Annotated in this window: 76 protein-coding genes, 3 pseudogenes and 1 riboswitch (2 of these 80 running past the window's edge); of the genes and pseudogenes, 44 read left to right on the plus strand and 35 right to left on the minus strand. The window is 43.5% G+C overall.

Annotation, left to right across the window (positions count from 1 at the left end; genetic code table 11):
- Nucleotides 1–326 carry the 3' portion of a hypothetical protein gene (locus OCV36_RS19455; RefSeq protein ID WP_135456835.1) on the plus strand. The gene continues 130 nt to the left of window position 1, outside the view, so 326 of the gene's 456 nt are visible here — the last part of the coding sequence; the start codon falls outside the window, past its left edge; its stop codon occupies nt 324–326.
- Nucleotides 327–336: 10 nt separating this feature from the next.
- The gene (locus OCV36_RS19460; protein WP_135456837.1) at nt 337–1,362 is read left to right on the plus strand and encodes a diguanylate cyclase domain-containing protein; all 1,026 of its coding nucleotides are present in this window, start codon (nt 337–339) and stop codon (nt 1,360–1,362) included.
- Nucleotides 1,363–1,781: 419 nt separating this feature from the next.
- Here the strand turns inward: OCV36_RS19460 and OCV36_RS19465 are convergent, their stop codons facing one another.
- Together OCV36_RS19465 and OCV36_RS19470 are read right to left on the minus strand one after the other, a co-directional pair.
- Nucleotides 1,782–4,214 (minus strand): putative bifunctional diguanylate cyclase/phosphodiesterase, encoded by a 2,433-nt coding sequence (locus OCV36_RS19465; RefSeq protein ID WP_135456839.1) that lies wholly within the window; start codon nt 4,212–4,214, stop codon nt 1,782–1,784.
- Between the two features lie 3 nt (nt 4,215–4,217).
- Nucleotides 4,218–5,249 carry an ABC transporter substrate-binding protein gene (locus OCV36_RS19470; RefSeq protein ID WP_135456841.1) on the minus strand — a complete coding sequence of 344 codons (1,032 nt, stop codon included), beginning with the start codon at nt 5,247–5,249 and terminating at the stop codon, nt 4,218–4,220.
- Nucleotides 5,250–5,609: 360 nt separating this feature from the next.
- On the opposite strand from OCV36_RS19470, the gene OCV36_RS19475 reads away from it, so the two are divergent.
- From OCV36_RS19475 to OCV36_RS19505, 7 genes are all read left to right on the plus strand, one after another.
- Nucleotides 5,610–6,260 carry a LysE family translocator gene (locus tag OCV36_RS19475; protein WP_135456843.1) on the plus strand — a complete coding sequence of 217 codons (651 nt, stop codon included), beginning with the start codon at nt 5,610–5,612 and terminating at the stop codon, nt 6,258–6,260.
- A 278-nt stretch (nt 6,261–6,538) separates the two neighbouring features.
- Nucleotides 6,539–7,339 carry a PhzF family phenazine biosynthesis protein gene (locus OCV36_RS19480; RefSeq protein WP_102551774.1) on the plus strand — a complete coding sequence of 267 codons (801 nt, stop codon included), beginning with the start codon at nt 6,539–6,541 and terminating at the stop codon, nt 7,337–7,339.
- A 120-nt stretch (nt 7,340–7,459) separates the two neighbouring features.
- Nucleotides 7,460–7,963, plus strand: coding sequence for a YgjV family protein (locus OCV36_RS19485; protein ID WP_017073988.1), 504 nt, complete (start codon nt 7,460–7,462; stop codon nt 7,961–7,963).
- A gap of 90 nt (nt 7,964–8,053) precedes the next feature.
- Complete coding sequence (locus tag OCV36_RS19490) at nt 8,054–8,368, plus strand: cupin domain-containing protein (RefSeq protein WP_054546977.1); 315 nt, start codon at nt 8,054–8,056, stop codon at nt 8,366–8,368.
- Nucleotides 8,369–8,468: 100 nt separating this feature from the next.
- The gene (locus OCV36_RS19495; RefSeq protein ID WP_135456845.1) at nt 8,469–8,936 is read left to right on the plus strand and encodes a GNAT family N-acetyltransferase; all 468 of its coding nucleotides are present in this window, start codon (nt 8,469–8,471) and stop codon (nt 8,934–8,936) included.
- 161 nt (nt 8,937–9,097) lie between these two features.
- Nucleotides 9,098–9,355: a hypothetical protein gene (locus OCV36_RS19500; protein ID WP_135456847.1), complete on the plus strand. Its 258-nt coding sequence runs from the start codon at nt 9,098–9,100 to the stop codon at nt 9,353–9,355.
- A gap of 130 nt (nt 9,356–9,485) precedes the next feature.
- Complete coding sequence (locus tag OCV36_RS19505) at nt 9,486–9,785, plus strand: hypothetical protein (RefSeq protein ID WP_017073984.1); 300 nt, start codon at nt 9,486–9,488, stop codon at nt 9,783–9,785.
- Between the two features lie 129 nt (nt 9,786–9,914).
- Here OCV36_RS19505 and OCV36_RS19510 read toward each other — a convergent pair whose 3' ends face one another.
- Nucleotides 9,915–10,412, minus strand: coding sequence for a fasciclin domain-containing protein (locus OCV36_RS19510; RefSeq protein ID WP_135456849.1), 498 nt, complete (start codon nt 10,410–10,412; stop codon nt 9,915–9,917).
- 202 nt (nt 10,413–10,614) lie between these two features.
- On the opposite strand from OCV36_RS19510, the gene OCV36_RS19515 reads away from it, so the two are divergent.
- The 5 genes from OCV36_RS19515 (at nt 10,615) to OCV36_RS19535 (ending at nt 14,933) form a co-directional block, all read left to right on the plus strand.
- Nucleotides 10,615–11,598 (plus strand): DUF2860 family protein, encoded by a 984-nt coding sequence (locus tag OCV36_RS19515; RefSeq protein WP_135456851.1) that lies wholly within the window; start codon nt 10,615–10,617, stop codon nt 11,596–11,598.
- Nucleotides 11,599–11,750: 152 nt separating this feature from the next.
- Nucleotides 11,751–12,245, plus strand: a complete 495-nt coding sequence (locus tag OCV36_RS19520) for a GNAT family N-acetyltransferase (RefSeq protein ID WP_135456853.1) — start codon at nt 11,751–11,753, stop codon at nt 12,243–12,245.
- Nucleotides 12,246–12,328: 83 nt separating this feature from the next.
- Nucleotides 12,329–12,428: riboswitch (purine riboswitch) on the plus strand.
- A gap of 89 nt (nt 12,429–12,517) precedes the next feature.
- Nucleotides 12,518–13,531, plus strand: a complete 1,014-nt coding sequence (locus OCV36_RS19525) for an adenosine deaminase (protein ID WP_135456855.1) — start codon at nt 12,518–12,520, stop codon at nt 13,529–13,531.
- A gap of 385 nt (nt 13,532–13,916) precedes the next feature.
- Nucleotides 13,917–14,636 carry a Crp/Fnr family transcriptional regulator gene (locus OCV36_RS19530; RefSeq protein WP_135456857.1) on the plus strand — a complete coding sequence of 240 codons (720 nt, stop codon included), beginning with the start codon at nt 13,917–13,919 and terminating at the stop codon, nt 14,634–14,636.
- Nucleotides 14,637–14,774: 138 nt separating this feature from the next.
- Nucleotides 14,775–14,933: a hypothetical protein gene (locus tag OCV36_RS19535; RefSeq protein WP_167853035.1), complete on the plus strand. Its 159-nt coding sequence runs from the start codon at nt 14,775–14,777 to the stop codon at nt 14,931–14,933.
- Between the two features lie 113 nt (nt 14,934–15,046).
- On the opposite strand, the gene OCV36_RS19540 is transcribed toward OCV36_RS19535, so the two are convergent.
- The 5 genes from OCV36_RS19540 to OCV36_RS19560 form a co-directional block, all read right to left on the minus strand.
- The gene (locus tag OCV36_RS19540) at nt 15,047–15,712 is read right to left on the minus strand and encodes a DUF2057 family protein (RefSeq protein ID WP_135456859.1); all 666 of its coding nucleotides are present in this window, start codon (nt 15,710–15,712) and stop codon (nt 15,047–15,049) included.
- Between the two features lie 107 nt (nt 15,713–15,819).
- A complete protein-coding gene (locus OCV36_RS19545) occupies nt 15,820–16,248 on the minus strand; it encodes a hypothetical protein (protein ID WP_135456861.1) in 429 nt (142 codons plus the stop codon).
- Between the two features lie 22 nt (nt 16,249–16,270).
- Nucleotides 16,271–18,733, minus strand: a complete 2,463-nt coding sequence (locus OCV36_RS19550; RefSeq protein ID WP_135456863.1) for a hybrid sensor histidine kinase/response regulator — start codon at nt 18,731–18,733, stop codon at nt 16,271–16,273.
- On the minus strand, nt 18,726–19,820 hold the full coding sequence (locus tag OCV36_RS19555) for a cytochrome-c peroxidase (protein ID WP_135456866.1): 1,095 nt from the start codon (nt 19,818–19,820) through the stop codon (nt 18,726–18,728). The genes OCV36_RS19550 and OCV36_RS19555 overlap by 8 nt, the downstream gene beginning before the upstream one ends.
- A 406-nt stretch (nt 19,821–20,226) precedes the next feature.
- Nucleotides 20,227–21,789: an arylsulfatase gene (locus tag OCV36_RS19560; RefSeq protein ID WP_017073972.1), complete on the minus strand. Its 1,563-nt coding sequence runs from the start codon at nt 21,787–21,789 to the stop codon at nt 20,227–20,229.
- Between the two features lie 347 nt (nt 21,790–22,136).
- Here OCV36_RS19560 and OCV36_RS19565 point away from each other — a divergent pair, with 347 nt between their 5' ends.
- From OCV36_RS19565 to yegS, 10 genes are all read left to right on the plus strand, one after another.
- Entirely contained in the window at nt 22,137–23,684 is a 1,548-nt protein-coding gene (locus OCV36_RS19565) for an arylsulfatase (RefSeq protein WP_029224912.1), read from the plus strand.
- Nucleotides 23,685–23,877: 193 nt separating this feature from the next.
- The gene (locus OCV36_RS19570) at nt 23,878–26,316 is read left to right on the plus strand and encodes a tetratricopeptide repeat protein (RefSeq protein WP_135456868.1); all 2,439 of its coding nucleotides are present in this window, start codon (nt 23,878–23,880) and stop codon (nt 26,314–26,316) included.
- A 128-nt stretch (nt 26,317–26,444) separates the two neighbouring features.
- Nucleotides 26,445–27,428, plus strand: coding sequence for an AAA family ATPase (locus tag OCV36_RS19575; RefSeq protein ID WP_065100989.1), 984 nt, complete (start codon nt 26,445–26,447; stop codon nt 27,426–27,428).
- Nucleotides 27,429–27,440: 12 nt separating this feature from the next.
- On the plus strand, nt 27,441–28,403 hold the full coding sequence (locus OCV36_RS19580; protein WP_017073968.1) for a DUF58 domain-containing protein: 963 nt from the start codon (nt 27,441–27,443) through the stop codon (nt 28,401–28,403).
- Entirely contained in the window at nt 28,404–28,943 is a 540-nt protein-coding gene (locus OCV36_RS19585) for a DUF4381 domain-containing protein (RefSeq protein ID WP_135456870.1), read from the plus strand.
- The gene (locus OCV36_RS19590; RefSeq protein WP_135456872.1) at nt 28,936–30,015 is read left to right on the plus strand and encodes a vWA domain-containing protein; all 1,080 of its coding nucleotides are present in this window, start codon (nt 28,936–28,938) and stop codon (nt 30,013–30,015) included. Before OCV36_RS19585 ends, OCV36_RS19590 begins: the two co-directional genes overlap by 8 nt.
- Nucleotides 30,008–31,732 carry a VWA domain-containing protein gene (locus tag OCV36_RS19595; protein ID WP_135456874.1) on the plus strand — a complete coding sequence of 575 codons (1,725 nt, stop codon included), beginning with the start codon at nt 30,008–30,010 and terminating at the stop codon, nt 31,730–31,732. Before OCV36_RS19590 ends, OCV36_RS19595 begins: the two co-directional genes overlap by 8 nt.
- Complete coding sequence (locus OCV36_RS19600) at nt 31,729–33,096, plus strand: BatD family protein (protein ID WP_135456876.1); 1,368 nt, start codon at nt 31,729–31,731, stop codon at nt 33,094–33,096. The genes OCV36_RS19595 and OCV36_RS19600 overlap by 4 nt, the downstream gene beginning before the upstream one ends.
- A gap of 164 nt (nt 33,097–33,260) precedes the next feature.
- On the plus strand, nt 33,261–34,166 hold the full coding sequence (locus tag OCV36_RS19605) for a LysR family transcriptional regulator (RefSeq protein ID WP_017073963.1): 906 nt from the start codon (nt 33,261–33,263) through the stop codon (nt 34,164–34,166).
- Nucleotides 34,167–34,185: 19 nt separating this feature from the next.
- Nucleotides 34,186–35,091, plus strand: a complete 906-nt coding sequence (yegS, locus tag OCV36_RS19610) for a lipid kinase YegS (RefSeq protein WP_135456878.1) — start codon at nt 34,186–34,188, stop codon at nt 35,089–35,091.
- Nucleotides 35,092–35,248: 157 nt separating this feature from the next.
- Here the strand turns inward: yegS and OCV36_RS19615 are convergent, their stop codons facing one another.
- Together OCV36_RS19615 and OCV36_RS19620 are read right to left on the minus strand one after the other, a co-directional pair.
- Nucleotides 35,249–37,741 carry an EAL domain-containing protein gene (locus tag OCV36_RS19615; RefSeq protein ID WP_135456880.1) on the minus strand — a complete coding sequence of 831 codons (2,493 nt, stop codon included), beginning with the start codon at nt 37,739–37,741 and terminating at the stop codon, nt 35,249–35,251.
- Complete coding sequence (locus OCV36_RS19620) at nt 37,738–38,856, minus strand: substrate-binding domain-containing protein (RefSeq protein ID WP_135456882.1); 1,119 nt, start codon at nt 38,854–38,856, stop codon at nt 37,738–37,740. Before OCV36_RS19620 ends, OCV36_RS19615 begins: the two co-directional genes overlap by 4 nt.
- A gap of 81 nt (nt 38,857–38,937) precedes the next feature.
- On the opposite strand from OCV36_RS19620, the gene OCV36_RS19625 reads away from it, so the two are divergent.
- The gene (locus OCV36_RS19625) at nt 38,938–40,032 is read left to right on the plus strand and encodes a substrate-binding domain-containing protein (RefSeq protein ID WP_135456883.1); all 1,095 of its coding nucleotides are present in this window, start codon (nt 38,938–38,940) and stop codon (nt 40,030–40,032) included.
- Between the two features lie 129 nt (nt 40,033–40,161).
- On the opposite strand, the gene OCV36_RS19630 is transcribed toward OCV36_RS19625, so the two are convergent.
- Nucleotides 40,162–41,844, minus strand: coding sequence for an alkaline phosphatase family protein (locus OCV36_RS19630; RefSeq protein ID WP_135456886.1), 1,683 nt, complete (start codon nt 41,842–41,844; stop codon nt 40,162–40,164).
- A 204-nt stretch (nt 41,845–42,048) separates the two neighbouring features.
- On the minus strand, nt 42,049–42,837 hold the full coding sequence (locus OCV36_RS19635; RefSeq protein WP_135456888.1) for a formylglycine-generating enzyme family protein: 789 nt from the start codon (nt 42,835–42,837) through the stop codon (nt 42,049–42,051).
- 137 nt (nt 42,838–42,974) lie between these two features.
- On the opposite strand from OCV36_RS19635, the gene OCV36_RS19640 reads away from it, so the two are divergent.
- Together OCV36_RS19640 and OCV36_RS19645 are read left to right on the plus strand one after the other, a co-directional pair.
- Nucleotides 42,975–44,306 carry an anaerobic sulfatase maturase gene (locus OCV36_RS19640; protein WP_135456890.1) on the plus strand — a complete coding sequence of 444 codons (1,332 nt, stop codon included), beginning with the start codon at nt 42,975–42,977 and terminating at the stop codon, nt 44,304–44,306.
- Nucleotides 44,307–44,393: 87 nt separating this feature from the next.
- A complete protein-coding gene (locus OCV36_RS19645) occupies nt 44,394–45,452 on the plus strand; it encodes a tetratricopeptide repeat protein (RefSeq protein ID WP_135456891.1) in 1,059 nt (352 codons plus the stop codon).
- A 228-nt stretch (nt 45,453–45,680) separates the two neighbouring features.
- Here OCV36_RS19645 and ggt read toward each other — a convergent pair whose 3' ends face one another.
- From ggt to OCV36_RS19700, 11 genes and pseudogenes are all read right to left on the minus strand, one after another.
- Nucleotides 45,681–47,411, minus strand: coding sequence for a gamma-glutamyltransferase (gene ggt / locus OCV36_RS19650; protein WP_135456893.1), 1,731 nt, complete (start codon nt 47,409–47,411; stop codon nt 45,681–45,683).
- Nucleotides 47,412–47,669: 258 nt separating this feature from the next.
- Entirely contained in the window at nt 47,670–48,737 is a 1,068-nt protein-coding gene (locus tag OCV36_RS19655; RefSeq protein ID WP_135456895.1) for a sulfate ABC transporter permease, read from the minus strand.
- Nucleotide 48,738: 1 nt separating this feature from the next.
- Nucleotides 48,739–49,215: a hypothetical protein gene (locus OCV36_RS19660; protein ID WP_017073952.1), complete on the minus strand. Its 477-nt coding sequence runs from the start codon at nt 49,213–49,215 to the stop codon at nt 48,739–48,741.
- 9 nt (nt 49,216–49,224) lie between these two features.
- Nucleotides 49,225–52,407 (minus strand): response regulator, encoded by a 3,183-nt coding sequence (locus tag OCV36_RS19665; RefSeq protein ID WP_135456897.1) that lies wholly within the window; start codon nt 52,405–52,407, stop codon nt 49,225–49,227.
- A gap of 215 nt (nt 52,408–52,622) precedes the next feature.
- A pseudogene (locus OCV36_RS19670) lies at nt 52,623–52,997 on the minus strand (hypothetical protein).
- Nucleotides 52,998–53,105: 108 nt separating this feature from the next.
- Nucleotides 53,106–55,256, minus strand: coding sequence for an ATP-binding cassette domain-containing protein (locus tag OCV36_RS19675; RefSeq protein ID WP_135456899.1), 2,151 nt, complete (start codon nt 55,254–55,256; stop codon nt 53,106–53,108).
- Nucleotides 55,256–56,839: an ABC transporter transmembrane domain-containing protein gene (locus OCV36_RS19680; protein ID WP_135456901.1), complete on the minus strand. Its 1,584-nt coding sequence runs from the start codon at nt 56,837–56,839 to the stop codon at nt 55,256–55,258. The genes OCV36_RS19675 and OCV36_RS19680 overlap by 1 nt, the downstream gene beginning before the upstream one ends.
- A complete protein-coding gene (locus OCV36_RS19685) occupies nt 56,829–58,253 on the minus strand; it encodes a TolC family protein (RefSeq protein ID WP_135456904.1) in 1,425 nt (474 codons plus the stop codon). The genes OCV36_RS19680 and OCV36_RS19685 overlap by 11 nt, the downstream gene beginning before the upstream one ends.
- Nucleotides 58,228–60,459: an ATP-binding response regulator gene (locus tag OCV36_RS19690; protein ID WP_135456906.1), complete on the minus strand. Its 2,232-nt coding sequence runs from the start codon at nt 60,457–60,459 to the stop codon at nt 58,228–58,230. The genes OCV36_RS19685 and OCV36_RS19690 overlap by 26 nt, the downstream gene beginning before the upstream one ends.
- A 3-nt stretch (nt 60,460–60,462) precedes the next feature.
- Entirely contained in the window at nt 60,463–61,812 is a 1,350-nt protein-coding gene (locus OCV36_RS19695; RefSeq protein ID WP_135456908.1) for an HlyD family type I secretion periplasmic adaptor subunit, read from the minus strand.
- Between the two features lie 3 nt (nt 61,813–61,815).
- Nucleotides 61,816–62,178 (minus strand): hypothetical protein, encoded by a 363-nt coding sequence (locus OCV36_RS19700; protein ID WP_017073944.1) that lies wholly within the window; start codon nt 62,176–62,178, stop codon nt 61,816–61,818.
- A 186-nt stretch (nt 62,179–62,364) separates the two neighbouring features.
- Between OCV36_RS19700 and OCV36_RS19705 the strand changes: the two genes are divergently transcribed.
- Together OCV36_RS19705 and OCV36_RS19710 are read left to right on the plus strand one after the other, a co-directional pair.
- A complete protein-coding gene (locus OCV36_RS19705; protein ID WP_261887543.1) occupies nt 62,365–83,874 on the plus strand; it encodes a tandem-95 repeat protein in 21,510 nt (7,169 codons plus the stop codon).
- Between the two features lie 224 nt (nt 83,875–84,098).
- Nucleotides 84,099–84,452 carry a hypothetical protein gene (locus OCV36_RS19710; RefSeq protein WP_017074406.1) on the plus strand — a complete coding sequence of 118 codons (354 nt, stop codon included), beginning with the start codon at nt 84,099–84,101 and terminating at the stop codon, nt 84,450–84,452.
- A 167-nt stretch (nt 84,453–84,619) separates the two neighbouring features.
- Here OCV36_RS19710 and OCV36_RS19715 read toward each other — a convergent pair whose 3' ends face one another.
- From OCV36_RS19715 to OCV36_RS19735, 5 genes and pseudogenes are all read right to left on the minus strand, one after another.
- A complete protein-coding gene (locus tag OCV36_RS19715) occupies nt 84,620–85,516 on the minus strand; it encodes a sigma-70 family RNA polymerase sigma factor (RefSeq protein WP_017074405.1) in 897 nt (298 codons plus the stop codon).
- 457 nt (nt 85,517–85,973) lie between these two features.
- Nucleotides 85,974–86,306, minus strand: coding sequence for an Hpt domain-containing protein (locus OCV36_RS19720; RefSeq protein ID WP_135457761.1), 333 nt, complete (start codon nt 86,304–86,306; stop codon nt 85,974–85,976).
- Entirely contained in the window at nt 86,300–87,883 is a 1,584-nt protein-coding gene (locus OCV36_RS19725) for a response regulator (RefSeq protein WP_017074403.1), read from the minus strand. Before OCV36_RS19725 ends, OCV36_RS19720 begins: the two co-directional genes overlap by 7 nt.
- Before the next feature lie 330 nt (nt 87,884–88,213).
- Nucleotides 88,214–89,751 (minus strand): annotated as a pseudogene (locus OCV36_RS19730) (DHA2 family efflux MFS transporter permease subunit).
- Nucleotides 89,748–90,812, minus strand: coding sequence for an HlyD family secretion protein (locus tag OCV36_RS19735; protein WP_135457763.1), 1,065 nt, complete (start codon nt 90,810–90,812; stop codon nt 89,748–89,750). The pseudogene OCV36_RS19730 and the gene OCV36_RS19735 overlap by 4 nt, the downstream one beginning before the upstream one ends.
- A gap of 127 nt (nt 90,813–90,939) precedes the next feature.
- Between OCV36_RS19735 and OCV36_RS19740 the strand changes: the two genes are divergently transcribed.
- On the plus strand, nt 90,940–91,842 hold the full coding sequence (locus tag OCV36_RS19740; RefSeq protein ID WP_135457764.1) for a LysR family transcriptional regulator: 903 nt from the start codon (nt 90,940–90,942) through the stop codon (nt 91,840–91,842).
- A gap of 87 nt (nt 91,843–91,929) precedes the next feature.
- Here the strand turns inward: OCV36_RS19740 and OCV36_RS19745 are convergent, their stop codons facing one another.
- The 4 genes from OCV36_RS19745 to OCV36_RS19760 form a co-directional block, all read right to left on the minus strand.
- On the minus strand, nt 91,930–94,329 hold the full coding sequence (locus tag OCV36_RS19745) for a glycoside hydrolase (RefSeq protein ID WP_135457766.1): 2,400 nt from the start codon (nt 94,327–94,329) through the stop codon (nt 91,930–91,932).
- 122 nt (nt 94,330–94,451) lie between these two features.
- Nucleotides 94,452–95,270, minus strand: a complete 819-nt coding sequence (locus OCV36_RS19750; protein WP_135457768.1) for a DUF2861 family protein — start codon at nt 95,268–95,270, stop codon at nt 94,452–94,454.
- Nucleotides 95,267–95,917 carry a response regulator transcription factor gene (locus OCV36_RS19755; RefSeq protein ID WP_135457770.1) on the minus strand — a complete coding sequence of 217 codons (651 nt, stop codon included), beginning with the start codon at nt 95,915–95,917 and terminating at the stop codon, nt 95,267–95,269. The genes OCV36_RS19750 and OCV36_RS19755 overlap by 4 nt, the downstream gene beginning before the upstream one ends.
- Nucleotides 95,895–97,328 (minus strand): ATP-binding protein, encoded by a 1,434-nt coding sequence (locus OCV36_RS19760; protein ID WP_135457771.1) that lies wholly within the window; start codon nt 97,326–97,328, stop codon nt 95,895–95,897. Before OCV36_RS19760 ends, OCV36_RS19755 begins: the two co-directional genes overlap by 23 nt.
- Before the next feature lie 243 nt (nt 97,329–97,571).
- Here OCV36_RS19760 and OCV36_RS19765 point away from each other — a divergent pair, with 243 nt between their 5' ends.
- Both OCV36_RS19765 and OCV36_RS19770 read left to right on the plus strand, forming a co-directional pair.
- Nucleotides 97,572–98,105, plus strand: coding sequence for a YbhB/YbcL family Raf kinase inhibitor-like protein (locus OCV36_RS19765; protein ID WP_135457773.1), 534 nt, complete (start codon nt 97,572–97,574; stop codon nt 98,103–98,105).
- Nucleotides 98,106–98,184: 79 nt separating this feature from the next.
- Complete coding sequence (locus tag OCV36_RS19770; RefSeq protein WP_135457775.1) at nt 98,185–98,967, plus strand: helix-turn-helix transcriptional regulator; 783 nt, start codon at nt 98,185–98,187, stop codon at nt 98,965–98,967.
- Nucleotides 98,968–99,006: 39 nt separating this feature from the next.
- Here the strand turns inward: OCV36_RS19770 and OCV36_RS19775 are convergent, their stop codons facing one another.
- The gene (locus OCV36_RS19775; RefSeq protein WP_135457777.1) at nt 99,007–100,200 is read right to left on the minus strand and encodes an MFS transporter; all 1,194 of its coding nucleotides are present in this window, start codon (nt 100,198–100,200) and stop codon (nt 99,007–99,009) included.
- A gap of 136 nt (nt 100,201–100,336) precedes the next feature.
- On the opposite strand from OCV36_RS19775, the gene OCV36_RS19780 reads away from it, so the two are divergent.
- The 9 genes and pseudogenes from OCV36_RS19780 (at nt 100,337) to OCV36_RS19820 (ending at nt 110,587) form a co-directional block, all read left to right on the plus strand.
- Nucleotides 100,337–101,722 carry a D-serine ammonia-lyase gene (locus tag OCV36_RS19780; protein WP_135457779.1) on the plus strand — a complete coding sequence of 462 codons (1,386 nt, stop codon included), beginning with the start codon at nt 100,337–100,339 and terminating at the stop codon, nt 101,720–101,722.
- Nucleotides 101,723–101,974: 252 nt separating this feature from the next.
- Nucleotides 101,975–102,775, plus strand: a complete 801-nt coding sequence (locus OCV36_RS19785) for a hypothetical protein (protein WP_135457781.1) — start codon at nt 101,975–101,977, stop codon at nt 102,773–102,775.
- A gap of 251 nt (nt 102,776–103,026) precedes the next feature.
- A complete protein-coding gene (gene trpS, locus OCV36_RS19790) occupies nt 103,027–104,109 on the plus strand; it encodes a tryptophan--tRNA ligase (protein ID WP_135457782.1) in 1,083 nt (360 codons plus the stop codon).
- Nucleotides 104,110–104,327: 218 nt separating this feature from the next.
- Nucleotides 104,328–104,696, plus strand: coding sequence for a hypothetical protein (locus OCV36_RS19795; RefSeq protein WP_135457784.1), 369 nt, complete (start codon nt 104,328–104,330; stop codon nt 104,694–104,696).
- A 461-nt stretch (nt 104,697–105,157) separates the two neighbouring features.
- The gene (locus tag OCV36_RS19800; RefSeq protein WP_135457785.1) at nt 105,158–107,182 is read left to right on the plus strand and encodes a M4 family metallopeptidase; all 2,025 of its coding nucleotides are present in this window, start codon (nt 105,158–105,160) and stop codon (nt 107,180–107,182) included.
- A gap of 200 nt (nt 107,183–107,382) precedes the next feature.
- Nucleotides 107,383–107,760 (plus strand): VOC family protein, encoded by a 378-nt coding sequence (locus OCV36_RS19805; RefSeq protein WP_135457787.1) that lies wholly within the window; start codon nt 107,383–107,385, stop codon nt 107,758–107,760.
- A 142-nt stretch (nt 107,761–107,902) separates the two neighbouring features.
- Nucleotides 107,903–108,427: a hypothetical protein gene (locus OCV36_RS19810; protein ID WP_135457789.1), complete on the plus strand. Its 525-nt coding sequence runs from the start codon at nt 107,903–107,905 to the stop codon at nt 108,425–108,427.
- A gap of 382 nt (nt 108,428–108,809) precedes the next feature.
- A pseudogene (locus OCV36_RS19815) lies at nt 108,810–109,670 on the plus strand (delta-class carbonic anhydrase).
- 290 nt (nt 109,671–109,960) lie between these two features.
- Entirely contained in the window at nt 109,961–110,587 is a 627-nt protein-coding gene (locus OCV36_RS19820; protein WP_135457791.1) for a LysE family translocator, read from the plus strand.
- A 143-nt stretch (nt 110,588–110,730) separates the two neighbouring features.
- On the opposite strand, the gene OCV36_RS19825 is transcribed toward OCV36_RS19820, so the two are convergent.
- The gene (locus OCV36_RS19825; protein ID WP_135457793.1) at nt 110,731–111,336 is read right to left on the minus strand and encodes a short chain dehydrogenase; all 606 of its coding nucleotides are present in this window, start codon (nt 111,334–111,336) and stop codon (nt 110,731–110,733) included.
- Between the two features lie 153 nt (nt 111,337–111,489).
- Between OCV36_RS19825 and OCV36_RS19830 the strand changes: the two genes are divergently transcribed.
- The 3 genes from OCV36_RS19830 to OCV36_RS19840 all read left to right on the plus strand — a co-directional run bounded on the left by OCV36_RS19830 (nt 111,490) and on the right by OCV36_RS19840 (nt 115,242).
- Nucleotides 111,490–112,374 carry a LysR family transcriptional regulator gene (locus OCV36_RS19830; RefSeq protein WP_135457795.1) on the plus strand — a complete coding sequence of 295 codons (885 nt, stop codon included), beginning with the start codon at nt 111,490–111,492 and terminating at the stop codon, nt 112,372–112,374.
- 412 nt (nt 112,375–112,786) lie between these two features.
- Complete coding sequence (locus OCV36_RS19835; protein ID WP_210114728.1) at nt 112,787–114,313, plus strand: methyl-accepting chemotaxis protein; 1,527 nt, start codon at nt 112,787–112,789, stop codon at nt 114,311–114,313.
- 386 nt (nt 114,314–114,699) lie between these two features.
- Nucleotides 114,700–115,242 (plus strand): type II secretion system protein, encoded by a 543-nt coding sequence (locus OCV36_RS19840; protein WP_210114729.1) that lies wholly within the window; start codon nt 114,700–114,702, stop codon nt 115,240–115,242.
- 97 nt (nt 115,243–115,339) lie between these two features.
- On the opposite strand, the gene OCV36_RS19845 is transcribed toward OCV36_RS19840, so the two are convergent.
- Nucleotides 115,340–115,343, minus strand: the 3' portion of a protein-coding gene (locus OCV36_RS19845) for an MATE family efflux transporter (protein WP_135457801.1). The gene runs 1,379 nt beyond the window's last position; only the last 4 of its 1,383 coding nucleotides appear in the window; its start codon lies off the right edge, out of view; the stop codon is at nt 115,340–115,342.

Genomic DNA, 115,343 nt, shown 5'->3' on the forward strand with positions numbered 1-115,343 from the left:
AAAAAGAAATCACCACTTCGTTACCTTGGGTTGATGGTAAGTCGGTTTACAGTGGTGTGACGTTACAAACGATTCTTGAAACCATTGATTTACCAATATCGTCGCAAGTGACGTTTGTGGCATTGAACGATTATAAAATTGCCGTACCTAAAGAAGACTTTGATGATTATCATCCGATTATCGCTATCAAACAAAATGGTGAGTTTATGTCAGTAAGAGATAAAGGTCCTTATTGGTTGATCTATCCACTTTCTTCAAATCCAAGCATCAACAATACGGATTTCCACGCCAAGATGATTTGGCAGATAAGAGATATTCATCTGTAGAGGTTCGACTATGAAAAAGCTGTTGTCTTTGGCGGCCATTAAAGTCGTTATTTTGTTTTTATCGGTGGCCGCTCTTACTATTAATATTTACAGTGTTACTCGGATAAATGATATCAATAAAAGCTTCTCCAATAGGCAGAACGAAGCAACATGGTTTGTTTTTCAATTGGTTAAAGAATACGCTAACTTCTTGATGGTCAGCCAATCTAACAAGATAGATTACGATGAATTGTGGCTAGCTTACGACATCACTTGGAGTCGTTTTGATATTTTAATAAACAGCACTGAATCGTCTAACTTCATTAAGTCAGCCAACTTTAGACCTTACTTTACAACAGAGTTTGAAAAGTTTAAGGCGTTAGAGTCTTCAATTAAGCTAGTCAACGAAGGCGTCCTTCCTAAAGAGTCGTTACAGAAAAAAATCGATATTTGTTATCACACGTTGGTGGGCTTTATTAATGAAAAATTTCGTCTACAAAGCCCAGTGATAGAGGAAAACACCTCCATGGTCGACAAATTGGTCATGGTTCATCAAATCAGTAGTGCGTTTCTTGTTTTAATATTGATGATGACGGGAGCCATTTTTTATATCGATTTTTCCGCTAAACGAAAACTCCGTTCGACCGATTGCATTACAGGCTTTCATAATAGAGTCTCGCTAATGAAATTTGTAAAAAATAATTACTCGAGAGACAACAACTTCGATCTGTACTTCGTGCGAATCAGAAATCTTAGCGAGATTAATCAAAAGTATGGGCTCGAATATGGCGACTTAGTCGTGAGTTCAGCCGCTAAGTCTCTTACGGCAAAGATCCCTGAAAGTGCTATTTCGTTTCGTAGTAGTGGTAGTCAGTTTTTGTTCTTTATCCCTGATCACTTACATGCGAGTGGTGAAATACAGGAGAAATTTAACGAGGTGCTCAGTGATTATATTTCGGCAGGTAATCTAGAATTGATGATTGACGCTGTAGTAAGACATAAGAAAAATATAAGTTCTAAAGACATGATGGAGTTGGTTACCACCATGCAAGGTTAATGCTCTTTCATATGAGAGCATTATTGAGTTTACCTGAGCTGTTTAGTTCATTATCCCCATTCAGCTCCATTCATTAATCGCTTTGCTCGGTTCCTCTTCGTTAAGTCGCGTTTAGGTTGAGCAATGTATCGCTCGTGTCCAATCTTTTATTTAGTCGCTTAACGTTTTTATCGACTACTTGATATCGCTTCAATTAGATTATTCGTTCGTTAGATTATTCATTCGTCTAATTTTGACCATAAGAGCCACGTCAGATTTGATTTGTTCACTTCAGACCTTATCTTGGATGAGATGGATGAGATGGATGAGATGGATGAGATGGATGAGATGGATGAGATGGATGAGATGGCGAACTCTCTGCGCTGCGTATAATAGTGTCAACCAATACGAGTTCGAAAATATGAAGCGATGTATTGAGGTTATTTTTTCTGAGTTAGAGAAACAATTCTTTCGTCAGGACTAGAATCTACAGTGGATTGAGGGTCTAAGATTTCCTGAGGATTATGGTCTCGAACAAACTCGATAAATTGAAGGTATGTTAATGGTTGGCTGAATAAGTAACCTTGTATCAAATCGCAGTTCGCCTCTTTGAGATGTCGGTATTGCTCTATTGATTCCACACCTTCACCGACAACTAAAGTGTCACAAGAATGGCCTAAGTTAATCATTGATTCGACCATCTTGCGGCCGGCTTTGTCGTTTACGATATTATCGATAAAACTCTTATCCACCTTTAACTCATCCACAGGGTAGTGGAGAAGTTGATTAAATGCGGTGTAACCAGTACCAAAATCGTCGAGGGACACTTTTAGTCCTAAGCTTCTGAGGCTTTCAATAGTTTGAACCGTAAGTTTCGTACTTTTGACATAGCTGGTCTCGGTGATTTCGATAATAATCTTGGCCGGAGGCACTTGATATCGTTCAAGAACTTTACGAATGTTATCTGCAAAATTGCGGTTATATAACTCCATTGCTGAAATGTTGATGGATAAGGTACCTTCGTACTTGTGAACCTCTGACAGCTCTTTATAGCTCTTGATTGCGGTACTAATCACCCACATGTCGAGTTTTGAAATTAGATTACTTTTTTCAGCGACAGGAATGAATTCATCGGGTCCGGCATTAATATTAAACAAAGCAGGGCAACGGATAAGGCACTCTGCGCCATCGATGTGAAGTGTTTGGGCATTGAGAATAGGCATGAAACGGAGTTCAAAATTGTCACTTTCACAACATTCCAAAAGCCTTTTCTCGATGACATCATGTCGCTCTAATGTGTGCAATAACTCTTCGCCGTAAATAACGCGACTTTCGCCATCACTGTGAGACTTAGCATTGATCAACATCTCATCAATACATCGATGCCAAATCTCTTCAAATTTTGGTGTGTCGACAGGCAATACGCCTGTTGCGACCGAGAGCCTAAATCCATAGTAATCAAGGAAAGTGGTTCCGGTCAGTGTGTTGTTGATGTTCTCAATTTCTTCGCTTATCGATTGATGTTCATCGATTTCCAATATGGCAATAAACTGGTTTCCCCCGAGCCTTGCAAGAGAATAATCACTACAACTAAAGCCCAAAGACGATTGTTGGTTCTGTAGCGTTTCTCTCAATGCTTTAGCTAGGCTAATTAGCACATTATCACCTACTTTTGCGCCGTATAAGTCATTGATCTTTCTGAAATCGATGATATCCCAACAAACCAGGTAACAACGTGAGTTCATTGAACTTTTTAAACGCACATCAAGGTGACGTATGAACGAACGTCGGTTGGCTAACTTAGTGAGTTGATCAAACTCAGCTTCGAATTTTAATTCCGTCAACGAGTCAATGTACGCGTTCTTTAAGCCATCAATTTCACTTTGCCCAGACGACCGCTTGAAATAACGAAGCTTTAACCCACCGATAGATATCTCGTGCAATAAGCCTTTGAGGGGCCGTACAAGTTGGTATCGCACAACCAGGTGGACAATTAACATGATTATAAAGAGAGTAACTAAGCAGCCAAGTAGGGTCTGTTTGGCGATGATGGCTTTCTCATGATTAAACTTTTTCTCGCGAATGTTAACTTGAGCAATGAGATGACGGCTTGTCATCTGTACATTGATGCTTTCGTTAGTTTGTTCAATGGACTTGATGACGAACTGAGTATTTTCGATGTTGGCAACGTCTGATGAAGGTTCAATCAATAGCTGCATATTGTCATCATCGTTGTATTTGATTAACAAGCTAGAGAGTTGCTTTAAGGGCCCGTCGGCAATCAATATGTACCGGTTTAAACTGTTATTTGCACGTTTATCCTGAGGGAGTAAATAAGGATCAATTGCAGCAACATAAGCGTACCTAAGCTCACCACTGACTGAGATATAAGAAAAACCTTCGTTTGATAGTTCGTTCTTATTTATCAATGAAGTATATATGTCGAAGATTTTTTCATAAATATTATCGGGAATTTTTAACCCTTCGAAAGGGTCGGCTCTTAATGTAGACAGTGTTAATTTAAACTTGGGATCTATGATGTAGATATTACGTTGTCCAAATTGGCTAACGTGGTTCTGGTTTATTACGCGCAGTACTCGTTTTTCAAGGAGAGACAGGGTGGTGTAATCACCAGGGTTTTGAATGTAGCGAAGAAACTGTAACGACGACCCGATATCTTTAACTAACAAAGACAAACCGAGTTGTTCATACTCAGCAGCAACTAACGCAGTGTTAACGTCAGATTGTACTTTGTCGAGGTACATGTGTTTCGCATGGTTTGATGCGAAATTATAGGTGACCATTCCCGCTATCGTAAAGACAAATAGCAGTGTTGGTATGAGTACGAAATACAGCTTGTTCAATACTGGCATCAATTATCTCAGGCTGTCGACAATACGGTTACGAATTTGAATGCTATTAGGTTCTAATTGTTTATAGAGGTAGCTGCGATCTAATATCTCTTTACTAGGAAAAAGTTCAGGGTCATTTTGATACTCTTGAGAGGTCAGCTCTTTTGCTTTTGTACTAGGGGTTGCAAACCATGAATCCATCGCGTTTTGAGCGGCGATATTGGGTTGAGATAAGAATGTCATTATTGTGGTGGCTTGTGAAGATAAGGCTCCGTTGTTAATTGCTGCGATACACTCTAGCCACAAAGTTGTTCCTTCTTGAGGCACGACATATGCCCAAGATGAACCAGGATCGGCATCATTGAGTGCATAGCTATCGCCTGAATAACCGTAGGCGAGGTCAATGTTTAAGAGGCGTTCAGGCTGGTGTATGTAGTCGATAACGTATTCGTTGCTTTCAAGATGCGGCTTTTGTGTTTGTAGGGTTTTATACGCAACGCGCAGTTCTTGTTCGTTGTTCGTGAATGGATCAAATTGATGTGCCAACAGTGCAGTACTTACTAAATCTGTTGGTTCGTAATACATACTTATTTTGCCACTGGCTTTTGTGTCGGGATCAAGAATGGCATTCCAAGATTCGGGAGTAGCAACTTTATCGCTTCGATACAAGATACCTGATGTCCCCCAAGCATAAGGGATACCGTAATCTCCACATCCATCAACCCATCTAGAATCAAAGTTTCCTGCAATGGATTGTTGCAAGTCTTGGAGGTTGTGGAATAGATTTTGTTCGGCTAACGCTTTAAGTTTTACACTTTCTACAATAACTAGTTCAAAAGCGCCTCGACGTTCGCTCAACAAAACTTCATCTCTTATTGACTCATCAGAGAAGTACTGTTGTTTCAGCGAAATATCGTAAGTATCGCGTAACTGAGTAATAACACGATCAGATAAAAACTCATCCCAATTGTAGAGATAAATTTCATGGGTTTGGCTAAGTGCAGAGCCAGTTAAAAAGGATGATGACGCAACAATTGAAACATAGAATGTTTTCACTGACGGATTCCTTTCGTACTGTGATTAATTAAATCGTAGCCCAATTCTTGAGACATAGTTCAAATTTAGGCCTCTTATTTTAGTACAACCTAATGCATTGCACGTGAACAACAATTTTCTGACTCCAAATAAGCGAGTTATTGAGCCTTGGTCAAAAGCTCACTAAGCTAAATCGTGGTTTGATAATCTAAATATTGAAAAGCTTATTATTAGGAAGTCTCGCACCTAACAAGACTGATGAAAACGTGTTGTCTGTCTGATTCTCTTCGTATCTAAACATTAACACTTAACCAATAAAACCCAGCCTCTAATAATTATGCAATAATAATGCATTAATTTTTACAATAAGGATATTGATTTATGGATGCAGGTTTAGTCGGAATTTTTGTTACCGTGGCGATTGCTCACTTTCTAGCGCTGTTGAGTCCCGGGCCTGACTTTGTGATAGTGGTGAAGAGTGCCGTTCGAAATAAGGGAACAAAAGCATTAGGTGTTGCATTCGGTATTGCCAGTGCGAATGCGGTTTATATTGCTTTGTGCTTTGTTGGAGTAGGGTCGATTCTAGCGGCATCCGTTTCCGTTATGATTGCTCTGAAAATTGTTGGTGGATTGTTTCTTGTCTATCTTGCTGTTCAAGCAATAAGAGCGAAGAAATGTAATTACAACAATATAGATGTGGTACCAGAAAATGCATCGAGCCAAACGACTTTCCTAAAGGAGTTCATCACTGGTTTCTTATCAGGAGCCCTCAACCCCAAAAATCTCTTGTTCTATTTAAGCTTATTCACAGTGGTATTGAATAATGATGTAAGCTTTATGTTCAAGCTCGGACTGGGAGTTTGGATGACGGTGGTTGTATTTGTCTGGGATGCAGCAATCATATTCCTTTTATCGGCACCTAAAGTTCGTCGAGAGTTTACGCGTGTTGCTTACTATATTGATAAAGTGACAGGAGTAATGTTGGGACTGCTTGGCTTGACCATTGTGAAATCTGCTCTGGTACGTCAGTAGAGTCATCATTACTGAGTAACCTACGTTTGTGGCACGATACAATGCCTATGTGCTGCGAACGTGTGCTTGTTTCCTACAAGGCTGATAAGTTTTATCTTTTGTCTGCCCTATATTCAACCTTCTATTTAATCCACCAATTCTTTTCATAACTCTTTGTTTATCATTCCTTACTTCTTAAATAAGGTATTAATGAAGTTGTTGTTAAATACTTGTAGCACAGGGTGTTTGTGCTTATTGTAGGCAACAATAGTTATCCAATATTAGAGTTAGGAACCATTGTGGATTTAGATATATATCAAGTAGATTCGTTCACAACCCAAGCCTTTAAAGGAAATCCTGCTGGGGTTTGTATTTCTCAAGAGCCTTTGAATGAAGCATTAATGTTTTCAATAGCGGAAGAGATGGCGGTATCAGAAACGGCTTTTCTTGTGCTTAACACTATGACGCTTAAATGGTTCACGCCAGAAGTAGAAGTGAAACTATGTGGACATGGTACTTTGGCAACCGTCCACGTATTGAAAGAGCAAGGGTTAGTGAAAACGGGTGATAAGGTAGTATTTGATACTTTGTCTGGTGAATTATCTGCCACGGTTCGTGAATCGTCTATCGAGCTGGATTTTCCTAGCACTCATTTATCGCCGAGTCTGGAACCCGATCAAGAATTGCTCGAACACCTTGGCTTGGAGTTCAACCAAGTTGTTTCATTTAGAGAGTTTGATTCAAAGCAGTTAATCGAAGTCGTTGATGAGCGCGTTCTATTGGATTTGTCGCCAAACTTTGACTCCTTGAAACGCATGGATGGTAGAGGTGTTGTGGTAACGGCAGTTCCATCAAATCCTGAACTTGATTTTGTTTCTCGCTACTTTGCGCCATGGGTGGGTGTTAATGAAGACCCTGTCACTGGTTCGGCACATTGTGCATTGACGCAGCACTGGGCAGAAAAGCTAAACAAAAGTAGTTTCAATGCTTATCAGGCGTCTCGTCGTGGTGGCTATATGTCGACAGAGTTATTAGCTAACGGGCGAATAAAGTTAATCGGTTCTGCTATCACTGTGATTAGTGGTGTGTTGAAACTTTAGATCCCTGTTGAAGCTTTGAATCACTGTTACCGTATTTTTGAATTAACCAAGAGAGTTTCTTAGGCTATTCATGGTTGAACAAAACGGCTCGGGCGTAATGTTATTATTGAAGGAATCACCGTGTCAGCCTTTTATCTTTCTCAAGTATTAGTCGCGATTGCGATCTGTTTCGATCTTTTGTCATTTCAGTTTAAGGAAAGGAAGAAAATCGTTACCTGTCTGTTCTTTGCTGGTGTGCTTATTTCGAGTCACTTTATTCTTCTCGAACAATGGACAGCGGCGAGCTTAATGACGATTGCCACTGTTCGCTATTTAACGAGCGTGTTTTCTACATCGTCTAAGTTTAAATATTTGTTCTGTTCCATGTCGGTGGTCGCAACGGCCGTGACTTACTCGGGGCTGACAAGCATATTGAGTTGCTTTGCTTCCGTATTTCAAACCTTTGCAGCCTTCAATAAAGATGACCGTCGATTAAGAGAGTTGATGATCATCGGAACCAGTTTTTGGTTGGTTCACAACTACTTAGTTGGCTCTCCAACAGCCGTACTGATGGAAGCGCTGTTTATATGCAGTAACTTAGTGGGCTATTACCGTTTTTACTTCAAAAAGAGTGTTGCTGCCTAGGTTTCGGCTTTCTACGGTTTATTAAGTTAAAGAACCACAAGCTTCAAAGCGCAGCACCAGATTACAGTTAACAAGGATTAGGATAGTTCGATGTCTAATATTTACGCTGATGTTCCTTCGTCGATGCCCAATGAAATATTCAATGACCTGCTTGCGAACGACAGTGTTCGAATCGAAAGAATATTGTCTCATGGTCACAGTTCCCCAGAAGAGGGTTGGTATGACCAAGATGAGAATGAGTGGGTAATGGTGATAGAAGGTCAAGGTATCATCGAGTTTGAAGATGGACGTGTTGTTACCTTGTCTAAAGGGGATTACATCAACATTGCTGCAAGAGAAAAGCACAAGGTTATTGGTACGGACAAAGACATGGTGACGATTTGGTTGGCTGTGTTTTATCGTTGAAACTCTTTGTTCTAGAGTCGACTCATTTAGAGAGCACATAGGGACAATACGTTACCTGTCCAATACCCTAAATACCCTAAATACACGAAAGGACTATGTCGTGGTTAGAATCCGAAATTACCAAACCAGTGATGCTAAGGCGTTGTGGGAGATTTACTTTCATACCGTTCGTAACATTAATGTTCGAGATTATTCTCAGCAGCAAGTAGAGGCTTGGGCTCCAAACGGTTTTGACTCTGAGCTTTGGCAAAAGCGCATGAATGAGTTACTACTTTTTGTGGCTGAGCTAGATGGTTGCGTTGTTGGTTATACTGACCTGCAACCCAATGGCTTGATTGATCATTTCTTCTGTCATCATGAATGCCAGGGTAAAGGCGTTGGAAGAGCGCTAATGGAACATATTCTTGCTGTTGGTCGTGTTCGTGGTGTATCGCGGTATTTCTCTGAAGTAAGTATTACCGCAAGGCCTTTCTATGAACACCTTGGTTTTAAAGTCGTTAATGAGCAGGAAGTTGAAATGCGTGGCGTAAAACTCACCAATTACGTGATGGAGAAGATAGTCGAATAAGTGGGCTATCGTTCTTTAGAGTATAGAGACCTACTTTGAAATATTAATGAACCTTTTTAAGGATAACTTTTTCTGATCTATTGATATTGTCGATGAGTTCAAATTGTGTGCAAGGTAATTTGTCTAATCTAAACATTGAGTGAATACAAGGAGTGTTGTTCATGAGTCATGTGAGTAGATCTAAACTATATACATTAGTGTCGATGTTGTCCTTCGCTGTTGGCGTTCTAGCCTTAGATGCTGGGGTGTCGGGGCTGTTTCCTCTCTTTGTCGTCGTCATCTCATTCTTTTCATTCGTCATCAATTCTTTTCTTTGTTTGTTTGGAGTTAAACACGAAGATGGTTTTGATGCCTATCAAAAAGCAAATCAGCCTCGGTCAAGTGCGTTGGTGAAAGGCTTAGAAGACTCGAACAAATAAACGGTGCATTCAGCCGAATGGTAATCTCATTTTTGTTACAGTTTTCACCTGCTTTTTGTTCTCTTCTTAAAGAAAAATCATCACTTTAGCGATAATATTCACTACAACTAATTTGAGTGAAGGAAGTAACGTGGGAATCGAAGCTTTAGCGTTTGTGATGGACGCATTAATAACCGCATGCTGTATGTATATCGCCTCCAAAATGTCTTTCGTGGTCGCAGACTTTAAATCCCTTCTTACTATTGCTGTAATCGTTGCTTTGGTGTCATTGATTCCGACCGTTGGTTGGGTTCTAGGATTGATCCTGTTTGTCTTTCTACTTGGGAAGGCGACCCATTCGAGTATTGGTGACTGCATTTGGGTTGTAGTATTTACTAAGGTTGTGTCGATGGCGGCATTTCTAATATTTGGGCGTTTGTTTATCCAATAACAACTACTGTTAACAGACATTGTTGCTTTGATGTCGACATTGACTTGTTATAGATAAATTAAAAGGGTGTGAACTTGTCACACCCTTAACGAATTTCGATTTTTACTTGATAGATTATTCTCGACTGCTCTATTTAGGTAGCAATACAGTATCTATCACGTGGATTACACCATTGCTAGCCTCTACGTCCGCTGATATTACCTTTGCGTTGTTAATCATCACGGCACCATTATCTATGCTAACCATTACCGCTTGCCCTTGCACTGTATCAGCGCTGTCTATTTTCATCACATCTGCGGCCATTACTTTGCCTGCTACTACGTGGTAAGTCAGCACTGCAACCAACTTGTCTTTGTTCTCTGGTTTCAAAAGCATCTCAATGGTACCGTCCGGTAATTTAGCAAATGCTTCATCTGTTGGGGCAAATACAGTAAATGGTCCTTCGCCTTTTAATGTTTCTACAAGGCCACCTGCTTTAACTGCGGCGACTAGCGTGTTGAACGAACCGTTTTCTGCAGCCACATCTACGATGTCTTTCTTCATTTCGTGATGGTTAGCGTGAGCAAATGTAGTGAAAAGAAGTGTTGCTACTAGTACTGACAGAGTCTTGCTTAATTTATTAAACATATTGTAGTCCTTGAGTTTGTTTGTTATTTCCGAGATGTATTACGAAAGCTTAAAAGCGATAGATCAACTTATTGACGTCTCAAGCCGTTTACTTCGACAGTCAAAGTCACCGGGGGAATAAATTTTCACAGTTAATTACTTGTTATAATTCTATTTTTATACTTATAGTTAACGTGAAATTATTCAAATAGTGGATGTGAATATGAGGTTTGTTTTACCGGTTGTATTTTCGGCATTTGCTTCAATGCCTGCTTATAGTGGCCTTGCCCCTAATGAAGGTTTCAGCGGTAACTTTAGTGTTTTGGCAGGTTTCTACTCGGATAGTAGTAATTTGAGTACCGAACAAAATTCGAACCAAACAAGTAATGTCATGGAAGGTGATAGCGAAAACCAAGGGTTACTCGGTTTTCTTGGAACCGTTCAATACACCTTTGGTGAATCTCTGACTCACCAAGTTTATGCAGGTACAACGCGAGAGGATATTGCAACAGGTACCATTGCGTTTGAGATTGGTTATCGACACCAATTCTCAGGTGGCACCATTTTAGACTTCTCTGTGCTACCAACGCTCATTTCTGGTAAGGCTTGGTCAGACCCTTATGCGGTCGGCGTTAATCGCAGCGAAACGGATGTAAAAGGTAATGTTGGGCGATTGCAACTTACTAACATTGGTGGGACGGGTTTTCGAACGGATTTCGCGATTGGTGAATCTGATGTTGATGATGAATTATCAGGAACTCAAAGCTTATCTGCAGAAGACGTTGCGCTCTTGGATAGGGAGAGAAGTTATGTGTACGTCAAAGTAGGGTACCCCTTCATCTTACCTAACCAAGCTGGTGTGTTCGTTCCATCTATGGTGTATTTCAATTCAGACGCAGAAGGTGGAGCTCTCAGCTTTGATAGTTACGGACTAGAATTAAACTACGCCAAGAGAATTGGTCGTCATGGCTTCGTTGTCACGCTAGATGCCAATGATCGTCAGTACGATGAAGCGAATCCGATTTACGGAAAAGCTCGTGAAGAGAATGAGTACGGTGCATTTTTAGCATACGAGTTTGGTAGTTTGATGGGCTATGAAGATTGGTCGTTTATTACATTACTAGGCTTAAGAACTATTGATTCTAATATCGATTTCTATAATTCCGAACAAGTGTTGGCGAGCGTGGGTGTCGACTATAAATTCTAACGATTACATATAGCCGAAGCACTAGCTAAACCTAAAACTCGGTTTGAGTTTCATTATTTCGAGCACTTATAACCTTTAAGGTTGTAGGTGCTCGTTGCTATCCGTAATATGAAAAGTAGTTTACATATAGGATTAGATAGTAAGGAAGCGCTTTGGAAATACAAATCAGACATCTTGAACCCACTGACAACCAAGATATTTTTGATATTTATCGACACTCATCAGTACTAGAGAATACCTCACAAAAGCCTTTCCTTAGTTCTGATCAAGTGGAGCGATTGTTTGGTCATTCAGACCATTTCACTTTGGTTGCTGAATTGTCCGGAAAAGTCGTGGGCCACATTACTTTATTCATGACCACCAAGGTGAGAGACAGACATTGTGCTGGCCTTGCGATAGCGATCAATCCGGATATGCAAGGCAAAGGGGTCGGTAAGGTCTTAATGCAAGAAACGATCAATCAGGCCGATAACTGGCTTAACCTCGTTCGACTTGAATTAGAAGTTCATGCTGATAATCACGGTGCGATTGCTTTATATGAAGGCGTCGGTTTTCAGTTAGAAGGCACCAAAAGACTTAGTACATTCAAAGGTGGGAAATATATTGATATGCTTTTGATGTCGAGGATTAGACCTGAGTACCTTTGATAATGAACTGTCTATTGCTTCTGTTCATCGCTATTTAATTCTGTTCGTCACGCTTTAAACCTGTTCATCGTTGCTTAATTCGGTATAGTAGCAACCGTTTGCTTCGTATAACCCCAATGATATGGTTTGGGGGTCTCTACCAGTGCCCGAAAAGTGCTGATTACGAAGGGTTTAGATCACAATTGTGTTCTTACTCTTTGTAATGGCGTTCGAAAAACATCCTGTCTATTATTCCGAGTAAGTGCACACCTAAAATCCATTGTAGGTGAAATATGAACGCATTTATCCAAGGGCTTCCAAAAGTAGAGCTGCATTTACACATTGAAGGTTCACTCGAACCTGAGTTACTTTTTAAACTCGCTCAACGTAATGGTATCGATCTGCCTTATTTATCTCCAGAGCAGTTAAGACTTGCATACGAATTTGATGATCTCCAGTCGTTTCTCGATATTTACTATCAAGGTGCTGATGCATTACGCACAGAACAAGATTTCTACGATTTAACATGGGCTTATCTAGAACGCTGTAAAGCTGACAATGTTATTCATACTGAAATTTTCTTTGATCCTCAAACGCATACCGACCGTAGGATTGCATTTGATACTGTGATTAACGGCATTTATCGCGCACTCGAGTGTGGTCAAAAAGAGTTAGGGATCACTTCTCAAATCATCGCTTGCTTCTTACGTCATTTATCTGAAGAGAGCGCTATTCAAACGTTCGCCGATATTCTCAAGCACCAAAGCAAAATTATTGGGGTTGGATTAGACTCCTCAGAACTCGGGCATCCGCCAGAGAAGTTCAAACGCGTATTCCAACAAGCCAAACAAGCGGGTTTTCTAACAGTGGCTCATGCTGGTGAAGAAGGGCCTGCACAGAACATTGTCGATGCCATTGAAATGCTCAGTGTTAGCCGAGTAGACCATGGCGTGCAATGCATGACCGACGAAGCGTTGATATCGGAATTGATTGAGACCAAAATGCCGCTGACCGTGTGTCCACTATCTAACATTAAACTGCGAGTGTTTGATGTAATGGAAGACCACAATATTGTCGAGCTACTAAGGAAGGGCGTTGCCGTAACGATCAACTCTGACGATCCTGCGTATTTCGGTGGTTATATGTCGGATAACTTTAATGCTGTTAGCAATGCTCATCAGCTTACGCGTCAAGAGCTAGCACAGTTCAGCTTAAACGCGATCGACGCGAGCTTTATCGAAGAATCGTTGAAACAACAATATCGTGATGTTGTGTTCGCGTATATCGCCGAGGTTGGTGCTATCTAGTATTTAAAGTTCTACTATTGGATATACTTAAACGACTGGCAATTGCTGGTCGTTTTTTTGTTTACGTTCAGTAAACAGGGGGGACAACCGATTGAGTCTTCAATAAATTTAATGTCAATAATCTGAATGCCCCAAAACGAGTCCCCAAAAACGAGAGTGCAACAAGCGAATTATTACGGCTATATAGGTCAATAGTTAGTCACTTCTGAACACTATAAAGTGGTTTGTCCATGATTTTAAGTTGCGTTAAGGCCTTAAGATACTAAGGTGTATGGTTTTTTTGATAAATAATCTCTGGGTATTAGCTGTAATGGACTACATTTAGGAAAGGTGCGGTGAGATAGCGTTGTACTCACGTAGATATATCTAAACGAGGAGTTAATCGTTGTTAGACCCCCAAATAGGTGAACAGATACAATGGCCTTGTGATTTACCACAAGACTTTATAGACAGCCTGCTCGAAATTGCTGTTTTAAAGACGGGCATACATAGCCTAGAAATTACGAAAAAATTTCAAAACCTACCGGGCGTTTTTTATATTCTTAAGGGCTCAGCAGGTATCTGCTTTTCAACTGAAAACATGAAAAGCTTGTCGGGCGGTGTGATCGGTAAGGGTGATTGGGTAGGCGCTTTAACCATTCACGCTAATTACAATTTATTTGCAGTCGCAGAAGAAGTTGAGCCGATTACAATGGCATTTTTCCCCGCAGATAAGGTGTTAGAGTTGGCTGAGAAAAAGTGCATGGTATTTAAATGGTTACTCCACTGCGGGGTCAAATCGCAATCTATCTGGATGCAGGCTTTTTTGGCTTCCATCCATGAAAAAGAGCAAAAAACAATTTATGTACTTCTAGAACTTGCTGCTCGTCAGACAAATATTACTGGGGCGACGGTCAGTATCAATATTTCACAAACCCAACTGAGTACCATCACCGGTATATCGAGACCGAGGTTAAATGAAGTTTTAAAAGGTATCGAACAACAAGGTTTAGTGACGATACAAAGAGGTAAGGTGTTTATCTCAGATTTTGAAGGTTTGTACGAGCGTATCTCACCGATGAATTTAATGATACGAGACCCTGTAATTGCGATGAAGCCGTTATAGCTTGAATACCTTTTTCTCGATAAAAAGGCCTAAACAGGTAGCTATTTGTAGGTAACTACCACCTTTTGTTCTTTTCGGAACATACACAAATCACTGATAGCGATAACTTTAGCTCAATATTTATAAATTTAAATTTGAGTGAGTAGTACTGTTATGAAGATGGCCGTGTTGGAATATAAAGTGTGTGGAATTGGTGACTGGATTAAAACGACGATTTCGAGTCGTTGTGCTTACCTACTGGCTGCTGAGTATAAAGGGTTGGGTTGGCCTGCTAAGGTGAATGGAGAGTCGCAATAGACGCGGCTTAACCCATTAAGACGGGATGAGTTTTCCGTTCACACGAAGTAAATCTTTAGATAAAAAGAAGCTGATTAAATGTCAGCTTCTTTTTTTTAATGAGCCAAATAAATTTACTTGTTCACGTAGTCTTTGAATTTCTGCTTGGTTTCAGTGTCAGCTTTTTCGTACCAGAAATAAAGCATCTCTTCAGCGGTGTTTCCTGCGGTAGAATCAATCTTTGCGGGTAAAGTAACAGGTTGCACAATCGCTGTTGTTGCAACTGCTGCTGTCCCCATCGTCAATGCAGCAATACCACCTTTCTGGTTGTATTCTTTCGCTTCTTGAGGGTATTTACGACCAATCTGCATACCATCTTTGACTAGCTTATCTTGTTTAACACTGATTACATTTTGGTTCTCATCAATCAGTTTCCAATCAAGGTTATTAAAGCCTTTTTTCGCTTCCGATACATTACGGAATTTAGGCATTTCAAACGTCAATGTAGTGTCTGCTGCATCAAAAGTTGCAATTATTGCGTCGCTATCGATAAACTCACGGTCGTTACCTTGACTAAAAGCAAGTTGATATTTGAATACGATTTGGTTCACACCGTCAGGAACGGTTATCGTTTTACTTGAAGAGAAAAAACCACCGTCAAGATCAGGTTTAGCCTCATTAACCGCTACGACGTCAATTAAGGCATCTGCGCTAGAAGGGACTTTAATGGTTACATCAGCTAATACTGTTGGTGCAGCAACGATAGCTGAAAGTAGGGCAACACTTCGGATTGTCTTCATAATCATACAGTTATTTTAATGAGATATTTTTACAATCTCATGCAGAACGAAGTATTTCAAGTCGTCTTGTCTCGATTTGGTAAAATTCACCGAAACTTAACCTAAGCCTAATTTTTGAACGTATTAATCGTGTTTTTTTCGTTCGCGCGATGGTGCGGTCTTAACGTTTCCTCTACTGGATTTTCTAAATTGCTCTCAGGGGAGTTTCGAGGCGGCTGAAGAGTGACGTACATAGGAACAATAGCAGCAACCCAAATGGCATAAATAGTAATCACTCGGTTGAAAGCGACAAACCATGTCTCGCTACCCGATTGAGACAAGTAGTAACCGAAGAGGGTGAGTAAAGTGCAGATGATTGCCCACATGATTGTGGAAAATGGGTCTCTTGTTGTCGATGCGAGTATCACAATCGTAATGTAAGGGACTGCCATAGCAACGCCCAAAGGAACATGGTAATCGACGGCGAAAATAATGGTCGCACCAAGGGCTAAGAGCACGTTTGATCGCGTATTGGGTAAATTGAAGTTCCATGTCATGTGATATCTCACTTAGCCCGTTTTACGTTGTTGATTGAGCCTGTTTTACGTTGTTGATTGAGCCTGTTTTACGTTGTTGATTGAGTTTGTTTATTAGGCGTGTTGCTTGGTGGCTGTTGACCATTAAACGGTTGATCAGTTGTTGGATTAATTCGGCTTCTGGCATGATTTGACGCTCTGCTATCTGTTCAGCGAAAGTGGCAAGTTCCAGTACTTCCGTCATTTCAAACTTTGACGCAATGCTTATTACTGCGTTTAAAGTTTTATTTAAGTCATCGGGTCTGGCGCTCGAGAACAGCTCTATCAATTCATCAATTTCGTTTTCTAGGTCATCAACGAGAGACGTTAAGCATTTGAGTTTTTCATCTAATTTAAGCTTACCTGTGGCTAATAAATGGCTTCGAGAAAGCTCTTCTTCCGTCAGTGGAAGTTTGTTCTTGGGTGGGCGCGTTAATATAGTGATGTTGCTTTCATCTTTGTCTGGAAAGTTATGTACGTTAACCAAGTTATGTCGGTTGCTCTCAAACTGGTGATGAAACTCATTGATGGCGTTTTGTAAGCTGTTTTTCTGTAATGGTTTGGTGAGCACGAAATCAGCCCCGGACATGATAAATTCGTCATGCGCTTCTTTAAACACATCGGCTGTACACGCGAAAACTACGGTAGTCAGCTTAAGTTCCTTGCGGATTTTTTGAATCGCTTCAACACCGCTCATGTTCGGCATGTGGTTGTCCATTATGATTAGGTCATATTGGTTTGAAGCCAATTTATCTAAGGCTTGCAAACCGTCGTAGGCGTTCTCGACGGTTAAGTTTATAGATTCACAAAACTTCCTAATCACCATTGCGTTGATCTTATTGTCTTCTACTAACAATACCGAGAAGTTGTCGAGTGCCTGATTGGTTTTTGTTGGTGTTTTAACGACGACTTTTTCTTCGAGTTCGTGCATTTCAAGCGGAAGCGAAATGGTAAATCGAGTGCCTAGATTAAGTTCACTGGTAACCGTAATTGTACCACCCATCAGTTCGACTAACTGCTTAACAATAGAGAGTCCTAATCCTGTGCCACCAAACTTACGGGTCGTGGAAAGCTCGGCTTGTTCAAAGGCTGTGAATATATGGTCTATCTTGTCTGCTGCAATGCCAATACCAGTATCAGTCACCAAAATATTAACGCTTGGCGGGATTGTCTGTGCAATCAAAAATTCAACTTCGACTTTACCTGATTCGGTAAATTTAACTGCATTGCCTGCTAAATTAAACAAGATCTGACGCGTACGTGCGGAGTCTCCCACCAACTGAATATTGGTCGGTATGTTGTCCTTGATGGCAAAAGTGAGCCCTTTGTCCTCTGCAAGAGGCGTCAAGGTTTTATCAAGATGTGTAACCACGTCTGTGACTGAGAATGGGCTGTATTCAAGTTCCATTTTTCCTTGTTCAACCTTAGAGAAGTCAAGAATGTCATTCAATATGGTGACGAGGTGCTGACCTGAGTCGATGATGATCTGTGCTTGCTTACGAGTGTCTGTGTTTTGCGATTCCTCTTTGATAATTTGAGCAATACCTAGTACGCCATTCATCGGTGTTCTTAATTCGTGACTCATGGTGGCAAGGAATAATGACTTCGCTTCGTTGGCTTTTTCTGCTTTGTCTGCGGCTTCTTGATAGGCAATGTTGTTTCGTTTTAATTCAAAGACCCGGAAGATAAATATGGCGAACGAGAACACGAAGATAAGTAGTGCTAGTGTGATGGTGAGTTTAACCATGACGCCTTCTAATTGGTCTTGAAGGTCGGTGAATTGATGTTCAATTTGCTCAAGGTACTCCATGTTATGCACCGAAAGAACTTGAGATAACAGTACCTTTTGTTGCTGATTGAGTTCAGCGAACGTTTTAGACAGGTCCGCCAACTCTGAGCTAATCTCTTGATGTTGAATTTGGCTTCCTGAAAATAACACGCTAGCGAGCAGCTCACTTTGAATATTGATATCCGGTGTAGAGAGAGCATTTAACTCTTCTGAATTAAGCTCGCTTGCTGCTTCACGATGGTTTGCTGAATGACTATCAATGAGTTGTAGCGTTAGGGATTGCAGTATGAACTGACGAGCGACACTCAACCCTACGAGCTTGTCGAGCGTATCGACATTGGATATCGAGGCTTTGTGGAAACGTTCAAGTAATTGAGTGGTTTGTAAGTCTTGAAAGAACGTTGAGTGGATGCTTTCACCCTGATAGCTACCCTTTAACTCTTGCAGTTCTATTTCTAGTCTGACTAACTCAGCCGAAATTTGGTAAGGGTTCGAAATATCAGCGAGAGCAGCGTTGGTTATCTGATCACGCATTTCTAAAACTTCATGCCCCAGCTCTCGAACAGATTCTCCATATTCCGATACTTTCTCGTGCTCAGAGTAGGTCAGTATGATTAAGCTAACCAGCCCCACAAATAGCGAAATAAAGAATAAAAATATGAGTCTTATCTTATTCATTTTCAAACTCCACTAACATTTTAGGACGGTTACCTGTTAGGGTTTCGAGGAACACTTTAATCTCGTTAATGGTTTGTTTTTCAAATGTCTTGCCGAGTTGGCTTTCACCCATGATTTTGATGGCTTCCTCTAACGTTTCAGTTTGACCATCATGAAAATAGGGTGCAGTGATCGCCACGTTTCTTAAACTGGCGACACGGAAGAGGTGCTTGTCTTGTGGTTGTCCTGTAAACATAAATCGACCTTGGTCTTCACTTCGTTCTGAACCCGTTTTTGATAACCCAAAATAACCAAATCGCATGACCATTCCTCCGCCAATATTGGTACCTTGGTGGCAACGAATACAACCTTCCTTCTGAAAGGTTTCCCAGCCTCGCTTGGCCTTATCGGACAGCGCTGAATGATCGCCTCGCAAGTACTGGTCGAAAGGAGAATCAGGTGTGGTTAGCCCTTGCATAAACTCAATAAGTGCAGCCTTAATCGAAGTTTCGTTGATGGCCGTCGATTGTTCTTTGAATAGGCTGATGTAAGTATCCGATTGAGATACATAGTCCGTAATGTGTTTCCAGTTTGAATCCATTTCGTCAACGTTGTGTACTGGGCCATCAATTTGATCACCAAGGTTGTTCACCCGGCCATCCCAAAAAAATCGGTAGTTAAAGGCAGCGTTAAAAACGGTGAGTGAATTTCGCATTCCCGCTCCATTTACGCCAATGGAAACAGGAATCACTTCAGCGCCATTGGTTTGTAGGCTATGACAACTTTCACAGCTGACACTTCGATTCGACGATAAGTTAGGGTCTTTGAATAGCGCCCAGCCTATCTTGGCAAGATCACCGTCTATCTCAGTCGAATCTGGAATTGGGAAGATTTGTTGCTCTGAAAGTCCCGTCTGTTGAGCATCTTGTGCGTTTGTATTTGAATCGCGTGCTGACGAGTGCGAATCTTCATGGTTGCTTTCATCAGAGTGATTTTCTTGGTGTTCAAAAGAGGCGTGCATCTTTAAAGAAGCGGCGTCATAAACCAGTAGGCCTATTGAAACGCAAATGACAGTTATGCTCATTACTGCTAAATATGGCGTTTTCATAGTATTAGTTCCATCTCGTTTAGATCATTTTGGCAAGTCAGAATCCTTCTGATTTACACCTTATTCACCCTGTGGATGAAAGGTATATACTTATAAACTTAGTTTCATATTTGTGATGTTGCAAGAAGATGGTGTAACAAGAGGAGAGGAGCAAGATGAAGCCATTGAATTGGTTAAATGACAAGGAGCAGGTATCGTTAGAAACAACGCGTTACGTAGGGCGGGTTAGTGACTTAACGGTGAATTCGAAAAGACCTTGTTGTATAAAATTCGGATGTTTAAGATCTAGATGCAGAAAAATAAGTGCCAGACGTAGAAAAGCCGTGGTAACTGCAGAGAGTGACCACGGCTTTGGCATTACATCATGTACTTTCTAAACTGCTTGAATTACATGATCTAGAGGGGCTTATTTAGCTTGCGCTGCTGCCGCTTCTAGTTGCTTAAGTTTACCTTGAAGCATGTAAGCATTCTGGTTGAAGTTACCAGGGTTCAACACTTGGCTTTGCTGCATTGGGTAATCAGGCAGCGTGTTCATGAACTCTTGTACTTTGCCGCCTACTGGCACGAATAGCCACATGTTGTCTGCCATCCAGCGTAGGTACATACCAGATTCGTGTGGTGCTTTTTCGAATGGGTCAGCACGTAGGTGAACAACCTGGGGCCAGTTCGGTTGGAAACGAACAGCATCAACAATGTTACCTTCCATTACAGCGAATGAAATCTTGAAGTCATTCCAACGTACTGCGTTCAGCTCAGCATTCGCAGAGAAGTAAAGCATGCTGTCACGTGGGCCTTTCTCTTCTTTACCTTGGAAGTAAGGTAGGAAGTTGTAACCATCTAGGTGAACACGCCAGTTTTTACCGTTGTAAGTTGCGCCTTTTTCAGAAGCCAGTTTATCAACCACTTTATCATCACCAGCAGCAGCTAGTAGTGTAGGGATCCAATCTTGGTGACCCATGATATCGTTGATCTTAGTTCCCGGTTTGATAGTACCAGGCCAGCGAACTAGCTGAGGAACACGCATACCACCTTCGTAAGTTGTACCTTTCTCACCGTGGAAGTAAGTTGCACCGCCATCAGGCCAAGATACTGTCTCTGCACCATTATCGGTCGAGTAGATTACGATTGTGTTGTCTGCGATTTTAAGCTCATCAAGCTTGTCTAGAAGAATACCTACTTGGTCATCGTGCTCTAACATGCCATCGGCGTAGATGCTGATACCAGACTTACCTTGGTATTTTTCTTGTAGACGAGTCCACACGTGCATACGTGTTGTGTTGTGCCAGATGAAGAATGGTTTGTCAGCTTTCACTGCTTTTTCCATGAATGCTAGAGATTCTTCTAGGAACTCTTCATCCGCGTGCTCCATACGCTTACGCGTCATCGGGCCTGTATCTTCAATCTTGCCGTCTGAGGTCGACTTAATTACACCTCGAGGGCCAAAGTTCTTACGGAACTCAGGGTCTTTAGGGTAGTAGTATGTCTCAGGTTCTTCTTCTGCATTCAGGTGGTATAGGTTACCGAAGAACTGGTCAAAACCGTGGTTCGTTGGAAGGTGTTTGTCTTGGTCACCCATGTGGTTCTTACCGAACTGAGCAGTCATGTAACCCTGTTCTTTAAGAAGGTCTGCGATAGTTGGAGCCCAATCTGGGATACCGTGGTCTGAACCAGGCATACCGATAGTCAGTAGACCTGTACGGAAAGGTTCTTGACCTGTTAAGAATGCAGCACGGCCAGCAGTACACGATTGTTGACCGTAGTGGTCAGTAAATAGTGCGCCTTCGTTAGCAATACGGTCGATGTTAGGTGTTTCGTACCCCATCATACCGTTGTTGTATGCACTGATGTTAAATACACCAATGTCATCACCCCAGATAGCAAGAATGTTTGGTTTTTCTGCTGCTGTTGCCGCTGAAGAAGCTGCTAATAAGCCAACACCTAATGCCAGTTTATTAATTTTAGTACCCATAAGGACTCCGGTTTACTTTTAAGATTAATGCGTTAGAACAACACATCGATGAACAAATGTTATTCTCAAAATTCCGTTACGTCCTTTTATAGTGCTTATAACCAATTGTTATATTGTTTGGTTAACTTATTGATTAAATTGGATTTGGTTTGTTGGCTAGAAGAAATCATTAGAGAGCATGTGTGATCCTTATCATGTTTATTGTCATAAACCTTATCGATGATCTGTGCATTTGTATTTGAATGAAAAATGACAAAAATATTAATAGTTTAGCTAATGTCGCGAGAGTTAAAAAAATGAACTATATGTTGTAGGGCAGGATGCAAATAACTAATGAAGAGGTTTCTATGACAGCGAAATATGGCGTCAAACGTCGATTAGCGATTTTGGGTACAGCGATGATGGCGGCTTCCACCACCACATTCGCGGCAGAAAAACCGAATATTCTCGTAATTTGGGGTGATGATATTGGGCAATCTAATGTCAGTGCATATACCTTTGGCTTAATGGGTTACCAAACCCCGAACATCGATAGTATCGCCAAAGAAGGCATGATGTTTACAGATTACTACGCAGAGCAATCTTGTACTGCAGGTCGCTCTACGTTCATTACCGGTCAAAGTGTGTTACGAACGGGTTTGAGTAAAGTAGGTTTACCAGGCGCAGACATTGGCTTACAGGCAGAAGACGCCACAATTGCCGAGATGTTAAAACCGATGGGCTACATGACTGGTCAATTTGGTAAAAACCACCTTGGCGATAAAGATGAATTCCTTCCAACAGCACATGGGTTTGACGAATTTTTTGGCAACCTTTACCACCTAAATGCTGAAGAAGAACCCGAAAATGAAGATTACCCAACCGATCCAGAGTTTCGTAAGAAGTTCGGTCCGCGTGGTGTTATTAAGTCATTCGCTGATGGCAAGATTGAAGATACGGGTCCACTAACGCGTAAGCGTATGGAAACTGTCGATGAAGAAACACTTGATGCGGCGCTTGATTTCATGGACCGTGCAGTGAAAGCGGACAAGCCATTCTTCGTTTGGTGGAACGCAACACGTATGCACTTTAGAACGCACGTGAAAGCCGATAGTAAAGGTGTGACCGGTGTCGGTAACTACGCTGACGGTATGGTTGAACACGACAGACACGTTGGGCAACTATTAAAACAAGTTGATGAGTTAGGTATCAAAGATAACACCATTGTTTTCTACTCAACGGACAATGGCCCACACATGAACTCTTGGCCTGATGCGGGTACAACCCCGTTCCGTGGTGAGAAAAACACCAACTGGGAAGGCGCATACCGTGTTCCAGCAATGGTTCGTTGGCCAGGTAAGATTGAACCGGGCAGTGTGTCTAACGAAATCATGCACCACATGGACTGGATGCCAACGTTTGTTGCTGCCGCCGGCGATGATCAGATCAAAGAGAAATTGCTGAAAGGTCATACTGCGGGTGATAAAACATTTAAGGTTCACTTAGATGGTTACAACTTCCTTCCTTACCTAACAGGTGAAGAAGAAAAAGGTCGCCGTTCTGAAATCTTCTACTTTACCGATGATGGTGATTTAGCCGCGCTTCGTTACAACCAATGGAAAGCGGTGTTCATGGAGCAACGCGCAACGGGTACCATGCAAATTTGGTCAGAACCGTTCGTGACGTTACGTCTTCCTAAGCTGTTTAACCTCCGTATGGACCCATATGAAAACGCAGATATTACGTCGAATACCTATTATGACTGGTTGTTAGACCACGCTTATATGTTCGTTCCTGCGCAAGCGTATGTAGGCGAGTTCTTAGAAACGTTTGCCGAATACCCACCACGCCAAAAAGCGGCAAGCTTTAGCTTGGATCAGGTTATGGAGAAACTTCAAGAGAACCATAATAAGTAAACTATTGCCCTAGCTAAACTGATAACACGAAAGAGCTCCTAGGAGCTCTTTTTTTTATGCGCATATCGATGAGTAAACCCCGGTCGTGAATATGAATCACAACTATCGTGCTTATTGCCACTAAATAATTGTATTTTGGTCTTTTTTACGTCTACCTTAGTAAGCATAAGGATGTATAAAAACAAGGAATGTTATGTCTGCATGGTTGTGCTCGCTAGTGAACGGATTGAAACACCAGAGAGTCGCAGTATTATCCGTAATCTTATCTCCACTTATGTTGTCGCTGTTCAGTTTGAGCACCTATGCCAACGAGCAAGCTCCTAATAGCAACACTGAGACTTCAAAGCTCAGTTCTGTAGTTTCACACGTTAGCTCTGATGTTTTACCTATCGGCTCCAAAGCCACGTATGTCGGATCGGAAGCTTGTATTGATTGTCATAGTGAAGAAGTCGAAGCGTGGCAGGGCTCTCATCATGACATGGCGATGAAACACGCTACAGATGAATCTGTATTAGGCGATTTCAACGATCAAACGGTCACTCATGACGGTAAACCCAACCGATTTTTTCGCAAGGGTGAAGAGTTCTGGGTCAATATCGAAGGGCCAGACGGGCAATTCAAAGATTATAAAATTAGCTATACCTTTGCTTTTGAGCCTCTACAACAGTACATGGTTGAGTTTGGAGACGGACGCGTACAGTTGATTCCTTTCGCTTGGGATTCTCGCATTGAGGACGAAGGCGGCCAACGCTGGTTTCATCTCTATCCTGATACCACCAACACTGATGAATTCTACTGGACCAACAGTGGCCAGAACTGGAACTTCATGTGTGCCGATTGCCATTCAACGAACCTAGAAAAGAACTACGACAGCGCAAGCAATACCTACAACACTACTTGGTCTGAAATTAATGTTGGCTGCGAGGCATGTCATGGTCCTGCGAGTGAGCACGTTGAGCAGGCCCAGTTAGCCAAAGATCAGTTAACCAGAAACAAGCTAGCCAAAGCCAACGGCGGCAAGGACGTTCAAATTTCGGCGCATTATGGTTTCGATCGTGATCTGTCTAAGTCAGTGAAAGAGTGGATCTACCAAGAGGGGAACTCAACCCTTCAACCGAAAGACATCATCCATACCAATCAAGTTCAAACTTGTGCTCAATGCCATAGCCGACGAACTCAATTGAACGAAAGCGGCGATCACGTAAATGGTTCGTTCTTCGATAAATATCGCCTTAGCTTGATTACCCCTGAGCTCTACCACAACGATGGTCAAATCTACGATGAAGATTATGTTTACGGATCCTTCTTACAATCGGTGATGGCAGAGAAAGGCGTCACTTGTACAAATTGCCACGATCCCCATACTGCAGAACTGAAAATTGCAGAAGAAGCGGTGTGTAGCCAATGTCACATTGCCTCTGAATACACGCCTGAAAAGCACACATTCCATGAAGCGAATACCGAGGCTTCACAATGTACTACTTGCCATATGCCTGAAACGACGTATATGGAAGTTGACCCAAGGCGTGACCACAGTTGGCACATCCCGCGTCCTGATGTTAGCCAACATATAAAAACACCGAACGTGTGTACCAGTTGTCATGAAGATCAAACCGACCAGTGGGCCGATAAGCAGATTAGCGAATGGTTCCCGGATTCTAAGTATCGTAATCAACAGCATTTTGCCGTCGCCTTTTATGCCGATTCAATAGGGCACAGAGGGGCCGAAGATGCATTGGCTTATTCTGCTCAGGATTCGAGTCTGAGCAATATTATTCGTGCATCGAGCTTAGAACGCTTGGGTGGTAACACAGGCAAGAACACACTTATCTCACTTGCCAGAGCAGTTAAACACGATAATGAGATGATTCGTTTAGGGGCCGTGGCAGGTTCATCTGGATTCTCATTTAGCGACCGCTGGCAGATTCTCGAACCACTATTAACTGACCCTGTATTATCGATTCGTTCAGAAACCGCAGGTGCATTAGTGCGTTATTGGGGGGAAATGAATCCTCTACAGAAAGATCAAATCAAGCCAACATTAGAAGAGTACATCGAGATACAACGCTTCAATGCTGACAGAGGGTTTGGTCGTACTAATTTAGGTAACGTTTATCGAGATTTAGGGCAGCATCAAAAAGCGATAGAGTTCTATCAAGGCGCTATCAAAATTGAACCTTACTTCGAAAACAGCTACGCCAACTTGGCCGACTTGTATCGTGCACTTGGTGACGAACCAAAGGCATTTTCGACATTGAAACAAGGTATTCAAGCGCAACCAAAATCGAGTGTGTTGCCATACAGCGCAGGCTTATCTTTGCTTCGTGTCAAAGATTACGACCAAGCAACCGACTACCTAAAACAAGCGGCTGAAACAGCGCAAACCGACCCACAATATTGGTATGTGTACGGCTTGGCTTTAGAGAAGTCTGATGTACTTGCTGCGAGTAAGTCATTGAATAAGGCTTACCAGTTTAGCCGTAACCCACAACACTTGTATGCACAGTGTGAGATTTTGGCTCGAAATTACCAGAAACCGGGTGTACCAAAAGCATTTGAGCAATGTATTTCATCATTGAGTAAGGTGGCACCACCGGAAGCTATTAACCAATTGAAAGCAATTAGTCAGTAGAAAGCTGAGCTGAAATAAAGCGCCAACATTGACGTGGCTATGCGCTTATAATTTATGGTGTATATAACTAATAGTTATAGAGCTTATGAGTAGGATGTTCACAGCCAGATTGAATTAAGGGAAGACCTATGAACCATGCGCAACAAGCAATAAACCAACTGATTGAACAGACAGAGAAAAGTGTTATCGGTCAGAGCCACGTCGTTCGGGCTCTGGTGATAGGGTTATTGACCAATGGCCATGTGCTTCTAGAAGGGCTCCCTGGTACTGCGAAAACGCGCTCGGTGAAGTCGTTGGCGAATTTACTGAATACAAGCTTTGGCCGTATTCAGTTTACGCCCGATCTCTTGCCATCAGATGTTACGGGTACTGAAGTGTATCAAGAGCTGGATGGTAAGCCTCAACTGCATTTCCAACCGGGGCCTATTTTCAATAGCATTGTTCTGGCCGATGAAGTGAACCGTGCCCCTGCGAAGGTGCAAGCGGCTCTGCTTGAAGCGATGGCGGAAGGCACGATAACCGTAGGTGGTCAAACTCATATCCTTCCAGACTTGTTCATGGTGCTAGCGACTCAAAACCCTGTTGAACAAGAAGGCACGTATCCACTGCCTGAGGCGCAAATGGACCGTTTCATTATGAAAGTGACGGTCGACTACCCAGAAGACGAAGCGGAGCGTGACATTATTCGACTGGTGCGCAGCGAAGAGTTGGGCAGCGAGACCAGTTCAGAATTAGTCACCCCACAGCATATTGAACCTGAATTGGTACTTGAAGCTCGTCGCCAACTTCCTGATATTGCGGTTTCTGATTTAGTCGAAAACTACATTGTGGCCTTGGTGATGGCGACTCGTAAGCCAGAGCGTTACCCAGAATCAAACTTGTCTAAATGGATTGAGATAGGTTCAAGCCCACGAGCGTCAATCTCCTTGGATAAATGTGCACGCGCTTATGCGTGGCTACAAGGGCGTGACCACGTCACGTTAGACGATGTGCGAGCAATGTTACCGACCGTATTAGGCCATCGATTTTCGCTATCTTATGACGCATTGGCTGATGGTGTGAACCATCAACGAGTAGTTGAAGAGCTGCTTGATAATGTTGAGATCGGATAACTAGGGGGCGTTATGGCGAAGCCAACACAAGCTCCTGAATCGCAAGGCCTTGATCCTCGACTGTATTGTGACTATTCAAGGCTAGTGCGAATACAGGCTCAAGCTGAGTCGTTTTCTCTGTTACCTCATTTAAAGGCAGGCAGCGTACTGTCAGGCCGACATAATTCTTTGTTTCGCGGTCGAGGTTTGAATTTTGAGGAACTGCGTCATTATCAATTGGGTGATGATATCCGCAACCTTGATTGGAAAGTGACAATGCGAACAGGCAAGCCGCATGTTCGTAGTTACACCGAAGAGAAAGACCGAAATGTGATGATCTGTGTTGATCAGCGCAGTTCGATGTTTTTCGCTTCTCAAAATACCATGAAATCTGTTGTGGCTGCCGAAGTGGCGGCATTGTGTGGATGGCGAGTACTTAAAGACGGCGACCGTGTCGGCTTTGTTTTAGCTTCACACCAAAAGCTATTTCACAGCAAAGCACAGCGTTCTCAGTCTGATTTACTAGCGCAGCTCAAGCACCTAGCAAAAGCCAATCAAAGCTTAGGGGTGAGTGTCAGTGACAATGATGGTGTTGGGTTTAGTCAATGGATTGAACTGATCAAGAGAATGAGGCTAAAGCAGTCGACTCTAATATTTATTAGTGACTGGCGAGACTGCCAAGAACAGCACCTTGATCGGCTGAAACAACTTCAGCAACACAACGACATCTTAGCCATTATGGTGACCGATCCATTAGAACAATCACTGCCTCAAGACCTTGCTAGCGCAAATTGGGTGGTGGGTGATGGTCATTTTCAACTCAACCTAGATAGCCAATCTAAGGTTAATCTAGCGAGTGAAAGCCTATCCCAAAAAGCAGCACTCCAAAAACAATCACTGGCCAAATTAATGGCGATGAAAAGTCTCCCTTATATCGAACTAGATACATCTGGCGCTCACATATCGCAGCTTCAAAAGCTGGTGGGAGGACGCTAAATGGCTGTTGAACATACTGCTCCTAGTACTTATATTCTTCGTGAATTACATGATGTAACTATTCCTGAAAGCGTGAGTTGGGTTCCTCAAACCATCGGTTGGAAGATCCTTGGTGTGGCCTTATTATTGGTCGCTTTTTATCTGGCTTATCGCATAGCGTTAAAGTGGTGGAATAACCGTTATCGAAAAGAAGCACTCAATGAACTGATTTTATTGGACGCGAGAGACAAAAATTCTACCGAGCGAACATTTAAAGTGCTCAAAGTGGTACTTCGCTACCTAGACAGCAGCAATGCAAAATTGTTCGGTCAAGCCTATGTGAATCGATTGAATGCTTATCTGCCAGTTGGCGCTAACACCAATACAAGCAGTGCATTTTTTGCTGATGAAGTTTCGGGATTATGGATGCAAAGCCTGATAGACCCAAACGTGCGTTTAACCTTTGAGCAGCGTTTAGAGGTAATTCAAACCGCAATGACATGGTTAAAACTTCATAAGCCGGAGATACAAATGACGACTGGAGGACAAGATCATGTTTGATACTTTATCCGCCAGTTTTGAATTCGTGCATCCATTGTGGTTTATCGCACTACCTTTACCTTTGTTGGTCTACTTTGCCGTGCCAGCTTATCGCACCAAGCAAATGGCTATTAAAGTGCCATTCTTCCGAGAGTTGGTTGAGGCGATTGGTGAAGCGCCTTCTGAAGGGGCAAGTCAGTTATCCCCTAGTTGGTGGCAACGAACAACACTCATTATTACTTGGGTATTGGTGGTCTGTGCGTTAGCTAAACCAACCATTCTCGGGGAGCCACAAGTTCGTGAACAATTGGGCCGCGACGTGATGGTAGTTGTCGATTTATCGGGTTCAATGGCAGAAGAAGATTTCACTTCTAAACAAGGGGATAAGATCTCTCGCTTAGATGCGACCAAAGAAGTGCTGGCTGATTTTGCGACAACCAGAAAAGGCGACAGACTCGGTTTGATTCTGTTTGGTGATGCAGCGTTTGTACAAACCCCATTTACGGCTGACCAAGAGGTATGGCTTGAGCTACTCAACCAAACCGATGTTGCGATGGCGGGTCAAAGTACTCATTTAGGTGATGCAATTGGTTTGGCAATTAAGGTGTTTGAACAAAGCGAGAAGCAGAATGCTGCGGTTCAAGACTCAAGCGTCGATACCAACGTGAAAGAGAAGGTCGTGATTGTGCTAACCGATGGCAATGATACGGGAAGTTTTGTAGAGCCGATTGATGCTGCCAAAGTTGCTAAAGCTAAAGGTGTTCGTATACACGTTATCGCCATGGGTGATCCGCAAACGGTCGGTGAAGTGGCTCTGGATATGGAAACGATTAAGCGCGTGGCTCAAGAGTCCGGTGGTGAGGCTTTTGAAGCACTTAACCGTGATGAACTGACCAAAGCTTACGCTCAGATTGGTGAGCTAGAGCCTCAGCTATATGAAAGTACCACTTATCGTCCTAAGCAAGGTCTACATCATTATTTGATGGCGATGGTTGTTGTGATGTATTTGACCGCGTTCAGCTTGGCGACGGTACGTCGAAGATCGCTTTTGGCTTCTTCAACTAGAACTTTGAAAGGAGAGGACGATGCCTGATTCTCTCATGCTACATCAGTTCCTTACCCAATTTCATTTTATTCGGCCATTGTGGTTATTGGCCTTTATACCGATGTTCTTCCTACTATGGATTCGTTGGAGAGAAGAAACTAAGCCAACGTGGAAAGACATTCTTCCTGATCACTTACGTGATGCGTTGACCATTGGTGAAACCGGTTGGCGTAAGCAATTACCATTGAAGTTATTGATGGTCATTGTGACGGTCGCCATCATTATTTGTTCTGGGCCAACATGGCAACGTGAAGCTTCGCCTTTCGGTGAAGACAAAGCTTCAATGTTAGTGGTGCTTGATAACAGTGAATCCATGCTTGCCAAAGATTTACCTCCGAGTCGCTTGGAGCGATCTAAGCAGAAAATTAGAGACTTACTCGCAGCTCGCAAAGGTGGTAACACAGGTTTGGTTGTTTATGCAGGCAGTGCGCACGTCGCGATGCCCGTAACTCAAGATAGCAAGGTGTTTGAACCGTTTCTTGCGGCAATAACGCCTGATATCATGCCTATTTCTGGTAAATCAGCAGAGGAAGCGCTGCCACTTATTAATCAGCAATTGTCTGGTGAGTTAGGCTCGTCAGTGTTGTTGGTATCAGATGGTGTTAACCCTAGTACTATTAAAGCTTTCGAAACCTTCTTTAACGACAACCCGTATCAGTTGCTCATCCTAGCTGCAGGAAACAGTAATGTGGTGAGCGATAACCCAGTCGACCTAGATTCATTGCGTAATTTGGCGAGCAAGACGGGTGGTCGAGTGATTGAGGTAACCGTTGATGACACCGATATCCAACAACTAAACCGGGCTGTTGAGAGAAACATGCAACTTAATGGTGAATCTTCGATGCCTTGGAAAGATATGGGTTATGGTCTGCTCATTCCAATGGCGATCATCATGTTGTTGTGGTTCAGAAAAGGGTGGCTGGTGCAGTGGTGTGTCGTTGGTTTGATGATCACAAGCAGCATGTATTCACTAGACACTTTGGCGAAAACGGTCAGTTTAACGGCTGACAAGCCGGTAGTTGAAGAGTCCGTGACTGCTTGGGACAAAACGGCTCAATGGTGGTGGGATTTATGGCTCACTCCAGACCAACAGGGGCAGCGTTTGTTGAACCAACAAGAATACCTTGAAGCTGCCAAGCACTTTAAAGAGCCAATGAGAAAAGGTGTTGCCTATTATTATGCTCGTGATTTTAAACTAGCTCATAGTGCGTTCTTACAAACGAAAACCGATTTTGGTTTGTATAACGCTGCGAGTGCTTTAGCTCGTCAACGTGAATACCTTGCCGCACGAGATTTGTTGAAAGCATTGAGTGAAAAACCAGACCTTTCACCAGAACTAAGGCCTGACGTTGAGCATAACTTAGCGGTAATAGGCGGTATTGTCGAAGAGGTCAATCGCACCAGCGAAAGCCAATCAGGCACTACAGATGGCCCAGAGGAGTCGTTAGAGTTAGATGACGACCAGCCGCGCACTGGCGATGGTGCGGAAGAAGAAACGGTCGCAGAACTAATGCTTAAGGAAACACTTAACGCTAACGAAATTTTGGGTAGTCAAGAACTGGCAGACAAGTGGTTAAAACGAGTAGAAGCCGACCCTAAGTTTTTCTTAAAATCTAAATTCCAAATTCAACTACGAGAACCTGCGCCTTCGATCGAACAGAAGCCGAAACAGGAACAGGCGTTAAAACAGGAGCAAACACAATGAGTCGATATGATTTAGCTCTTGAAGCCATTCAATCAAAGAGCGTGCGATTCAGAGCCCGTACGTGGTTACTGTCGATTACTCTTGTGTTGAGTTGTGTTTTACCTAGTCTTGCTTCTGCAACCGATATCTATGATCTACAAAAGAGTGGTGATGTTGAATTGATCGCTTGGGTTGGAGAGAAACCTAAATCGGGCGACAAGATAACGCCAGCTAAAGTGAGCGTTAATGAGCAAGTGATTTTGAACATTGAGGTGGCGACCCCTCGCTGGCTAACAGGTGGTACGCGAATTGGCAGTATCGAAATTTCTAATGTGATTGCTAAACAACGTAACCAACTCGCGACTAACTATACTGAAAGAGTAGGGGGGACTACATGGTCGCGTCAACGTTGGGAAGTGACGCTCTATCCGATGACATCGGGTAAATTTGTGATTCCGAGGTTACCTGTTCGTGTTCAAGTTTCCGCTCCTGATGGATCAAACGTTGGTGGCACGCTGTACACGCAGCCAATTAAGTTTGAAGCATCATTACCTTCTGGCTTATTGAACGATGAATCGCCTTGGTTTTCAGCGACAAATGTGGATGTTGATCAGCGATGGCAGCGCTCGAACGAAGAGTTGAAAGTGGGTGATGCCATTACTCATACCGTGACAATAAAGGCGAAAGACAGCCTATCTGTGTTGTTACCAAATGTACTGACTAATGAAGCCACTCAGCAATATCAAGCGTATCCGCAACCTAACCGTTTAGATGATACACAAGAGCGAGGTGATTACCGTTCAAGTCGTATTGAAGAAACGGTTTATGTGATTCAACAAGGTGGTGAGTTTACCTTGCCTGAATTCTCATTCCAGTGGTGGGACAGTAAGAATCAGCGCCTTGAAAGTGTTATTATTGAAGGTCAGGCTTTCAAAGCGCGACACACGCTTAAATCTTTCTTCAAGGCCTACATGCATGTCATTGTTTTTTCCGTTATTGGCTTGGTAGCACTTATTTGTTTAATCTTCGCGATTAAGCGTTATTACCGAAACCACCCAACGCCAGATTGGCTGGTATTGCGTCGTTTACTTAAGCAAAGAAATTGGCCTGCATTAAGAACCTTTGTCTATCGTCAACTACGCAGTGAAACCGCCCAACTCGAGCTGAGTAAAGCGCAACTTGGTAAATTGAATGGACAAAAACGATGGGTGGAAGATAGCGAAGTGCTCCAGCAAGGGTGTAAAGATCAAGCCGTCTTTACGCGTTTATGGCGAGGGTTACGAAACCTATCATCTGGAAAATCAAAATCAGGCGCTTCTCGTACGATTATTAGCCGCTTGAAAATTCCTAAAGCATTGCCAGACTTAAAAGATAGAACTGAGTAGCTTTGCGATGAGAAGTGCATGTATGCGATGAAATCCGTCAAATTGAAATATCTATAAAAATTGTGGGCTAATCGCGGCATTACGCACAACTTTTAGCAATTCGCATCGAACATAATCGGCAGGTTCTCTAATATGGGGAACCTGCTTCTTTACTATGGAACTGTATGAAAAGTACTGAACTAAATTTAATTCCTATTTTTGTCGCTATTTATGAAGAGCAGAACTTGTCTAGGGCTGCGAATCGTATGGACATCAGCCAGCCAGCGGTAAGCAAAGCGCTCGCTAGGCTGCGTGATATTTATGATGAGCCACTGTTTCACCGAACGACTTCAGGTGTTGAACCGACGACATTTGCTATTGATATTTATCCAGCAATGGCTGCAGCGTTAAAAAATTTCACTTCTACTCTGTCGGCTTCGAGAGACTTTGACCCTAAAACATCAAATCGTATTTTTTCTGTTGCCTGCGTTTCTGCGGCAAGCTACGAAATGATGCCAAGAGTTATGCAGTTAATTAGCCAGGTTGCGCCTGGTATAGCGTTAGAAATTCATCCATTGTTTACCGAAGACTACGAGTCCGATTTAAGGCTACAAAGACACGATGTGATTGTCGATATGACGCCAAAAGGAAGAACTATGCTGAAGCATGAGGTGATTTCGACAGAAGAGCTCGTTGTCGTGTGCCGTGCTGATCACCCAACAATAGGTGATACGATCGATATGGAACAATTCTTATCTTTGGATCATGTGGTTGTATCTCGTTGGCACGCTCGTAAAAGCCTTTTAAGCTCAGAGCATTTTAGTGACCTAGAGAAGCGAAGAGTGGTTTACCGTGCTGCGGGTGTAGTTGAAATGCTTCCTGTCATAGAGAGCTCAGATTACATCGGTATGCTGCCTATGTCGTCAGTTCGTTGTTTTGCTGATAAATACAAGGTAAAAACATTACCTTTGCCGTTCCATATCGATGATCTGGATATGTGTATGATCTGGCATCCAAGTAGAACCAATGAGCCTAACCATAAATGGTTAAGAGGTAAGATCAAAGCGGCTGCGAAAGAGATATCAAGCTAGCACAATAGGGAATATAGACATGGAAAGCGTTCGTGCGATTTTAAATGGAAAGAAAGCCAATATTCCTGAGCTAAGACAAGCGGTCTTTGCTGCTAGAGAGCAAGATATCGACTTGCAAGTTAGAGTTACTTGGGAGTCTTCGGATATGTTTCGCCTTGTAAGTGAAGCGATATGCGATGGTGTAAAACGACTGATTATTGCTGGTGGTGATGGGACGGTTAATGAAGCGGTTAACGCGCTCAACCAATTTCGCGCGAGCGAAAGGCCGCAACTTGCCATTATCCCAATGGGTACAGCAAACGACTTTGCGACCGCTATAGGGATTCCTAATGATATAGCATCGGCCTTCAAATTAGCTTTAAAAGGCTCGGCCTATGCTGTTGATAGTGTTAAAGCAAACGATCGTTACTTTATGAATGTGGCGGCGGCCGGTTTTGGCGCAGAGGTGACAGCAGAAACACCTGTTGAATTGAAAGACTTTCTCGGTGGTGGGGCATACACACTAACAGGTGTAGTGAAAGCGCTTGGTTTTAAGCCTTACAGCGGCACTTTGACCATAGATAAAGGCACATTTACCGGTGAAATTCTGGTTGGCGCTTTTTGCAATGGACGCTTAGCGGGTGGTGGACAATTGCTTGCGCCCGAAGCTCTGATTGACGATGGCTTGATGGATTTAACGTTAGTTAAATCGTTTGTCGCGTCAGAATTACCGCAAGTGATTGAAGAGCTAAAGCGCCCTGCTGAAAATGGTAAATATGTCGTGCATACTCAAGCTCGCTGGCTCGATATCGATTTCCCTCAAACTTTACCCGTTAACTTAGACGGAGAACCTTATCGTTCAAATCAGATTCGATTTGAAGTTGTCCCTGCCAGTATCAGTTTGGTGTTGCCAAGCAATTGTCCATGTTTGACTGTGAACGCGTAGCATATTGGCTGGTGACGCATTACATTGCCTGACTGCTGACGCGTAATATCGTTTAACTGTTCATGCATAATATGGCTTGCACGTTAAGGTGAATCACATGTTATAACTGCGGTGAGATCCGTTTTATTGTTTTTTAAGCCACAGTCGATAATTTCATTTAAAGTAACTCTCTGGCGTGCAACTTGTTTTCGTTTTGCTTTGAGTTAATTAAGAAATAGGAGAGCCAGGCATCAACAGGAAGAGGTTTGGCGAAGAAGTAACCTTGTGCATATTTGCAGCCTATATTCCGTAAAGTTTCAACGTGACTTTGTGTTTCAAGGCCCTCAGCGATGACTGAAAAATCGAGTATTTGTGCGAGTTTCAATACTGCGCACGTTATTTCGTAATCCACCTTTGAAGAGTTGATGTCTTCAATGAAGCTGCGGTCCAATTTGACGCAATCAGCAGAAAGGTTTTTCAAAACCGACAAAGAGGAATAGCCGGTACCAAAATCATCGATCGCTATTTTATAACCCTTTGAATGTAAAACTTCTATTGTTCTCGAGCATGTTTCAAAGTCTCTCATCATGTCTCTCTTTGTAATCTCCAGTAAAAGCTGATGAGGCTTACAATCTGTTTCATCGAGAATCACTTGTAGTTGTTGAGCAAGGTCTGTCATGTAGAACATTCGAGCGGAAAAATTGACTGAAAAGATGACGCCTTGTAAGTCTATCCCTGCGTGTTGCCACTCTGTGATGAGGTTTGCTACCTCCTTGAACACCCATTTATCAATGTCGATAATAAGGTCACTTTTCTCCGCAACTTCAAGGAAATCAATGGGAGGAAGTAATCCTAACTTTGGGTGTCGCCATCTGACGAGAGCTTCTGCTCCGATTATCTCTTGCGAGTTCAAATCAACTTTTGGTTGGAAGAAAACTTCAAGCTCATCATTATTGATGGCTTGACGCAATCCTATATTAGTTTCGATGAGATCGTTGACTTCATGCGTCATCTTGTCCGCATAAATTCGGTATTGGTCTCTGCCATTTCGTTTGGCGTGGTACATGGCTGTGTCAGCATTTCGGATCAAGGTTTCGCCATCTAAGCCATGGGTAGGGTATTCACAAACACCAATACTCGCTGAAACGAATATAGAGCTATTTCCGATGTAATAGGGCTTTCTAAGTGCTTGGTTCAAGCGTTCGGCGAGAGCTTCGCCTTCTTTCAAGCCAACATTTGAGAAAATTATCATGAACTCATCACCCCCCATCCGAGCGACGAAACCAGTCTCTCCAATCAGGTTTCTCAAAATATCGGATACGTTGACTAGCAGGTTATCGCCTGGTGCGTGACCTAATGAATCGTTAATGGTCTTAAACTCATCAATATCGAGATACAGTAATAAAAACGGTGTGTTGGTGTTAGTGGACAGTTTAATTTCTTTGTCTAATTTTTTTGTCGCCAAAAGACGGTTCGCCAAACCTGTCAGTGGATCGTGGTGAGCTAAGAAGTCGAAGTTTTTCTTCTCTTCTGTGAGTTCAAGGTAAGCTTCAGATAGCCTCGATGCCATGTCATTGTATGCTTTCTCTAAGTGAGACCATTCATCAGCCCTGCCTAAAGCTATTGGGTTCTTTAGGCTACCTGACTCTAGACGGTCAAAGCCATGTCTAAGGGCATTAAGAGGCTTTCTGATATGGTGTCTAACGACGTGGTTAACTAGCAATATCGATAAAACAAACGCAAAGAAACTCATGACAATGGCGTTGAGTCTTGATTTTCCGATCTCTTTCTCTAGTTGATCGGTGAGTTCCAATGCTTGTTTTTGAACTCGTGACTCTGTGTTCTCTACCATTTCCAATAAGTCACTTTGTGCTGCTAACAGGGACGCCATGACTAGCCACCGTTGCTCTAAATTAGCTCGAATTCGTTTTAAAGCCGCGTAGTACTGCCTAACTGTACGGCTGATCTTTTTCTTCTCGGCAATGACAGCAGCGGTTTCGATATCTACATTTTCTAAGTGAAGTAAGAATATATCGAGTTCTTTTTCTACTTCGATAAGCAGCACTTTTTCGGTTTCTGGGGTAATACGGCTATGAATGTCGCCAACCATTTTTCCAGAAGTAAGAAAAGATTCTCGTAACATATTTATCAGATCTAACTCGTTGTTATAAAGAATAAAATCAGGTTTATCTAAATGTTTAAGTTTACTATCGGCGATAGCAAATTCGAGCTGATCAAGTTGGTCTGCTAGCGTTACATCAATTTTGTTGGTCTGTTTTAGAATTCGATTTAATGCGAGTGAGCTACCCAAAAATCGATGAAAATTATTAATGAATGCATCAATTCTCTGCGAAAAGCCTTCGTTCGTTGATAAGCCCCTTAACCTCTGTAGTTGAAAATCAACATTAAATGCTTCTTCAGATAAAGTGGTTTCACTGAACAAAAAGGTTTGTTCAAGTAGTTTTACTCTCGACGTTAAGGTAAAAACTCGGCGGCTGATTTCAGAGTTAACAATTAACTCTGATACATGCGTTGAGGTTTCGGTTTTCAGTGTCGACTCTACGTAATATAGGGAGCGAATCACCGTTATAACGGCAAGGCTTACAATCAATAACGACAAAAGGTTGGAGATAATGAGTCTTTGGGTGATGTTTATCTGGTTCAATTTCATTTTGGCTTCCAAATTCTCAAATATGCTTCACGGTAGCCATTTTTAGGGTCATAAATTCCGGTGTCTTCTTGGTTGATAAGCTCTTCGACGTTGTCTGGGGTAACCAAATGAACAGGGGCTGAATAACCGCTCGGTGGCATTTGATTAAATGCTCGGTTGAGTTCGTCGACTATCTGCCACCCTTGTAGGTATAGGGGTTCGGGGACGGTTGCGAGTTGAAATTGACCGCTATTAATCCTTTTATACGCCGCTTTACTTCCGTCTCCAGCCGAAATGTTTTGTGGAATAAGTTTGTACTCTTCTAGATTCGATTCTAAAGATGGGATTGCGTAATCAATATATAGGTCGTTGATCGCCAGCATGTGTGTGATCTTTTCGTCATACTTTTGTTCGAGCACTTTTAAGGTTGCAGGCATTTGTTCGGCAATTTGATCCAACGGTAAGTAGTTCAGTTCAAGAACCTCACAAGTGCCACATCGCTTGATGGTATTAACCATAGCATTTGCTTTGATCATGGCGATTTCATAGTTGGGGTCAGTGAAAACGACCGTTTTCGTTCGACCATTTGAATTGACTATAGCAAGCAGGGCGGCAACTTCTGCCACATCAAGCGGGTCAGTGGTTATGTTGGTGTATAAACCAATTTCTGGATTTCCTCCAACGAGTTCTGTTGCGTGCCAACCAATAACCACGATCCCAAGATCTTCAGCTTGCTTCAATATGGTCTTGTGGCGGACAGCATCAATTCCACCTAAGACAATCGCATCGGGCTCGAATCCAATGGCTTTTCTGATAGCGGCACCCTGTCTAACTTCGGAACCTAAACCATCGATAAACCGCAGGTGCCAACTAATTTTAGAAATGGCTTCAGATATGCCTTTTCCCACACCGTAAACGCCGCCATTGCGTAAGTCTGACGCGACAAAAATAATACTTTTTTCGTGGAGGACGGCTGGTCCTTGAGTTGGACCTCCCCAAGTTAGCTGACTTGACACCGCACGCATCACTTTTTCTTCAGCGTATTTGAAGAATTCATCTTCTTGATTGCCTGCAAAACTCGAGGAGGAGCAGGTGGTAGCGAGCAATAAACCCGCAAAACTTAATATCTTATTCATAGGCTCTATAAAAGGCTTTAATTCATTATTATTCTATATTTATAATAATGTTAATAAACATTCAAACATTTGGTAACAGTTATGTTGCATCGAATTTGTAAAAACGTCTTGCCAGCCCTGATTACAGCTTGTTTTTCTTTCCCTTTGCATGTGAATGCAAGTGGCTTAAACACAGCCTCAGACGTAAAAAAACTGGATAAATTTCAAGAGACTGTCAGTGGAGACCCGATATCTATGGCCCCGATGACAGTTGAGAAACCAGTTAAGATTGCATTAATTTACCCAAGTGCAGATATTTCTGACTTTTGGATACGAAATTACACCGCATTGAAAGAGCGCCTCATTGATCTAGAGCTGCCGTTTGAAATAGAGGAGTTCACTTCAAGACAGATCGAACACTCGTTACAGACACAACATACAGAGCATGTTCTGAACTCTGAGGCGCCTTATGATTTCGTCATTTTTGGACCGTCTGAATTGGATATTCAAGCAGGTAATATTCAGAAGTTGTCTGCGTCTAAAGACTTCAAAACTTTTATCTGGGCGTTTCACACGCCAAACGAACAATGGGTACATCAACCAGACAGTTGGTTCGATTTTTCCAGTTCGATGGGCGCGGATGTTTTGTGTGAACACGTACTTCAAGAATTGGGGAGTGAAGTTGAGTTTTCTGCCAATCGAGGGATTCCTGGAATAACAGACACCCAACGCTCGCAAGGTTTTATAGATTGTGTTGAAGAGAGAGGTGACTGGTTAACGGTATATGAGCACTTCGGTCAATATCAAAAAATTGGTGGTGCCGATGGGATTCGTTTGGTCTTAGGTAATTTCCCTGAAGTGACAATGGTACACAATGCAAATACGGCGATGACAATGGGCGCTGTTGATGCGTTGGGCAAAGCTGATCGGTTGTCTGAAATCTATGTCACAGGTTGGGGAGGAACGGCAAAGGAAATTGAGAAAATTCGCTCCGATGAGTTAGACGCTACTCCAATGCGAATGAGTGATGACCTTGGCGTTGCGACCGCAGAAGCTATTAAGTTCCACCTAGAAGAAAGACAAGAAGAAGTGCCGTTGATCTACTTGGGGCGTATTACGGTTGTACATAACAAAATGAATGACGATGAGTTGAATCAGTTGACGCGAGAAGCATTTCGTTACTCTGGTAAAAATTAGGTTTGAACGGAAAAACCTAAAAGAGTCGTTTATCTGTTTCGACTGAGTCAGTCTGAATATGATAAACGACTCTTTTATTGAGTGGATTCTGGATTCGAAATCTAGATGACGAAACCTTAGAGATTTAGTCTATTCAGTGATCTCTTGTAACACCTCTCCAATTGAACCACTTGGCTGGGTGATCCCCAGCTTATTCGAAAGTGTTGGTGCTATATCGTATGGCGTAACTGCACGAGAGATCTTTTGAGCTTCAACATCATAACCTGCGAAAATTACCGGTACATGAGTGTCATATTTCCATGGAGAGCCATGCGTAGAGGCAATTTGAAGGCCTTCCATGTCGTTAATGTAGCTACGTGGAGCAAAAACTACATACACATCACCAGAGCGAGCAGGGTGGTAGTTATTCTTGATTAGCTGCATCACATGAGTATCAGGTACTCGGTTAGCCGCAATATCACTGCTTGATACTGCAAATGCAACACCTTTCACTTTCGCAATTTCATCAGCGATGGCATTTTGCACTTTCGCTAGATTGACCTTTTTCTTGGCAATCACGTCGTGGTTCAGATAGATGTAAGGTTGTGCATACAATCGAATGGCGTCTTTACCTAAACCAAACTCACTCTTCAAGCGTTGTTCTACACCTTGCGATAAAAGGGTATCTTTATTGAAGTATTGTGCTTGTCGGAAGCCGAGAGCGTTTGCCGCAGGTGATGATTCAGGAACACCATGGTCGGCAGACAAGACAATTAAGGTATTTTCCAAACCGACTTGGTTATCGACAGTTTTTAAAAGCTTCGCAATTGTTTTGTCTAAACGAATCAAGTTGTCTTCCGTTTCTAAGCTCTCCGGACCATAAAGGTGGACCACATAGTCATTCGATGAAAAGCTCACGGAGAGATAATCAGTCACATCACCTTGGCCTAACTTCTCTTGCATCAACAACGTACTAGCAAAGTTTTCAGTGATTTCATCTCCAGCAGGGCTTACGGTCAATGTTGTACTGTAATACTTGTAACTAGCAGGGCCGTAAGGGTGTGGGAACGTGCGTTCGAAACTGCCTAGTTTAACCTTGTGGTCCATGTTGTGTTCTTGCAGGGTGTATTTCTCACGAGGTAAGGACAGTTCCCACTTTTGCTTGGAATATTGACTCGCAATAGCTTTTTCATTCCAACGTGATACCCAATCTGGATATTCATCGTAGTAATAGTTACTGGTTACAAACTCAGATTGTGCTTTTGAGAACCAAAAAGCTTTACCGCTATGTCCGGCGAGAGATATTGCGCCGCGATCTTTTACCGATACGCCAAATACTTTAGATTTACCGCTGTTTGAAATAGTCAGCTCGTCACCAAAAGTGGTCGAGAGAATTGGTGCTGGGGAGCGGCCATCACCTTGTGCTGTCTTCTGCGTTGGGTCGATCTCGGTGGCCTTATCAACTCCCGCTCCTGAAGTTAACATCTTGTAGTTGCCATCTTCTACGTTATAAACCAAACGTTCTTCACTGCGGTCATACCAAACATTACCTACCATGCCGTGTACGCTCGGCGGAGCACCGGTTGCAAGCGATACATGACCCACAATGGTCTCTGTGTTGCCGTGTTGGTAGTTTGCATTGGTGTAGTAAGTACCGTCGTCCATTAGATATCGAAATCCACCTTCACCGAAGTTGTGCTTATACCGCTCTATAAGGTCTGCACGTAGGCCATCTACCGTGATTTGTAGGACTAGGTCTGGCTTATCGGCTGCCGACGCTGGAAATGCACAAAGCACGGCAAGTGTTAAGCCAGAAATTTTGGTGTATTGCATAGAGTGTCCTTCTTCGATGTGATTTCGTTACTTCAAATGACCTGGATTGGACACTGAACAGAGGCAGACCTCTGTTCAGTGACCATAGGGTTTTTCGTTAGCTTGTATCTTTTACTTGTCGAATTTTTTACTCGTTTCAGCCTTAATTCGTTCGCGGTTTTCATCAGTAACTAGTTATGATCTGTAACGAGCTTGCGCTGGTAACTAGTCGGTATCTTTCACTAGGCGCAGGCCCATGTCCGACATAGTGATCGATTGGCTTGCGAAGTCACGACGGTAACTTTCAGATTCATTTTTGTCATACGCAAAGCTGCCACCGCGAACTGATTTATGTGATAAACCAACGTCGCTGTGTTTTGCGTTGTTAGGATTGTCTGTTGGACCGAATCGATAGAAGGTGTCATCGAAGGCATCAATCACAAACTCTCCAACATTTCCGCTCATGTCATATAAGCCTAGTTCATTTGGCTTCTTTAGCCCGACAGGATGTGCGCTATTTTTAGAATTTGCTGAGTACCACGCAACATCATCTAAGTTGTTGGAACCACTGTAAGTAAAGCCTTTACTTTTGTTACCACCTTTCGCTGCAAATTCCCATTCGGCTTCAGTTGGAAGGCGGTATTCCTCGCCCGTTAATTCGTTCAGTTGCTCAACGAAATAGTTAGCTTGTTGCCAGCTGAGGTTATTGACTGGAACCTGAGGGTTTTGGAAGTAACTGAGAGATGAACCCATAACAGATTCGAACAATTCTTGAGTTACCTCAAACTTTGCAATGTAGAAACTATTTACAGTTATATTACGCGCGGGTCGCTCGGCTTTGGTTGCGTCAGAGTTGTTTGAACCCATGGTGAATGTACCACCTTCAACCAGCACCATATCTTGGTCAATTTTTTGGGCGATGGGGTGTGTAGGCACGCTTACACAGCCACTCAGAAAAATTGTCATGGTAACGCTGCTAATCGCTGCTAAATATTTGTAATTGAAAAATTTCATCACGTGCCTCAAATGTTCGAAATAGGCTGTGATTCTAACGTTTAAGGTCATTCCTATTGGTTATAAAGGGTATAACATGCCACTGACTTTATTAGGAATTATGATGGGAACAAGACATTAAGATAGGTAGGTAAATCATGCACATTACTCAAGGTCCACAATATAACGGTAAAGCGTCTAAGCGCTTACATGTTATGGCTAAACCGATTGGCGCAGCGTGCAACATTGACTGTAAATATTGTTATTACCTAAGTAAGCAAGATTTGTTGGAGTACAAGAAAGGCAGTTCTCCAAGAATGGATGATGAGACGTTGGAGACTTACATCCGACAATACATCGAAGGACAAAATACCCCTGAAATTATTTTCTCATGGCAGGGCGGTGAACCGACCATGCTGGGTTTAGCGTATTTTGAAAAAGTGGTTGAGCTACAAAAGAAGTATCAACCTCAAGGTGTGTTGATTTCAAATGACCTACAAACCAATGGCACACTTTTAAATGACGATTGGGGGCAATTCTTAGCGAAGAACAACTTCCTGATCGGTTTAAGTATTGATGGCCCAGAAATGCTCCATAACGCCTATCGTACCAACAGAGCAGGGCGTGGCACATTCAAGCAAGTAATGGCGGCAGTCGAACTGCTGCACAAATATCAAGTGAAGTTCGCCACGCTTACCTGTGTGAATAATTTAACCAGCCAAAATGCATTAGAGGTGTATCGCTTTTTACGCGATGAAGTTAAATCACCGCAAATGCAGTTCATTCCTATCGTAGAGCAAAAAACCTTTAGAACGGTTGCGCCTCAAACATCTCAAGTGAGCGAACAATTAAAACAAGGCGACAAGCGTCTGATCCCTGGTCATAAAGATTCCATCATGGAATCGTGGTGTGTGTCAGACTTGGCGTGGGGTAATTTCCTTATTTCTGTGTTTGATGAGTGGTCGAAGAACGACATCGGTAAAGTGTTTGTTCAGTATTTTGAAGCCAGTCTAGAAACATGGATTGGCCGTCCAAATCCTCTTTGTACTTTGAATGAAATATGCGGAAAAGGGTTGGCGATGGAGCCGAACGGCGACGTATTTTCATGTGACCACTATGTATACCCTGAATACAAGATAGGTAACATTCATCATGAGAAGCTTGAGGATCTCGCTTACAGCGCGCCCCAACAGAAATTTGGCTTTGCGAAATCACGCACACTGACTAGCCAATGTCAGCAATGTGACTATAAGTTTGCCTGCCATGGAGAGTGTCCTAAAAATCGCTTTATTAAAACTCGTGCAGGTGAACCGGGCTTGAACTATTTATGTGCCGGTTGGCACAAGTTCTTTGCTCATGTTGATCAGTCGATGGCGTACATCGCTCGAGCGATGGGACATCCCGTTGCTCATGGAAAATTCAGTGACTCAATAGTGATGGCGCGTCGAGCACAACAGGTGCAACAAGCGACGTTTGAGACAAAGTTTTAACGGATTTTTTAGGTCAGCAGACCTTAATTAAATTTAATAAGAAACGAGTCTAAGGACAGGCTAAGTTCCCCAGTTTAAGGTAATACTATGATGAAGAAGAGTTTAGCGACGGCTGTTGCTTTATTGGTTTCAACGTCCGCATTGATATCAACGTCTGCGATGGCAGCGAATAGCGTTCAAGAAACCGTTGATGCACCTGTTCAAAATATCAATCAAGTGCTCGAAATGACGGACACTCAAACGCGTATTCAACAGCTGTCTTACATGGCTCAAGATCAGAATCAGTCCATTGAAAACCGCACTGGCGCGCTGCAGGAGCTAGCATCATACCCAAGCCAGAATGCGCTGGTGGCAGTTGCGCGAGGCTTAAAGGATCAAAACCCTGAAGTTCGTGAAGCGTCGGTTATCGGTTCTGCACCATATCAATTGGAGCACCGTTGGGCGTTGGTTTCTCCTTTGCTACAAGACAGTGATTCAATGGTGCGTCACACAGCGACATCCAATTTAGTTCGTGATTACAATTCGTTAGATGACGAGCAGAAAGCTCAAATAGAACAGCCTGTTGCTGAGCTAATCACATTTTTGGAAACACAAGAATCTGAAAAGTTTCAATTGTTGTTTGCTGATGTTTTACGTTGGCATAACGAATGGGAAAAAGCGGAAACTATTTATGTTGAGCTAGTGCAGTCCCATGGCAACAACGCCCAAGTTTGGTTGAGCTATGCAGATAACTTTAGAGCGCAAACTAAAGATCAAGAAGCAGTTGCGGTGTTAGATCGTGGTATTGAGCAAGTGCCAAACAACGCGGCACTGCATTACTCTAAATCACTGACTTTAGTTCGCTTAGAAGAAAAGAAACAAGCCGCTCAAGAGATCGAGGTCGCCGCTAACCTTGCAAAAGACAACAGCTACTATTGGTATCTCAATGGGGTATTACAAGAAGAGTTGGATATCGATAAATCGACTAAATCGTTCGAGAAAGCGTATTTGATTTCTGGTTCTCCAGAACAACTGTACGCGGTTTGTGATATTTACGTACGTTACGGTAATGAAAAAACTGATGATTGCCTGACAGAGCTAGGTAAAGTCGCACCAGACTATGTTATTGAGCAATTAAAAGAAAAACGAGTGAGCTCAAGCACGTAAGTTTAGATTAACCGCGTACATAAACTTAGATTATCTGAGCGCATAAACTTAAAAGCCAGTCGATATATTCGACTGGCTTTTTTGTATTCACCTAATGCTTAGACAAAACAAAGGTTGGAAAAGAAAAAGTGGGCAAGTTCATTACTTACCCATTTCTATTGCTGTCCACTTATATTGTTAGTCACCTATATCGTTAGTCACCTATATTACTTTGTTCATTTCGCCTAATTATTCACCCATAGAGCTAGATGCACGACGTCTGTCTGTTGCTCCATGAATTTTGCCATCTTTGATTTCAATGGCGTTCAAGCCGCTGACCACAGGAATAACATGTACTGGATAACCGAGCTGAATAAACTCTGGCACCAACATTTCAGCGTAAGTTTTCTTCTCGACCAATAAACCTGTTGGGTCATAAGGTTTGGTGCGGTCGATCTTGGTGCCGTATTGGATGTTTGGAAGATCAATCGCCTCCTGAGCGGATAAGTCCCAATCCAGAACGCCAACGACGGTTTTTAACACATACCCCGGAATTTGCGAGCTTCCAGGTGAACCAACCACTAACCGCAGGTTGTCATTTTTATCCATCACCATTAATGGCGTTATCGCTGAGCGAGGACGCTTACCTGCTTCGATGGCATTTTGAGTGGGTTTACCGTTTATTGTGGGCTTGGTGGAGAAGTTCGCCATTTGTGCATTGAGAATCACGCCATCGACCATTACTCCGGATCCCATTCCCGTGCCGACTGTGCTGGTCATTGCAATGGCATTACCATCTTTGTCGATAATGGAAATATGCCCAGTGTCTTGGCTCTCAAACCCTTGATACTGAGCGTATTCAGTATTGGATAACTTGCCTGCTTTCGGTTTGGTTTTAGCTATGCCCTTTTCAGGGATGAGTTTACGTCGCTCGTCGATGTAGGCTTTGTTTAGTAGGGCAGTAACGGGTGCCTCAACGAAGTCCGGGTCACCTGCATAAGCGATTCGGTCGGCTTTGGCGATTCTCATTGCTTCTGTCATTAGTCGCCATGGTTCAACATCCGTTGTCGACATACTTGCCAAGTCGTAGGCTTCTAACATTTCAAGGCTTTGAGCAACCATCACGCCTCCAGAGGCAGGATAGCCAAATGACACAATCTTATTGCCACGATAGTCACTTTCAATAACATCACGTTGCTTCATTTTGTATTGCTCGAAGTCTTTAATAGAAAGCTTGGCGTGGTCTGAGTCGATTCGGCTGTTAACCGTCTCAACGATTCGTTTACCAAACTCACCACCATAGAGATACTGATCACCCCGCTGAGCTATGTTCGCGAGCGTATCGGCAAGTTTTGGGTTTTTCATTAAAGTGCCTGTTGGCTTAATCTCGTCGCTATTCCAATAGAGTGCTTTGATTTCTGGATCTTCAATCAACCGTTCTTGCTCACGAACTACGATGTCGTAGGTGTAGCTGTTCATCGCATAGCCTTTGCTTGCGAGATCTATGGCGGGTTGAACTAGTTCAGACCAAGGCATTTTTCCGTATTGTTGATGAGCGCTATAGAGCAAGCGGAGTGTTCCAGGGATAGCAACAGAACGAGGGCCTAAAATCTTGTTGCGACTGAGCGCTTCACCATCTTCGATGAACATATCGGGTGTGGCGCTTGAAGGGGCTTCATCACGCCCATCGAGTGCGAGAAATTGGTCTTTGTCTTGTTGATAAAACAGCGCAAAAGTACCACCACCAATCCCTGTCATATCCGGTTCTACGACCGACATGGTCATCTGCATCGCAACCATTGCATCAATGGCATTACCACCTTTTTTGAGTATCGAATACCCAGTACTACTCACGTATGGGTTAGTTGCACTTACCATAAACTCTTCGCCACTTTCATCTGGCGTAATTGGAAAAGGATTTGGCTCGGCCGCGAAACCGACCGCTGAAACCAAACTTAAAGATAAAGTCGCTATTCGCATGCGTTCTCCGTTTAAGGTGTCTGTTTATTCGCTCTTAGGTTGACTGAATAAAGGCGGTGAAGTTCGTGAGTTTGCAGCCTTTTGACACAATGTTGACGGCTCTGACATTGGAATAAAACCATCTCAATATTCACCATTGAAACGATAGTTATGGTTTATGTTTCGATAGGTTGGACTGAAAAATTACAGCGATAAAAAAGCCCAAGGTAGAGTGGTTATCTTGGGCTTTGATTTGAATGACGATTGTTTAATTCTAGGTTAGAAAACGAAACTTAGCATGATGGTGTAAAGGACGGCATCTTTATCCTCAAAGGCACTCCGTGGATAGAAATCTTCTACAAAGGCACCGTTTGTTTTACGAGCTTCAAAATATTGTACTTCACCATTGATAGAGACGTTTGGTAACACATCGTAATCCACACCAATTAGGTAGCTGTTTCCTGTTAGGTGTTCGTGTGAATCAAACTCTGCTCCGTAAACTACATAGGGAGTGAATGAACTTAATCTATAGCCCAAACTTGCATACATCGATGATGAGAAGTCGCTAATTTGCCCCTCACTTGAAAGCACAGCTTGACCAAATTCATATTCTGCACCCAAAGACCAAAGTTGGATATGCTGATTGTCATCTGTTGGAAGAGAGCCAATGTTTTTGATTTTAACCGTTTGATCAAAATTTGAATCTAGGAAAGATAAGTTCCAACGGTAATCTTCACCACTAAGCTGTAGGTTCGCTCCGAACATTCGATTGGTTTCAAACTCAAGCTCGGTTGTCGAATTGAAATCAACTTCATTATTGTCTTTTATACCGAAGAATGGGGAGAGTAATAGGGTCGCTTCATCGCTTACATCATGAGTCCAGCTCACTTTGATACCATTGAAAGCCGTGATGCCAAGCACGCTGTTATAGACCTCTGTAGGCGGTCTAGCTGTCATGTAGGCTTGACCCACATAGTAATACTCAGATGCAAGGAAGAGTGGAAGTCTTAATCGCCCTACACTGACATCGAAGTCATTAAACTCATAGCCGACGTAAGCCCATTCTAACTGTGGGTCACTCCATTCAAACTGTGGTGGTTTTACAACTTGTACTGAGGCTCTGAACGAGTTGTAGTAGTAATCTAACTGAACGCCAAACGTGGTATCACAGTCATAACAGTTTTCATCAGTAAAACCGCGGTTAATGATTAAAGGGTTGTCGTTATCTGATTTTGCCCAAGACGTAGAGCCAAATCCGCTTAATGACAAATTATCGGTAAGTTCAATAATGGCAAAGGCCGGAGAGGCAATTGAAGCACATAGCACTGACGTGATTATTTTTTTCATGTTATTTCTCCGAACTTATAACGTATAGAACGTTGGCATTTTGAGGAACCGAAGAGAGCGGTGAGTAGCCAATACGATTTGGTTTGTCGTCCAGCCAATTAACTAAGCTGTCAGCTGAAGCCTGTTTGATCTCTCTTGGATAACGCGCTTTCCCTGAGAAAGATAAGCCAGCCCAGTGCGCGTTCATTTGAGCTGCATTTTTCCCAAGTAACAGCTGATAAAAATCTTCTCTTTCGGTACTGTTTTCAGGCCAATCTGATAGTTCTACACGCTTGCCGTTCAGGCGTTTGGTTTTTCCTCGATACAGCTTTCTGGCTTTGTTTATTGATATCTCTTCAAAACCAGAATCTAAAGAAAAAATGGCGTAATCTTCCGCTGCATGCGCTGGGGTGAAAAGGAGTAAGCTCCCTAACAGCCCAATTGCGGTTGGTAGCACAACTCTGCGAGAGAGTGCGTTAATCGTTCTGATCCAATCCATTGGTTTCTCCTAACAAGTCGCACTTTCTATTTGGTGGAATAGCTTTTCTTTTCGCACTGGCTTCGCTACGTATCCATCCATACCCGAATCAAAGCATTTTTGGATATCATCATCGATAACACTGGCTGTTAACGCGATAATAGGCGTCTTTCTTAAACCTAGATTTTTCTCGAGCTCTCTTATCTCTTTTGTCGCTGTGAAACCGTCCATAACTGGCATCATGCAATCCATGAGAATAATGTCGAAGCTACTGTCGTTTTGATACATATCAACGGCGATTTGCCCGTTCTCAGCAATTTCAAATGCATATCCCGCTTTAGTTAATATTACAGATGCCACTTTTTGATTAACCCGGTTATCTTCGACTAACAATATTCTTTCGGATTTCGTTGGCACTGTTTGTTGATCGACTTCTTCCGGTAACGTTGGTTTAGCTGAATTAGCATTGTGAATCGGGGTTACGGTTGAAGCTTTTGATGTAGCTGGAGGGATATGCCCGCTAGGAAGCGGCATTGCTTCTACTGCGGTGAGTATTTTCTCTTTTAACATTTCGAACTTGAAAGGTTTTGGTACGTAGTCGTCCATACCTACGTCGAAACATTTCTGAATATCGTCATCAATAACACTGGCGGTTAAGGCAATGATCGGAATACGGCGTGTAGCCTGAGTTTCTTGTTCAATTCGTCGAATATTACTCGTTGCTTCAAAACCATCCATAACGGGCATCATGCAGTCCATCAGGATCGCAGCGTAATGAGGGTTTGCTGTGAACTTGTCTATGGCTTCTTGGCCGTTGTTAGCAAACTCAAATTCGAAACCACTTTTTCCAACATGAAGACCAGCGATCTTCTGGTTAATTTTATTGTCTTCGACGATAAGAATTTTATGCTGTATCTCTAAAGGTGCTTGGCTAGCCTCTGATAATTCAGCTAGACCTTGTGTATCACAAAGTTCAACCGCTTTAATTAACCGCAAGCCGAGTAGGGGCTGCGATACTTGTGCTGTAACACAGTCTCCGATATCGGCTGGTTCGCTAAGAAATGAACGAATTAGACAAATAGTGATTCCATTCTGATGCAGCTTGTCCAAGTCATTCGAGTAGTCACTGGCTTGGAACGCATCGTCTTCAGCGAAAACAACAGTGATTGGTTTATTGTGCTTTTGTGCAGCGAGTTGTTCTGTTATTGCAGCCGTATCACTTGTTTGCTGAGTAACTTTTAGACCATAAAGATTGAGGTCGCATTCTATGCGTCTAGATAGCTCGTTCTCGTTACCAAGTACGTAAATATCGGCAGTTGCAATGCTTGGCTTCGGTAGCATTAAGTCAACGGGTAACTCTAAATCGAAGTAGAAACAACTGCCTTCACCTTTAACGGAATCGAGTTGAATCTGACCACCCATCAGTTCAACTAATTGCGTACTAATCGCCAGGCCAAGCCCCGTGCCACCAAACTGACGTGTAGTTGAATCATCTTCTTGAGCAAAGGGTTCGAATATCTGTTTCTGCTGCTGTTTATCGATACCAATACCGGTATCCCTAACTGCGAATCTAATGGTTACGTTGTTTTCAGTATTGCTGAGAGTCTGGATGGATAATGTCACCCCACCTTCGGCAGTAAATTTCACCGCATTAGACATAAAGTTCATTAAGATCTGTCTTAATCGATGATCGTCTATCATCACTCGAGCGGGGGTGTCTGGACTGATATCGACGTTAACCAAAACTTTCTGCTCTTTTGCTTTTGGTGCAACGATAGAAGCGATGTCATATATCGACTCTCTAATGGATGCTGAATGTGGGCTGATAAGCAGCATGCCGGATTCGATCTTAGAAAAGTCTAAGATGTCGTTGATTAAGCTGAGTAATAGTTGAGATGAGGTTTCAATGGTATCAACGTAATCTCGTTGTGTTGGTGTCAGTGGTGTATCAGCCAGTATTTCTGAAATACCAATGACGCCATTGAGAGGGGTTCGAATTTCATGAGACATGTTGGCCAAGAAACTACTTTTAGCTTTGCTCGCTTGTATGGCGTGGTCTTTCGCTTTTTCTGCGTCTTCTTTTGCTAGGGTTAGTTTTTCTTTGGCGTGTTCTCTTTCGATGGTTAGTCGTTCTACCTGTTGAGCAAAAAGACTGAGTTCATCCTTACCTTGAATCAGTTTTTCCAGAGAGGGGCGGGTTTCATCGTTTTCGCTTTTTAAAAAATTAAGGACGAGTCCAAGATTATTCGTCACTTGTCTTGCCAGACTCAAGGTTAAGCCCATAACAATGGTGGCGAGTAAGGCGACGATGGAGATAAACAGTGTTCGTTCCATTTGGGCATCTGAAATCGCTTGAGCAACTTCTGTTTGGAATTCTTGTTTAATTACCCCTCCAAGGCTTTGCAACAAGTTAAGTCGAGCACTCATCGCTTCTAGGCCAACAGATATTTCTTGTGGTGTAAGTTGGTTGATTGCGTTGAGGTCTAGCAGAGCGCTTCTGATTTCTTGACTCTGAGCGAAAACATCATTTCTAAATACTTCGACCATTAAAGATACTTGATGTTCGTTTGCATTCAACGAAACAAAGCGTTCTAAAAACAGTTGTTGTCTTTCGCTCAATGTTTCGATTTGCTCTGCAAGTTCAGGATCGTACTCTTGGCTGTTTTGGAATATCTCAATCAATGAGGTACCGAGTTTGAATTCCTCGTTCGACCAAAACATCAACCATTCAAGTTGTTGCAAGGCCGTGAGGTGTTGTTGAATTTCCCGCTTGGTGTTTTCAAATGGGACTTTTTCAACCTCTAGCAGTAATTGTTTGTACAAATCGCTCTGCCATTCAAGTGCGTCCAATTTATCGTAACTGTCGGTAGCTTGCATCGTAGAAAGTGTCGCTTCGCTAAAGTCAGCAACAAGTTGATTCATCTCATCAGAAGCATCTAAAAAAATGATTGGGGATAGGTTTTTTAATTCTGCCTTTACTTGGCTGCTTTGCATCGCGAACTCTTCAGGGCTAGAAGCTGATGTACTTCGATACAGGACCGAAATATCTTGAAGATAGGCTGATAACTGATTCGTTCGCTCAAAGTCGGTTAACTGAGTCGTCAAGATAAAAGCTTGTCTGCCAGCAAGAAAGAGCAGTAGTGAAATGGGAAGTAAAACTAAGCCAAAGAGTTTATGTTTGACTGAAAGGTTATTCCAGACCGTAATTGCCATATAAGGATCCATCCAACTGTTTTTATATCAAAACAGTAGAATAAAAATGATGATATGGAAACTTTGAAACTGTAAATTTAGTGGAAGTGTGGGAGGGGTATAAGTTCTTGTGATTCCAGAGCTTATTTTGAAATGGATTCTGTTTTTAGTGGTTTATAGCGATTGGCAGTCGGTTTATTTTTTTATGCTTATTGATGAGTAACCTAAAAGACGCGCTAATGAGCACGATTTTTGTCTTGAGTTACTTCAAATAGAAGCTGTTCTAACACCGTTTTTGCTGAAGGCTCTAATGTCCAAATTCCTAGCATTCGCTTTAGCGCGGCACGATATGCTCTGTTTTTTAATAAAAAAGCGAGCGTATTTGTATCGTTATTCAAAGCATGTGTTTGTATGACGGACAGCTCGGCTTTGTTTGCGATGTCAATTTTCTTAAGATTGAAAGCGGGTAGGAATGCACACACGTATCAAACTTCAACGATCTCTCTGAGTTCGATTTCTTCTTCGGGTACGTCACAGTCCTGAAGTTGATGACCTTCAGGAATCGCGGATAAGTACGCTACATCAAGCTTGTCTGCAACGAAAGTGTACATTTGCTTCCTTGTTACCAATGTTTTGAGACTGAATCATCCCTCTCACTTATGAATTTGTCAATTACATCCATTTATCTAAAGAGTGAATTGTGAATAAGCGTTGAAGTTTTAACTCAAACTGTTTAAGTATTTGTCTGTTAAGCCAAAATATTTCAAATTCCCGTCTGATTCTAAGACTAAACTCATGTTTGATGTGGCGATCAAACCAGGATCATTGGTGGAAAAAATCACCGTTTTATTCAGAAGTTTATCGGTGAACAAACGATTAAAATACTGTGCATTTTCATTTTCATTTTCATTTTCAGAGCCGTTGAAGGGTTCATCAATGATGATCAGAGATTGCTCACAGTTACCTAGGCCAAGCGCTAAGCGCAGTTTTTGCTGAATTCCGTTGGGAAGACTTTTACATTTATCCACGCTTAATTGTGTTGCTAAGCCTTCTGGTAGCCATTCATCTAACTCGAAGAAGCTCACCATCTCTTGCATCTTATCTGTTGGAATGAGCCCATTGTGTAGAATGAAGTTGGTTTCTAAAGAGCCCTCAAAAATGTGTAGATTAAAAGGGATGTAGTTAATCGATGTACGATATCGATAACTGTTAAATTGCTTAATGTTGTAACCATCGACGGACACTGCGCCTTGATAGCGATCTTCCAACCCTGCAATGATAGAAATTAGCGTTGTTTTTCCGCAACCTGTCGGGCCACAGATGACCACTTTTGCACTGGGTGGGATTTTGAAACCAAGGTTGGTTAAGCCTGTTGCGGCCCCGGTGTAACGGTGGCTTACACCACTGCCCACAATACTGCCTTGGAACAGGCGAATAGGCGGACTTTTCTCTAGCGTTAGCTTATCGTCATTCATCGACATCAAATTGTTTATTTGTGCGGATGAAGCCTTGATGGACTGAAATTTAGAAATTGAGTTATAGATGCCCATGATTGGTCCTAATGCTTTCCAAACCAGAATAACAGTCGCGAGCATGGCACCAGCATCTGAAGTGCCTTCCATTACTCCAATCACTGCAGTCACGATACTGGCAGTACCAATCACTTGAATCAAACTACCACCCGCAGCCTGAATTTTACTGTTTGTCACAGCTACGTTCTCGGCATCACTGGTACTTTGCATATGCGAAGCGCTAAAGCGAGATTGAACCACACGTAGTAGAGGCAAGCCTTGAATGGTCTTGATGCCACGAAGAATTTCATTCCACTGGTAAGACACCATCGCGTTAGCTCGAGAGCTTTTAGATGTGGCTTGTGAGTAGATATAGCGTGAGTAAACACAAAACACCAACATCAAGATTAAGCCGCCCATCACCACAAGGGCTGCTGTGCCAGACATCAGAGCAATCGCAATGATGAATACAATCACAAATGGCATATCAAAATAGCTTAGGGTGGATTCTGCAGTCACTAATCGACGGAAGGTGTCGATATCTTTCAAGCGAGCTAACTGGGATGAAACCCCAGCGGTTGATGTCATCGCGTAGGGCAGCCAAAGAAGCTTCGATATTACGGCTTGGGATATGTGTACCGCGAGATCTTTACCGGAGGTCGCAATGATGTTGACCCGCATCTTTTTAAAGAAGTATTCCGAGAAACCAACAATGACGGCAAACAAGGTCAACCAATAGAGCGTTGCTTGAGAACTCGAGGTGAGTGCAAAGTTATACACGCTCATAATGAAGAAAGGCTGCAACGCTCCTAAGATACTGATCACAAAGCTCAGGATGATTAGGCTTTTGAGTTCATTGTTGTAGCGGTAAAAAGCGTATTTTATCCAATTACTTCTATCTTGGGATTCGGGTGGGGGTTCGCGAAACAGACGAGAATATTCACTAATTGCAATCAGTAAGCAGGGCTTCTTACACATTGGATATTCAATGGTGTTGTTGTTCGTGTAATCGAACAAAAGCAACTTGCCATCTTTGGTCCCCAAAAAGATGGCATTAAGGTTTTCTATCTCAATAAAGCATGGGTGAGGGTGCTTATCGATATTCTCGAGTGTTTTAAGCTTAGTGACATCACAACGATACCCTAGGCGTTCTATGGTTGCGGTAAAACTATCGCTGTCTTTCGGTTTTGGAATAAAGGCGTCACTGAGGATAGAAGGAGTCCCTTCCCATTCAAGAGCTATTAAGGTGTAGGCCAACCCTCGAATCAGAGGTGATTGGTTGTAGCGTTCGTCATACCCGCTTGATTCAAAATCTGCTACGCGCTGTGGAACATTGTTGAAGTCTACTAGGATACTCATTATTCACCTCCCGTAAGTTTGACACGTTTGAGGCGATGGTTAAGTTTGTCCATTTTATTGCTGGCGATAATCAGGATTTTGTCATTGGCACGATAAGCGGTACTGGTTAACACCACGCGCGCAAATTCATCATCAAAGACACAATCGATGTCGTCGAATATTAAGACGCGTTTACTGGCGAGCAGAGCGCGGACTAACAACAAAGCGTAACCGACTTGGCGCGAGAATGGATTGCGCATATGGCCTTTGATTTCAGTGTAAAAGCCGGCCGGAAGTGCATCTATTTGTGCTTTGATGTTCATGGTTTCACATAACGCAAACGCAGTGTTATTCAAACTCGGTCGAAAGCAGGTCAGATTATCAATAATGGATCCTTCTACGAACGAACTGGTTTTATCTACCATTAGCACGCTGTTACGCCACACGTTGTAGTTAACATCATCTAGACGCGTGTCGTTAATCATTATTTCTAGTTTGCTATCATTGTTTTGTCGCGTAATACAGTTGGCTAAGTGTGTCTTGCCTGCACCACTCTTACCTGTGAGCAGGTAGGCTTGTCCCAGTTCAAACTCGATACGTTGTTTGTCAGAGTACTTGATTGAAATACGTTCAACTTCTGTTGTCTCATGTTGATGCTCAACAGAGGCTGCCAGTTCAAGTAGTTCCGCGATACGTTGTATATGGAGCTTATTTAATTCCCAGCGGCTCGCAGTACGCATTACTTGTTGGTAAGGCGCGAAGTAACGGTTGGTCAGCATAATGATAGCTGCCATGATGCCTTGGCTTGATTCCATGTTGATAACCGCGGTTGCTAAAACCACAACCACACAAGCAATCGAGAGTTGTTGTATCAGCGCCAAGATCAAACCAAAATTCGATTCAATTTGTTCATATTTGATGTTCTCAACTTCACGCTCTTCGACCATTTGTGTCATCAAACTTTCAACTCGGTATTCCATGTTTCGCGCTTTAATATCAAGTGGGCTAGAGATGATTTCAATGATTTTAGAGGTAGTTAAACCTTCAATATCAGACTTGTTTTGTAGGCTATCAATCTTTTGTTTAGATAGGCTCCAAGCGAAAATAGCTAAGATAGCCGAGGCAATCAAAAGCGTAACGCCAGCCCATATGTTGATCAGACCGATGATGAGGATGGTTATTATGCTGACGGCAAGGTTGATTAAGGCTCGAACCGATTCTCCACCAAAAAAGGTTTTAAGTTCGGGAATGGTTGAGATTCGTTCTAGGTATTCACCTGGTTCTAAGCGGCGAAATTTAGAAATTTCAGCCAAACAAATGGATTGGAAGACCTTGTTGGTTAAGTTAGTCTCAAACTGTCTCATGATTACGGAAGAAATCTTCTCTTCCTGACTTTTCAGATGGTAGTCGAGGAAGATGGAAATCAAGATAATCGCGAACAACAAGAACAACGTGTCTTGTGCTTGGTTGGGCAAGACTCGGTCGAAAATGATCAGAATCGAGAAGGGCAGCACCAAACCAAATAGTGTTGAAATGATTGTCGAGAAAGTCAGATAGCATTTATCTGCCATGTTGATTTTTTGAGAAAATTGCTCAGTTTGCATTGCTAACTCCTTTTCTCAAAGACGACGTTGAGAGCAGGTGTTTAGGCACTAATTCTTGATTGTTTCGACCTTCGATGTCACACATTAGCTGCATAACACTCTCTATAGACTGCACGGAAAGCACGCCTTTAACCTGCTCAAGCTTGATGGTTTCGATGATGTAGTCGTAACGTGCGCTTTCATAGTCTCTTAACGCGCTGAACAATTTACTTTCTGCGGCAAGCAAATCGGTGATAGTACGCGTGCCTAACTGGTACGCCCTTTGGATACCTTTGTAAGAGGCATAGTTAGCGCGAATGATGTTTTCGTAACTGCTTATAGACTGTGAGAAATCGTTAATGTTGAGAACTGATGTGTTAACGCTGTTGCGTGTGGTGTATAGCGAGTCTTGGTAAAGCAATTCAGTTCTTTCAATGGCAGTTGAAGATTTTTGATATCCATAATAGTCAGAACCACCTGACAAGATAGGTACAGCGAGATTCAGCCCTACGCTTGTTGAGTTGCTTTCGCCGGTCGCTGTTATGTCGGTTTTGTCGTAGTTATTGGCATCATCGTGACGATAGCTGGCTGAAAGCGAAACGGTAGGTAAGAAGTTCGAACCGCTTTCTTTTAAGCTTCTTCGGCTTCTTTCGACGTTTTTCTTTGCTACTAACAAGTCGTTATTGAGCTTTAAGGCTTGATCCATGATCGTGCGCTGTTCGGTTTCATTTATTTCCTTTAACGGGACACTTTCATATATATCTTGTGATGGCGTAATAGGGTACTGAATTTGAATAGACAGCCCGTTAAGAATGACACGACGATCTTTCTGCAAGGTTCTTAATCGATTCGACACACCTTCTTTTTGAGCAATAACTTCGTACAGTTCACTGGCCGCTGTATTTCCTAGCTCTACGTTACGTCGCATCTGATGTTCACGAGTCTCAGACGATTTAAGCTCAACCTTAGTCGCTTTGATTTGAGCGTTGTTTTTCAGGTATTCAAAATACTGTGAACCGATTTCCGAAATAGTGCTTTGAATTTTGTTCTCATGTTTAATCTCTTCAATATTGAAGTCGAGCTTTGCTGTTCCGTATTTGAAAATATCGCCAAGGTTGAATACTGATTGGGAAAGGGAAAGACTGTAGCTGTTTGAGTTATAGCTTGAGGTCTCATCAGGCACACTTGATAACAAGGTTTCATTTTCGTTCCAGGTGGTATCGGCTGCACCATTAAGCGAAGGGAGAAACTTAGATCGGCTGACGCCAATGTTGTACTCGTTTTCTTCAACCCCCTTGTTGCTCGCACGAAGAGAAAGACTGTTTTGTAGGCCAAGCTCTACCGCCTCAAGCAGGGTCGTCGCCGATGCTGAAAGTGTTGTGCTGAGTGCAAGCGCAGCCATAATGCTGCTAGTTAAGTTTCTGTACCGCCACATACTTGTTGATCACCTTGATGATTTGGTCGCTCTTGTAAGGTTTGCTGATCACGTAATCCATTCCGGCTTCAATACAAGCCTGGTGTTCGTTACTGCTGGTCAATGCGGTTGCACCTATGATGGTACAAGGGTTTTTCTCGTTCTCTTGTTCAAACTGTCGAATCCGCTTTGTCGCTTCAATACCGCCCATGCCTGGCATGATGCAATCCATGAAAATGATGTCAGATCGTTGATTCATGAAGTGTTTCACAGCGTCGGCACCATCACCCACAGTGTCTGGTTCATACTCTTGTTTGGTCAGGATTCGTTTAAGTAAGATCTGCTGAACTCGGTCGTCCTCTACGATAAGGAATGAGCTGTTCTCCATTTGTTCTTCTGATGCTTCCGCTTCCATAATGGTCAACAAGTTAGGGATGAACTCATAAGGAATCGCAGGGGAGTTGATGATTTTATCGACGAAGCTGTGACACTCTTGAGCGTGTTGGGTGCTGGTTACTGATAGCAATAGCTTGGTATGTGGGTGATTTTTAAGTTGGGATTTCACCGTTTTACAAAGCGATGGCAACTTGTTTGCCTCAAACGTATCAGTCAGCATAATCGCATCGTATTCACCGAAGGTTTTCGCTGCTGAAAATAGCTCATTTGCGGTACGAACCTCGGTGATATCAAGCCCTAAGTTCGAAAGCATTTTCTTCATCACATCAATGCGAACTTGAGTGTTGGCGCAGAGTAATAAACGCTTGCCGTCGAAGCGAGTTTTCTCTGTGTGGAAATTCTTAGCTTTTAGATCAAGCTCGATCTGGAAACGTTCCTGAGTGCCCGATTGGAACCAATGGCTTTCGTAATACCCGTAATCTTTCAATACGCTTTTCGCCAAGTCATCTGTATTGGCGGTATGGTCTTTGTGTGCACTCCAATGCAGCTTGTTCAATTTGGCAACCGAGACATCAAGTGTTGATAGGAAGTTGAGATTAATGGTGACACGCGTATTTTCCATATCAGAAGCGGCGCCGGACTCTATCGTCACAAATAACTTCTTATTCGACTTGAGTTGAATGGCATTGGAAAGTTGTAAGAACAGTATCCAGAACAAGCTGGTGGATTGGCCTTCAACACGATTGGGTAAATTGTCAGAAATAAAGCAGTCGAGCTGACCTTCATTACGTTGCACTTTTGCGCTGATATGAATCATCAACTCAGACAACACGCTCAGAAGCGAAAACTCTTTCGATTTACTTTCTGTCCCTTGTGAAATCAATCGGTTATAGTTTTCAGCGAGCTCAGATAAGGTGTTACACGCAGAGGTAATATCTTTCGCCATCAATACACCATTTTCATCGGTTTCTTGAACGAGATATTGCACACCACCATTAATGGTGTTGGTGATTCCACGAATCTCATAGCCGATTAGCGCATACAGCTGTTTATAGAGGTCGTTGTTGCGCTTCTGGTCTTCTAATTTACTGAAGATCAATTTGAGGTGAGAGTAAATCTGGCGTTGTTTAGGATTGATGCTTACTTCGTTAAGAAGTTCTTCTAGTCTTTGTAAATCTAAGTGTTTGAGCTCTTGGTACAGAGCATCGAATTCATAGTCGATTTCTCGTTCATTCGAACTGGATTTCTTCAGTTTCAACATCGCGACTGAGTTAGATAAAACCGTAATCACAGTTAATATCAGAACCACCATAAACAACCAGATAAAGAACTCGTTTTTCTCAGACATCAAGTCGCTCGCATGGTTGTTAAACATGGTGCGATAGTTATCATCCATTTGTAGGTAGTTGTTAGTCAGTGATAAATACAAGTCCAAAACATCGTTACGGGCTTTCACGCTGTCAGAAAATCGGTTAATCGCCAATTCAAGTTGCGTATATTCGGTCGCACCAACCAAACTGAATTCGGTTTTGTTCAATGAAGCCAAAGACCGAAATTCATCAATTTCACCTTTCAAAATAGAAAGGTTCAATTCACGGGTACTGCAGTTATTAGCTTTTAGGCATTGCTGTAAGGTTTGAATATCGAGCTCTATGGTTTGATTTAACTGTTGGGCTTGTATCAGCAGCGGGGCGTTTTGCACTTGCGCGACGGAATCTACTTTTGACCAAGAAAAGTACAAATAGAAAGCGAGCGCCGCCAGTACGACGCTAAACCCTATGCTAAGACGTAGCGCTGGAACTGAAATGTTGTATGAAGGTTTTCCGCTCATTGACTACCTCTCATCGAATGCATCTTCAATGGCAGACATCACAGGTTTCGCTGCGTATTCGATTACGCGACGCGAGCCTGTTTTTACATCGGCGGTAAATTCCATGTAAGGCGATAGTTTGTATTGTGTGCCTCCTCGCTCAAGAAAGTTTCGGTCAATTTCGATCTCTGCTAAATAGAATTCGGCATCTTCCTCTTCATATGATGAACGGCTGATTGAGGCGATCGTTCCCTCAACAAATCCGTATTTTGCAAAGTTATAAGTGTCCATTTTTACTTTCACAGCCTGACCAATTTCAACAAACCCCATGTCTTTACGAGGGATCTTTGCTTCTCCGTGTAGGGAGTTATTAATCGGTGCAATGTCAGCGATACTCTCACCTGGTGGAATTACTGCCGAGCGGAAGTTGAAGTGCAATTTATCGACCACACCATCAACCGGAGAGTAGACGACTAATCGATCAACCTTGTCGGAATGTTGTGGTTGTAAGATTCGTTTAAGCTTGAGGTCTTTATTCGCCTGAATGATTTGTGCTTGGTACTCTGAGTTTCGATTCTCAACCAAGTCTCGGTGCTGCTTTTCAAGTTTGTCGAGCTGAAAACGTTCATTCATGACCGACTCATCGAGGTTTTCAATCTCACGTACCATATTGGATTCTTGTACTTTCATGTTCAGAACGTCGACATACGAAGCCATCTCTTCTTTATAAAGCGTGTTTTTGATGTTGAGTTGTTTGCGAATGAGCGATAGTTGGTTCTCTGAACTTTTACGACGCTTAAGCATCGATTTAATCAGAGAACTCTTGTGTTTGATATCGTGTGTAATGAGCTCTTCGTTAGAGCGGTTTTTAGAGAACTCTTGCTGCCACGTATTCATGTTTACCTGAACTTGTTCCGGAAACCTTTCGATGTAAGAAGCAAAGTTTGGTTCGATCATGTCACGCAGGCTTTCATAACGAATTTTGTCTAGCTCTAGCTGAGTAATTTCGGTATTCACGGTATCGAGTTGTGTGTTGCGGTCTAATGAGCGTATTCGTGCGATTGGTTGTCCTTCATAAACAACTTCTCCTTTTCGGACTAACATCTCTTCCAATATGCCGCCTTCTAAGTGTTGAACTTTCTCGACGTCGGATTCCAGTAGCAATTCACCGCGCACAGAAACGACAATGTCGATACGTGCTTGTGACGCTACAGCGATAGCGACCAAAGCGAGCAGAAAGATGATGAGCAACGTTTTGTGAACGCTGGTCATGGCACTGGCGAGCACGATGGTGTCATCCGCTGTTACCTTAGACGCTTCGTTATTAGAAACGAGCGCTTTTCTAAGGTGATGCTCTATTTGGTTATTGCTCATGACCTACCTCGATGACTTGTCATCTATTACTTCCTTAATATCCAACAAGTGATTGATCTGTCGATTGACATTTTGTAGCTCAGTTTTTACATCCTCTAAAAGCGCTTCAGGCGCAGGGAAGTGGTGTTTACTCAAATGTTCCAATTTGGCCATCTTGGGTGGTAGGTCTTGGTCGCAGAGCAAAGTTAAGATGCTTTTCAGTTTTTTTGAGTAACTGCTGAGCTCATCAAAACGCTGCTTGTCATGGAGAGTATCTATGTTCATATCTGCGTCTGAAAAATCTTGATAAAAGTCGCCTAACAACAATTGCAGCCCTTTGTGGTTGTTGCCGATTGAACGCAACAAATTCGTCATGTCTATCATCATTCCACTGCCTTAATTGCTTTAATCACAATAACTAAGGATCTTTAAAGACAGTTTTCAAATTTTTTTTCATTCTTTATGTATAAAAAGAAAAATATGAAAAAAGTTGTATAAAAACTTGGTTTTTCAAAATGGTGTCCTTTAATGCCTCTAAATACGATCAGTTAGCTAGTAGCAACGGAGGCTGTAATGGCAGGCGAAAATAACCAAAACAACCAAAACGAAGATCTAAATGACGCGGTAGAACAAACGGACACGAACGACGCGGGTACGCCCTCCCAACAGCAAAATCAACAGAATACGATTGCGTCGACAATCGCGACGGGTGCTGAAAACACGGATGCGGCAGACGAAATCAACCAAGCGCTAGAAGACAATCCAAGTGGCGCAGGTAATGCAGAAGATGCGTCTGCTTCTGGTGGGGCTGTTCAAGAAGAGACGCCAGAAAGCGATGGAGACTCAGATGCAGCTCAATCCAATGTAGTCGGTGGTGCGGCTTCTGAAGCTGGCTCAGAGAATGCTGCCGGTAGTGGGGGCGGAGCGGGTGCTGGCGCGCAAGCTGTCGGTGGTGAAAATACCGCAGGTTCTGGAGGTGCTTCGAGCGCTGAAGGTAATGAAGAACAAGGCCAAGCAGTAACAACGTCAGCTGCGCCTAGTGCTGATTCTTCTACCTCTGGTGAGCAACAAGTCGGTGATGATCTCGATTCACAAACGGTAGAAGAGACATTCGCCGTTGATGTTCAAGCTTCTGACGAAGAGACTATCAGTGAAGTAGAAGATGACTTTGATTCTGAGACGGTAAGCGAAACGTTTAAAATCAAAGTGGAAAGTGAAAATGATGCACCAGAAGCTCAACAAGACCTGGCTTACATCATCGATGAAGATGGATCCATAACATTCACTCAAGAACAATTACTCGAATACGCAAGTGATGTAGATGGCGATGAGCTGGTTGCTTCAAACGTTCAAGTCGGCGCAGATGCAACGGTTCAAGACAATGGTGACGGTACATTCACAGTTGTACCTTCCGCTGACTTTAATGGTGAGCTTGACCTTACTTTTGATATTAGTGACGGTCAAGAAACCGTAAGCAGCGCAATTGATTTAACGGTTCGTCCTATTAATGACGCACCTGTACCAGAAGATAAAACCTTTGAAATAGAAGAAGACGGCACGCTTGTTTTCACTGATGCAGACCTACTAACCGGTGCAACGGACATTGAAGGCGACAACCTAACGGTTGAAGGTGTGACTTACGATGGCGGCGACGGTATTTTTACCGACAACGGTAATGGTACTTACACCTTTGCTCCGAATGAAAACTTCAACGGTGACGTAAACTTCGGTTTTGATGTCTCTGATGGTACCGATACGGTGTCCGCAAACGTCGATGTGAGTGTAACGGCGGTTGATGATGCGCCAGTTTCTGGTGATTTAGCTTACTCAGTAGATGAAGACGGTTCGATTCGTTTAAGCCAAGAGCAGCTTTTATCGCAAGCATCAGATGTTGAAGGTGATGACCTAACGGCTAGCAGCCTAACAGTTGATGGCGATGCAACAGTCGTTGCTAACGACGATGGCAGCTTTACCATTACGCCAGATGAGAACTTCAATGGTGACATTGATATCAGCTTCGATATCTCAGATGGCACCAACACAGTTCAAGCCTCTGCAGACCTAACGGTTAACCCCGTTAATGATTTACCAGTCCCTCAAGATCAACAATTCAGCGTTGAAGAAGATGGCACACTCATCTTCACCGATGCCGACCTATTAGCAGGCGCAACGGACATTGAAGGCGACAACCTTACGGTTGAAGGTGTGACCTACGACGGTGGTGACCGTATCCTTACTGATAACGGTAATGGTACTTACACATTCGCTCCGAATGAAAACTTCAATGGAGACGTAAACTTCGGCTTCGATGTGTCTGACGGGACTGATACGGTGTCCGCAAATATTGATGTGAGTGTAACGGCGGTTGATGATGCGCCAGTATCGGGTGACCTTGCTTACTCAGTGGACGAAGACGGTTCTATCCGTTTGAGCCAAGAACAGCTTTTATCGCAAGCATCAGATGTTGAAGGTGATGACCTGACAGCCAGCAGCCTAACGGTTGATGGCGATGCAACAGTCGTTGCTAACGATGACGGCAGTTTCACCATCACGCCAGATGAAAACTTCAATGGCGACATCGATATCAGCTTCGATATCTCCGATGGTACCAACACAGTTCAAGCTTCTGCAGACCTGACGGTTAACCCAGTTAATGATTTGCCCGTTCCTCAAGATCAACAATTTAGCGTTGAAGAAGATGGCACACTCATCTTCACCGATGCCGACCTATTAACAGGCGCAACGGACATTGAAGGCGACAACCTTACTGTTGAAGGTGTGACCTACGACGGTGGTGACGGTATCCTTACTGATAACGGTAATGGTACTTACACATTCGCTCCGAATGAAAACTTCAATGGAGACGTAAACTTCGGCTTCGATGTGTCTGACGGTACCGATACGGTGTCTGCGAACATCGATGTGAGTGTAACGGCGGTTGATGATGCGCCAGTATCGGGTGACCTTGCTTACTCAGTGGACGAAGACGGTTCTATCCGTTTGAGCCAAGAACAGCTTTTATCGCAAGCATCAGATGTTGAAGGTGATGACCTGACAGCCAGCAGCCTAACGGTTGATGGCGATGCAACAGTAGTTGCTAACGATGACGGCAGTTTCACCATCACGCCAGATGAAAACTTCAATGGCGACATCGATATCAGCTTCGATATCTCAGATGGTACCAATACGGTTCAAGCATCAGCAGATTTAACAGTTAACCCAGTTAACGACCTACCAGTCCCTCAAGATCAACAGTTCAGTATTGCAGAAGACGGTACTCTTCAGTTCACTGACGCGGATCTGCTTACAGGCGCGACAGACGTTGAAGGTGATAACCTAACTGTTGAAGGTATCACTTATGAAGGTACTGATGGCGTATTAACAGACCTGGGTGAGGGCTCATATAGCTTTGCTCCAAATGAAAACTTCAACGGCGACGTAAACTTTAATTTTGTTGTTTCTGACGGTACCGATACGGTGTCTGCAAACATTGATGTTAGCGTGACTCCTGAGAACGATCCGCCAGTTGCAGGTTCAACGTCTTACACGGTGAATGAAGATAATTCGATTACCATTTCTGATGCCCAACTATTGGCAACATCTTCAGATATTGAAGGTGATGTATCCATAGACAGCGTGACTTACTCTGGTAGTGACGGTGTCCTTGAAATCAACGGTAACGGTACTTACACCTTCTCACCAAACGAGAACTTCAATGGTGAAATCGCTCTAGATGTAGTGGTTGCCGATGAAGAAGGTGCAACCGATGCCACAACCGCTGGAATTACCGTTCTTGAAGTGAACGATCCGCCAGTTGCAGGCCCAACGTCTTACACCATTGATGAAGACTCAGTACTGAAATTCAATGAGTCGCAAGTGCTACTTAATGCTTCTGATGTTGAAGGGGACGTTGAGCTTGTTGGTATTAGCTACGATGGCCCAGATGGTATCTTCTCGGTTAATGGCGATGGTACTTGTAGCTTCGCTCCGAATGAGAACTTTAATGGCCAAGTTCAGCTTGATGTGACCATTCGTGATGAAGACGGTGCAGAAGTTGATACTGTCATCAATGTTGATGTTCTGCCAATTAATGATGCGCCAGTATCGGGTGACTTGGCGTACAACGTTAACGAAGATGGTTCAATCACATTGAGCCAAGAGCAGTTGTTGTCTCAGGCGTCTGATGTTGAAGGCCAAGACCTAACTGCGAGCGACCTAACGGTTGATGGTAACGCGACAGTAACCGCTAATGATGATGGTAGTTTTACCATTACGCCAGATGCGAACTTCAATGGTGACATTGATATTCAATTTAACCTCACTGATGGTACTGACACGGTTCAAGCAACTGCAGATCTTACTGTTAATCCAGTTAACGATTTACCCGCTCCTCAAGACCAACAATTCAGTATTGAAGAAGACGGCACGCTGCAATTTACAGATGCCGATCTACTTACCGGTGCCACCGATATTGATGGTGATGACCTAACCGTAGAAGGTATTAGCTATACAGGCGGCGATGGCGTACTGACCGATCACGGTGATGGTACTTATACCTTTGCGCCAAATGAAAACTTCAATGGTGATGTGAACTTCAGTTTCGATGTGTCTGATGGTACAGAAACAGTCAGCGCCAACATTGACGTTAGCGTGACGCCTGAGAACGATCCGCCAGTTGCGGGTTCTACCTCATATATGGTGAACGAAGACAATGCCATTACTATTTCTGATGAGCAATTGTTAGTAAATTCATCTGACGTTGAAGGCGCGGTATCGATTGATAGCGTGACCTACAGCGGCACAGATGGCGTGTTCCAAGACAACGGTGACGGCAGTTATACCTTCCTTCCTAATGAAAACTTCAGTGGTGATATCAGCCTTGACGTGATTGTTGCTGATGAAGATGGTTCGATTGATGAAACCACCGCGGGCATTGCTGTTCTAGAAGTAAATGACCCACCGGTTGCAGGTCCAACGTCTTACACCATTGACGAAGATTCTGTTCTTACATTCAGCGAATCTCAGATTTTAGTGAATGCCTTTGACGTTGAGGGCGATGTAGAGCTAGTCGGCATCAATTACGACGGCTCGGACGGAATCTTTATCGTAAATGGTGATGGTACATGTAGCTTTGCACCCAATGAAAACTTTAATGGTCAAGTTCAACTGGGTGTGACCATTAAAGATGAAGACGGCGCAACGGTTGATACTCATATTAATGTTGATGTACTACCTATCAACGATCCACCGACTTCTGGTGAATTGGCTTATACCATTAATGAAGATAGCTCGATCACTCTGAGCCAGGATCAATTGCTAGCTCGAGCGGGTGATATTGATAGCGAAAACCTAGAAGCTATTAACCTGTCGACCGATGAAAACGCGACCATCCAACAAAACGACGATGGTAGCTATACGATTACACCAGACGCTGATTACAACGGCGACTTAGACTTAAGCTTCGATATCATCGATAACGACGGTGGTTCAGTTCAAGTTGGCCTAGACATTACCGTGAATCCGCTGAATGACTTGCCACAAGCGCAAGATCAACAGTTCTCAATTGAAGAAGACGGCACACTACTCTTCACCGATGCTGACCTGCTTGCTGGCGCGTCGGATATTGACGGTGATGAACTGTCGATTGAAAACGTGCTCTACACAGGTGCAGATGGTGTTCTTAGCGATAATGGCGACGGCACATATAGCTTTGCACCAAACGAGAACTTCAATGGCGATGTTCAATTCTCATTTGATGTTTCTGATGGTACGGGCTCAACGGCTGCTGTCATCGATGTCAGCGTGACGCCAGAGAACGATCCTCCAGTCGCAGGTTCAACGTCTTACACAGTTCAAGAAGACGGCCAAATCACCATCAGTGATGAGCAGTTATTAGCAAATTCTTCCGATGTTGAAGGTGATGTTGCTCTATCAAGTGTTAGTTACGCTGGTGATGACGGCTCATTCGTTGATAACGGTAATGGCACATACACCTTCACACCAAATGAAAACTTCGACGGTGATATCTCACTTGATGTTGTTGTGGTTGACGAAGATGGTGCAACGGCGACAACCACAGCTGGCATTGATGTTATTGCCGTGAATGACGGTCCTGAAACGTCTGGCATTCAGGCTGAGGTAGACGAAGATAATTCAATTACCATTACTCAAGAGCAGTTACTTGCGAATGCAACTGACGTTGAAGGTGATGAGTTAACGGCATCTAACTTACAAACCAACGATCCAGACGCAACAATTGTTACTAATGACGATGGTTCATTCACCATCACGCACACAGAGAACTTCAATGGCGAGTTGGACTTCACATACAGCATCAGTGATGGTGACAATGAAGTTCTAACCACACTCGACTTAACGGTTAACCCAGTTAATGATGCGCCAGAAGCGGACGAAGAAATCTTCATTCAAGCACAAGAAGACCAAACGGTTGGTGTGACGCTTCGTGAAGAGCCGGCACTGCGCCTAGATCAAGCACCAGAAAACGGCATCATCGAAGCAAATCTTGACAATGAGTGGGTAGTACTGGAAGTCGGACAAGAAGTACCTGCTGATACAGAAGTACGCTTTGTTCCAAGTGAGGATGCTCTGGCTGAAGGAACACATACCACGCAAATTGGTACCTTTGACGATAATGCGAGCGTAGACGATTGGGGCACAGAAGTAGACCCATACACGCGTGAGTTCTCGGATGGCGACTTAACGGTAACGGTTCAAAGTAACGATGATCCACTTGGCGCTTGGAATGGTAACACACACATTGGTCACGGCCTTGGTGATACCGATCGCCAAGGGCTGAGTGGTGATGAAAAACTGACTGTTTCAGTTGAAGGCCAAGACATCAACGAAATTAGTTTCCACCTAGATGGTTTAGGTGGTTGGTTCATGGAAGATTCACGTCACTTTACAGAAGTAGAAATTAAAGCATTCAATGAGGATGGCGACCTAATTGACTCGATGACTTACCACAAAGAAGATCGTGGTGGTTACGAGACTGATTACACGCTTACCGTCTCTGAACCTGTGTCGTACTTTGAACTCGGCACGGTACAAGGAAATGGTACTTACGTCGTTCAAAACATGACAGTGTCACAAACCTGTCATGATGAAGCCGTGTTTACTTCGATTGGTGTAGACGGTTCTGAAATCACTGAAACGGTTGAGTTGAACATCCATGCGGGTGACAACGAAATCGAGCTAACGGCTGATCTTCCAAATATCACTATCGATACGGAAGGTTCTGCTCAGTTTGCTTCTGTTGTGATTACAGAAGAACAGCTACTGGCACAAGCCTCTGATATTGATGGCGACGACCTTGATATTCAAAATCTAGAGCTGGTGGGTGAAAACTCAGAGCATGCAACACTGACTGATAATGGTGATGGTACTTGGACGGTAACACCGGATGAAAACTTCCATGGTGAAATCGAACTGGGTTATCAAGTTACCGATGGTGAATTGACCGACGACAACATCATTAACATTAACTTCGAGTCGGTGAATGATGCGCCAATCGTTTCTGGTCCAATGGTGCTATCGACAGACGAAGACCAAGGTATTACTTTCAGTGCTGATGATTTATTGGCGAACACTACAGATGTGGAAGGCGATACGCTGTCTATTTCTGACATCACTTACGGTGGTGATCACGGTGACTTGGTCGACAACGGCGATGGCACGTTTACCTTCATGCCGAATGAAAACTTCAATGGTGAAATCGACATCGATTACAAAGTCTTCGATGGCACCGATGAAGTAGCAACGCACCTAGATCTAACAGTTATACCAGTCAACGATATTCCTGTTCCAGGTGAGCCGCTACACACCCAAATGCTTGAAAACGGCTCCATGATCATCGAAGCGAAAGACCTATTGTCTGGTGCGACCGATGTTGATGGTGACATTCTTCATGTTGAAAACCTATTACTTGCAGACCAAACGCAAGGTACGTTAACAGATAATGGCGATAATACGTTCACCTTCGAGCCTGCAGAGAACTTCTCTGGTGAAGTGAATCTGACCTTCGATATTAGTGATGGTCAAGCAAGCGCGCCAAGCATTGCAACAGTCGACGTTGAAATTGTCAACGAAGGCCCTGAAGTTAGCGGCCCAATTGAAGCGGCGGTTGATGAAGATGGTTCAATCACCATTACGCAAGAGGACTTGTTGGCGAATGCAACCGATGTCGATGGTGACAACCTTGAAGCGGTTAACTTTGCGACCAACGATCCAAATGCGGTTATTGTAGAAAACTCAGACGGTAGCTTCACAATCACACCAAGTGCAGACTTCTTTGGTGAGATTGAATTCACTTACGATGTCACTGACGCAATTGAGACAGTGGCAGCCGATCTTAACCTGACCGTAAATCCAATCAACGATGCGCCAGACGTACCGGATATGTCTTTCACAACGGAAGATGGTCAAGCAATCACCATTACCGAAGCTGAGCTATTAGCACAAGCGACAGACGTTGAAGGCGATGAGCTGTCTGTTGTGAATGTGACTAGCGCGAGCGACACGGTAGAAGTCACGGACAACGGTGACGGTACATACACATTAACGCCAGAGCAGGGCTTCTTCGGCAATGTTGATTTAGCGTTTGATGTGAGCGACGGCACGGAGGTGGTGGCGGGAAACATCGACCTAAAAGTTGAGTTCGTCAATGACACGCCAGAAGCGACGCCAATGGTTGCAGATGTCGACGAAGATGGTTCAATTCTCGTTACGCAAGAGATGTTGTTGGAAAGCGCGAGCGATCAAGATGGTGATGAGCTGTTTGCGAGTGCGCTGGAAACCAATGATCCAAACGCCACCATCGTAAATAATGGTGATGGCACGTACACAGTGACGCCTTCGGAAAACTTCAATGGTGATATCGCATTCACTTATGAGGTGAGCGACGGTGAGCTGAGCACGTCTAATGACATGACATTGACCGTGAATCCGGTGAATGACATTCCAATCGTTGCTCCAGGCATGTACCACATTGAAGAGGATGGCAGCATCCTGTTCACTCAAGAAGATCTGTTGAGTGGTGCGATTGATATTGATGGCGACGACTTAAGCGTTACTAGCATCAATTACTCTGGTGATGAAGGCACAGTCACCGATAACGGCGATGGCACGTTCAGCTTCGTTCCTGAAGAGCACTTTAGTGGTGATCTACAGTTCAGTTTTACAGTTACCGATGGCACAACTGAAGTAGAGCAAGACCTCAATGTTCACATTGAAGCGGTTGCAGATGCGCCGGATCTTGTGATTACCGATAGCGATGGCGTTAACGTCGATGACCAAGCGATTTTGGTAGAGCCAGGCGGCATTGTTGAACTGAATATTGCAGCGGCGCTTGTCGACCAAGACTTGTCTGAAACACTTACCGTAACTGTAGATGGTGTGCCAGAAGGTTCGGTTATTCAATACGATAACGAAGGCGTTCTGAATGACCAAGAGAACGGTATCACCAGTTACAACGACACTGAAATTACAGTAACGTTTGAAGGTGAAACGGCAGGTTACCAAAACGCAGCGGGTTACTACAAAGTTGACGAAGACGGCAACATCACGGGTGTTGAAGTTGTCTATGAAAATGCATCACAAGTGGGAGGCGGTGGTGACCTTGTTCCAGGACAAGACCAGTTCAGCTTCCAAGTTGAAGAAGGTGAAAGTTTCAACCTGTTCTTGATTCCAAACGGGCATCAGCACAATGACTTTGACGCGATGCAGGAAGGTCAGTACGAGTTCCGTGCAGCGGATGGTTCGCCTGCAAACATGGATACGGTTGATCCTCAACTTGTATTTGTTGCTGCCGATGGAACTGAAACTGTAGTTCAAGGGCAGAATGGTGACGCGATATTCCATGGTGGTTCAAGCTCTCAGCTAAACCAAGATGGTATCGAACATACGCGCACGACGGTTAATGAAGACGGCGAGCTGGTTTACGGATTTGAAGATTTGTATGGTGGCGGTGATGCTGACTATTCAGACTTCAACTTCACAATCGATGTCGGTGAAGTGAACAGCCAAATCTACAGTGGTGAAGTGACGGTTGGTCCTGATGGTACGGTGAACCTACCAACAACGGCTATCGAAAATGCACTACAAATCCAGTTACCAGAAGACTTCAACGAACAGCTTGAAGTTCATGTAACAGCAACCGCAACAGAGCTATCGAATGATGATTCTGAAACGGTCTCTCAAACCATCTACATTAACGCGACAGGCGCCCACATTGAACATGCACCTGAAGCACTTCCTGTTGCTGCAACTGTGGAAGAAGATGGTTCTATCATCATTACGCAAGAAGACTTGTTAGCTAATGCTCGCGATCTCGATGGCGATCAGCTGACCGCTCTGAATTTAGCAACTGATGATGAGAGCGTTACGATTACCGATAACGGTGATGGTACTTACACATTAACGCCAGATGCTGACTTCAACGGTGATGTTAACTTCACATTTGATGTATCGGATGGTGATGATGTTGTCTCTACCAATCTTGAGTTAACCGTTTCACCAGTGAATGATGGTCCAGAAGCGCAAGACCAAGCGTTCACAGTTGGTGAAGACGGTGTGTTAACGTTCAATGACCAAGACCTATTAACGGGTGCAACGGACATTGAAGGGGACGACCTAAGTGTTGAAGGTGTGACTTACACTGGCGCAGACGGTGTTCTCACAGATAACGGCGATGGCACATATAGTTTTGCGCCAAACGAAAACTTCAATGGCGATGTGAACTTCTCGTTCAATGTATCAGATGGTACCGATACGGTAACCGCTAACATTGATGTCAGCGTGACGCCAGAGAATGATCCTCCAGTGGCGGGTAGCACGTCTTACACCGTTCATGAAGACAACTCCATTACGATCAGTAACGAACAGCTATTAGCGAACTCTTCGGATATCGAAGGGGAGGTGGCAATTGATAGCGTCACCTACAGTGGCAGTGATGGTGTGTTGGAAATCAACGGCAACGGTACTTATACCTTCTCTCCAAACGAAAACTTTAACGGCGAAATTAGCCTAGATGTTGTCGTGGTTGATGAAGATGATGCTGCCGTATCGACTACCGCGGGTATTACAGTCCTTGAGGTAAACGACCCTCCTGTGGCTGGTCCAACGTCATACACTATCGATGAAGATTCTGTACTGACCTTCAATGAGACTCAAGTTCTATTGAACGCATCTGATATCGAAGGTGATGTACAACTTGTTGAGATCAACTACGATGGCCCAGACGGCATCTTCTCAATCAATGGTGACGGCACATGTAGCTTTGCACCGAATGAAAACTTCAACGGCCAAGTGCAGTTGGATGTGACCATTCAAGATGAAGACGGTGCTCAAGTCGATACCTATATTACGGTTGATGTCCTACCAATCAATGATGTTCCAGTATCGGGAGGCTTGGCATACAGCGTTGAGGAAGACGGTTCGATTACTCTGAGCCAAGAACAACTTCTTTCTCAAGCGAATGATGTAGACGGCGACGATCTTACTGCCTCTAACTTAATCGTTGATGGTGATGCAACGGTTACTACTAACGATGACGGTAGCTTTACCATTACGCCAGATGCGAACTTCAATGGTGATATTGACCTAACGTTCGACATCAATGACGGTGCTGACACTTTAGTTGCGACAGCAGACTTAACTGTTAACCCGGTTAATGACTTACCACAACCACAAGATCAAGCCTTCAGTATTGGTGAAGATGGCGTCTTGAACTTCACTGATGAAGACCTGCTAACAGGTGCGACAGACATCGATGGGGATGACCTATCGGTTGAAGGTGTGACTTACACTGGCGCCGACGGTGTTCTTACTGACAATGGCGACGGAAGCTACAGCTTTGCGCCAAACGAGAACTTCAATGGTGATGTGAACTTCAGTTTTGATGTATCAGATGGTACCGATACGGTTCAAGCCAATATTGATGTGAGCGTGACACCAGAGAACGATCCACCGGTTGCGGGTAGTACGTCTTACACGGTTCATGAAGACAACTCGATTACCATTAGCAACGAACAGTTACTCGCTAACTCTTCAGATATTGAAGGTGAAGTGGCGATTGATAGTGTGGCTTACACCGGTGCCGATGGTGTATTCGAAGACAACGGAAACGGTACGTATACCTTCTCGCCAAACGAAAATTTCAATGGCGGAGTTAGTCTAAATGTTGTTGTGACCGATGAAGACGGTGCAACTGAAGCAACGACAGCTGGAATTACTGTACTTGAGGTGAACGATCCACCAATTGCGGGTTCAACCAGTTACTCAGTCAACGAAGACGAAGTCATCACCATCAGTTCAGAGCAACTGTTGGCGAACGCTTCAGACATCGAAGGTGAAGTGGCGATTGATAGCGTTAACTACACCGGCTCAGACGGTATCTTTACCGATAATGGTGATGGCACATTTAGCTTCGCACCAAACGCTAACTTCGATGGCGATGTAAGCCTTGATGTTGTCGTGACTGATGAAGATGGCGCAACCGTAGCGACCAACGCAAGCATTGATGTTCTGCCTGTTAACGATGCTCCGGTATCAGGTGACTTGGCATACAGCATTGATGAAGATGGTTCGATTACCTTGAGCCAAGAGCAATTACTTGCTCAAGCGAGTGATGTTGACGGCGATGACTTAACAGCGGCTAACCTGACCGTTGGTGGTGATGCGACCGTCACTGTAAACGATGACGGTAGCTTTACCATTACGCCAGATGCGAACTTCAATGGCGACATTGATTTGAATTTCGACATTACCGATGGTGATGCAACGATTCAAGCAACGGCAGATCTCACGGTTAACCCTGTGAATGACTTGCCAACAGTTGGTGAACCACAATTCACCACTCAGGAAGACACCAGCTTTACCTTCACAGAAGAGCAACTGCTGCAAAATGCAGGTGACATTGATGGCGACAACTTGTCGGTTGAAAATGTCGCTTCTGACAGCGGTTCTTTGGTTGATAATGGCGATGGTACTTACACATTCGCACCGAATGAAAACTTTGACGGCAATGTGAATGTGACGTTCGACGTGAATGACGGTACAGCGACAGTACCAGCAGAAGCGACGATTGATGTTCAATCTGTGGTTGATATGCCTGAGCTGTCGATTGCCTCTGACTTGGTGATTGCTTCAGATAACTTCGAGTCTGGCTCAAATGGCTGGAATGCGGGTACTGAAAGCTCACAAGGCTTTGAGTCGGGTGACATGCTGGGTCGCATTGGTGGCACTGGTGGCGATGAAGCGGTCAGTAAAACTTACGACATTCCAAGTGATGTGAGTGAAGTGAATATCTCATTCAGCTTCTACGAAATTGATTCTTGGGATGGTGAGTCGTTCCAAATCTTTGTAGGCGGCGAAGAGCTTACCTCGCTAGATAATTCTGCGTTCCGTACTGAAGATGGCACGACAACGTTGTACGATTCAGCTGGCAATGAAGTGGGTGAAGTCGTCCATGGTGTATCGCAAGGTGAAGGCTTCAGTGGTTGGAATGACCAAGCACACCAAATCAACCTAACGGTACCCGTTGAAGACGGCCAACTTGAATTAGGCTTCGGTTCAACCTTGAACCAAAGCGTGAGTGATGAGTCATTTGGTATCGACAACATTGAAATCACAGTGTCTGACGCGGATTACCAAATTATTGGTACCGAAGATACGCCAGTACCACTGGATATTGATGCGGCACTAACGGATACGGATGGTTCAGAAAACCTCGCTATCTTGATCGAAGATGTGCCGGAAGGAAGCTCGCTTTCTGCAGGTACGGATAACGGTGATGGCTCATGGTCACTGCAACCAGGAGAACTAGAAGGGCTAGAGTTTATTCCTTCAGGTGACTTCAATGGTGATGTGGTACTAACCGTTAAAGCGACATCGACTGATGTTGATACAGGCACCACCGCAACGGCAACACAAGATGTGACGATTCATATCTCTCCAGCAAATGATGCTCCAGAAGTTGATGGGGATATCAGTGCAGTCACTGCCGAAGATAATAGCATCACGCTAACGCAAGAACAGCTGCTAGAACACGCTGTCGATATTGATGGTGATGACTTATCAGCAATCAACCTAACCACCAATGATGAAAATGCCACCATTGAAATGAACGACGATGGTAGCTTCACCGTTACCCCAAGTGAAAACTTCAACGGTAATATCGAATTTAGTTACGATGTCACCGATGGAGAAGAGATGGTGGCAGCCGGTCTAGACTTGACAGTAACGCCAGTCAATGACGCGCCAGAGCCACAAGAGCAAGCATTCACTATTAGTGAGGATGGTGTTCTTAATTTCACGGACACTGACTTGTTAACTGGCGCAACCGATGTTGAAGGAGACGACCTAACAGTAGAAGGTGTGACTTACACGGGTGCGGACGGTGTTCTTACTGACAATGGCGACGGCAGCTACAGCTTTGCACCAAACGAGAACTTCAATGGCGATGTGAACTTCAGTTTTGATGTGTCAGATGGCACGGATACGGTTCAAGCCAATATTGATGTGAGTGTAACGCCGGAGAACGACCCTCCAGTGGCGGGTAGTACGTCTTACACGGTTCATGAAGACAACTCGATTACTATCAGTAACGAACAGCTATTAGCTAACTCTTCAGATATTGAAGGTGAAGTGGCGATTGATAGTGTGGCTTACACCGGTGCCGATGGTGTATTTGAAGACAACGGTAACGGTACGTATACCTTCTCGCCAAACGAAAATTTCAATGGCGAAGTTAGTCTAGATGTTGTTGTGACCGATGAAGACGGTGCAACTGAAGCAACGACAGCTGGAATTACTGTACTTGAGGTGAACGATCCACCAATTGCGGGTTCAACCAGTTACTCAGTCAACGAAGACGAAGTCATCACCATCAGTTCAGAGCAACTGTTGGCGAACGCTTCAGACATCGAAGGTGAAGTGGCGATTGACAGCGTTAACTACACAGGCTCAGACGGTATCTTTACCGATAATGGCGATGGCACATTTAGCTTCGCACCTAACGCAAACTTCGACGGCGATGTAAGCCTTGATGTTGTCGTGACTGATGAAGATGGCGCAACCATAGCGACCAACGCAAGCATTGATGTCTTGCCAATTAACGATCCACCGGTATCAGGTGATTTGGCGTACAGCATTGATGAAGATGGCTCGATTATTCTGACTCAAGAGCAATTGCTGTCTCAAGCTTCTGATGTGGATGGTGATGACCTTACGGCAAGCAACCTAAGTGCGGGCGATAATGCGACAGTCGTAGATAACGGTGATGGTACCTTTACGGTGACACCAGACGCCGATTTCAACGGTAATATCGACCTAAGCTTTGATATTTCGGATGGTACAGAGTCAATTGTGGCAAACGCCGATCTGACGGTAAACCCAGTTAATGATTTGCCAGCGACATCTGATGTTTACGCGAACGTTGATGAAGATAATGTCATCACTATCACGCAGGAGCAGTTACTTGCGAATGCCGCTGATATTGAAGGTGATGACCTTGTTGCTTCCGACTTAACCTTGGTGGGAGATGATGCAACGATTGTCGATAATGGCGATGGCACATTCTCTATCACTCCAAGCGAAAACTTCAATGGCTACATCGATGTGGCTTACAGTATCAGCGATGGTGACACACCAATTGCCGCTAACTTAGGTTTGACGGTTGATCCAGTTAACGATGCGCCAATTGTTTCTGCTGATGTTGCGATAACCATTGAAGAAGATGGTTCGTACACCATTACTCAAGAAGAACTCCTACAATTCGCGACTGACATCGAAGACGATGACATGACCGCAATTATCGGAGAGCAGGGCGATGAAACGACCGTAACCGGTACGGTGCTGGATGCTGAAACGGGTAGCCCAGTCGTTGGTGCAGACGTCACAATGACCGATAACGCCGGTCACTCATACACCACGGTAACAGACCAATCTGGTCACTACTCTGTGAGTGGCCCTGTTGTTGACCAAGGTACCGTTACTATTGAACAAGAAGGCTCTATTACCAGCAGCTTCCTTGTACCAGCAGGTGAAGATACTAATGGTGGCGTGACTGCAATATCTGAAGTCCTTGAAGAAACAGATATGCGTATCGTCGTGACCTGGGGTGAGAGCCCTCGTGATATGGATAATCACCTATGGCTTTACGATACAGAGTCTGGGAATGAGTTAGACCATATCTATTACCGCGATATGAGCCACGACCTTGGTGAAGGCAATGTCGTCCAACAAGATGTTGATGACACCAATGGCGGTGGCCCTGAAACCATCACTATTCCAAATTATCAAGATGCTGATATGCACTATTCAGTACACAACTACACCAACAGAAGTTGGGATGTAGATGGTGTTGAAGATGTGCAGGTTCAGGTGTTTGTAGGCGATACTTTGGTTGAGACCTTTACCCCAGACTTGCCTGACAATCCAACGGGTGAGCATTGGCATGTGTTTGATATCGTTAATGGCGTTGTGGTTCCAAGCCAAGATGTGGGCAGCGAGAATGCGTTTGATTTACCAACGGCAGAAGAAGCGCTCGCGAATGAAAACGGCATTGATATCTCTGAGTTGCTAACGGGTGATGAAGATGGAGACGCTGGTGAAACGGGTGGTAACGAACCAAGTGTTGGAGACGTCTCAATTGAGAACGCACTTATCACTGACAATGGTGACGGCACTTACACCATCACTCCTGAAGAGAACTTCAATGGTGAATTCTCGATTAGCTATAACGTGGACGATGGCAACGGTGGGGTTACTCCAGCAGAACTAGACGTTACCGTTACAGCAGTTAACGACCTTTCTGTTATTTACGACCACGACTACACCATTAATGAAGATGGGTCGTTGATCTTTACCGATGAACAGCTATTGGCTGGTGCAACGGATATTGATGGCGAGAACCTTTCTGTCGAATCGGTTAATTACGAAGGTACCGACGGTGTGTTCACGGATAATGGCGATGGTACTTATACCTTTGCTCCAAACGAGAACTTCAATGGTAACGTTGACCTAACTTACGATGTCAGTGACGGTACCGATGTTGTATCGGCAAACATTGATGTGCAAGTTGTCCCAATTAATGACGTACCGGTTGCTGGAACCACCGCTTACAGTGTTGAAGAGGATGGCAGCATAACCCTAAGCGATGCACAACTTCTGACGAACAGTTCGGATGTTGAAGGGGAAGTGTTTGTTAGCGATGTAAGTTACAGCGGCACAGATGGCGTGTTCACTGACAATGGTAATGGCACTTACACCTTCTCGCCAAACGAAAACTTTAACGGCGACATCAGTCTTGATGTGTCCATTATGGATGAAGATGGCGCAACGGCCGAAACCACAGCAGGTATTGATGTCATAGCAGTAAATGACTTACCAGTAGCGGGTTCTACGGCTTACAGTGTCGACGAAGACAACGTCATTATACTATCTGACGCACAACTTCTGGCAAACAGCTCAGACATTGAAGGTGATGTATCCGTAAGTGATGTTTCGTACTCGGGTGCAGACGGCATATTTACCGACAATGGTGATGGTACATACAGCTTTGCACCAAATGAAAACTTCAACGGCAATGTCAGCCTAGATGTGACGGTTGCTGATGAAGACGGTGCAACCGCTCAAACGACTGCGGGTATTGATGTTATCGCCGTCAACGATGCTCCAGTATCTGGCGACTTGGCTTACTCAGTAGATGAAGATGGTTCAATCACGCTAAGCCAAGAACAATTGCTAGCTCAAGCATCGGATGTGGACGGAGATGATCTTACCGCTGCGAACCTAACCGCAGGTGATAACGCGACGGTTACGGCAAACGATGATGGTTCATTTACCATTACCCCGGATGCCGACTTTAATGGCGATATCGACCTAAGCTTCGACCTTTCTGATGGTACTGAAACGGTTGTTGCAACGGCCGACCTTACTGTGAATCCAGTGAATGACATTGCGGTTGTAGAAGATGTCGCTTACACCATTGAAGAGGATGGTTCACTTACCTTTACAGACGAGCAACTGCTAGCGGGTGCTTCGGATATTGATGGTGATGAGCTTTCAGTCGCTGATGTTTCTTACACTGGCGCAGAGGGTGTGTTCACCGACAATGGCGATGGCACTTACACCTTTGCACCGAACGAGAACTTCAACGGTGACGTAAGCCTAGACTTCTCAGTATCTGACGGTACAGAGACGGTTGATGCAAACATCGACGTAACGGTAACCGACGTTAACGATGCACCAGTGGCAGGCGCAACGTCTTACCAAATGAACGAAGATGGCACCATCACATTGAGCCCTGAGCAGTTGATTGCGAATAGCTCCGATGTAGATGGTGAAGTATCACTTGATAGCGTGAGTTACTCGGGTCCAGACGGCATCTTGGTTCAAAACCAAGATGGTTCAGTCACGTTTGCTCCAAATGAAAACTTTAACGGCGACATCAACCTTGATGTGACGGTTATTGATGACGATGGCGCAACGGCTGAAACAACGGCTGGTATTGAAGTGATTGCTGTCAACGACGCACCAGTAGCCGGAAACGTGGCTTACTCGGTTGATGAAGATGGCTCAATTACGCTGTCTCAAGAACAGTTGTTGGCGAACGCTTCCGATGTTGATGGTGATGCGCTGACCGCAAGCAACTTATCTGCAGGTGACAATGCAACCGTAACAGCAAACGATGATGGTTCATTTACTATCATGCCGAATGCTGATTTCAACGGTGACATTGACCTAAGCTTCGATGTGTCAGATGGCCTTGAAACTGTTCAAGCTGGCGTCGACCTAACGGTTAACCCAGTGAATGACTTACCAACGGCTGCTGACCAAAGCTTTACTGTTGAGGAAGATGGTACGTTAACCTTCACTGACGCTGACCTATTAGCAGGTGCTGCAGATATTGATGGTGATGACCTGTCTATCACGGATGTGTCTTACACGGGCGCAGAGGGTGTGTTTACCGATAACGGTGATGGCACTTACAGCTTTGCTCCGAACGAAAATTTCAATGGCGATGTAAACCTTGGCTTCACAGTGACTGATGGCACTGAGACAGTCGATGCCAATATTGATGTGACGGTAACGGATGTTAACGATGCGCCGGTTGCGGGTTCAACGTCTTACCAAATGAACGAAGATGGCACCATCACAATTAGCCCTGAACAGCTAATTGCTAATAGCTCGGACGTTGATGGTGAAGTGTCGCTTGAAAGCGTGACTTACTCAGGCTCTGACGGCACCTTGGTTCAAAACGATAACGGATCTGTGACCTTCACGCCGAGTGAGAACTTTAACGGTGATATTAACCTGGATGTGGTCGTAACCGATGATGACGGTGCAACTGCAACAACAACGGCAGGTATCGAAGTTCTGGCGGTGAACGATGGACCTGAATCTGAGGAAGTGGAATTAACCACAGCCGAAGACAGCACCATTCTTATCACACAAGACATGTTGTTAGCTCAAGCTACCGACATCGATAACACCGCAGACGAGCTGTCAGCTTCTGGTTTACAAATCGACCCTAGCTTGGGTGAGTTGCTAGACAACGAAGATGGTACTTGGTCATTTACACCAAACGAAAACTTCAATGGCGATGTGCCAATGACGTTTAACGTTAGCGATGGCCAAGAGACAATTTCAGTCGACGGCAACATCGATGTCACGCCAGTGAATGATGCACCTGAAGCACCAATGATTCAGATGCAAGGCGAAGAAGATGTGGTCATGGTGATTGACCCAGCTTACATCGCGGATCAAGTTACAGATCTTGATGGCGATGAGATCAGCATTGAGAGCATCACAGTTCGAGCTCCAGCGAATGCGACCTTAACTCAGCAACCAGACGGCATGTATCACTTAGTGACTACGCAAGACTTCAATGGCTTGGTAGAGCTGGGTTATCAAGCTACTGACGGCGAAGAAGTGGTTGATGGTTCGCTGAATGTGGATGTCATTCCGGTTAACGACGCACCATTTAACGTCGGTAACGCAATGATGACCACAGACGAAGATGGCGCGTTCACCTTCGATGCTGGCGACTTGATGAACTTGTTCGGTGACATTGATACTGCTGACCTTGTTGTTTCACGAATTATCACCGCAGACGGTGAAGATGGCGGAGAAGTAACAGACAACGGTGATGGAACTTGGACATTCACACCAACGGGCGACTTTGCAGGCGTTTCTGACCTACAAGTGGTCGTGAGTGACGGTGAGTTTGAAACGGTTCTTGATGTTCCTGTGTTTGTCCGTCCAGTCGCAGATGGTGCGGTTATTTCAACTGACCATGACGGTCCATTAGTCTTCGGAGAAGATGAAACCGGTCACTTAGGGCTGAATGTTGGCCTAGTCGATGATTCAGAAACACTAAGTAACTTGGTGATGACAGGTTTCCCTGTTGGGTTCGAGGTGACGGATGGTGTGAATACCGTGATGATCACCGAGCCGGGTCAATATATCGACCTGTTTGACTGGGATATCTCAAACATTCAAATGACGCCTCCTGAAGACTTCCATGGTGAGTTCTTCGTAACCGTAAGTGCAACAACCGTCGATTACGGAGATGAGCCAGAAGCGTTCGAAGATGGCATCGATTCAGGTGATTTCGAAACGGTAGCGGGTGGTTCCATCATCCTAACCGCGGACGACCTAATCGGTTTAGCTGAGAATTTGGATGCTGACAGCGACGATGAAGTGAAACTGGTTCATCTAGCAGACCGCAGCCAAGGTGAGATTGTCGATAATGGCGATGGCACTTGGACGTTCACACCAGCACCAGGCTTCACGGGTGAAGCAGACATTGCTTACGTGGTTGATAAAGATGGCGTGCTTCATGATGAGCAAACTGGTGTGGTCGTGAAAGAAGGCGACTCACAAGAGAATGCGGCACCAGAAGTTAACAGCATCACGACTACGGAAATCGCAGCCGATGCAACCTTGTCGTTCACGGATCAAGACATGCTAGCGAACCTGAGCGATGCAGAAGGCGACAGCATGAGCATTGAATCAGTGAGCCTGATGGAAGGTCAGGGCGTGATAGAGAGCGATAACCAAGGTAATTATCAATTCACACCTGCTGAAGATTACACCGGAGATGTTCAAGTTGGATTTATAGCGACCGATGGCGAAAATCGCATCGAAAGCTTCTTCAATGTGGATATCCAAGGTAGTGATGAAGCTATGGGGAGCGAAGGTTATGTCTTAGCTGACGATGGCTCATTAACTATCACAGAGTCACAGTTGGTGGATGAATTAGGTGCGAGTGATTCGGCACAAGTTGTCGATGTTGCAGACGCGAATGATGCAGGCTTCTTTGCTGAATCTGGCGAAGGTGAGTGGACCTACTGGCCAAACGAAGACTTCGATGGCAACTTAGCAATGAATGTTGACGTTAACGATGGTGGTGAGGTGTCGAGCCATAGCTTAAGTATCCAAGTAGTCGATGATTCAGTGCAAAGCGATGAACCGCAAATACAAGCTGCTCAAGCAACAGAAGAGCAACAAGTAGATGTGGCTCAACAAGCTGATGACCAAGCTCAAGATACTGAAGCCGAAGACAGCATGGCTGATGTAACGGCGGCTCCGGGCGATACTGTTTCTATCTCGATTCCAGATGAGGTGAGTGGCAATGAATCGGTTGATTACGCTGAAATGTCTGGCTTACCTGAGGGTTCCACTGTGAGTAACGCTCTGGATAACGGTGATGGTAGCTTCACAATCAGTGGCAACTTAGAGCAACCGGTGTCCGTTGAACTTCCAGAAGGTTACGAAGGGACTAGCGAAATCCAATTCCAAGGTTACGACGAGTTGGGTAGCTCAATAGACGGAGCAAGCGGTTCTGTTGAAGTTGAGGTCGATGATCAATACACCATGCAAGGTTCTACACAAGAGCAGCAACCGGACATGGCGGGTATGGAATCTGGTGGCAGTGACTGGACAAGTTCAGGTGGTCAAGAGCAAGGTGTTGATTTCACGGACGACTCTGGAAGCTTCGATTCAGATTCTCAAACTGGAACTGATCAAGGCAACGACTTCGACCAAAGCCAAATTTAACCCAATGAGTTCAGTTGTCTTTTGAACCGACAAGCAGATAGGGCACCGTAACGTTGCCCTTATCAAAGCCATGCAGAGTGACCTTTGCGTGGCTTTTTTATGCTTCATTTATTGTTCCATTACTTGTCTTTAAGGGCAGATCTTAAAAACAAGGCTCTAAAAACTTGAGAATTGCCAAAAATGTTCTTTATTACTAAAAGGGTCAGTTAAGAAGGAGGGGCGACATGTATCGTTATGTTAGTTCGCCGCAAGCATCGAAGTACATCGTACCACCACCTCAACACCGTGAGTTATCGAGCGTTGATGTGCCTGAGGCTGAATTGGAGATGCGAGAAATTCTGAATAATTGGTTTGCCGACGGTCTAGCGCCGATTATTCAAAGTGAAGACGGTTATATTTCGGCAAGCGACCAAGCGCGATTTGAGAAACTCAGCCGTACGGTTGGCATGTTACTAAGAAACAAAGACTATTATTTTGCGACCAAGCGTATTTTGTCGTTGTGGGAACAAGACTGCTTAGAAACCACTTATGTGAGTTATCTAATTCTGCGTAGTGAAAGAGCCACTTCGTTAAGGTGAGTAAACGTCGATTTTGTTCATTCACAATGTTTTCTGGTTTGAATGTTTATGATGATCTAAGTTTGGTAAGAAAGCAGGCAAACAAAAAGGGCAAGCTCTTTAGGCTCACCCTTATGATTGTTCTTTAATCTTTATTTATCTATTTAGACCTTTGTCGATTTAGTTATTTAGACCCAGCCATCAAATTTAAGTCGTTTTTGAATTCTCTCAACGGCTTCTTTCTGCATCTGTCTCACTCGCTCATTGGATACATTTACATCCAACATTTTACCCACTTCGGACAGCGTTTTTACGTTGTTGTCGAAGAAGCCAAAACGGTGAATGAGAACCTTCTGCAATTTAGGTGGCAGTGTGTTTATGATCTGCTCTAGTGCATGTGTGAATGATTGGTCTTCACAATCTTGTTGAGGGTCGGTGATGTATTCACTTTCGCACTGTTCTAGTACGAGTGGCGCGTGGCTGATACCAACCGTTGTTGTAACATCAATAAACCCGCTTAAGGCTACCAGTTGATCGACACGTTCAGCTTTTACACCAGAACTGAGTGATAACTCTGAGATAGAAACCTCTTTACTCATTTTTTTGCTTACATCGAGCTTCTTTGATGCCAAGCTATTTATTTCTTTGCAAACATGGGCGGGTAATCGAACGGTGCGCCCTTTGTTCATTAATGCTGCTTCGATGTTTTCGCGAATCCACCACACTGCATAAGTTGAAAAACGATAGCCCGGTTCTGGGTCATATTTATCGATGGCTTTAATCAAGCCAATATTACCTTCTTCGATAAGATCGAGCAGTGTGAAATTGTTACCTTTACGTTTTAGGTAACTCTTGGCGATTTTTACAACAAGGCGCAGGTTCGATTCGATCATTACATCACGCGCCTGTTTGTCACCCGTTTGGTTTAATTTTGCGTAATACACTTCATCTTCGCGAGACAATAAATCAATACCTACAATATCTTTTAGATAGTGAGCATAGGGTTCTGTTGTGGTAGAAAATGATTCTTTTATGGGAGGGTGATCCGTGAGCCCTTGGAACACACCAAAACTATCGTTGTTCATTTCCTTGTCCTTATCTAGCCGACTGAACGTTTTATTTTATTATTATGCCACCAAGTGATTAACGCCTGGTTTCACTAGAGTGTAGATAACAGTTTCTTCTTTACCAATAAATAAAATGTAATTTCGTGCGCTTCTGTCACAAAAAGATCTACAAATATTTAACTATTTTGCATCTCGTCAAATATGTCAGTTTTTCATTGAAAACATGAATATGCAGGACTTACTAAGCGTGTGTTATACGTTGTTAGATCTCGATAAATTGGGTGAATTTATAGGTGGGTGATTCATCGATAATTTTGAAAGGAAATGACAAGAGTTGAGGTTCTATGTTCCCAAAGTATCTCAACTCTTTATCTGATTCTGGTGATATGTATAGCGCCTGAAGCCTTAAATGTTAAGCCAAGAAGTTAGAAATTAGAAGCTAGAAGATCTAGCAACTAAAAGCTCAGTGGACTTATTAATAAGTGCTAAGTACTTCTTCAATTTGTTGGTTGATTATCTTCACTTCTGTATAGATGACGGAAAGGTCCTCATCTTGAGGTGCAAGCTTATTGAGCGTGTTTTGCTCCACTCTTTCTAGTGCCATTGTAGCCGTTTCTTCACCGAAACTGGCTAATATGCCTTTCAAAGTATGTACAGTAAAATGAAGCTTGCCCCAATCTTGCTGTTGCACTAATTCTTGTATTTCTTCTAATGAATTGCCATGGTCTTCTTGATACACGAATAACACCGCGTAAATTACTTCTTGGTCATTGTCTAAGTAGGCATTCAAAGCATCAAAATCTAGCATATAGACTCCTGTCGGCTGCTTGTTGAAAATGGGCTAGGTGGCTTAGTGGAAAAACCATGACACGATGCGTCACTAATCCATTGTTCCCATTTTTTTGGAAGTTCTAATTGGGTGATATCTTGTACGAAATCGTCACTAAGTTGTTCTTGTATTTGAGTTTTATTGACAGCATATAAATAGTCAAGTTTAGCGGCGACCGAATATGGATAACTGTGAATATAGTCCTTAATATCTTCAATCGAATCCAAGCTTTCGAGGTTGATCAACGTTGAAGGTGACAGTGTTTCTGGTGGGGTTTTATGCAGCAAAGGATCGCCACGAGATTGAATACATTCCGCAACTGCACGGTATAGAGAGTATTCCCCAAAGTGAATCAATAGCGGTAATAATTGGGTGAGTAAATCAGTAGGGTTTTCGTAAAAACGGTTAGAAAGCAAGATGGCCGCTTTGATTGATTTCTGATGAGCAAGCTTTTCGTTTTTTTCAAATATTAAGATGTGACTATGGAAGATTGCCAGGTTTGAAAGTACTTGATTTTGAAGATGACTTGGGAGCTTTAAGTTAACCTGCGTTGTAAATTGGTTTGCATGTTCTATCAGCGCTTTCTTACGGTTCATATTCGTTTCTCGTTCGTACGTAACTTTTAACGAATTGAAGTAGGTTGATATAGAGTGAATTACATCGATGTCTGCGGATGAGATACTGTTCGCGTAAATCTCACCTAATTTGATTAATATTTGCGTGTTGTCGGCGTTCTCAGCTAAATCGATGGCACGAATCGCTCGGTGGCTGATACTCGGCGTTAATTCAAAGGCTCGTATTGCTAGTTTCAGGGCTGGCAATAACATGTGGTGCTTTTCGTAAATACAGCTCAGACAATCTATTACGTTCAAAGAAAGAGGCTGCGCAACAAGATAATTGTGTAGTTTATCTATCGCTGATTTGGGTTTGCCTAATCCGTCTAAAATTAATGCTTCTGCCACTAACTTGGTTGGGTGCATGTTTGTTCTAGATTCATTGAGTAAAAACGAAAGCAATTCCCATTTCTTGCTTGCGATCAAGTGCTCTATTAGTGTTGCTTCAAACTGTACCTTTGTGTCTTTACCCGGAATGTTTAACGCTGAATTGAGTGCGGCTTGATCATTGATTGGATAAAGGTTGGTGAGCTGCGTAATTTGCTTGGCTTCAAATACCGCCGTTTGGATTTTCTTTCCGAGAGCGGCCGTATTGATCGGTTTAGAAATAAAGTGATGCGCTTCACCGGATAAAGCCGTCAATACCGTTTCCTGACGCATATCACCTGAAAGCAAAATTGTCGCAACGGTATGGTCAATGAGTCGGTTACGATAAAGAATCCCTAATAACTCAAACCCAGTAAAAGATTGTTCGAGATGGTAGTCGATGAGAAGTACATGGAAAGAGTGAGTCTCGACGGCTTTGATAGCTTGTTGGTAGTTGGTCGCGATGAAAATATTTTTGTGCGAAATCCCCAGACCAACGAGCTGCTGTTTGATAAGAATGGTGGCACTCTTAGAGTCGTCCACAAGCAAAACCCTTAGATCTGGATGTAAGGTCAAATCGTCTTTCCCTAAATATTCAACTATAGATTCAATTTAGGTGTCAAGTTGCACATTGTCAAGGTGGCAAGACCACATGTAAATACTCAATAAACTATTGGTAATTAAAGAATATTAACGAAAATTTATGAAACCTATTGGGTGGTTATTATTTTGACCTTAATTTTGTGTTGCTAAGCAGGTTTTTTAAACAAAAAGAAGTAAGCCGCTAAGCTTACCTCTTTTGGTGATTACCGTTTTTTATTTGATATTTTGCTTTTTATTCGTCGATTTTTTGAGGTTAGAACTCATTTTTTAGGTTAGAACTCATAATAAAAGAGCAATAGGCTTTTAATCACGCATGTTCAAAATCAGAACCGCAGCTAACGCTAAGAACGCAGTCATCATTAAGAATACATCGTTGTAGGCCATAATTGCGGCGTCACGCTGCATGGTTCCTAGTAAGCTTGCTTGCGCTTGTTGCATCGCGGTCGCGGCATCACTTCCTGACTGAATAAAGAACGCTTGCTGGTCTTTAAGTGTTTGCCAACCTAATTGACTCACTGAAGGCAGTGACTCTTTGATATGAGCCAAATGCTCACGGGTTTTGTTATCCAGTAGAGTAGCGATAATCGCGATACTGAAAGCGCCACCTAAGTTACGCATTACGTTGGTTAAGGTTGAAGCGTCAGGCGTGTCCATTTTGCTGATGTTCTTCATGGCAACCAGTGACAATGGAACCATAATAAATGGGCTGCCAATAGCACGCAGAACCATAGACAAAATCAGTTGTTGGCCACCAAAATCAATCGTCATGTGGGTATTTACATAACAACTGACACCAAACATCGCGAAACCAAAGGTGACCAAGTATTTGGGCTTAATGATTTGTGTCAGCTTCGGAACAATCGGAAATATCAATAGTTGTGGGAATCCCATCCACATCAACACTTCACCAATTTCCATCGCGTTATATTGCTGTATCTGCGTTAAGTACATTGGCAGAACATAGATAGACCCGAGTAGCGCCATCCCTAAAATCAGATAGGCGATACAAGACATAGCAAATTGCCCATCCCGCAATAGCCGCAAGTTAACCAACGGCTTTTTGTGTTGGAGTTCGTTGATCACGAAGTAAACCAAACTCACCGCCGACACGATACTCAAGCCAATAATAAAGCTCGAACTGAACCACTCTTCACGGTTGCCTTCTTCCAATACCACTTCTAAACAACCTAGCCCGAGAGCCATGGTGGCGATACCGAACCAATCGGCCTTTTTAAGTGTGCCAAGGTCGAGCTTTTCATCATCCAAGCCATAGCGGATCATTGAGACTACGAGTAGAGCGGGCGGAATATTGATGTAGAAAATATAGTGCCACGAGAAGTTCTCGGTTAACCAACCACCAAACGTTGGGCAAACGTTGCAGTGACACCAAACAGTGCCATACCAATGGCGCGTTTGTTGACCGGCAATAACTGAATCACCAGCGAGAAAGCAAGCGGGATTAAAGCACCACCACTGAAGCCTTGCATCGCGCGGAATACAATCATCGAGGTCATATTCCAAGAGAACGAACACAGCAAAGATGAAATGGTGAAAATGGCCGTTGTCCACGTGATATAACGGCGTTTACCAAGTGCTTTTGAAAGCCAGCCACTGAGTGGGATCGCGATCATCTCTGCGACTAGGTAAGACGTAGAGATCCACGAGCTTTCGTCTAAGGTTGCAGAAAGTGCACCTTGAATGTCTTTGAGAGACGAGTTGGTGATTTGAATGTCTAAGATCGCCATGAACGCGCCAATCAAGCCGCCAAATAGGGCGATCCAATGACGGGTTGTTACCTCGTGCTCATCATTAGTTTGGGTGACAACACCAGCGTTGCTCATGGTCTAGCCTCGTTTATCGCTACCACAGACAACCCAGGAAGCAATCTACCTTTAAGCTGTTGCTGATCTGAAATGGTAATTTTGACAGGTACACGTTGAACGATTTTTGTAAAGTTACCCGTTGCGTTCTCCGGTGGAAGTAGCGCAAATTTTGCACCAGTCGCAGGAGAGAAACTGTCGACCACACCCTCAAGTGGTTGACCTGGAAAAGCATCTAATTCAACTTCAACGGTTTGACCTTTATGGATGCCGCTTAATTGTGTCTCTTTGAAGTTTGCCTCAATCCACACTTGGTTGTTTGGCACCAAACTCATCAACGGCGCGCCAGCTTGAATCAACAAACCTTCACGCACACTGCGTTTACCAATCACGCCGTCTGTTGGGGCGTAGACTTTGGTGTAATCGAGATTGAGTTGTGCTTGTTCCCTTTGCGCTTGTGCTTCTGTAACCGATGCATTGGCTTGTTCTATCTCACTATCAATAACGATTAATTGGTCATTAGTAGCGACGAGATTAGCCTTTGTTTCTTCTAAATCGGCTTGGGTGACTTTTTGTTGTGCCACCATGCTATCGACTTCATCTTGCGACGCGTAATTACGTTTTAACAAGCTACGAGAGCGAACGACTTGTTGAGTCGCACGTTCGTATTCTGCTTGTGCGGAGTCGACTCGACTTTCTGCTTGGTTAATTTTGCTACGTTGTAACGTTTTTTGGGCTGTGAGGTTTTTTACATCTGATTGCACAACGGATAGATGAGCATTGGCCTGAGCAAGTGCTGATTGATAATCGCGGTCATCGATTTGCACTAACAAATCACCAGCTTTTACTGATTGGTTGTCACTGACGTAAGACTTAACAATATAACCAGATACCTTAGGGCTAATGTTAGTGATGTCGCCTTGTAGATAGGCATTATCGGTAGATTCAAAGTACTGACCGTACCCGTACCAGTATCCCGCCCCCGCTAAACCCAATGACAGCATGATCGCAGTAGCAATAAGCGGTGCTTTTTTACGTTTTTTTGTGCTTACTGATTGCGAAGCATTGTTGTTATCTGTCATTTCGTTTTCTCATTTTGTTTTTATTTAGATGTAACGAATTGTAAATGAATATCATTAATTGATAAGATAGGAAAAAAGGGAAACACTGTTGCAAAAATCTTACTAATAGTGAGTTTAGGAGAACCTGATGGACTTAAATGCTGTGACTGTTTTTACACAAGTAGTTGATTGTGGGAGTTTTACGCATGCCGCGGAAGCTCTAAACATGACTAAGTCAACCGTAAGTCGGAAATTGGCAGAGTTAGAACAGCACTTAGGTGTGAGATTGATCACTCGTTCGACTCGAAGTTTGGTGCTAACACCGGAAGGGGAACGCTTCTATCAATCGAGTATTCAAATGCATGAGATCATGAGCCAAGCCGAATTAGAAGTTTCAGCAAACCAAGATCTCATCCGTGGCCCTCTAAATGTTGTTCTTCCCGTTGAGTTGGGACATCAAGTTCTGGCGAAGTATATTCACAGTTTCCTCAAAGAACATCCAAATGTCACATTGAACTTGGAACTGACGAATCGCGAAGTTGATATCATTGCGGAAGGTATCGATCTTTATGCGCAAATTGGTGAGCTTTTGGATTCGAGCTTGGTTTCTCGATATCTCACAACATCAAAACGTGCGTTGGTAGCCAGCCCGGAATATTTAGAGCAATTTGGTGATATCAAAACACCCGCAGATCTAAAACCACCGTTTAGGTTGATTGAAGTGGTGAATAAAGCGGCAAGGTTGCCTAAATGGCATTTGCAGCTGGAGGACGGTGAATCGATTTTGATAGAGCTGCCATGCCAGTTGAGGGTGAACACGATTACAGCCTGCCTGACTGCTTGTGTTGATGGTTTGGGTATCGCCGTGTTGCCGGAGTTTATCTGTCGGGACCATTTTCAGACAGGGAAGCTAATAAGACTATTGCCCGAATATGATATGCCTGAGGTATCTGTGAGTTTGGTGTATGCCGACAGACAGTTGATGCCAAAGCGTAAGAAAGTCTTTATCGATTATCTGTTAACAGCTTTTAAAAGTGGGAAGCATAAGTAGCTTCTTGTTTAGCCATCTCAAGTTACTGAACAAGTACTCAGCTCTTTAGTATCAAAATAGAAAACTAAAGAGCTGAATAAAAAAGAACTAATTAAGCTCTGATTTCCACTCTACGACTTTTCCATTGCTTAACATGGCTTTCATAGAGGTAGGCGCGATTTCAAGACCACCCTTGTGAAAGGTTTGTTCTGAAAAGTTCGCGATGATCTTGCTTCCATCATTAAAGAGAGTCTGTTGAACATCGCCGGTCTGATCTAACCATACAAAATCGACTAACTGTTTATTCCATAACTGGTTGTGAATTGGTTCAAACCCGTTTTGGTAGTGTTTTAGTGCCGCTAACCTAGGGCTAGAACTTGTTAAGGCTTCGTCTCTGGTTAAGTGAACCATCGGCGGAGTGTTGTACAGCATCGCGGTTAAATCTCTACTTGTTTGTACATTGGTGAACTTCAGACTGTCTGAATGCCAATGGTGCGCGTTGATCACTTCATCATGGAATACGGCTTGGTAAAGCGGGATTCTATATTTAGGTGAAAACAGCAGCGACTTGTAAGGCTCTTTGACCTGCGCAGGTTTAAAGAAAAAATCGGGTTTGTGGTCTGGATACCAACGACCTAAATAGTAAGGTGATTGACGATTTTCTTTCATGTCTTTATCTGTCCAACCGAAGCCTACCGTTTCTAAGCCGTGTGCAAATGCGATCCCCTTTGTCGTTAAACTATTACCATCTTCAGAACCTAAAACCAATGACGGTTGTTCAGACAACCACTGCATTCGGTTATTGAACGCCAACAACATGTCGGACTCATTCGTATTGCTGTTACTCATTGTGTCGATATTGCTATTGCCATTGGTGCTGCTGTTACTAATGGTATCGATGTTGCCACTGTAATCCTCTCTGGCCATTGCGGTGGCATCTACATCTAAGAACAAGCTGTTGAAGCGACCAAAGCTCATAATATCCAGCGCACGTTGTTTTACATAATCTAGATGGCAATTTGGATTCAGATAAAACCCGTTTCCTCGGAATCCCTTTTTCATGCTGCCATCGGCTAATTCAATCGCGCAAGTTTCTCGAATGGGTTTTGGCAATTGAGCCGTTAACCAGTTGTCGTTTAACTTGGCGGGTATTGCAGTGTTGTAGGAGTCATAGGTGCCAACCAGATAACCGGATTGTTTAGCGAGTTCGACCGCATTCGGTTGATAGAAAGCTGGCATCCAATTATCAAAGCCTAACCAAAGCTTGTTTAAGCCCGCTTTATTTAGATTAGCAACCATGTCTGAAGACAATGCTTGTCCCCAAGTTTCGGGAGCATTGAAGTAAGAGGGGGCGTGCTTCACCAACCAGTTTTTCTTGTTTTGCGCTGCATTGTATTGAGCTTTAATGGTGTTGTTCGTCAGTGTTGGAGTCGCAACGGGGAACATGCTATTTAGAGATTGACTAAGCGAGTCTAGTAACAATTGTTTGTGATACTGACTGAACCAATCTTTGCCCTTGGTGAGTGATGAAAGCTCTCTTTTCGCTTCCTTGGAAATGTTGAGGTTAGTGCTCTTTAAATACCACGCTTTTAATCCCCACCAATCATGCACATCTTGGATACTTAAAGGATCTTTACCAAACAGGTAGATGTGGCTTGCGCCGATCAGCTTGCTCACATCTGGATTACGCCTTTGTTTTTCGACAAGTGATTCGCTGAGGTTGTTATCGATTCGCCAATTGCGGTATTGCTTCGCTCCTTCTAACCAAGTGTTTCCAAGTGTGATACGAACAGAGAAAGGCTGTGATTGATTGAGCGTTGTAAATTGGTGTGATGCACTCATATCGATATTGGCTTTCGTATCAGAAAACGAGATCGTATTGTTTGTGGCGTTCAGCATTTGATAGCTGATGAATTGATCGTTTTGTTGCACGGTCCAAAACGGCATTTTTAAGTCTTGGCTGGTGTTACTTTCCGAGTGATTGTTCACTAGATAGTTAGCCCAAACCTTACTGTCGGTCGGAATTCGCATCCCTTCGCTGAAAGGAAGAAACAGAGTTTGAGTTTGCTGTTCCGCTAGGTCAAACCACGCCAATTCTATGGGTTGATTTCGTTTTATCTGAGTACCTGAAGGTAAGCTGAATTGAACAGTGAGTTCGCTTTGGTTTAGCTCTACTTCTACATTTATGCCACTGGGAATTAACGTCCAAGATGCGTTTTTGGGTGACCTTGTTTTATCCGATGAGCGTGCGCTAGCAGGGAAACCAAGGACAAGGTTCGTCACTTTTTGTTGTTGACGATCAACGGTGATCGCAGAGCCGTTAACACTTAATCCATTCCAGTCTATGTGTAGGTTTTGAGGCGAAATTGACACAGAGTTACTGGTGTTGAGGTTGGTATTAGTCAGTGTAATTGGACTTGCTTGTGCGTTTGAAGAAAATGCACAAGCTGTAAATAGAGTCGCAATGGCGATAGATGAAAGGTGAAACAGGTGACGTGTACTGAACATGTTTTGATTCCGTAAATAACAAGTTCGGTCATTAAAACTAAATAGCGTTAGTGCTTTGTCACCTATATGTCTCTATTCGTTAGCCCTCGATTCCTTGGGTCTCTATTTAAAATATAAGGTCACTAAAAAGGCACAGCGACGCGCTGTACATATTGAACTTCAATCGCACCTTGGTATTCAAACATCTCAACCGATGCACTCAAGTGTTTAGCGTCGCTATCCGATGGGCTTTGCTTTGGGACGACTTCTTGCGTTGCTTTGATTGGCACCTTGAAGCCTAGCATGTCGTAGTTTTCATCAAACCATTGCCAACTCACATTTGTGTCAGGGCAGTTGTCGATTACATTTGGTGGCGTTATTACAATATGCGGGTCATTAAGTTTGTTCTCTAGCGATAACCATCGCTTGCTGTCATCCAAAGCCACCACAATAGGGTAGAGGTTCGATCCTATGGTTAACTGATAAACCCCCGATACTGGTTTGATGAACAGTTCATTGGTCTCAATCTCCTGATATTCGATTTCAGAAGAGAGTTGCCCGTCGATCATAATTTTCCCGTCAGGTGAAACCAGAGCGATACGCTGAGCTTGGTTTTCTGAGTCTTGGTTAAGCTGTTCGGCTGACACTTTAATCTGATAGCCTTGTGAGGAAAGACCTTGGCGCCGGATAAAGCTGACTTGAATGTGGTTTTTAGGTTCTGGTCTTTGTGTGAGTGCTGCTCCGCAGTGAGTTCGACTCAATATTTCTTGTTTTACTGGTAGCCAAAGCTGGCTATCGAGTTTCTCTTGATTGAGCGCGATTTGTAGCTCTTGCCACGCTACTTGGGGTTGGTCTTCGAGTAGTGATTGGTAGGCGTGTTGCAATGGTGTGTCGGTAAACCAAGCTGCATGGCACGCAAAGGGTAACGCGCATATCAATACTGTAAGCGATCTTACTTTCATTGTGATTCTCCAGACAAACGGTAACCTACTCCGCGATGCGTTTCTAGGTGGAGTGTCGGTAGTTTCTGACGCAAACGCAGTATGTGGTTGTCCACGGTTCTAGTGCTCGGAAACGCCTGGTATCCCCAAATTTTATTGAGTAATTCATCTCGGTGAAACACTCGCCCTTGGTTCTGCACAAACAAAACCAACAATTGAAATTCTTTGGGTTTTAGCGTGATAGGGCTTTCATCCAAATAAGCGATTCTTTCTGACAAGTTGATTTCTATGTTGGCGTAATTTAAGTGGCTAACACCTAATGGGCGAAGCTGTGAGATAACACGAGCTAGCAACTCCTCGTTTGAGAAAGGCTTAGTGACATAGTCTTTAGCACCGGCCATTAAACCTTCGACACGTTGCTGAACCTCAACTTTTGCTGTCAATACGATCACTGGCAGGGCTTTGAGCAGTAACCAGTTGGGTAGGTGTCGCAAGCTATCGCCGTCTTCGAGCTGTCGATCAAGCACCACGAGATCAGCGCGTAACCACACCTTACTGGCACTCTTAGCATCTTGTACCCAGAGGCATTGATAACCATTAGATTCAAAGAAACTAACTAGGCCTTGCCCAAGTAGTGGGTCATCTTCAATCAGAAGTAGGGTGTTCATAAGTAATTTCCAAAATACATCGGGTTGGGTTACGGAGAATAATGAGGCGGCCATTCGCTTGTTTCACCAAGTGCTCAACAATAGTTAGGCCAATGCCCATGTTATCTTGCTTATGAATGGTGGTCGGTGTCACTCGTGAAATAAGGCGTTGTATTAAGGAAGGGAAATGCCCTTCGTCTTGAACTTCAATCGTTAACTTTTCTGCGAGCGCTACTTTAACCAAAATCTTGCCTTTACCATGTTGTTTGGCATTCTTTATCAAATTATCTAGGCAGATGGTTAACCAGTAATAAGGAAGGTTGAGTTCAATATCACTCTCTGTACATTGGTAAGCGATATTGTGTTTCTCACATACATGGTCAAGCCATTCTTCCAATGATGCATTTTGCTTTAATAACGGCTCTGACTGGTCAGCGCTTAAATACACCTTACTGTTTTCTGTCAGTTGAGAAAGCCTTTGATAGTCGGATATTAAACGCCAAACCGCGCCTTGAGTTTCATCGGAAAAGTCATCGTAGCGATTTCTGAACATTTCAACCGTTAACCCAAGGCTGGTGATTGGCGTGCGTAACTCATGGGTCAGTAGCTGTAAGACAAACTGCCTTTCTTTGCGATGTTTTCTTCTTAAATATAATGTTCTGCCTGACACCGAACTCAATATCAAGAGTAATGAAATGCTCAAGATCTTCATCGGAAGTGGATCGTAACTTGGCTCATTAACGCAAATATTGCTGTAACGAAAAGAGCAGTTTTCACCCATCAAGGTAATTCCTTGTTGTTCCGCGAGAGTTTGCCAAACCTCAGAGGGAATAGCTTTCCAACCTTGTTCGCCACTTAACCAAAGTACATCGCCTTCTTGCCAAGCTCGGTATCCGTTGAGTAACGCGCCTCTGCCTTCTGCAGTTAAGGTTTGTAGCTTTTCATATAATGGATGCTTAGAGTTGGTAATACTTAGGAAAGGGCGTATTTGCTCGTTGATATCGGCGTGTGATTTCTCGTCATGCTCTGGGAAAGACGCCGAATAGCGATCAGCAAAACTTCCACCAGCAGGGTGTCGTTTGGAATGTGCTGCAAACCAGATTGAATCAAGCGTTTTCTGATTACATAAAGCCAGTTCGAATTCGATTGCATCACGTAATGAAGGGTTGGTGTTTTCAATCGCTTGGCAGTTATCTTGGATCGTTGCCAATGCTTCTATATCACCCCAACTGAACTTGTTGAAATCAGGATAGCGACTACTTTCCTGAAACAAAACTTTCGGGTACTGAGCTAACTCTTGTTGAGATACTAAGATAGGGGACGATTGCCAACTGAGTTGATACAAGGCCTGCCATTTGTCTTGCAAACTTTGGGCATTGGCTAGCATTGGGAGCCAAAAAATCAAACAAAGGACTAATGTAAGCCTGCGCATCAAGTCATTCTCATTAAAAGTTGTTGAGGTGAGTCTAAAGAGTTTTGGCCGAGATTTGTAACCTGAATGTCAACAAGTGCCTTCTTGTTATAAAATTGGCGTATTGCTCATGCTTTCAAAAAAGATGATTAAAGTACAGTAAGTATCATTTGTTTGGGTTAAATTAGGTAATTGTGTACTTACTGTGAATTGTTGGAATGTGGAATTGACTATACTGGGTTCAACCTAATAAGAGGAACCACCATGAAAGCATTCATTAAATCCGTATTGGCAATCAGTCTTTTGGCAGCTAGCTCAGCTCAGGCTTTTGAGTTAAACAGTAACGATATTCAAGAAGGTCACCCAATGGCGAAGACGTTTGAATACTCAAGTTGGGGTTGTAACGGCGATAACCTATCACCACAATTGATGTGGAAAGACGCACCTGCAGGAACCAAAAGCTTTGCAATCACGGCTTATGATCCAGATGCTCCGACTGAAAGTGGCTTTTGGCACTGGGTCGCGTTTGATATTCCAGCAACAGTAAGCGAGCTTCCGCGTGGTGTAGACATCTCTAAGCTGGGTGGCAAAGAAGGTCGTATCGATTACGGAACCGTGGGCTTTGGTGGCGCTTGTCCTCCAGAAAAAGATGGTATGCACCGTTATCAATTCACGGTTTGGGCATTGCCAACGGATAAGCTCAACCTAGACGAAAACACGCCATCGGCTGTGGTTGGATTTACGTTGAACAGCATGGCTTTAGACAAAGCGAAACTGACTGCAACTTATATACGTTGATAATTTACACAAGCTAATAAAGCGACCAGTTATTGATGAGATAGCTGGTCGTTAGTAATAAATAAAACAAGGGGATGAGATGAATCATCAATATACAGTCACGGTTTTTCGCGCTGAACAGTTACAGAAACTGCGTAATGTGAGGATTCTATCCCCTAGTATTATCCAGATAATCACAGGTAGTAAGCGTCTGTTTTGGAAAGATTCAGCTGAAGAGCTATCACATTCACAGTTGTTGCTTTGTGAAGCCTCTGCCTCATTGAGCTTTGAAAATATGCCCCATAAAGGCCGTTTTCTATCGCGTGTATTCAGCTTCCATCACCAGCCAACTCAAGCAATGTTGGATTTAAGTGAGGAACGTTCTAATGATCTGGGGCTACCTACAGTGCAAGCGGACCGAAACTTACAAGATTCACTCAACGCGCTGTTTTCGTTTGATACACAGAGCATGAGCAAAGAGACCCAACAGTTTTGGTTGCAAGGCTTATACCAGCAATTAGCTGAAAAAGGTGTGTTGCACCGATTGTTTGCCAGTGCCAACGTTTCGTTTAGCCAAAAGCTCAGCCATTACCTTTCACATTCACCTGATGATAAGCATCCGCTAGAGTCGGTGGCGGAACGCTTTGCGATGAGCCGCGCCACGCTTATCCGTAAATTGAAACTTGAAGGTATGCAATATCGTGAGGTGTTGGCTGAGGTGCGGTTAAGCCACGCACTTTATCTGATGCAAAACGGACAGCAGAATGTCGCGATGCTGGCTCAGTCTTGCGGTTACCAATCAGAAGGACGCTTTAGTCAGCGCTTTAAAGGGAAGTTCGGTTTGACACCTAGCGAGTATATTAAGACCGTTGCGGTTCAATAGCCGCGAATAGTCGCGGCTTCAAACTCATACTTTCATCGTTTAAACGCTGACTTTCTTGTCTCTTGCTGCCAGTGCCGCGAAAATCGTGCACGCAAATGCAACGGATGCGATCAGCAGAATGGGAACACTCCAAGAATCTGTTTGAGCATGAAGCTTACCCACCAGCGTTGGACCTGTTGCTGCTAAAGCATAACCAATTCCTTGCGCCATACCCGACAGCGATGCGGCTTGGCTGCTATTCGATGTACGCAAGCCAACAAAAGAGAGTGCGATAATAAACGTAGAACAGTTGGCTAATCCAAAAAGTCCCACCCAAAAGATCGCAAACTCAGGCAAATACAGCAGCCCAATTAATCCAATAAATACACTCGAAGTACAAAGCGTAATGAGCCATTGTTGGTTATCGCTTTTACCTAAGAACGGCAGTAACAGCAATCCAGGAACCATCGTCGAAAATTGTAGAAATCCATAAATGTAGCCCGCGTCAATTTCGCTGTAGCCAAGGTCGTTCAAGATCTGTGGCAGCCAACCCGCCAAAGAATAAAACGTGAATGAATTTAGCCCAAGAGCCAATGTTACTTGCCATGCAACGCCACTCTTGATCATCTTTTTCATCGGAATCGGCGTTTCTTGATGCTTGTTACTGGCCGTAGAAGAAGAGCGCTTTCTGACTTTAGGTAACCAGATCATCAGAGCTAACATTGGGAACACTATGTTCATTAACAGTGCTAATTGCCAACCCGTGATGGTGAATAAGGTTAGATTTGAAAACGGTACCATCAAACTTGAGCCTAACGTCGAGCCGATGCCCATCGTAAAGATGTACAAAGAGGTGACCGTCGCAATACGTGTAGGGAAGCTAATTTTCACTACAACGGGCAACAACACGTTACCAATCGCGATACCAATACCGATCATCACAGTACCTATATACAAGGTAGTGATAACTCCAAAAGATCGCAGAGTGATCCCCGCGGTAATCAGAACTAAGCCTAATAGTAAGCTAGGTTCTAGGCCTATTCGTTGAGATATCTTGGTGACTAATGGTGAGAACAAGGCAAAAGTTAACAATGGCAAAGCCGTTAAGAAGCCAGCAGCAGAAGACGTTAGGTTGAGACCTTCCATAACCTGAGAAAGCACAGGAGCCAAGCTCGTAAAAGGCCCACGCAGGTTAAGAGCCAAGAATAGAATCCCGAGCATGACGAAAATGCTGTTACGAAGTGAGGCGCTCATAGATTGCTCTACTGTTTGCTTATGACAAGAAGTGCTAGCCTACAGGCCATTGAATGATTACACAAATACCGTTTAAATAGCGTTAAACCAAGTGATTGAACGAGAGCAGATTGCTCTATGCCAGAGAAGGTAACCCATGACTGAATTGAAACTCGATGTTGAGTTAAACCTAGATAGCGAATTAAACATAGATACCGAATTAGACATAGATAAGCTTGTTGACGACTTTCCGCTCTTGGAACAACTTGTAGCGCTGGAAGAGGTAAGTTGGTTTAACCCGAATGTGACGACTCTGGAGAGCGGTTTACCTTATGTGGGGTTAGGCGAAGAAGACATTCACGACGCGAGTTCGAGGTTACAAAGGTTTGCCCCTTATCTAGCCAAGGCGTTTCCTGAAACTCAAGTGACCAATGGCATCATCGAGTCTGAACTTATCAATATTCCTTCGATGAAATCAGCGTTAGAAGCCCATTATCAGCAGCCAATAAAAGGGCGTTTGATGATGAAAAAAGACAGTCACTTACCGATCTCGGGTTCAATTAAAGCGCGTGGCGGTATCTATGAAGTATTAACGCACGCCGAAAAACTTGTGATTGAAGCGGGCTTGCTCAGCGAAAGTGATGATTACAGCAAACTGCTTGAACCTAAGTTTCGTGATTTCTTCAAACAATACAGCATTGCAGTGGGTTCTACGGGGAATCTAGGAATGTCGATTGGCATCATGAGCGCCAAGTTGGGCTTTACAGTTTCGGTACACATGTCGGCTGATGCAAGAGCGTGGAAGAAAAATAAACTGCGTGAGCACGGTGTCAACGTAGTCGAGTACGAACAAGACTATGGCGTCGCGGTAGAACAAGGGCGTAAAGAGGCGGAGCAAGACCCACGTTGCTTCTTTATTGATGATGAAAACTCGCAAACCTTGTTTCTTGGTTACTCGGTGGCAGGACAACGACTAAAGCAGCAATTTGAACAGCAACAAATAGTGGTCGATAAACAACACCCATTATTTGTCTACTTGCCATGTGGAGTAGGTGGCGGGCCCGGTGGTGTTGCATTTGGCTTGAAGATGGCATTTGGCGACCATGTGCACTGCGTTTTTGCTGAGCCGACGCATTCACCTTGTATGCTTCTTGGCGTTCATACGGGTTTGCATGACCAAATTTCAGTGCAAGATCTTGGCATCGACAATCTAACGGCTGCTGACGGCTTAGCGGTGGGTCGTGCTTCTGGCTTTGTTGGTCGCGCGATGGAGCGCTTGCTTGATGGTTATTACACATTAACCGATGAACGCATGTATCAATTGCTAGGCGAACTGAACCAAGCAGAGGGTATTCAACTTGAGCCTTCAGCACTCGCGGGCATGCCGGGTGTGATTCATGTTGAGCAGAATAGAGAATATCTTGATCGCCTAGAGATTGATGAGTCGACGCTAGCGAATGCAACGCACCTTGTGTGGGCGACTGGCGGAGGCATGGTGCCGAAAGAAGAAATGGCCGCTTACTTAGCTAAGTCATCGGTTTAGCCCTAAAGCGTTTGTAAGTTGATCGTTTATAAACTGGGTGTTTATAAATGTAAGCTGTTAAACAGATAAGTCAGGAGAGAAGAGTGATGTTTATAGCTTGAACACACTCTTTCTCATCTCCAATTCCCACCGTAATTCAAACAATAACTTGCGCAGATCGTTATCCAAAACACACATTTTATAAATTAAGCTTCTTAGATGTTCTAACTGTCAGTTAGGTTGAGTGGCATTCAACTTGATAGGGATTTAGCAATGCAAACGGATAAAGTGATGCAGACAAGACACATAAACACACCAGAAAAATTACTACAGCGTTTAGATGCGATTGGGGAGTCTTTGGAAGCATCCGGTAAGGCTCATGCTTTATTGGGGTTAGGTTCAGTCGGTATTGAGACAGAACGACTTGATCAGTATTCAGATGTCGATTTTTTCGCGATAGTACAAACAGGGCACAAGCAGTATTTCTTAGACAGCTTGCATTGGCTATCTGATATTCACCCAATCGACTACGCGGTGAGAAACACCGTCGATGGCTATAAAGTTCTGTACGCTGACGGAATATTTTGCGAGTTTGCGGTGTTTGAACCCCACGAGTTAGCGCATATACCATTTGCTGAAGGGCGCATTGTTTGGCAGCAACCGGAATTTGATACGCAGTGTTGTGTTCCAATAGTAAAAGGGGAGTCAGACGCTAACTCGCAAGAGTGGATCATTGGTGAGGCACTAACCAACCTCTATGTCGGCATGTCTCGTTATAATCGAGGCGAAAAGCTGGCTGGGAGTCGGTTCGTTCAATCTTACGCACTTGATCGTTTGATCGATCTTGTGGATCAAACTGAACATTCTGAGCCTGAATTCGTCGATGAGTTTATGTCGGATAGAAGGCTAGAAGCGCGCTTTCCTAAGTTTGCCCAATTGCTACCAACCTTTACCCAAGGTTACGAGCGCACCGCTGAATCAGCACTTGCCCAACTAGCGTTCCTCAACACCCACTTCACAGTCAACCAAGCCATGTGTGACCGAATCACTGAACTGTGTTCCGGTAAAGATTAAGCTTATAACCTGTTAATCTTAAAACCTATTTTCTTGGTGCGCGTAAATAACAGTTGTCGCTAGTCTGTATTGTTGATAGGTTTTAACCATGAAATTTAATTCTGCTTCAACTTCAATTTTCTTTTGGTGGTGCTCTTAATAGAGCAGCACGGAATATTCACATTCTTTAGCTGCTGGACGGTAGCTAAGAATGTCATCAAAAATGTCGCCTCTTTTTATCTCCAGTAGCCTTTCTAACTTGGAGATACCTCATGAAAACCCATTCAAACAGCCATATTGATAGCAACAGCGATGCGGTCAGCAACTATAGCGCTGGCAGTAAGAACAATACCAACAAGCCTGAAATCATTCTGACTGGCGATAGAGCAACTGGGCCTTTGCATTTAGGCCATTACGTCGGTTCTCTCGAACAAAGAGTCTCTTTGCAGCATGTGCACAACCAAACGATATTGGTCGCTGATATGCAAGGGCTTACCGACAACGCCCATAACCCCTCGAAGGTTTCTTCTAACATTCTCAACGTAGTCGCTGACTATCTAGCGGTGGGTATCGACCCGCTTAATACTACTATTTGTCTTCAATCACAGTTGCCGGTGTTAGCTGAGCTCACCATGTTCTACAGCAATCTTGTTTCTATCGCTCGTTTGGAACGTAATCCAACGGTCAAAAGCGAGATTCAAAACAAAGCATTTGGACGCTCAATTCCAGCAGGCTTCCTCACTTATCCAATCTCACAGGCGGCAGACATCACCGCGTTCAACGCGACTTTAGTACCTGTCGGTGATGACCAACTGCCGATGTTAGAACAAACAAATGAGATCGTGCGAAAGTTAAATTCGCTCGCTGGCAAACCAATCTTGAATGAATGTAGGCCACTTCTCAGCAACGCCTCGCGTCTCCCTAGCACCGATGGTAAAAGTAAGATGTCTAAATCGATGGGCAATGCCATTAATCTTGGTGCAACAGAAAAAGAGATCAGAGCTGCCGTTAAATCCATGTATACCGACCCAAACCATCTACGAATTGAAGACCCAGGCAAGGTAGAAGGGAACATCGTGTTCACTTATCTTGATGCTTTTCACACAGACGTTAACTATGTCAGTCAGCTAAAAGAGCATTATCAAAGAGGTGGGCTAGGCGATGGACAAACTAAGAAAGTATTGGAAGAGTGCTTACAAGAGATGCTTCGTCCTATTCGTGAAAGAAGAGCTGAGCTACTGGATGACAAAGCGCAGCTCATCGATATTTTGCGAAATGGTAGCGAAGTCTCTAGGGAAAGAACGCAAAAGGTATTGTTCGATGTAAAAGACGTCTTTGGTCTGAATATTATCTAGCATTGACTGCACCTGTTACAGGCTAAACGGCGGGAGAGTGAAAGCGCGATGACTTAGTAATCAAGAGTTTGGTATTCAATGACTGGTTTGGATGTAAATAAAGTCAATTGATTTGAATGGTGATTACGATTGATTTATAAAATGTCTTTTATGAATGTCTTTGAGGTTATGTGGTAAAGCACGACCTCAAAACCTTATCTTCAAGTGATGGTAATTAAATGAAAATTAACGTTTTACTCCCTGCCTTATTTTCGGCTCTGGCCCTAATGTCGGGTTGTTCAGATGTAGTCAGCGATGAATACTCGACTTATGCACAAGCCAAAGAAGAACGCTTGTTTGACAGAGGTTGGTTACCCGACATCCTGCCTAAACCTACTTTGAATATTGAAGTGAATAACGATCTGGATGCGAATACATCAGAAGGGAGCTTTATCATCAACGAGCCAGCATTGTCCGAGTTTATTGCGAAATTGGAGTCGAGTGAGTCGACCAATGAATTTCACTTTGTCGACGGCGAAAATGTTTGGGTGTTCATTGTGGGAGAAGACAGTGTAGTTAACTACACACTAAACAAGCGTGACGACTAAGTCGCTGAATTCCAAAGTATATCTGTTTATTGCTGATATGGGTTGATAAATAACACGTTTCACCAAAGTACCAGCAAGCACTCATCATGGTTATTCTTCGGAAGGTAATCATGGAATTCAAACCGTTGAATTTGTCGACGCTACGCTTTCGTCGTCGTCGTTAACCCAAAGAGGCGACGAATAATGTTCAATCTTTGGGTTCAGTTCTTTGTATATGGATATAAAAGACATGAGGATAAATTCGTATTTTCTCGTTCTTCTTATTACATTGCTTCAGTTAACCATCAGATTTTACTTACTTTTTTTGACTGCATGTCTCAGTTCGTCTTGCTCCAGTAATTATGTTTTGAATTAAGCTCACGTATGCAACTAGGTTTATTTCTATATGTGGAATATCTATCGTTAAGATATGCGCTCATCAAGTTGGTGAATTTGTAAAACATAATTATAAAAGGTTACATATGCGTAGTGCACATTTAATAATGCTATTCCCAATAGCGTTTACTTCTCAAGCTGCTAATGTTGTTGACTATTCGAAGGTTGACTTGTCTAAAGTATTTAATAATACAAAACAAGGGCTTACAGTAGCCAGTGAACCACTGTCTTATCAAGATATAAGCCGAGTAAACACCAATACAACAACACTTTTACGTAAGAAGCAGCTCCATTATGGAATTCCTGTTTATGGACAATCTGTGGTCGTTGATCTTTCTAAGCAAGGTGTGGCAAAAGCTGTTGATGGCCAAGTGTTAACCGGTATTGAGTCAGATATTGGTTCAACACTGCCCATGATTAATGCTAAACAGGCGGTTGATATTGCGAAGTCACAACACAAAGGTATTGCAGCGGCTACTATCCGTGACCCTCACACTGAGCTTGTTATTTGGCTTGATGATCAGCAGTCTGCTCGGCTCATCTATAAAATTGATTTCTTACAGACTAACGGGATGGCTCCTTCAAGGCCGATTACGCTTGTGGATGCTAAATCTGGTGAGCTATTGGAACAGTGGGAAGGCATCGCTTTTCTTGAGGCTGAAGGTCCTGGTGGTAACGAAAAAAGTGGGCGTTATTATTTTGGCTCAAACACACAGTATGGCGGTTTTCAGGTTAACCCGTATTGCCAAATGGACAGCGAGAACGTCGTTACTCTGAACATGAACAATCAGCAAAGCTCTGGGCAGATACATCAGTTTAGCTGTAGCGATAATAATGGCGTGAACGTAAACAATTATCGCGCAGTGAATGGTGCGTATGCGCCGATGAATGACGCTCATTATTTTGGCCAACGTGTATTCGACATGTACCAAGATTGGCTAAATACACGTCCGATTAAACAAAAGCTCACGATGCGTGTTCACTATGGTTCGAATTATGGGAACGCATTTTGGGACGGTCGTCAAATGACATTCGGCGATGGTAACCAATCGATGTATCCGCTAGCGACATGGGATGTGATCGCCCATGAAGTAAGCCACGGCTTTACTGAACAAAACTCAGGCTTAGAATATCGTGGAATGTCGGGAGGAATGAATGAATCCTTTTCTGATGTGGCAGCAGCAGCATTAAGTGAATATGTGCACGGTAGCTTCAATTGGAAGATGGGCGAACATGTGATGAAACATAGTGATGCAATGCGTTACTTCATTCAACCAAGCCAAGATGGTGTGTCTATTGACCACGTCAACCAGTACTACAACGGCATTGATGTTCACCATAGTTCAGGCATTTTCAATAAAGCGTTCTACCATTTATCAACAAGCAATAACTGGGGAATTAAGAAAGCTTTTGAGGCCTACGCGACCGCTAACCAACTTTATTGGACACCTAACTCGGATTTCCAACAAGGTGCTGACGGTGTCTGCAAAGCGGCCCAAGATCTTGGTTATGAAACCTCTGCGGTAAGGATTGCTTTTAACGAAGTAGGCATTGATGTAGAACACTGTGGTTCTGGTCAGCCTAATCCACCATTACCATCACCAACTTCAGACGTTGTGGACCTAGAGATCAATATGCCAACGCCTATCTTGAGTGACGGCGAGGATCAGCAACAGTTCGTTCTCAAAAACACACCAGCCGATGAGGTATGGGTGCAGACTTATAATGGGTACGGTGAAGTAGACATGTACGTTGCAATCGGTCGACCAGCCACGATGAGTGACTACGATTGTGCGTCAACTAATCAAGGTAACCGAGAATATTGTGGTCTCAATGGTGTAACGGATGCCGACATTTACGTGATGGCTTCTGGGGCTCAAGGTTCGATGGATGCGTATGTTGCTGTGAGTGCTGACCTAGAAGCTCCTCAACCTGAGCCACAACCACAAGGTTTGTGCGATAACCTTCAAGAGTGGAACCCAAATTACTATTACCCCGCAGGCACAGCAATTCAATATTATGGCAATAGATTCTCAGCGTCTGCGGATAACTGGGGAGCCGACCCGTTCAACAATTATTGGTACTGGGTATTTGAAGGTACTTGTGACTAGTTAAAACGACTTAAAGTGATTCAAGTTAGCTAAAACCGATGAGAAGGGAGCGCAGTCTGTGCTCCCTTTATTCGTTCAAAGTGAGAAGTGAAGGTGTACGCTTATCTTGTGTTAGCAAACCCAACATTAGAGTATGTAACTTAGCGTTATTCAGCATTGAATATTCAACATTTAGTAACGACGAGATAAGGATGATTAAATTGGAAATTAACCATTTAGACCATTTGGTATTAACCGTTCAAGACTTATCCGTGACGGTGGATTTTTATCAAAACGTGTTAGGTATGAAGCCAATCCAATTCGGTGAAGGGCGTTTGGCTTTATCGTTTGGTAATCAAAAGATTAATCTTCATCAAAGAGGTAATGAGTTCGAGCCAAAGGCTGAGTGCGTGCAAGCTGGCAGTGCCGATCTCTGCTTTATTACCAAGACGCCCATGATTGATGTTATTGAGCATATCCAAGTGCAAGGAGTCGTGATAGAAGAGGGACCAGTACCGCGAACAGGTGCAACGGGTAAAATCGTTTCTGTCTATGTTCGAGACCCTGATGGGAACCTGATTGAAATATCCAATTATTAGATGTTGGCGAGAGCAAAATACCAGACCGTTTAATAGAAAGTTAATAGCACACCAACTGCCTTTAGAGCCAATAGATGCTGGATGTTGAAAGGCAAATAAACTACAATCGAACAATGTTTTATTAATTCAAACTCTAATCCCTATGCTGAAAAATTTAATCACATTCATCGTTAGCCTATTTCTTTTGACGGCTTGTTCTACAACGAGCAACAATCAACTTGATGATAAGACATTAAGTAACGAAGACACTGTATCTAAAAGTGTAGAGGAAGAGACCAATCTAGACATTAGTACAGAAACAAACTCCGGTACTGACGCAAATGCTAAAACGGGTGATGAGCCTTTATATGAGGCTGGTGGCAACGATGATTCTAATGTGCTCCCAAATTCCAAAGCGAACCTAGAACCAAATACGACTTTAGATATAAATACATCGTCTGGCTCAAATGAAGATTCGAATACACACGCTAAGACAGAGCTTACATCAACCGAAACCTCTCAAATAACGGCAAAACACGCGGCCGATGAGCACGATAGTGAAAAGGGCATAGGAAACTATTTCTTGCAAAATAATGAACCAACCAAGAAGGTCATTAAATCGTTAGAGGGTGTGACAGACAGATTGAACATTCTGACCTTCGGGATATTTGCGACGGGCCATGGATAAGCAAGTTGGGGGCGAACTCCAAGCTAAACTTTGTAATGAAGCGATGAAGGCGAGCTAAGTGGTTCGCCTTTTTTATATCGCAGCCTAATTAACTCATCGTTCTGTTGGCTATTATGTTTGTTGTTCAATATCCACAGCTCTATCTGATTAAGTCAAAACACAGTCAACTAAAGTAGGAATTTTCTCGTTCTGGAAGGGACTAGTCGTATTTACTGTATTCGACTTGTTATATGCATCAAGGCTTTTAATACTCTTACCCAAAAGTAAGCAATGAAATCTAATCTTGCTAAGACAATGTCTTATATTCACTTTGGAGCATAGTAATATGTTTGTTGTGAAGTTCGATGTTTAGATTAAGTTATCAATATTCTAGGGAAGAGATATGAAGAACAAGAGTGTGTTTTTAAGCGTTGCGATGGTCATGTTATCGGCTCAAGCAAATGCATCTAGCGCGAATCATGAAGCTGTTTCAGATGGAGTTATCGCCGAACAAAGAGCGAACCTTTCTGAAAATACTCAAGGGAAAGGTTTTGGCCCCCAAGCCCCACGAGATTTGGACTCTTTAAAGGGAACTAACGCCCGCCTGTTTTCGGATGCGCCAGATTCAACAGCAATGAACTTATGTAATATTCACTTTCACAAGAACGCCGAGCATAAAGGGGGTGAGTTTACTCAATACGCTGGCAATGGTGATGGAAAGGGCTTCCAAAGTGGTTTCAAATACACAGGTAAGCTAAGTGCGGCTGAACTTAATCCATTCGATCAAAAGGTTTGTCCAAGTGATCATGGTTCTCTTCACTCGGGAGATACTATTGAGGTGCATTACGTGTATTCAACGGCGCAAGTTGAACCGGGTGAAACATTGGGCGCTTGTTTTAACGATGCGATTACCAATCCACAATTGCGTGTTGAAACTCAAGTCTATGTATTAGTTAATGACGACAAAGCTCTCGACTTCGAAGCATTAGCGAAACACTCTAAAGTCAACGGTTTAAACCAAGCCCCGAACATTCCACAAAATACGGGCTCAGCGATTCAATACGCAGGCTCTACAACGGGCCCTGGCTACAATGAATAAGGTTCACCGTTCCAAGTAACATGGAGCGTGAGACCACAAGTAGCGAAAGTAAACATTGCGACGGTTGGCAGTTGGTGTGAAGGCAATGACTTCAACGAAGATCACGCACATGGTGTGAGAAACATAGTTGTAAACCCAGAGTTGTTGTCACCAATAGCGAACTAATCTTGTTACGTTGATTTGTAATCAATATTTTTCAAAGGCGAGCCACTAGGTTCGCCTTTTTTATGTCTTAACGAAAAACGCTTAGTTTCAGTTTCAGTTTCAGTTTCAGTTTTAGGCTTAGGTTAGGCTTAGGTTAGGTTAGGTTAGGTTTAGCGGGGAAATTACGTGTGACACTTATTCAAAACATGAGTTGTGTTAAACGTGCTTAGTCAAAAACGTTCTTTACCCGAATCGAAGCTCCATGATACGTTCATGATCAATTATGTTGGGTTATAGATAAGGACAGTCCAATGTCATTAGAAGGTGCGATTACATTCTTTATTGCCATGTTTATATTTGGTATTACTCCAGGGCCTGGCGTGTTTGCCATTTTAGCTCGTGGCATGGTTAACGGTTGGCGAAAGTGCATCACTCTCTCGTTAGGGATGATATGCAGTGATCTTATCTATCTTGCGCTTGCCTGTTTTGGTCTCGCGACGATTGCTGAGAACTGGTCGTTTGCTTTTGAGGTAATTCGCTACGTTGGTGCAGCTTATTTGATTTACTTAGGCTACAAGATGTTTAAGAGCCTACCGGAAGTGCAAGGCTCAGCTGAGCTCGCTGCCAAACAAAGTCAGAAGTCGGAACTCGCCAGTTTCGCGCAAGGCTTTTTGATCTCAGCATCAAACCCTAAAGTGATTCTCTTTTATATTTCATTTTTGCCGACGTTCATTGACCTGACTGTTTTGCGCTCACAAGACATCGTCTTGGTTTCTGTTCTGGCGGCTGTTGCGCTGATGTCTGGTTTAATGCTAATTGCAATGGGCGCGGGCAGAATGGCCAGTTTACTTAAAACGCCACGCGCACATAAAAGGTTAAATCAAAGTGCAGGTGGAATAATGATTGCTGCTGGCTCATATTTGGCGATAAATCGATAAACACGACTCTTTAAGCACGACTCTTTAAACAAGAAGGCGAACCGAATGGCTCGCCTTTTTTGTTAGAGAGAAATGGACTATGTGCTTGTAAAAACTATTCGTATAAAAAGCTAGCGCTTATAAACACGGTTCATTTGCTAAATCTAAGCATCTACAAAAATCACTTCACCGGTAATGAAGCAATCGACAGAACGCTCAAATGCTTTACCCACGAGTTTACTTGGGACGGGTTCAAAGCCTGGCATCATTTCACCGTAAACATCCCATGCTTCAGCAAGAACCGTTGGGTTGATTACATTGATACGTGTGTTTCTTGGCATTTCATAAGCGACACACTTTACGAATGTATCAATTGCGCCGCTGGTGGTTGCGTCTGCAATAGCGAAAGGGATTGGTTTAACGTTCAATATGCCACTAATCAGCGTAAATGAACCACCGTCAGCGATGTAATTTTGGCCGATACGAACAAGGTTAATTTGTCCCATCATTTTGCTCATTACCGTAGTCATCCACTGTTCTTCAGTCATATCTGCAAAGGTATTGTATTCGCAAAGGCCGACGGTGTTCACAACAGCATCAAAGTGTCCCACTTTCTTGTAAAGCGCCTCAATTGATTGTGGGTCAGTGATGTCAACAATATGGTCTACATCGCCAGAGCGACCCGCAGTGATAACGTTATGATTCCCTAAGCCCATTAATGCTGCTTGACCCATCTTGCCACGTGCGCCAATTAGAATGATTGTTTTCATGTTGTTCTCCGATCTGTATATGTTTCGTTTCGATGGAAGAACTTTAACCAAATAGCCAAACAAGTAGAAACAAACCTTAGTTGTGAGTGTTACTGGTTTTACTTGTTGAGTGTTACACTGACATGGAATCCAACTTCACCGAAGCGAGTGCGTGTGAGCAAACTAGACCGATTAGACATAAAGCAACTTAGAGTTTTCCAAGCTTTAATCCGTGAAGAGAACGCGTCTAAAGCTGCGAATCAATTGGGGCTGACCCAGCAAGCGGTTAGTGAGCATTTGAAGAAGCTGCGAGAAGTGTTCGACGATAGGCTGTTTGTGAGAAAAACCAACGGCTTTGTTCCGACCACTTTCGCACAAGAGTTATCTGTTGGTGTTGATCGTTTACTGATCGATTTCAATTTGTTGTTATCTAGAACAAATTTCGTACCAGAGAAAGCTAAAGGGACGTTTGTGATTGCGGCGACGGATTATGCCCAGCAGATCATCTTACCAAGCTTAATTTCAAAGCTAAGGGCACAAGCACCAGAGTTAAAGCTGATTGTGCGTGACTTCGAAATCGACAACCTGCACGAGCTAATGGAAAGCGGCAAGGTTAACTTAGCGATCGCGTTTCCGGACTACATTCCAAGCAGCTACAAAGTAATCACGCTGTTTGAAGAGCACCATGTGTGTGTTGCATCACCTCATTCTTCAATAGCACAGATCACGCCTTCATTAGAGGAGGTGGCGACCTATCCAACCATTATTGCTTCACCATCGCGTCCAAACTTCAAAGGGTCGATTGATGAATGGTTCGGTCAGTTTGGGTTAAAGCGTAACGTGGTGGTATCTGCACCGTGTTTCTCTATCGTACCTATGTATTTAAACACCACAGACTCTATTGCTTTCTTACCATCAAGGGCAATCGAAGGGCTGAACTTGGTGACTATTCCAATGGAACAATCACCCGAGAGTTTTGATGTGATAGCCGCATGGCACCCAAGGTATAACGATGATCCGCTACAAAAATGGGTGACGTCTTTGTTAGAAGTCGATTAATGGGAAGAGTGTTTTTGTATCGCAGCGAACCAAAGAAGGCTCTTGTTGGGCTGTCTATGTGATTAGATTTGATATTTCGACTTGAACCGACGCTACTTTAATTGGTGTTCTTGCACTTATTTGTTCATCGACATTTTTTTCTTCTAACCTGAACTCCAACTACTTGATTTCCAGTTAATTGACCTTTATTGAATGATTTTACGTGTTGCATAAATGTGACCAATATATGTTTTTTTATATTCTTCAGCTAAAGTTATCGGGCTTTTTACAGATAAAGGAATAGAGGCGAGCTCTAACACGAGATAAAACGTGCGAGCTTTGGTTTCGCTTTTTGAAACCTTTAGAGAACTTTTAACAAACTTGCGTCGAGACAACCTAAATGAAGAAAACAATCCTATTTGCCGTTTTTATTATGTTTGGCACTGCCGTCGCTGCGAGTATGGCGTCAACTTATTTCATTTCAAGCGAAAAAATTGATGAGATAATATTGAACAAATCTCAAGTTCAAGCTGAATTTTTGGCTGGGAATGCTGGGTATATCTTAGAGAATTCGGACAATCCAGTTCAAGATTTACAAAAGCTGGTGGGCGAGCTGAAACAGCGATCTGATGTCACTTATGCGATTGTTATTGATAGTAACGTAAGTGCTATTGCTCACAGCGACAAAAATAAACTGAATAAAGTTTATGAAGATAGCTATACCGTTAAAGGCGCGACCAAAGGCGTACAACAGTATTCAAAATGGTACGCTGATGTTCAACAAGTGTGGGTGTTTGACATCATGGCACCTATCTACGTCAACGGTGAGCTGTACGGTACTTTTGATATCGGTATCCCTATCACAGAGGTTAGCCAAGCAACGAATGGCATTATTAGCTACCAGCTCGCTTCAATGGTTTTCATTTTTGTGGTTTGTCTCGTTGTTCTATCACTTCTTCTTAGCAAACTGATGCAACCTCTCTTGGTATTGAAAAATACATTGCATGATATTTCTGAAGGTGATGGTGATCTATCAGTACGTTTGCCAATCAAAGGGAATGACGAAGTTGCTCAAATCTCATCGGCTTTCAATGTGTTCGTTGGCAAGGTCCACGAGATAATTACGCAAACAGTGAATACGGGTGTCGAATTAAATAAGACCGCTATTGGGCTTCGTGAACAGTCGCAGCAAGCGTTGCAAAGAGGGCAAGAACAGAACGAACAAACCATGTTGGTCGTGACGTCTATGAATGAAATGATTGCCACGGTTAATGAAATTGCATCTAGCGCAGCTGGTGCTGCAAGTGCGGCAAACATGGCAGCGAGTGAAACTCAAGAAGGTCATAAGACGATTGAGAAGACCACGACTTCAATTTCGAACCTTGAAGCCGAAATGAATAGTGCTTCTGACATCATTGTTAGCCTTGCTGATAATACCCAGTCGATCGGTACTATTCTTGATGTTATTCGAGGTATCTCTGAGCAAACGAACTTGCTGGCACTTAATGCTGCAATTGAAGCTGCGCGTGCTGGTGAGGCTGGCCGAGGCTTTGCGGTTGTTGCTGACGAAGTTCGTAACCTAGCGACAAAAACCGCGCAGTCTACCGATGAAATTGACACTATGATCAACCAACTTCAAACCGAAGCTAAGAACGCTGTTAGTTCGATGAGTAATAGTAAGAGCTTAATTGAAGAGGGTACGACTGAAACTGAAATGGCTCGCCAAGCTTTGGAAAAAATTTCCACGCAAGTTTTGGCTATTCTTGATATTAATACGCAAGTCGCAACGGCAACGGAGCAGCAGTCAGCGGTAGCGAATGAAATTAATATGAACATGGATACGGTTAATAGCTCAGTCAAAAACGGTTTGAGCGCAAGTGAGAAATTAGAGCAATCAAGCCAGCAGCTGGCAGAGTTATCACAAGTTCTCGATCGTTATGTCGGTTCATTTAAAATCTAGATTGCCCAACATACCTCTTTGAGAGATGTGTTGAGCCTCCAGTTATTTAATAGCGCTTATGTCATACATGAGCGCTATTTTTTTGCGACATGCCGATGCAGATACAACGATTGAAAGCAGCAGAAATGAAGAATGTACCTGCAGTGTAAAATTGTGACAATTTGGCCTATTTAGAACAACGCGATCAAATAAGACAACGACAACAAGGCGCTAATTTTTATCCTCCCATGCGCAAGGTCTAAAAATCGATTAAACAACAACTCTGACGCGACACATAAGGTGTTCCGCATCTCATCACGATGTATAGTTATTAATAATTCATTCAGTAATTGTATCTGTAGTTGTCAGTTGATGTGGGTGTTATGAAGAAAAACGGCTTTACGTTAATGGAATTAATCATTGTTATCGTGATACTCGGTGTTTTAGCTGTGACAGCAGCTCCGAGGTTTCTTAATATCCAAGAGTCAGCGAGAGAAGCGGTGCTTGAAGGTGTTGCAGGTGCAATGGAAGGGGTAATCACGCAAGTTACGTCTAAGGCCATTATCGTTGGGCTTAATCCGGACGCAACAAACCCAGGTGATCAGAGCAACTACGTAATCGATTTTGGTATTGGTAGTGTTGAAGTCGACTGGGGAACCCTTTGCCCTGAAAGTAAAGGTGAATCAGGAGATGCGTTAAATATGCTCCACTTCCTAACTTTGTCGGATGATGATAGCTTAACTTCAGAACTCGGTAATCGACACACTGTGGTCGGGTATGATTATGACTTTACTCAAGCAGAACTAGATAGTACGAATATAACAGACGCTGACCTAGAGCAACGCCAAGGTTGCTTTGTTCTTTATGACTCTTTTGGCCGAACTAATGGTAGCCAATGTCCTGATGAAGGATGTGAGTGTACAGTTCGTATTGTTAACAACAATTGTTAAACCGAACCCTTTAACTGATTTTTAGACTTCGAATAAAAAAGCGCGTTATTACCGGTTGGTAGTAACGCGCTTTTTTGTATTAGCTTATCGGTCAATCTTAG

Origin of the sequence: Vibrio echinoideorum (genome assembly GCF_024347455.1) — a bacterium.
GTDB lineage: Bacteria > Pseudomonadota > Gammaproteobacteria > Enterobacterales > Vibrionaceae > Vibrio > Vibrio echinoideorum.

Excerpts from the sequence above, each read along its gene's own strand:
- OCV36_RS19510 (WP_135456849.1), bottom strand. The coding sequence starts at position 10,412 with ATGTTTAATAAATTAAGCAAGACTCTGTCAGTACTAGTAGCAACACTT.
- yegS (WP_135456878.1), top strand. The coding sequence starts at position 34,186 with ATGGAAAGCGTTCGTGCGATTTTAAATGGAAAGAAAGCCAATATTCCT.
- OCV36_RS19625 (WP_135456883.1), top strand. The coding sequence starts at position 38,938 with ATGTTGCATCGAATTTGTAAAAACGTCTTGCCAGCCCTGATTACAGCT.
- OCV36_RS19695 (WP_135456908.1), bottom strand. The coding sequence starts at position 61,812 with ATGAGCAATAACCAAATAGAGCATCACCTTAGAAAAGCGCTCGTTTCT.
- OCV36_RS19555 (WP_135456866.1), bottom strand. The coding sequence starts at position 19,820 with ATGAAAACGCCATATTTAGCAGTAATGAGCATAACTGTCATTTGCGTT.
- OCV36_RS19770 (WP_135457775.1), top strand. The coding sequence starts at position 98,185 with ATGAATCATCAATATACAGTCACGGTTTTTCGCGCTGAACAGTTACAG.
- OCV36_RS19700 (WP_017073944.1), bottom strand. The coding sequence starts at position 62,178 with ATGATGATAGACATGACGAATTTGTTGCGTTCAATCGGCAACAACCAC.
- OCV36_RS19640 (WP_135456890.1), top strand. The coding sequence starts at position 42,975 with ATGCACATTACTCAAGGTCCACAATATAACGGTAAAGCGTCTAAGCGC.
- OCV36_RS19735 (WP_135457763.1), bottom strand. The coding sequence starts at position 90,812 with ATGACAGATAACAACAATGCTTCGCAATCAGTAAGCACAAAAAAACGT.
- OCV36_RS19515 (WP_135456851.1), top strand. The coding sequence starts at position 10,615 with ATGAGGTTTGTTTTACCGGTTGTATTTTCGGCATTTGCTTCAATGCCT.
- OCV36_RS19605 (WP_017073963.1), top strand. The coding sequence starts at position 33,261 with ATGAAAAGTACTGAACTAAATTTAATTCCTATTTTTGTCGCTATTTAT.
- OCV36_RS19825 (WP_135457793.1), bottom strand. The coding sequence starts at position 111,336 with ATGAAAACAATCATTCTAATTGGCGCACGTGGCAAGATGGGTCAAGCA.
- OCV36_RS19645 (WP_135456891.1), top strand. The coding sequence starts at position 44,394 with ATGATGAAGAAGAGTTTAGCGACGGCTGTTGCTTTATTGGTTTCAACG.
- OCV36_RS19580 (WP_017073968.1), top strand. The coding sequence starts at position 27,441 with ATGGCGAAGCCAACACAAGCTCCTGAATCGCAAGGCCTTGATCCTCGA.
- OCV36_RS19630 (WP_135456886.1), bottom strand. The coding sequence starts at position 41,844 with ATGCAATACACCAAAATTTCTGGCTTAACACTTGCCGTGCTTTGTGCA.
- OCV36_RS19840 (WP_210114729.1), top strand. The coding sequence starts at position 114,700 with ATGGAATTAATCATTGTTATCGTGATACTCGGTGTTTTAGCTGTGACA.
- OCV36_RS19460 (WP_135456837.1), top strand. The coding sequence starts at position 337 with ATGAAAAAGCTGTTGTCTTTGGCGGCCATTAAAGTCGTTATTTTGTTT.
- OCV36_RS19795 (WP_135457784.1), top strand. The coding sequence starts at position 104,328 with ATGAAAATTAACGTTTTACTCCCTGCCTTATTTTCGGCTCTGGCCCTA.
- OCV36_RS19750 (WP_135457768.1), bottom strand. The coding sequence starts at position 95,270 with ATGAAAGTAAGATCGCTTACAGTATTGATATGCGCGTTACCCTTTGCG.
- trpS (WP_135457782.1), top strand. The coding sequence starts at position 103,027 with ATGAAAACCCATTCAAACAGCCATATTGATAGCAACAGCGATGCGGTC.
- OCV36_RS19540 (WP_135456859.1), bottom strand. The coding sequence starts at position 15,712 with ATGAAGACAATCCGAAGTGTTGCCCTACTTTCAGCTATCGTTGCTGCA.
- OCV36_RS19820 (WP_135457791.1), top strand. The coding sequence starts at position 109,961 with ATGTCATTAGAAGGTGCGATTACATTCTTTATTGCCATGTTTATATTT.
- OCV36_RS19660 (WP_017073952.1), bottom strand. The coding sequence starts at position 49,215 with ATGGATTGGATCAGAACGATTAACGCACTCTCTCGCAGAGTTGTGCTA.
- OCV36_RS19475 (WP_135456843.1), top strand. The coding sequence starts at position 5,610 with ATGGATGCAGGTTTAGTCGGAATTTTTGTTACCGTGGCGATTGCTCAC.
- OCV36_RS19560 (WP_017073972.1), bottom strand. The coding sequence starts at position 21,789 with ATGGGTACTAAAATTAATAAACTGGCATTAGGTGTTGGCTTATTAGCA.
- OCV36_RS19545 (WP_135456861.1), bottom strand. The coding sequence starts at position 16,248 with ATGACATGGAACTTCAATTTACCCAATACGCGATCAAACGTGCTCTTA.
- OCV36_RS19705 (WP_261887543.1), top strand. The coding sequence starts at position 62,365 with ATGGCAGGCGAAAATAACCAAAACAACCAAAACGAAGATCTAAATGAC.
- OCV36_RS19780 (WP_135457779.1), top strand. The coding sequence starts at position 100,337 with ATGACTGAATTGAAACTCGATGTTGAGTTAAACCTAGATAGCGAATTA.
- OCV36_RS19690 (WP_135456906.1), bottom strand. The coding sequence starts at position 60,459 with ATGAGCGGAAAACCTTCATACAACATTTCAGTTCCAGCGCTACGTCTT.
- OCV36_RS19760 (WP_135457771.1), bottom strand. The coding sequence starts at position 97,328 with ATGCGCAGGCTTACATTAGTCCTTTGTTTGATTTTTTGGCTCCCAATG.
- OCV36_RS19775 (WP_135457777.1), bottom strand. The coding sequence starts at position 100,200 with ATGAGCGCCTCACTTCGTAACAGCATTTTCGTCATGCTCGGGATTCTA.
- OCV36_RS19800 (WP_135457785.1), top strand. The coding sequence starts at position 105,158 with ATGCGTAGTGCACATTTAATAATGCTATTCCCAATAGCGTTTACTTCT.
- OCV36_RS19810 (WP_135457789.1), top strand. The coding sequence starts at position 107,903 with ATGCTGAAAAATTTAATCACATTCATCGTTAGCCTATTTCTTTTGACG.
- ggt (WP_135456893.1), bottom strand. The coding sequence starts at position 47,411 with ATGCGAATAGCGACTTTATCTTTAAGTTTGGTTTCAGCGGTCGGTTTC.
- OCV36_RS19715 (WP_017074405.1), bottom strand. The coding sequence starts at position 85,516 with ATGAACAACGATAGTTTTGGTGTGTTCCAAGGGCTCACGGATCACCCT.
- OCV36_RS19550 (WP_135456863.1), bottom strand. The coding sequence starts at position 18,733 with ATGAATAAGATAAGACTCATATTTTTATTCTTTATTTCGCTATTTGTG.
- OCV36_RS19585 (WP_135456870.1), top strand. The coding sequence starts at position 28,404 with ATGGCTGTTGAACATACTGCTCCTAGTACTTATATTCTTCGTGAATTA.
- OCV36_RS19500 (WP_135456847.1), top strand. The coding sequence starts at position 9,098 with ATGAGTCATGTGAGTAGATCTAAACTATATACATTAGTGTCGATGTTG.
- OCV36_RS19620 (WP_135456882.1), bottom strand. The coding sequence starts at position 38,856 with ATGAATAAGATATTAAGTTTTGCGGGTTTATTGCTCGCTACCACCTGC.
- OCV36_RS19575 (WP_065100989.1), top strand. The coding sequence starts at position 26,445 with ATGAACCATGCGCAACAAGCAATAAACCAACTGATTGAACAGACAGAG.
- OCV36_RS19675 (WP_135456899.1), bottom strand. The coding sequence starts at position 55,256 with ATGAGTATCCTAGTAGACTTCAACAATGTTCCACAGCGCGTAGCAGAT.
- OCV36_RS19665 (WP_135456897.1), bottom strand. The coding sequence starts at position 52,407 with ATGGCAATTACGGTCTGGAATAACCTTTCAGTCAAACATAAACTCTTT.
- OCV36_RS19525 (WP_135456855.1), top strand. The coding sequence starts at position 12,518 with ATGAACGCATTTATCCAAGGGCTTCCAAAAGTAGAGCTGCATTTACAC.
- OCV36_RS19490 (WP_054546977.1), top strand. The coding sequence starts at position 8,054 with ATGTCTAATATTTACGCTGATGTTCCTTCGTCGATGCCCAATGAAATA.
- OCV36_RS19755 (WP_135457770.1), bottom strand. The coding sequence starts at position 95,917 with ATGAACACCCTACTTCTGATTGAAGATGACCCACTACTTGGGCAAGGC.
- OCV36_RS19570 (WP_135456868.1), top strand. The coding sequence starts at position 23,878 with ATGTCTGCATGGTTGTGCTCGCTAGTGAACGGATTGAAACACCAGAGA.
- OCV36_RS19720 (WP_135457761.1), bottom strand. The coding sequence starts at position 86,306 with ATGCTAGATTTTGATGCTTTGAATGCCTACTTAGACAATGACCAAGAA.
- OCV36_RS19565 (WP_029224912.1), top strand. The coding sequence starts at position 22,137 with ATGACAGCGAAATATGGCGTCAAACGTCGATTAGCGATTTTGGGTACA.
- OCV36_RS19595 (WP_135456874.1), top strand. The coding sequence starts at position 30,008 with ATGCCTGATTCTCTCATGCTACATCAGTTCCTTACCCAATTTCATTTT.
- OCV36_RS19765 (WP_135457773.1), top strand. The coding sequence starts at position 97,572 with ATGAAAGCATTCATTAAATCCGTATTGGCAATCAGTCTTTTGGCAGCT.
- OCV36_RS19600 (WP_135456876.1), top strand. The coding sequence starts at position 31,729 with ATGAGTCGATATGATTTAGCTCTTGAAGCCATTCAATCAAAGAGCGTG.
- OCV36_RS19835 (WP_210114728.1), top strand. The coding sequence starts at position 112,787 with ATGTTTGGCACTGCCGTCGCTGCGAGTATGGCGTCAACTTATTTCATT.
- OCV36_RS19680 (WP_135456901.1), bottom strand. The coding sequence starts at position 56,839 with ATGCAAACTGAGCAATTTTCTCAAAAAATCAACATGGCAGATAAATGC.
- OCV36_RS19590 (WP_135456872.1), top strand. The coding sequence starts at position 28,936 with ATGTTTGATACTTTATCCGCCAGTTTTGAATTCGTGCATCCATTGTGG.
- OCV36_RS19465 (WP_135456839.1), bottom strand. The coding sequence starts at position 4,214 with ATGCCAGTATTGAACAAGCTGTATTTCGTACTCATACCAACACTGCTA.
- OCV36_RS19710 (WP_017074406.1), top strand. The coding sequence starts at position 84,099 with ATGTATCGTTATGTTAGTTCGCCGCAAGCATCGAAGTACATCGTACCA.
- OCV36_RS19635 (WP_135456888.1), bottom strand. The coding sequence starts at position 42,837 with ATGAAATTTTTCAATTACAAATATTTAGCAGCGATTAGCAGCGTTACC.
- OCV36_RS19655 (WP_135456895.1), bottom strand. The coding sequence starts at position 48,737 with ATGAAAAAAATAATCACGTCAGTGCTATGTGCTTCAATTGCCTCTCCG.
- OCV36_RS19615 (WP_135456880.1), bottom strand. The coding sequence starts at position 37,741 with ATGAAATTGAACCAGATAAACATCACCCAAAGACTCATTATCTCCAAC.
- OCV36_RS19740 (WP_135457764.1), top strand. The coding sequence starts at position 90,940 with ATGGACTTAAATGCTGTGACTGTTTTTACACAAGTAGTTGATTGTGGG.
- OCV36_RS19685 (WP_135456904.1), bottom strand. The coding sequence starts at position 58,253 with ATGTGGCGGTACAGAAACTTAACTAGCAGCATTATGGCTGCGCTTGCA.
- OCV36_RS19785 (WP_135457781.1), top strand. The coding sequence starts at position 101,975 with ATGCAAACGGATAAAGTGATGCAGACAAGACACATAAACACACCAGAA.
- OCV36_RS19745 (WP_135457766.1), bottom strand. The coding sequence starts at position 94,329 with ATGTTCAGTACACGTCACCTGTTTCACCTTTCATCTATCGCCATTGCG.